At 54.1% G+C, this 114,185-nt stretch carries 110 protein-coding genes, 2 rRNA genes, 1 other RNA gene and 1 pseudogene (1 of these 114 running past the window's edge); 81 read left to right on the forward strand and 33 right to left on the reverse strand.

Annotated elements, in window-relative coordinates; genetic code table 11:
• Both G461_RS0108220 and rrf read left to right on the forward strand, forming a co-directional pair.
• Nucleotides 1-114 (forward strand): 23S ribosomal RNA (locus G461_RS0108220); the annotation flags it as partial.
• A gap of 104 nt (nt 115-218) precedes the next feature.
• Nucleotides 219-334, forward strand: a 5S ribosomal RNA gene (gene rrf / locus G461_RS0108225).
• A 358-nt stretch (nt 335-692) separates the two neighbouring features.
• Here the strand turns inward: rrf and G461_RS23710 are convergent.
• A complete protein-coding gene (locus tag G461_RS23710) occupies nt 693-1,133 on the reverse strand; it encodes a GNAT family N-acetyltransferase (RefSeq protein ID WP_051333450.1) in 441 nt (146 codons plus the stop codon).
• Between the two features lie 302 nt (nt 1,134-1,435).
• On the opposite strand from G461_RS23710, the gene G461_RS0108240 reads away from it, so the two are divergent.
• Entirely contained in the window at nt 1,436-2,089 is a 654-nt protein-coding gene (locus G461_RS0108240; RefSeq protein ID WP_026971481.1) for a PilZ domain-containing protein, read from the forward strand.
• A 2-nt stretch (nt 2,090-2,091) separates the two neighbouring features.
• Here G461_RS0108240 and G461_RS0108245 read toward each other — a convergent pair whose 3' ends face one another.
• Entirely contained in the window at nt 2,092-2,940 is an 849-nt protein-coding gene (locus G461_RS0108245; RefSeq protein ID WP_169727241.1) for an AEC family transporter, read from the reverse strand.
• 309 nt (nt 2,941-3,249) lie between these two features.
• Here G461_RS0108245 and G461_RS0108250 point away from each other — a divergent pair, with 309 nt between their 5' ends.
• Together G461_RS0108250 and G461_RS0108255 are read left to right on the forward strand one after the other, a co-directional pair.
• Entirely contained in the window at nt 3,250-4,635 is a 1,386-nt protein-coding gene (locus tag G461_RS0108250) for a PhoH family protein (protein WP_026971483.1), read from the forward strand.
• Between the two features lie 20 nt (nt 4,636-4,655).
• A complete protein-coding gene (locus G461_RS0108255) occupies nt 4,656-4,925 on the forward strand; it encodes a PilZ domain-containing protein (protein ID WP_026971484.1) in 270 nt (89 codons plus the stop codon).
• Here the strand turns inward: G461_RS0108255 and G461_RS0108260 are convergent.
• Nucleotides 4,922-5,893 (reverse strand): hypothetical protein, encoded by a 972-nt coding sequence (locus G461_RS0108260; RefSeq protein WP_026971485.1) that lies wholly within the window; start codon nt 5,891-5,893, stop codon nt 4,922-4,924. The two genes, G461_RS0108255 and G461_RS0108260, sit on opposite strands and share 4 nt — an antisense overlap.
• Complete coding sequence (gene leuA / locus G461_RS0108265; protein ID WP_026971486.1) at nt 5,894-7,468, reverse strand: 2-isopropylmalate synthase; 1,575 nt, start codon at nt 7,466-7,468, stop codon at nt 5,894-5,896. It lies immediately after the preceding gene.
• A 226-nt stretch (nt 7,469-7,694) separates the two neighbouring features.
• Between leuA and G461_RS0108270 the strand changes: the two genes are divergently transcribed.
• The 31 genes and pseudogenes from G461_RS0108270 to tldD all read left to right on the forward strand — a co-directional run bounded on the left by G461_RS0108270 (nt 7,695) and on the right by tldD (nt 46,156).
• The gene (locus tag G461_RS0108270; protein ID WP_035479819.1) at nt 7,695-8,183 is read left to right on the forward strand and encodes a phosphatase PAP2 family protein; all 489 of its coding nucleotides are present in this window, start codon (nt 7,695-7,697) and stop codon (nt 8,181-8,183) included.
• Between the two features lie 17 nt (nt 8,184-8,200).
• Nucleotides 8,201-9,307 carry an MJ1255/VC2487 family glycosyltransferase gene (locus G461_RS0108275; protein WP_026971488.1) on the forward strand — a complete coding sequence of 369 codons (1,107 nt, stop codon included), beginning with the start codon at nt 8,201-8,203 and terminating at the stop codon, nt 9,305-9,307.
• 24 nt (nt 9,308-9,331) lie between these two features.
• Complete coding sequence (locus G461_RS26220) at nt 9,332-9,478, forward strand: hypothetical protein (protein WP_169720182.1); 147 nt, start codon at nt 9,332-9,334, stop codon at nt 9,476-9,478.
• Nucleotides 9,479-9,719: 241 nt separating this feature from the next.
• Nucleotides 9,720-11,435 (forward strand): acetolactate synthase 3 large subunit, encoded by a 1,716-nt coding sequence (locus G461_RS0108285; protein ID WP_026971489.1) that lies wholly within the window; start codon nt 9,720-9,722, stop codon nt 11,433-11,435.
• Nucleotides 11,435-11,929, forward strand: coding sequence for an acetolactate synthase small subunit (ilvN, locus tag G461_RS0108290; RefSeq protein ID WP_026960015.1), 495 nt, complete (start codon nt 11,435-11,437; stop codon nt 11,927-11,929). Before G461_RS0108285 ends, ilvN begins: the two co-directional genes overlap by 1 nt.
• Before the next feature lie 121 nt (nt 11,930-12,050).
• The gene (locus G461_RS0108295; RefSeq protein ID WP_026971490.1) at nt 12,051-13,943 is read left to right on the forward strand and encodes an EAL domain-containing protein; all 1,893 of its coding nucleotides are present in this window, start codon (nt 12,051-12,053) and stop codon (nt 13,941-13,943) included.
• A 102-nt stretch (nt 13,944-14,045) separates the two neighbouring features.
• Nucleotides 14,046-14,933, forward strand: coding sequence for a hypothetical protein (locus tag G461_RS23715; RefSeq protein WP_051333452.1), 888 nt, complete (start codon nt 14,046-14,048; stop codon nt 14,931-14,933).
• A complete protein-coding gene (locus G461_RS0108305; RefSeq protein ID WP_026971491.1) occupies nt 14,930-15,526 on the forward strand; it encodes a hypothetical protein in 597 nt (198 codons plus the stop codon). Before G461_RS23715 ends, G461_RS0108305 begins: the two co-directional genes overlap by 4 nt.
• On the forward strand, nt 15,523-16,167 hold the full coding sequence (gspM, locus tag G461_RS0108310; protein ID WP_026971492.1) for a type II secretion system protein GspM: 645 nt from the start codon (nt 15,523-15,525) through the stop codon (nt 16,165-16,167). Before G461_RS0108305 ends, gspM begins: the two co-directional genes overlap by 4 nt.
• On the forward strand, nt 16,160-16,495 hold the full coding sequence (locus tag G461_RS23720; RefSeq protein ID WP_157360261.1) for a hypothetical protein: 336 nt from the start codon (nt 16,160-16,162) through the stop codon (nt 16,493-16,495). The genes gspM and G461_RS23720 overlap by 8 nt, the downstream gene beginning before the upstream one ends.
• Entirely contained in the window at nt 16,492-18,186 is a 1,695-nt protein-coding gene (gene mshL / locus G461_RS0108320; RefSeq protein ID WP_035479826.1) for a pilus (MSHA type) biogenesis protein MshL, read from the forward strand. The genes G461_RS23720 and mshL overlap by 4 nt, the downstream gene beginning before the upstream one ends.
• 6 nt (nt 18,187-18,192) lie before the next feature.
• Nucleotides 18,193-19,092 (forward strand): ExeA family protein, encoded by a 900-nt coding sequence (locus G461_RS0108325; RefSeq protein WP_026971494.1) that lies wholly within the window; start codon nt 18,193-18,195, stop codon nt 19,090-19,092.
• Entirely contained in the window at nt 19,089-20,318 is a 1,230-nt protein-coding gene (locus tag G461_RS25450; protein ID WP_051333453.1) for a tetratricopeptide repeat protein, read from the forward strand. The genes G461_RS0108325 and G461_RS25450 overlap by 4 nt, the downstream gene beginning before the upstream one ends.
• Nucleotides 20,319-20,320: 2 nt before the next feature.
• Nucleotides 20,321-22,066: a GspE/PulE family protein gene (locus G461_RS0108335; protein ID WP_026960022.1), complete on the forward strand. Its 1,746-nt coding sequence runs from the start codon at nt 20,321-20,323 to the stop codon at nt 22,064-22,066.
• Nucleotides 22,066-23,292 carry a type II secretion system F family protein gene (locus tag G461_RS0108340; RefSeq protein ID WP_026971495.1) on the forward strand — a complete coding sequence of 409 codons (1,227 nt, stop codon included), beginning with the start codon at nt 22,066-22,068 and terminating at the stop codon, nt 23,290-23,292. The genes G461_RS0108335 and G461_RS0108340 overlap by 1 nt, the downstream gene beginning before the upstream one ends.
• A gap of 2 nt (nt 23,293-23,294) precedes the next feature.
• Nucleotides 23,295-23,774: a hypothetical protein gene (locus G461_RS0108345; protein WP_026971496.1), complete on the forward strand. Its 480-nt coding sequence runs from the start codon at nt 23,295-23,297 to the stop codon at nt 23,772-23,774.
• A gap of 9 nt (nt 23,775-23,783) precedes the next feature.
• Complete coding sequence (locus tag G461_RS0108350; protein WP_026971497.1) at nt 23,784-24,386, forward strand: type II secretion system protein; 603 nt, start codon at nt 23,784-23,786, stop codon at nt 24,384-24,386.
• A gap of 29 nt (nt 24,387-24,415) precedes the next feature.
• A pseudogene (locus G461_RS26620) lies at nt 24,416-24,512 on the forward strand (type IV pilin protein); the annotation flags it as partial.
• A gap of 452 nt (nt 24,513-24,964) precedes the next feature.
• Nucleotides 24,965-25,384 (forward strand): type II secretion system protein, encoded by a 420-nt coding sequence (locus G461_RS26505; protein ID WP_051333454.1) that lies wholly within the window; start codon nt 24,965-24,967, stop codon nt 25,382-25,384.
• Complete coding sequence (locus G461_RS0108365; protein WP_026971498.1) at nt 25,374-25,946, forward strand: type IV pilus modification PilV family protein; 573 nt, start codon at nt 25,374-25,376, stop codon at nt 25,944-25,946. Before G461_RS26505 ends, G461_RS0108365 begins: the two co-directional genes overlap by 11 nt.
• Entirely contained in the window at nt 25,946-26,797 is an 852-nt protein-coding gene (locus G461_RS0108370) for a PulJ/GspJ family protein (RefSeq protein WP_026971499.1), read from the forward strand. Before G461_RS0108365 ends, G461_RS0108370 begins: the two co-directional genes overlap by 1 nt.
• Nucleotides 26,798-27,275: 478 nt before the next feature.
• Nucleotides 27,276-31,163 (forward strand): DUF6701 domain-containing protein, encoded by a 3,888-nt coding sequence (locus tag G461_RS0108380; RefSeq protein ID WP_026971500.1) that lies wholly within the window; start codon nt 27,276-27,278, stop codon nt 31,161-31,163.
• Nucleotides 31,164-31,499: 336 nt separating this feature from the next.
• Nucleotides 31,500-35,294 (forward strand): DUF6701 domain-containing protein, encoded by a 3,795-nt coding sequence (locus tag G461_RS0108385; protein ID WP_157360262.1) that lies wholly within the window; start codon nt 31,500-31,502, stop codon nt 35,292-35,294.
• A 269-nt stretch (nt 35,295-35,563) separates the two neighbouring features.
• Nucleotides 35,564-36,607 (forward strand): rod shape-determining protein, encoded by a 1,044-nt coding sequence (locus G461_RS0108390; RefSeq protein ID WP_026960031.1) that lies wholly within the window; start codon nt 35,564-35,566, stop codon nt 36,605-36,607.
• Between the two features lie 51 nt (nt 36,608-36,658).
• On the forward strand, nt 36,659-37,489 hold the full coding sequence (gene mreC, locus G461_RS23745) for a rod shape-determining protein MreC (protein WP_084429106.1): 831 nt from the start codon (nt 36,659-36,661) through the stop codon (nt 37,487-37,489).
• A complete protein-coding gene (gene mreD, locus G461_RS0108400) occupies nt 37,486-37,968 on the forward strand; it encodes a rod shape-determining protein MreD (RefSeq protein ID WP_026960032.1) in 483 nt (160 codons plus the stop codon). The genes mreC and mreD overlap by 4 nt, the downstream gene beginning before the upstream one ends.
• A complete protein-coding gene (locus G461_RS0108405; RefSeq protein ID WP_026971502.1) occupies nt 37,965-38,546 on the forward strand; it encodes a Maf family protein in 582 nt (193 codons plus the stop codon). Before mreD ends, G461_RS0108405 begins: the two co-directional genes overlap by 4 nt.
• Nucleotides 38,547-38,553: 7 nt before the next feature.
• A complete protein-coding gene (gene rng, locus G461_RS0108410; protein WP_026971503.1) occupies nt 38,554-40,023 on the forward strand; it encodes a ribonuclease G in 1,470 nt (489 codons plus the stop codon).
• A gap of 3 nt (nt 40,024-40,026) precedes the next feature.
• Complete coding sequence (locus G461_RS0108415; protein ID WP_026971504.1) at nt 40,027-43,884, forward strand: YhdP family protein; 3,858 nt, start codon at nt 40,027-40,029, stop codon at nt 43,882-43,884.
• Entirely contained in the window at nt 43,884-44,705 is an 822-nt protein-coding gene (locus G461_RS0108420) for a carbon-nitrogen hydrolase family protein (RefSeq protein WP_026971505.1), read from the forward strand. Before G461_RS0108415 ends, G461_RS0108420 begins: the two co-directional genes overlap by 1 nt.
• Nucleotides 44,706-44,710: 5 nt before the next feature.
• Nucleotides 44,711-46,156, forward strand: a complete 1,446-nt coding sequence (gene tldD / locus G461_RS0108425; RefSeq protein ID WP_026971506.1) for a metalloprotease TldD — start codon at nt 44,711-44,713, stop codon at nt 46,154-46,156.
• A 443-nt stretch (nt 46,157-46,599) separates the two neighbouring features.
• Here tldD and G461_RS0108430 read toward each other — a convergent pair whose 3' ends face one another.
• The gene (locus G461_RS0108430) at nt 46,600-47,424 is read right to left on the reverse strand and encodes a DUF2971 domain-containing protein (protein WP_157360263.1); all 825 of its coding nucleotides are present in this window, start codon (nt 47,422-47,424) and stop codon (nt 46,600-46,602) included.
• Between the two features lie 272 nt (nt 47,425-47,696).
• Entirely contained in the window at nt 47,697-48,557 is an 861-nt protein-coding gene (locus tag G461_RS0108435; protein ID WP_026971508.1) for a LysR family transcriptional regulator, read from the reverse strand.
• Nucleotides 48,558-48,664: 107 nt separating this feature from the next.
• Here G461_RS0108435 and G461_RS0108440 point away from each other — a divergent pair, with 107 nt between their 5' ends.
• On the forward strand, nt 48,665-49,036 hold the full coding sequence (locus G461_RS0108440; RefSeq protein ID WP_026971509.1) for a YybH family protein: 372 nt from the start codon (nt 48,665-48,667) through the stop codon (nt 49,034-49,036).
• A gap of 16 nt (nt 49,037-49,052) precedes the next feature.
• Nucleotides 49,053-49,955, forward strand: a complete 903-nt coding sequence (locus tag G461_RS0108445) for a VOC family protein (RefSeq protein ID WP_169727243.1) — start codon at nt 49,053-49,055, stop codon at nt 49,953-49,955.
• 54 nt (nt 49,956-50,009) lie between these two features.
• Here G461_RS0108445 and G461_RS23750 read toward each other — a convergent pair whose 3' ends face one another.
• On the reverse strand, nt 50,010-51,695 hold the full coding sequence (locus G461_RS23750) for a glycoside hydrolase family 43 protein (protein ID WP_051333456.1): 1,686 nt from the start codon (nt 51,693-51,695) through the stop codon (nt 50,010-50,012).
• Nucleotides 51,696-51,999: 304 nt separating this feature from the next.
• On the opposite strand from G461_RS23750, the gene G461_RS23755 reads away from it, so the two are divergent.
• The 5 genes from G461_RS23755 (at nt 52,000) to G461_RS25460 (ending at nt 57,277) form a co-directional block, all read left to right on the forward strand.
• On the forward strand, nt 52,000-52,941 hold the full coding sequence (locus tag G461_RS23755; protein ID WP_211234184.1) for a carbohydrate ABC transporter permease: 942 nt from the start codon (nt 52,000-52,002) through the stop codon (nt 52,939-52,941).
• Nucleotides 52,938-53,765 carry a carbohydrate ABC transporter permease gene (locus G461_RS0108460; protein ID WP_026957977.1) on the forward strand — a complete coding sequence of 276 codons (828 nt, stop codon included), beginning with the start codon at nt 52,938-52,940 and terminating at the stop codon, nt 53,763-53,765. Before G461_RS23755 ends, G461_RS0108460 begins: the two co-directional genes overlap by 4 nt.
• A gap of 9 nt (nt 53,766-53,774) precedes the next feature.
• Nucleotides 53,775-54,872 (forward strand): ABC transporter ATP-binding protein, encoded by a 1,098-nt coding sequence (locus G461_RS0108465; RefSeq protein WP_026971511.1) that lies wholly within the window; start codon nt 53,775-53,777, stop codon nt 54,870-54,872.
• Between the two features lie 8 nt (nt 54,873-54,880).
• Complete coding sequence (locus tag G461_RS0108470; RefSeq protein WP_026971512.1) at nt 54,881-56,131, forward strand: ABC transporter substrate-binding protein; 1,251 nt, start codon at nt 54,881-54,883, stop codon at nt 56,129-56,131.
• 216 nt (nt 56,132-56,347) lie between these two features.
• On the forward strand, nt 56,348-57,277 hold the full coding sequence (locus G461_RS25460; RefSeq protein ID WP_051333457.1) for an AraC family transcriptional regulator: 930 nt from the start codon (nt 56,348-56,350) through the stop codon (nt 57,275-57,277).
• 48 nt (nt 57,278-57,325) lie between these two features.
• Here the strand turns inward: G461_RS25460 and yjgA are convergent, their stop codons facing one another.
• The gene (gene yjgA / locus G461_RS0108485; protein ID WP_026971514.1) at nt 57,326-57,841 is read right to left on the reverse strand and encodes a ribosome biogenesis factor YjgA; all 516 of its coding nucleotides are present in this window, start codon (nt 57,839-57,841) and stop codon (nt 57,326-57,328) included.
• Between the two features lie 81 nt (nt 57,842-57,922).
• On the opposite strand from yjgA, the gene pmbA reads away from it, so the two are divergent.
• Nucleotides 57,923-59,293: a metalloprotease PmbA gene (gene pmbA / locus G461_RS0108490; protein ID WP_245587165.1), complete on the forward strand. Its 1,371-nt coding sequence runs from the start codon at nt 57,923-57,925 to the stop codon at nt 59,291-59,293.
• 19 nt (nt 59,294-59,312) lie between these two features.
• On the opposite strand, the gene mgtE is transcribed toward pmbA, so the two are convergent.
• From mgtE to G461_RS0108555, 12 genes are all read right to left on the reverse strand, one after another.
• Nucleotides 59,313-60,674 (reverse strand): magnesium transporter, encoded by a 1,362-nt coding sequence (mgtE, locus tag G461_RS0108495; protein WP_026971516.1) that lies wholly within the window; start codon nt 60,672-60,674, stop codon nt 59,313-59,315.
• Nucleotides 60,675-60,945: 271 nt separating this feature from the next.
• Nucleotides 60,946-61,215, reverse strand: a complete 270-nt coding sequence (locus G461_RS0108505; protein ID WP_026957970.1) for an HPr family phosphocarrier protein — start codon at nt 61,213-61,215, stop codon at nt 60,946-60,948.
• Complete coding sequence (rapZ, locus tag G461_RS0108510) at nt 61,212-62,057, reverse strand: RNase adapter RapZ (RefSeq protein ID WP_026971517.1); 846 nt, start codon at nt 62,055-62,057, stop codon at nt 61,212-61,214. The genes G461_RS0108505 and rapZ overlap by 4 nt, the downstream gene beginning before the upstream one ends.
• A 16-nt stretch (nt 62,058-62,073) precedes the next feature.
• On the reverse strand, nt 62,074-62,517 hold the full coding sequence (ptsN, locus tag G461_RS0108515; RefSeq protein WP_026957968.1) for a PTS IIA-like nitrogen regulatory protein PtsN: 444 nt from the start codon (nt 62,515-62,517) through the stop codon (nt 62,074-62,076).
• A gap of 2 nt (nt 62,518-62,519) precedes the next feature.
• On the reverse strand, nt 62,520-62,807 hold the full coding sequence (hpf, locus tag G461_RS0108520; protein WP_026957967.1) for a ribosome hibernation promoting factor: 288 nt from the start codon (nt 62,805-62,807) through the stop codon (nt 62,520-62,522).
• Nucleotides 62,808-62,831: 24 nt separating this feature from the next.
• Nucleotides 62,832-64,328: an RNA polymerase factor sigma-54 gene (locus G461_RS0108525; protein WP_026971518.1), complete on the reverse strand. Its 1,497-nt coding sequence runs from the start codon at nt 64,326-64,328 to the stop codon at nt 62,832-62,834.
• Nucleotides 64,329-64,383: 55 nt separating this feature from the next.
• Nucleotides 64,384-65,109 (reverse strand): LPS export ABC transporter ATP-binding protein, encoded by a 726-nt coding sequence (gene lptB / locus G461_RS0108530; protein WP_026971519.1) that lies wholly within the window; start codon nt 65,107-65,109, stop codon nt 64,384-64,386.
• Nucleotides 65,109-65,636, reverse strand: coding sequence for a lipopolysaccharide transport periplasmic protein LptA (lptA, locus tag G461_RS0108535; RefSeq protein WP_026971520.1), 528 nt, complete (start codon nt 65,634-65,636; stop codon nt 65,109-65,111). Before lptA ends, lptB begins: the two co-directional genes overlap by 1 nt.
• Nucleotides 65,620-66,171 (reverse strand): LPS export ABC transporter periplasmic protein LptC, encoded by a 552-nt coding sequence (lptC, locus tag G461_RS0108540; protein WP_026971521.1) that lies wholly within the window; start codon nt 66,169-66,171, stop codon nt 65,620-65,622. The genes lptA and lptC overlap by 17 nt, the downstream gene beginning before the upstream one ends.
• Nucleotides 66,168-66,716, reverse strand: coding sequence for a 3-deoxy-manno-octulosonate-8-phosphatase KdsC (gene kdsC, locus G461_RS0108545; RefSeq protein ID WP_026971522.1), 549 nt, complete (start codon nt 66,714-66,716; stop codon nt 66,168-66,170). The genes lptC and kdsC overlap by 4 nt, the downstream gene beginning before the upstream one ends.
• Nucleotides 66,716-67,687 carry a KpsF/GutQ family sugar-phosphate isomerase gene (locus G461_RS0108550; protein WP_026957962.1) on the reverse strand — a complete coding sequence of 324 codons (972 nt, stop codon included), beginning with the start codon at nt 67,685-67,687 and terminating at the stop codon, nt 66,716-66,718. The genes kdsC and G461_RS0108550 overlap by 1 nt, the downstream gene beginning before the upstream one ends.
• 6 nt (nt 67,688-67,693) lie before the next feature.
• Nucleotides 67,694-68,668, reverse strand: coding sequence for a calcium/sodium antiporter (locus tag G461_RS0108555; protein WP_026957961.1), 975 nt, complete (start codon nt 68,666-68,668; stop codon nt 67,694-67,696).
• A gap of 130 nt (nt 68,669-68,798) precedes the next feature.
• On the opposite strand from G461_RS0108555, the gene G461_RS0108560 reads away from it, so the two are divergent.
• The 7 genes from G461_RS0108560 to murA are packed head-to-tail and all read left to right on the forward strand — an operon-like array spanning nt 68,799 to nt 73,323.
• Nucleotides 68,799-69,587: an ATP-binding cassette domain-containing protein gene (locus G461_RS0108560; RefSeq protein ID WP_026971523.1), complete on the forward strand. Its 789-nt coding sequence runs from the start codon at nt 68,799-68,801 to the stop codon at nt 69,585-69,587.
• Nucleotides 69,587-70,360 carry a lipid asymmetry maintenance ABC transporter permease subunit MlaE gene (gene mlaE, locus G461_RS0108565; RefSeq protein WP_425393810.1) on the forward strand — a complete coding sequence of 258 codons (774 nt, stop codon included), beginning with the start codon at nt 69,587-69,589 and terminating at the stop codon, nt 70,358-70,360. The genes G461_RS0108560 and mlaE overlap by 1 nt, the downstream gene beginning before the upstream one ends.
• Nucleotides 70,361-70,369: 9 nt before the next feature.
• The gene (gene mlaD, locus G461_RS0108570) at nt 70,370-70,837 is read left to right on the forward strand and encodes an outer membrane lipid asymmetry maintenance protein MlaD (protein WP_026971525.1); all 468 of its coding nucleotides are present in this window, start codon (nt 70,370-70,372) and stop codon (nt 70,835-70,837) included.
• 1 nt (nt 70,838) lies between these two features.
• Nucleotides 70,839-71,489, forward strand: a complete 651-nt coding sequence (locus tag G461_RS0108575; protein WP_026971526.1) for an MlaC/ttg2D family ABC transporter substrate-binding protein — start codon at nt 70,839-70,841, stop codon at nt 71,487-71,489.
• Complete coding sequence (locus G461_RS23765; protein ID WP_035476762.1) at nt 71,490-71,765, forward strand: STAS domain-containing protein; 276 nt, start codon at nt 71,490-71,492, stop codon at nt 71,763-71,765.
• Nucleotides 71,766-71,797: 32 nt separating this feature from the next.
• Nucleotides 71,798-72,052 (forward strand): BolA family protein, encoded by a 255-nt coding sequence (locus G461_RS0108585; protein ID WP_026957956.1) that lies wholly within the window; start codon nt 71,798-71,800, stop codon nt 72,050-72,052.
• An 11-nt stretch (nt 72,053-72,063) separates the two neighbouring features.
• A complete protein-coding gene (gene murA / locus G461_RS0108590; protein ID WP_026971527.1) occupies nt 72,064-73,323 on the forward strand; it encodes a UDP-N-acetylglucosamine 1-carboxyvinyltransferase in 1,260 nt (419 codons plus the stop codon).
• A gap of 7 nt (nt 73,324-73,330) precedes the next feature.
• Here murA and degS read toward each other — a convergent pair whose 3' ends face one another.
• From degS to G461_RS0108605, 3 genes are all read right to left on the reverse strand, one after another.
• Entirely contained in the window at nt 73,331-74,398 is a 1,068-nt protein-coding gene (gene degS / locus G461_RS0108595; protein WP_035476760.1) for an outer membrane-stress sensor serine endopeptidase DegS, read from the reverse strand.
• Nucleotides 74,399-74,516: 118 nt separating this feature from the next.
• Entirely contained in the window at nt 74,517-75,878 is a 1,362-nt protein-coding gene (locus G461_RS0108600; protein WP_026971528.1) for a Do family serine endopeptidase, read from the reverse strand.
• A gap of 79 nt (nt 75,879-75,957) precedes the next feature.
• Nucleotides 75,958-76,368, reverse strand: a complete 411-nt coding sequence (locus tag G461_RS0108605; protein ID WP_026971529.1) for a Z-ring associated ZapG family protein — start codon at nt 76,366-76,368, stop codon at nt 75,958-75,960.
• Nucleotides 76,369-76,470: 102 nt separating this feature from the next.
• Between G461_RS0108605 and zapE the strand changes: the two genes are divergently transcribed.
• From zapE to G461_RS0108645, 8 genes are all read left to right on the forward strand, one after another.
• Nucleotides 76,471-77,592, forward strand: a complete 1,122-nt coding sequence (zapE, locus tag G461_RS0108610) for a cell division protein ZapE (RefSeq protein ID WP_026971530.1) — start codon at nt 76,471-76,473, stop codon at nt 77,590-77,592.
• A gap of 221 nt (nt 77,593-77,813) precedes the next feature.
• Nucleotides 77,814-78,242 carry a 50S ribosomal protein L13 gene (rplM, locus tag G461_RS0108615; protein WP_026957950.1) on the forward strand — a complete coding sequence of 143 codons (429 nt, stop codon included), beginning with the start codon at nt 77,814-77,816 and terminating at the stop codon, nt 78,240-78,242.
• A gap of 17 nt (nt 78,243-78,259) precedes the next feature.
• Nucleotides 78,260-78,652, forward strand: coding sequence for a 30S ribosomal protein S9 (gene rpsI / locus G461_RS0108620; protein WP_026957949.1), 393 nt, complete (start codon nt 78,260-78,262; stop codon nt 78,650-78,652).
• A gap of 245 nt (nt 78,653-78,897) precedes the next feature.
• Nucleotides 78,898-79,485: a ubiquinol-cytochrome c reductase iron-sulfur subunit gene (gene petA, locus G461_RS0108625; protein WP_026957948.1), complete on the forward strand. Its 588-nt coding sequence runs from the start codon at nt 78,898-78,900 to the stop codon at nt 79,483-79,485.
• Nucleotides 79,486-79,488: 3 nt separating this feature from the next.
• Nucleotides 79,489-80,700 (forward strand): cytochrome b, encoded by a 1,212-nt coding sequence (locus G461_RS0108630; RefSeq protein WP_026971531.1) that lies wholly within the window; start codon nt 79,489-79,491, stop codon nt 80,698-80,700.
• Entirely contained in the window at nt 80,700-81,437 is a 738-nt protein-coding gene (locus G461_RS0108635) for a cytochrome c1 (protein ID WP_026957946.1), read from the forward strand. Before G461_RS0108630 ends, G461_RS0108635 begins: the two co-directional genes overlap by 1 nt.
• Nucleotides 81,438-81,523: 86 nt before the next feature.
• Nucleotides 81,524-82,159, forward strand: coding sequence for a stringent starvation protein SspA (gene sspA, locus G461_RS0108640; protein WP_026957945.1), 636 nt, complete (start codon nt 81,524-81,526; stop codon nt 82,157-82,159).
• A 13-nt stretch (nt 82,160-82,172) separates the two neighbouring features.
• Nucleotides 82,173-82,589 (forward strand): ClpXP protease specificity-enhancing factor, encoded by a 417-nt coding sequence (locus tag G461_RS0108645; RefSeq protein ID WP_026971532.1) that lies wholly within the window; start codon nt 82,173-82,175, stop codon nt 82,587-82,589.
• 54 nt (nt 82,590-82,643) lie between these two features.
• Here G461_RS0108645 and dolP read toward each other — a convergent pair whose 3' ends face one another.
• From dolP to G461_RS0108665, 4 genes are read right to left on the reverse strand one after another with little or no spacing between them, the layout of a single operon-like run.
• A complete protein-coding gene (gene dolP / locus G461_RS0108650; protein ID WP_026957943.1) occupies nt 82,644-83,222 on the reverse strand; it encodes a division/outer membrane stress-associated lipid-binding lipoprotein in 579 nt (192 codons plus the stop codon).
• 2 nt (nt 83,223-83,224) lie between these two features.
• Entirely contained in the window at nt 83,225-83,815 is a 591-nt protein-coding gene (locus tag G461_RS0108655; RefSeq protein ID WP_026957942.1) for a D-sedoheptulose-7-phosphate isomerase, read from the reverse strand.
• 1 nt (nt 83,816) lies between these two features.
• Entirely contained in the window at nt 83,817-84,191 is a 375-nt protein-coding gene (locus tag G461_RS0108660) for a YraN family protein (RefSeq protein ID WP_026971533.1), read from the reverse strand.
• Nucleotides 84,166-85,974 carry a penicillin-binding protein activator gene (locus G461_RS0108665; RefSeq protein WP_026971534.1) on the reverse strand — a complete coding sequence of 603 codons (1,809 nt, stop codon included), beginning with the start codon at nt 85,972-85,974 and terminating at the stop codon, nt 84,166-84,168. Before G461_RS0108665 ends, G461_RS0108660 begins: the two co-directional genes overlap by 26 nt.
• Nucleotides 85,975-86,114: 140 nt before the next feature.
• Here G461_RS0108665 and rsmI point away from each other — a divergent pair, with 140 nt between their 5' ends.
• From rsmI to lpxC, 18 genes are all read left to right on the forward strand, one after another.
• Nucleotides 86,115-86,948 carry a 16S rRNA (cytidine(1402)-2'-O)-methyltransferase gene (gene rsmI, locus G461_RS0108670; protein WP_026971535.1) on the forward strand — a complete coding sequence of 278 codons (834 nt, stop codon included), beginning with the start codon at nt 86,115-86,117 and terminating at the stop codon, nt 86,946-86,948.
• Nucleotides 86,949-86,988: 40 nt separating this feature from the next.
• An RNA gene (gene rnpB / locus G461_RS25465) (RNase P RNA component class A) lies at nt 86,989-87,373 on the forward strand.
• Between the two features lie 433 nt (nt 87,374-87,806).
• Entirely contained in the window at nt 87,807-88,262 is a 456-nt protein-coding gene (gene mraZ, locus G461_RS0108675) for a division/cell wall cluster transcriptional repressor MraZ (RefSeq protein WP_026957938.1), read from the forward strand.
• Nucleotides 88,263-89,201, forward strand: a complete 939-nt coding sequence (rsmH, locus tag G461_RS0108680; protein WP_026971536.1) for a 16S rRNA (cytosine(1402)-N(4))-methyltransferase RsmH — start codon at nt 88,263-88,265, stop codon at nt 89,199-89,201. It begins immediately after the preceding gene.
• Nucleotides 89,198-89,521: a cell division protein FtsL gene (ftsL, locus tag G461_RS0108685; protein WP_026957936.1), complete on the forward strand. Its 324-nt coding sequence runs from the start codon at nt 89,198-89,200 to the stop codon at nt 89,519-89,521. Before rsmH ends, ftsL begins: the two co-directional genes overlap by 4 nt.
• Entirely contained in the window at nt 89,518-91,248 is a 1,731-nt protein-coding gene (locus G461_RS0108690; protein ID WP_026971537.1) for a penicillin-binding transpeptidase domain-containing protein, read from the forward strand. The genes ftsL and G461_RS0108690 overlap by 4 nt, the downstream gene beginning before the upstream one ends.
• Entirely contained in the window at nt 91,238-92,710 is a 1,473-nt protein-coding gene (gene murE, locus G461_RS0108695; RefSeq protein WP_026971538.1) for a UDP-N-acetylmuramoyl-L-alanyl-D-glutamate--2,6-diaminopimelate ligase, read from the forward strand. Before G461_RS0108690 ends, murE begins: the two co-directional genes overlap by 11 nt.
• On the forward strand, nt 92,707-94,083 hold the full coding sequence (locus tag G461_RS0108700; RefSeq protein ID WP_026971539.1) for a UDP-N-acetylmuramoyl-tripeptide--D-alanyl-D-alanine ligase: 1,377 nt from the start codon (nt 92,707-92,709) through the stop codon (nt 94,081-94,083). Before murE ends, G461_RS0108700 begins: the two co-directional genes overlap by 4 nt.
• The gene (mraY, locus tag G461_RS0108705) at nt 94,077-95,159 is read left to right on the forward strand and encodes a phospho-N-acetylmuramoyl-pentapeptide-transferase (protein WP_026957932.1); all 1,083 of its coding nucleotides are present in this window, start codon (nt 94,077-94,079) and stop codon (nt 95,157-95,159) included. Before G461_RS0108700 ends, mraY begins: the two co-directional genes overlap by 7 nt.
• 14 nt (nt 95,160-95,173) lie before the next feature.
• Nucleotides 95,174-96,475: a UDP-N-acetylmuramoyl-L-alanine--D-glutamate ligase gene (gene murD, locus G461_RS0108710; RefSeq protein ID WP_026971540.1), complete on the forward strand. Its 1,302-nt coding sequence runs from the start codon at nt 95,174-95,176 to the stop codon at nt 96,473-96,475.
• The gene (gene ftsW, locus G461_RS0108715; protein ID WP_051333458.1) at nt 96,472-97,707 is read left to right on the forward strand and encodes a cell division protein FtsW; all 1,236 of its coding nucleotides are present in this window, start codon (nt 96,472-96,474) and stop codon (nt 97,705-97,707) included. The genes murD and ftsW overlap by 4 nt, the downstream gene beginning before the upstream one ends.
• Nucleotides 97,700-98,785: an undecaprenyldiphospho-muramoylpentapeptide beta-N-acetylglucosaminyltransferase gene (gene murG / locus G461_RS0108720; protein WP_026971542.1), complete on the forward strand. Its 1,086-nt coding sequence runs from the start codon at nt 97,700-97,702 to the stop codon at nt 98,783-98,785. Before ftsW ends, murG begins: the two co-directional genes overlap by 8 nt.
• Nucleotides 98,785-100,239 carry a UDP-N-acetylmuramate--L-alanine ligase gene (gene murC / locus G461_RS0108725; protein ID WP_026971543.1) on the forward strand — a complete coding sequence of 485 codons (1,455 nt, stop codon included), beginning with the start codon at nt 98,785-98,787 and terminating at the stop codon, nt 100,237-100,239. Before murG ends, murC begins: the two co-directional genes overlap by 1 nt.
• Nucleotides 100,236-101,153, forward strand: a complete 918-nt coding sequence (locus G461_RS0108730; protein WP_026971544.1) for a D-alanine--D-alanine ligase — start codon at nt 100,236-100,238, stop codon at nt 101,151-101,153. Before murC ends, G461_RS0108730 begins: the two co-directional genes overlap by 4 nt.
• Before the next feature lies 1 nt (nt 101,154).
• Nucleotides 101,155-101,907, forward strand: a complete 753-nt coding sequence (locus G461_RS0108735; RefSeq protein WP_026971545.1) for a cell division protein FtsQ/DivIB — start codon at nt 101,155-101,157, stop codon at nt 101,905-101,907.
• Entirely contained in the window at nt 101,888-103,144 is a 1,257-nt protein-coding gene (gene ftsA, locus G461_RS0108740; RefSeq protein WP_026957925.1) for a cell division protein FtsA, read from the forward strand. Before G461_RS0108735 ends, ftsA begins: the two co-directional genes overlap by 20 nt.
• Before the next feature lie 38 nt (nt 103,145-103,182).
• A complete protein-coding gene (gene ftsZ / locus G461_RS0108745) occupies nt 103,183-104,340 on the forward strand; it encodes a cell division protein FtsZ (RefSeq protein WP_026971546.1) in 1,158 nt (385 codons plus the stop codon).
• 110 nt (nt 104,341-104,450) lie between these two features.
• Nucleotides 104,451-105,368, forward strand: coding sequence for a UDP-3-O-acyl-N-acetylglucosamine deacetylase (lpxC, locus tag G461_RS0108750; protein ID WP_026971547.1), 918 nt, complete (start codon nt 104,451-104,453; stop codon nt 105,366-105,368).
• 27 nt (nt 105,369-105,395) lie between these two features.
• Here the strand turns inward: lpxC and G461_RS23770 are convergent, their stop codons facing one another.
• Entirely contained in the window at nt 105,396-105,851 is a 456-nt protein-coding gene (locus G461_RS23770) for a DUF721 domain-containing protein (RefSeq protein ID WP_051326529.1), read from the reverse strand.
• 17 nt (nt 105,852-105,868) lie between these two features.
• Between G461_RS23770 and G461_RS23775 the strand changes: the two genes are divergently transcribed.
• From G461_RS23775 to mutT, 4 genes are all read left to right on the forward strand, one after another.
• The gene (locus G461_RS23775; RefSeq protein ID WP_051333459.1) at nt 105,869-106,831 is read left to right on the forward strand and encodes a M23 family metallopeptidase; all 963 of its coding nucleotides are present in this window, start codon (nt 105,869-105,871) and stop codon (nt 106,829-106,831) included.
• A 33-nt stretch (nt 106,832-106,864) separates the two neighbouring features.
• The gene (secA, locus tag G461_RS0108765) at nt 106,865-109,597 is read left to right on the forward strand and encodes a preprotein translocase subunit SecA (protein WP_026971548.1); all 2,733 of its coding nucleotides are present in this window, start codon (nt 106,865-106,867) and stop codon (nt 109,595-109,597) included.
• A 103-nt stretch (nt 109,598-109,700) separates the two neighbouring features.
• Nucleotides 109,701-110,210 carry a GNAT family N-acetyltransferase gene (locus G461_RS0108770; RefSeq protein WP_026971549.1) on the forward strand — a complete coding sequence of 170 codons (510 nt, stop codon included), beginning with the start codon at nt 109,701-109,703 and terminating at the stop codon, nt 110,208-110,210.
• A 43-nt stretch (nt 110,211-110,253) separates the two neighbouring features.
• Nucleotides 110,254-110,649 (forward strand): 8-oxo-dGTP diphosphatase MutT, encoded by a 396-nt coding sequence (gene mutT / locus G461_RS0108775; RefSeq protein ID WP_026971550.1) that lies wholly within the window; start codon nt 110,254-110,256, stop codon nt 110,647-110,649.
• 42 nt (nt 110,650-110,691) lie between these two features.
• Here the strand turns inward: mutT and yacG are convergent, their stop codons facing one another.
• The 5 genes in view from yacG to G461_RS0108800 are tightly spaced (at most 58 nt apart) and all read right to left on the reverse strand, a layout consistent with a single transcriptional unit that may run on beyond the window.
• Nucleotides 110,692-110,883, reverse strand: a complete 192-nt coding sequence (yacG, locus tag G461_RS0108780; RefSeq protein ID WP_026957919.1) for a DNA gyrase inhibitor YacG — start codon at nt 110,881-110,883, stop codon at nt 110,692-110,694.
• A complete protein-coding gene (gene zapD, locus G461_RS0108785; RefSeq protein ID WP_035479842.1) occupies nt 110,880-111,623 on the reverse strand; it encodes a cell division protein ZapD in 744 nt (247 codons plus the stop codon). The genes yacG and zapD overlap by 4 nt, the downstream gene beginning before the upstream one ends.
• 58 nt (nt 111,624-111,681) lie before the next feature.
• Complete coding sequence (coaE, locus tag G461_RS0108790; RefSeq protein WP_026971552.1) at nt 111,682-112,287, reverse strand: dephospho-CoA kinase; 606 nt, start codon at nt 112,285-112,287, stop codon at nt 111,682-111,684.
• Complete coding sequence (locus tag G461_RS0108795) at nt 112,284-113,174, reverse strand: prepilin peptidase (protein WP_026971553.1); 891 nt, start codon at nt 113,172-113,174, stop codon at nt 112,284-112,286. Before G461_RS0108795 ends, coaE begins: the two co-directional genes overlap by 4 nt.
• A gap of 18 nt (nt 113,175-113,192) precedes the next feature.
• On the reverse strand, nt 113,193-114,185 hold the 3' portion of the coding sequence (locus tag G461_RS0108800) for a type II secretion system F family protein (protein ID WP_051333461.1). Its footprint extends 252 nt past the window's final position; 993 of the gene's 1,245 nt are visible here — the last part of the coding sequence; its start codon lies off the right edge, out of view — the gene reads right to left on this strand; its stop codon occupies nt 113,193-113,195.

Here is a 114,185-nt window from a genome sequence, read left to right on the forward strand (position 1 = left end):
AGACCTTTAAGGTCTCTGAAGGGCCGTCGAAGACTACGACGTTGATAGGCAGGGTGTGTAAGCGTTGTGAGGCGTTGAGCTAACCTGTACTAATTACCCGTGAGGCTTAACCATACAACACCTAAGGGGTGTTGTTGTTCACCTAAACAAGAAATGCTTGTTTGAACTCTGATTTAAATCTTTATCCTTATCCGAATTGCTAAAGACACCGTTTTTTGCCTGGTGGCAATAGCGTTGTGGAACCACCTGACTCCATGCCGAACTCAGAAGTGAAACGCAACTGCGCCGATGATAGTGTGGGGCTTCCCCATGTGAAAGTAGGTCACTGCCAGGCTCTTATTTAAACAAAAAAGGCCACCCTAACCGGGTGGCCTTTTTTGTTTGTGTAACTGCAGGGCAGTTACCTCCCTCCCCATCAGCCCACAGGGTGGGACATCCAGCTCCGGACTCCGTCCTACGCACTCCAGCGGCACAAACCTGCGGTTTGTTAACAGCGCCGCCTCCACCCCCATGTGAAAGGCTTCGCGGTGAGTCAATGATACCGAGCCAGCAGCTGATTAGCGGTGCCTTATTTCATTCAGCGCACGCGAGACTGACCGGGTTTGGCTCGGGGATCAAAGCGCACCATGAATGGCTTTATGGTGATTAGAGATGCCGCTTCTAGCTTTTAACAAAGCCTTTGCCGCTATCCCTTAACAGCGAAACTTCAGCGCTACCAAATCACGCTTACTACGTCTGTATGTATTAAACCTGGCTAGCACCGAGTCGGGGAGTTCATCTAGGGTCTCAAACCCAAGCTCAATGTACAGCGTTGCGAGCTGTGGGTGACAAAAGCAGTAACAAGGTCGCTCCTCAACACGTTGTAGCACGTGAGATAACAACAGACTCGCGATCCCTTGTTGACGGAATGCTGGCGCTACCACTACCCCACTCAATAGCCAGTATTTGCCATCGATAACTCTAAGCTTAGCGGCGGCGATGATGGCTCTATGATCGTTACGTGCAATGAACAAGCGGTCATCGCGTCTGGGAGTGGCGGACTTATAGAACTGCTTATAGAGAGGCTTTACCAAGGCGAGTTGCTCACGGCTTAGCTCTTCAATGGTAACGCTCGGTGTGGGCTGTCGCGACATCAGTAACCGGAGAGATATATTGGTCTTGTAATTCTATAGCGGGGATTTAACAAAGGAAATGTAGAGCGATCTTTTACGGGAACTGCTCATTAGAGGGGCCAGAGCTAGCTTTGCTGATAATGATGTTATTTTTATCTTCAACAGATACCAGTTGCAATACATCACCTGCTTAGATTAAATAATCAAAAAAACATCTAAGAATGGAAATCGTGTCCTCTCAATATCAGAAACGACAACAGCTTTTAAAAGAGCGTACGGAAACAAAAACTGGGTTAGCGGCTATCGAACATCTACACCATGGTATGGAAGTCACCATTGAGCTAGTCACTGCGATTGGCCAACGGATGAAAACCACCACCGTGTTTATCGGCTCCAACGATCAACTCAATCAACTTTACTTCTCACTTCCTGAGGTGACCAAGAAAGACCTCGAAGAGTTCTTCTTACAGCAAGTCTGGGTGGTTGTTACCGCGACCTGTGGCCAAGGGGAAGGGGTGATGGTGCGCTTCAAGAGTCGCATTAGCCATGTGCTTACTCAGCCTCTAGGTCTGTTTGTTTTGCCAATGCCACAGCAGGCACAGGTCTGCAGTTTACGCGATGAAGTGCGTTATAACTTTGAAGCCTTGGGTTACATAAAAGTGGCGGATCGCCAGGTGGAAGTTAGGGTTCAGGATCTCTCGGCGAACGGCTGTCGTATTAGCTATGGCGGTATTGCACCGGTACTAGCGATAGATGAGAACATCTCGCTGATGGTGAGCCACGCCTTTACCAAAGTTCAGTACAAGCTAAGCGGCCTTATTAAGAACCAACAGCGAGTGCGTGGCCAACAACAATATGGCATTCAACTGGACAGTGAAGGTGCGGCACAAGCGAAACAACTGTTAGCCCAGTTGACCTTTAAAGGCACCAAGCTGAGCTTTATCCGCCGCGCTCAATCAGAAGCGGAGTCCGGCTAGCTCTATAGCCCGAGTACATTCAGAGAGGCCAACACATACAGGCCGATGCTGGTTGTTATCGCACTAGCCAAGGTTGTCATCGCGACTATCTCCCCGGCCATCGCCCCTTGGTCGGTCATTTGATCGGCCATCACATAACTGGCTGCTGCGCTAGGTGAAGCCATCATCATGAACAATATTCCGATGTCTTGTCCTTCAAAGTGCAGCAGCAGGCCGATGATGACGGCGGAGGCCGGCAAAAGCACCAACTTGTAGGCGCTGGCCCAGGCGACAGGGACTAGATTGCTTTGGAAGCTACGCCATTGCAGGCCCGCGCCGATACAGATAAGCGCGAGCGGCAGCGTAATATCACTTAGGTAGCTAAGGGTGGTGTGCATCACCTCTGGGACGGGCAGAGAGAGCATCGACCAGATGCTACCAGCAAAGATGGCTTTCACCAGAGGATTCTTAGCAAGGCTAACAACGAGTCCCCGACCTTGTCCCCCGCCGAGTACCACAATCGCCGAGATGTTATACAGCAGGGTAAGCACGGCAAAGAACACCCCGACTTTTGGCAGCACGCTTTCTCCATAGGCGTTGACTACCATCGCTACACCAATAATCCCGAGGTTTCCACGAAAAGCGCCTTGTACAAATACGCGCAGCCGGCCTTTACGCAGCCAGCGTCTCCCTACAAAGCTCAGCAGTGCGATAGAGCCGAGGGTTAGCGCAATACCAAAACCGATTAGCTGACGGTCAAAACTCTCGCTCAAGTGAGTGGATGCAGTGCTAAGAAACAGCATCGACGGCAAGCAGATGCGAAACACCAGATCATTGCCCGACTTGATAAAGCTTTGATCGAGTCTGCCCAATTGCCGTAGCGCGATACCCAAAGACAGCATAAGAACAATAGGAGCGGTGATCGAAAGTGCGAATAACAGGTTTTGCACGGCGGTAGTAAGCAGGTAAGTGATAGGGGAATAGTACTGTTTTTTTGTGAGCTTACGCAAAGTTTCGCGCTTGTTTGCGAAGGAATAACACCGTGGATGCTCATTGAGTAAAAAAGCAGCGCTTAGCTGTGGCTGTGAGCTGGCACCATTGTAAAGCCCTTGGTGATGAATTAGCCTGAAGTTGAAGGTTTACAAAAATGCTTGCACGGATTCCCGCTTTGGAGGGCCAATATGGAAGAAAAATCTGCCAGTAAACTGTTCATCCTCGACACCAACGTTCTGCTGCACGAACCCCTCGCCATCTACTCATTTCAAGAACACGACGTTGTTATCCCCATGACTGTGTTGGAAGAACTTGATCGGATCAAGGATCGGCAAAAGGATGTCAGCCGAGATGCACGCATCGCCATCAGGGCCCTCGAAGATATTTTTGCCACCGCATCGCCGGAAGAGATCGTCAGCGGGGTTGAGCTGAAAAACGAAGCTGATAATCAAGCGAGCGGTAAGGTCTCAATCTTTCAAGACCACTCTCTCGATAAAAATGTCCAAAGTTTTACCGATGATGAACCTGATAACCGCATCATCAATGCCGCGCTTTTCTTGCAAGACAACAACCAACCCCGCGAGGTGGTGTTAGTCACCAAAGACATCAATATGCGCCTTAAAGCCAAAGGTGCCGGTTTAAACAAGGTTGAAGATTACCGAACCGATCAGTTGATTGACGATATCCGACTGCTAGCTAAAGGTTTTAACGAACTAGAAGGCAGCTTCTGGGGACGAGTCAAAGACTGTGACAGTACCACCTCTGGGCGCGATACCTATCATAGCGTTGACGCCGACATCATCGGGCCAAGCTATGTAAATCAATATGTTATCGATGATACCGAAAGCTTTGCAGCGCGGGTGTCTAAGATTGAGAAAGATAAGGTTGAGTTACTCGATTTAGGCTACGAGCGACTGATGGCCAAGCATGCTTGGGGTGTGCACCCGAAGAACATCTATCAGGGAATGGCCTTTGATGCCTTGCTCGATCCCAACATCGACTTGGTAATCCTAACCGGCCCAGCAGGCTCCGGTAAAACCTTGCTGGCGATGGCCTGTGCACTGGAATTAGTGGTTGAGAAGGGGATCTACGACAAAATCTTGGTAACGCGTAACACCCCAGACATTGCAGAGTCTATTGGCTTCTTGCCCGGCACTGAAGAAGAGAAAATGGCGCCGTGGTTGGCGGCGATCACCGACACCTTAGAGGTGCTGCACAAACACGACGAGTCGATGGCTGGCTCAATGAACTACATTATGGATAAAGCCAACATACAGTTTAAGTCGGTCAACTTTATGCGTGGACGCAGCATCCAGAACGCCTTTGTTTTTCTGGACGAGTGTCAAAATTTGACGGCTTCCCAGCTGAAAACAATCATTACCAGATGTGGTGAGGGAACCAAGCTGGTATGTTGTGGAAACTTGGCCCAGATCGACAGCAACTACCTGACCGCTGTGACCTCCGGGCTGACCTATATCGTTGAGCGATTCAAGGATTTTGAGGGTAGCGCGAACGTCTACCTCAATGGTGTGGTTCGAAGCCGTTTGGCTTCGTTTGCTGAAGAGCGACTATAGAAGGTAAATAGAAGGGCGATATGATTCGAGACATTGATAAGCGCACCTTCCAGCGGATGATGATCGACGCTGAGGTGGAAGTAACGAAGGGCAGCGAGCAGGCCTATGGCCTGTGTCGTGACTTAAGTGCGACGGGAATGGCGATTGCCTTGTCGACGCTCAAACTCGCCGAAGGCGATAAGGTTTCAGTGGCTTTGCGTGGTGAAGGCGTTCCGCCACTGCGCGCCGATGCCACCGTAGTCCGCGTCGATGGCAATGAGTACGCTTTATCTTTTGAATCGGTGAGTTAAGGTTCGCCCTGCCTGATTACCGGCCAGTCCAGCAATACGGTTGTGTACTGGCCGGAACCTATTTTCTGCCTAGAGCCGCTTCCCACTCTACCTATCGGAAGCTGGGCGGGCCCGGTTGGCTCGATGAGCACCATCGGCCTGCCGGACACATCGATGGTTTCATCGCCCGCCTCTGGGCCGATATCTACTGCTAGTAGCGCATGGTCATTGAGATACACCATAGCCACCGCGATCCGTGGGTAAGCTTGGCGGATCACAGCTGCCAGCAGGGTGCTCTTGCTGTCACAATCTCCTTGGTTGTTGCGTATCACCTGAATCGGGGTCTGGTAGCCCTTTCCTCGCTTACCGTCGGCCGATTGCAGCTGGTTGTAGGGAATGGCCTGAACGAAGCTTAACATCAGTGCAATGTGCTGGCGCATCTCCAGTGCGTTTTCTCCTTCCCCCAAGGTGGCATCCGCCAGCGCTTGGAGGTGAGGCGAACTGAGTTCGGCGAGCTGCTGATGAGATGGAGTAATGCCGCTAATACCGCCATGTAGCTGCAGCCATTGATAGTGGTACTGTTGAAAATAGGCTTGGCGAACGCTCGATTGCTGCAGACGCAACTCGGCAAGCAGTGTTTGCTTTTCCTGAGCATCCATTGCAGGCCCGCGCAGGCTGTAGCTTAACGACGCATCACTGAGAGTAAACTGCAGCTGCTGCTCGGGGGCTTGCTGTGCCAGCCAGGCGCGCAGCGCATCCATTAGATACTGCTGCCAATGCTCATGCCGGTAGGCTTGAGAACGAGTGAGCTCTCTTGGGTAGTCTCCCAAGCTAAAGCTCAGGCTTTGTAGGCTGCGCTGTCCATCGCGCCATTGGTAGCTGTACTGCTGCCCCTCACGCTCAAAACGTAGCTGCTCAGAATGGACCGTTGATAGCAGCGAGGCCGCTATCAACAGTAAGCCCGTTTTTAACCGGGAGGTGCTAGCCATTTAGCCCTCGTTTTGCTGTTTTTGTTTGGCGACTTGCTCTGCCCGGTAGATATGGTTGAGCACATGCACAAAGGCTAGTGCCGAGGCCTGCACAATGTCGGTGGCCAGGCCCATGCCGTGGTAGCGGCGCCCTTGATAGTTGGCCACGATATTGGCCTTGCCCAGCGCATCTTTGATGTCGGCTTTCTTCGCCGCATTGCTGCCGCCACCGGCTGCCTCGATGGTGTAATCGTCGATCTTGATGTCGTAGCCGGTTAGTTTGCGCAAGCAGCGGTACGCCGCATCGATAGGGCCGTTACCGGTGCCTGCTTCCAGCATCACCTCTTCGCCCGCGCGCAGTTGTACGGTAGCGGTAGATACTACGTCTGAGCCGCTTTGCGCCGACAGGTACTCGAGGGTGAAATGGTCGGGCTCACTCTGCAGGTTGTTGAAGAACACCAGCGCCTCAAGGTCATAATCAAATACCTGCCCTTTGCGGTCTGCCAGCTTGAGGAACTCGGCGTATAACTCATCGAGGTCGTAATCTTTGTCGTTATATCCCAGCTCTTCCATGCGATGTTTGATCACGTGGCGGCCTGAGCGAGAGGTAAGATTCAGCGTGTTCTTGTTAAGGCCGATGCTCTCGGGGGTCATGATCTCGTAGGTATTTTGGTTTTTCAGCATGCCATCTTGGTGGATCCCCGAGGAGTGGGAGAAGGCATTGCTGCCGACAATTGCTTTGTTGGCTTGGATCGGCATGTTACACAGCTGGCTGACCAGCTGGCTGGTGCGAGAGATCTCTTTGGCGTTGATGTTGGTGCTGAGCTTGTTGAGGTACTGGCTGCGGGTGTTGAGGATCATCGCCACCTCTTCCAGCGAACAGTTGCCAGCACGCTCGCCGATGCCGTTTACGGTACATTCGATCTGGCGCGCCCCTTGCTCAACCGCAGCAATCGAGTTGGCTACCGACAGGCCCAGGTCGTCGTGGCAGTGCACCGAGATCACCGCTTGGTCGATGTTCGGTACTCGCTCAAACAAGGTGCCAATAATCCCACCAAACTCGCTGGGCACCGTATAGCCCACGGTATCGGGGATGTTAATGGTGCTGGCACCTGCTCGAATCGCCGCTTCTACCATACGACAGAGGTTATCGATGGGGGTACGGCCGGCATCTTCGCAGGAAAACTCTACGTCGTCGGTGTAGTTGCGGGCGTGCTTAACCGCGCCGACCGCCATCTCCAGTACGTCGTCGAAGGAGCGGCGTAGCTTGCTCTCCACATGTACTGTGGAGGTGGAGATAAAGGTATGGATACGAAACGCTTCGGCTACTTTAAGCGCCTCTGCGGCCACATCGATATCTTTTTTCAGGGCGCGCGACAGGGCACACACCCGCGAGTTTTTAATCTGCCGCGCAATGGCTTGCACCGACTCGAAGTCGCCCGGGGAAGAGATGGGAAAGCCCACTTCCATGATGTCGACACCGAGGCGCTCCAGCGCCAATGCGATTTGTAGTTTCTCTTTTACGGTTAAGCTGGCAGCCAGCGCCTGCTCACCATCGCGTAGGGTTGTGTCGAATATAAATACACGCTCAGACATATTAGATCCTTGTCCATTTAACCGCGCGGCTAGGTCGCGGGCAGCATTCAATGCTGAAATCGAAGTAGCTCATGCTAACTGTTTAGCGCTATTCAGCTCAAGTTCAGTCGATTGAACTGTTTCGCAGAACGTCTACTTTGTCATCAATTTGTCGCACTACTGTCATCTGCGAGCAACGCCCTTAAGTGAAATTTAGTCTGAAGAACAAAGATAAGGGAACGTGTCTATGTTGCAGTTGCTCACTCGCTGGGACTATGCCATTTCAACACATTGCTTGAGCCACCGCTTTAATCATCAGGTGGCGAAGGTCGCGCGGGTGATTTCGCACTCGGGCGATGGCTACCTGTACGTGGTGCTGGCCGTATTGATTGGCTTTACCGAGCAAGCCCAAGCGTTCCTGTCGTTAGCGCTTCCTGCCTATGCCATTGAGCTGGCCAGCTACGTGCTGCTCAAGCAGGTGTTTCGTCGTAACCGTCCGCAATCGCTGCCGGTGTTTATCCGCCCCAGCGACAAGTTCAGCTTCCCTTCCGGCCACAGTGCAGGCGCCTTTGTGATGGCGAGCTGCATTGCCCATGTCTTCCCGGCATGGAGCGCGTTGGCCTTTACCTGGGCGATCTTGATCGCCTGTTCTCGAGTGCTGCTCGGGGTCCACTTTATTAGCGATGTTGTGGCGGGCGCCAGCCTTGGCCTGATGGTCGTTTACTGTTTGCTTTAATCAAGGAATACCAAGGAATGCGAGTACTCTACGGTGTACAAGGAACCGGGAATGGGCACATCACCCGGGCGCGCCTAATGTGTAAGGCGTTACGTAACGCTGGCATCGATGTGGATGTGATCATGTCCGGACGCGCAGGCGAGCGCCCCGATGTACCGGAGTTTGGCGATTACACACAGTACAAAGGGATCACTTTCTACCACAGCAACGGCAAGATTGATCGCTTGAAAACAGCGCGCGAGTTGTCACTGGGGCAAGCTTGGCTGGATATGGGTAAGCTCAACCTCGACCGTTACGAGATGCTGATCAACGACTTTGAGCCACTCACCGCCTGGGCCGCTAAACGCCACGGCCTGCCAAGTGTCTCGGTGTCGCATCAAGCGGCGTTTACCCAAAACATTCCTACTCGTGAGATGGGGACTTTCAACCGACTATTGGCCCATCACTACGCGCCTTGCCAACACGCCTTGGGGGTACATTGGTATCACTTCCAGCAAGAGATCTTGCCGCCGATCATCGAGCCGATGGACGAGCTGAACAGCGATGGTTCGATTCTGGTTTACCTGCCCTTTGAAGACCTACAAGAAGTGATCTTCTTGCTGCAGCGTTTCAGTCGCTACCAGTTTAAGTGCTTCCACCCGGCCATTAAGAATAAGGAACAGTCGGACAACGTGCTGCTGCACCCGATAGACCGCCGCGGGTTCTTGAAGGCGCTGGCTGACTGCAGTGGGGTGTTTTGTAATGCCGGCTTCGAGCTGCCCTCGGAAGCGATGGCCGCCGGTAAGAAGCTATTGGTCAAGCCACTGCATGGCCAGTTTGAACAGGTGACCAATGCCTACACCTTGCAAAGCTTGGGCTTGGCCTCGGTACTGCAAAGCTTGGAGCCTTTCCCGGTGGACGCGTGGTTGCAGCAAGACCAAGCAGAACCGGTGATCTTCCCGGATGTGTCGGCGTTCTTGGCCAATCGGATTAAAGATGGCACCTGGCAAGACACCGAGTTGCTGAGCCAGCAGCTATGGCAACAGGTCAGCTATCCGTCAGCCACCCAGCTAGTGATTAACGATATTGAGAGCGGTGTTGAGGCAGAATCCACGGCATTGTCTAAAATTAGGCTGACCAGCTAAAACCACCTTGCATGGAGGATGCAAATGCGTTTTTACAATGAAGATGGCGAAGCCATGGATATCGCCGATAACCTGACATTGAAAGAACTCAATGACATGGGAATCAGCGTGTCGCTCAGCGAAGATGACGACCCAGAGCAGCAGATTTGGCTGTCTGACGAAGACGAATAAACGCTAACAACCCAAAATCGACCCATTACTAACCGAGAGCAGCCACTGCTCTCGGTTTTTTATGTTCTAAACTGGCTGTTTTTTAGACATGCTCAGCATAAAGCCCTGAGCAAAGATAAAAGCATAGACGTTTGGGTAGTATAAAAGTTAAGCTGGGCGCAAGGGTCACAACCCTCAGGCCAAGCCCCCCTTGGTCTACAACACAACATGCAATAAATAATAAAGCCTGGAGGCTGAACACATGGAGAAGTTATCCGGCGCCGAAATGGTTGTCCGCAGCTTACAGGACCAGGGAGTAAAACATATCTTTGGTTACCCTGGCGGTTCTGTATTAGATATCTACGACGCGCTGTTCGACAGTAGCGATATTGAACACATCTTGGTCCGTCACGAGCAAGCTGCCGTCCACATGGCGGATGGTTATGCTCGCGCCACTGGTGAAGTCGGTACGGTCTTGGTCACCTCGGGACCGGGCGCCACCAACACCATCACCGGTATTGCCACCGCTTACATGGACTCGATCCCCCTCGTCGTCCTATCTGGCCAGGTCCCTACCTCGTTGATTGGCCAGGACGCGTTTCAGGAGACCGATATGATCGGTGTCTCTCGTCCGGTGGTTAAACACAGTTTCTTGGTCAAGAAGGCAGAAGACATTCCTGAGGCGATTAAGAAGGCCTATCACATTGCCGCGACCGGTCGTCCCGGCCCGGTGGTCATCGACCTGCCTAAAGATGTGCAAAACCCGCTGCTGAAATTTCCCTATGAATACCCGAAATCTGTCAGCATGCGCTCTTACAACCCTCGCCTGACTGGCCACAAAGGTCAGATCAAGCGTGCAGTGAAAGCGCTGGCTGAAGCGAAACGCCCGGTATTGTACATCGGTGGTGGTGCCATCATCGCCGACGCTGGCGAGCAGATCATGCAGCTGGCCAACCGCTTTAACCTGCCTGTGACCTCAACCCTGATGGGCTTGGGCGCGTATCCGTCTACCGATAAAAACTTCCTCGGTATGCTCGGGATGCACGGCACCTATGAAGCCAATATGAGCATGCATAACAGCGACCTAATCTTCGCTGTTGGTGCGCGCTTCGACGATCGGGTAACTAACAACGTTGCCAAGTTCTGTCCGAATGCCACCATCATGCATATCGATATCGACCCTACTTCTATTTCGAAGACGGTGGTGGCTGATATCCCCATCGTGGGCTCGGTGGAACTGGTTCTGAATCAAATGCTTGAGTGCATCGAAGAGATCGGCGCGGTTAACGACGCCGAAGCCATCGATGCCTGGTGGCAGAACATCGCAGAGTGGCGTGGCCGTAACTGTTTGAGCTATCAAACCGGCGAACTGATTAAGCCGCAGCAGGTGATTGAGAGCCTGTACAAAGCGACTGATGGCGATGCCTATGTGGCATCCGATGTTGGCCAGCACCAAATGTTCGCCGCGCTTTACTACCCCTTCGACAAGCCGCGTCGCTGGATTAACTCTGGTGGCCTCGGCACCATGGGCTTTGGCTTCCCGGCAGCGATGGGCGTGAAACTGGCTCACCCTGATGCAACGGTCGTCTGCGTTACCGGCGATGGCTCGATTCAGATGAATATTCAAGAGCTGTCCACCTGCTTGCAGTACGGCATTCCGGTGGTGATTGTGTCGCTGAACAACCGTTCCTTGGGCATGGTGAAACAGTGGCAGAAGATGTTCTATGGTGGCCGACAGTCGCACTCCTACATGGAGTCGGTGCCCGACTTTGTGAAGCTGGCAGAGGCCTATGGCCATGTTGGCATCAAGGTGGATCACCCGAGCGAGCTTGAAGAAGCGATGCAGCGGGCCATCAGCATCAAAGACAGAGTGGTGTTTATGGACATCATGGTGGATCCGGAAGAGCATGTGTACCCCATGCAGATTAAGACCGAATCGATGAAGGACATGTGGTTAAGCAAAACGGAGAGAACCTAATGAGGCGCATTATTTCAGTACTGTTAGAGAACGAAGCTGGCGCCTTGTCTCGGGTTACCGGCCTGTTTTCCCAACGCGGGTTTAACATCGAGTCGCTGACGGTAGCGACCACCGAGGATCCAACGTTGTCGCGTATGACCATCACCAGCTTTGGCGATGAGCGAATCACCGAGCAAATCACCAAGCAACTGAATAAGTTGGTGGACGTGCTCAAGGTGCAAGAGCTGACTGAGGCAGATTTCGTGGAGCGCGAGATCATGCTGGTTAAGGTCCGCGCCAGTGGCAGCGCCCGTGAGGAAGTAATCCGCACCTGCGATATCTTCCGTGGCCAGATCGTCGATGTCACCCCAAGCCTTTACGTGATGCAGCTCAGCGGCGACAGCGCCAAACTGGATGCCTGCATTAGCACCCTGTCACAATCCACCGAGATCGTGGAAGTGGTACGCAGTGGTGTGTGTGGCATGGGACGGGGTGAGCGCGCACTTCGCCAGTAGCGCAATTCATCATTAGATTGTGGTAAACTAAGCTAAAGGCCGGAGATTCCGGCCTTTTTCATTTATAGCGCTTTTGCTATCGTGGAATTAATAACCAATCGTTACGACACAGGGAGCCCGCTTGACCTTCTCGAGACAGATCGTTTTGTTTACGGTTGCCTGTGTATTGGTTGCCTTGCTACTGACCATCAGTGGCGGGGTCATCACCTTTCGTCAGCTGGCGATTAACCAGCAAAAGCACCAGTTCGAATCCGTTGTCAGCCTGATCGATAACCAACTGGGGGTGCAGCCGGAAACCCCGGAGTTCGCCCAGTGGCTGCCAAGCTGGCTACGTGCCCACAATATTCAGGTACTGGATGTCTCCAACCGTGGCGGCAGTATCTATACCTTTCGCGAGCTTAAGTTCACCGGAAACACCGAACAGCTGACCCACTACCAGTACCCTCTGTTGCAGCATCCGGAGTTCATGGTGCAGGTGTGGGTGGAAAGCCCTCTGAAGCGGCTCAGCTACGAGCCAAGCGCCATTATTGCAATGCTGGGCGGCTTGGTGGTGATCATTGGTGGCTTGCTGGGGGTGTTCTATTGGTCCAAGCGCTTGTTGCGCGGAGCCGAACTGCTGGAGGCGCGCGGTAATCGGATTCTGCTCGGGCGCTTGGAACACGGTCGCTCCAAAGAGTGGCCCGGCGCTGCTAGCAAAGCGCTGGATCAGATGATTGGCGATCTTAAAGAGGCCCGACAGGAGCGCAGCCGCTTTGACCGGATGATCCGCCAAAACGCCTTTATCGATGAGTTGACCAAACTGAGTAATCGCACCCACTTCCTCAATCAGTTGGAAGCGGAGATTGGCGATGCTGATGCTCATACCGGTGCGGTACTGGTTGTGTATCTAAAGGGCATGGACGACATCAACTACCAATATGCCCGCAGTGAAGGCGATGCCTTGCTTAAACAGTGCGCCGAGCTGCTGCAAAAAGCCACCGAGCGCAACAGCGAGATCAGCCTGTCGCGTTACAGCGGTGATGAATTTGCCCTGCTGCTGCCGCTGTCGACCCAAAACGACGCCGAGGATTTGGCCCACGTTATCTTACGTAACTTCGAGCGGATCACCTTGCCACCGCTGTGTGAGGCGGAGGACTTCTTCTACATCGGCATCGCAGGCTATCAATACGGCGATAACGCCCAGCTAGTGGTTGAGCAGGCCGAGGATGCGGTGCGGGTCGCCCAGATGCAGGGTAGCAACGGCTGGTATGTAGAAGAGCGGGAGCTTAACTCCGAGCTTACCGGCAAAGGCTCGGTGCGCTGGCGTACCACCTTGCAATATGCGCTGGAGCATCAACAGCTGCACTATCAGGCGCAGCCAGTGTTCGATCAAGATGGCCGGATCCACCACCGCGAGCTGTTGATCCGCATCCGCAATATGCAGGGGGCAGAGATCAACGCCGGGGTGTTTATGCCTTGGGCCAAACGCAGCGGCCTGGTTGAGGCCTTCGATATGGAGACGCTCAAGTTTGCTCTTAGCGCGGTGGCCAAGCACAAGCAGATACTGGCAATCAACCTAGGGGTTGAGCTGGTGCTGCAAACCCCGGTGATGAAGATGCTGGTTCAGTGGTTGTTTTCCGCGCCGGCCAAGCAGGTGGCGCGATTAGTGATCGAGTTCCGCGAGAATGAGTTGGCTGCGTTAGATGACGCACAAATGCTGCGGCTCAAGGCGCTCAATCGCAAAGGTTTACAGCTGGCGGTGGATAAAGCTGGCCAGCAGGTGCTGAGCACCCAGTACCTGAGTGAGCTATCGCTGGTCTACCTCAAGCTTCACCCCAGCTTGGTCCGCGATATCCACCTGCGCCATGTCAACCGACTGGCAGTCGGCTCGCTGATGGCCAGTTGCGCCGAGCGTACCGAAGTCATCGCTACCGGGGTTGAGCGCAACGAGGAGTGGCGGGTGCTGCAGCGCTTAGGTATCAAATCTGCGCAGGGGCATTGGTTCGGCCGTCCGGAAGCCTTTACCGAGGCGTGAGCTTGTTCTAGGAATACAATGATAATATCTAGCATTTCAGTGATTTATTGCCCACAACCCGTTATAACTAAAGGTAATTGCGCATGGAGTTAGCGAACTAGAATGAAATTACCTTTCGGGAAGAGGAAAACCGGTACAACTCGTGCGAGTGTCTATATCCGCCCTCAGCTGGTACAGATCATTACCAGTCATAAACCTGATCGCCTGTTTGAGCAAGCCGTTAACTCGCAAGATGAGTGGGCTAGCGCCATCGAAGCGTTGGCCAAAGAGGTGCGTTTGGAGCGGCAATCAGAGATAGTCGTTATCCTCAGTAGCCAGCTCTATCAGCAGCTACAGGTAGAAAAGCCGAGTGTGCCTGATGAGGAGCTGGCCAGCGCCGTGCCTTGGGCGATTAAGGACATGGTGGCTGAATCGGTGACTGACTTGGTGGTGGACTACTACGATGCGCCTACTCCGCCGATGGGTGGTGCCAAGCTGAACGTGGTCTGTGTGCGTCGACCATTGATTCAGCGTTTGGTGGATTGCTTCCAGCATAACGGTTGGGCACTAACCGGCATTACCACTGAATCGCTAGCAGTGGCCAGCGTCGAGGCCCCCTCTGAGCATTGCCAGATGCTGGTGTGGCAAGTGACCGGCTCTGAGCTTGAGCTGCTAGTGCTGAAAGACGGCCAGATATTTTTCAGCCGTCACCTGCGGGCCTTCTCTCGCATTGCACAGCTGCAGGAGATTGAGTTCAGCCAAGACTACTTCGACAGCTTAAGCCTTGAGCTGCAGCGTTCCATCGATTTTATTACCGCATCGCTTAAACAGCCGGATGTCAGCCAGATCCACTTATCGCTGTCCACCCGCTTTGGCGATCACATTGTGGAGCTGCTACAAGCCAACCTTAGTGCCAAGGTGTCGCTACTAGAGCACGCCCATATCAGCGAACCCGAGCAGTTCGATCATCTGCCGCTACTGGGCGCCTTGCAAAGCGAGGTGCTGCCGTGAAGCTAAGAGTCAATCTCTATACACCGGAGTTTCATCCTCAGCCGGAGCGCCTGTCGCTCAAGCAGGTACTCGCGATTTGGTTGCTATTGCTGGTGGCGATGAGTGGCTGGGGCTATCTGGAAATGCAGGAAGGTCGTCAGCTGGCGGCCCAACGCGATGTCCAGCAGCAGCGGGTCGACTCTTCCCAGCAAAGCATCAATCAGCTCAATCAGGCGGTAAACAGCCGTACCTTAGACCCGCGCCTGCAACAGCTGGTGGAAGCTGGCCAAGAAGAGCTGCGGATCAAGCGCCTGCTCAGCCAGCGGCTGCAGGGGAATAACTACGCCAGTGGTGGCTTCTCCGAGGTGTTTCAAGCCTTGGCGACCATCTCCCAGCAACAGCTTTGGCTCAGCCAAATCACTATCAACGATGGCCGCATGTCTTTACTGGGCTTTACCCAAGACAGCGAGCTGGTACCACGGTGGGTGAATCAGTTTGCTGACTATCCTGCACTGTCTCAGCAAGGTTTTGCCGCGATGCAGCTGTATCGCGAAGAGCCTTATCTGCGCTTTGAGTTGCACGGTACCTTGCCAACACCGCAGGGGGCGCAATGATCGAACAGCTACAAGAGCGCTACTCCAGCCTCAGCATTCGAGAGAAGGTGCTGATTGCCATCGTCGGCTTGGTGCTGATTGCCTTGCCGATGTACACCTTCTGGATTGAAGTGGTGCAAAAGGACAACCAAGCGATTGAGCGGCAACTGGCTCAACTGCAGCAGCAGTACCAAACTAATGAGCAGGCGATGAGTGCCCTGCAACTGCGTTTGCGCGAAGACCCAAACCAGAAGCTCTCAGAGCAATTGATGGCTTTACAGAGCGATATCAAGCTTATCGATGAGCAGTTGGCTGAGAAGCAATCAGGTCTGATCCCCGTCTCCAAGATGGCCGCAGTGCTGGAGCAGCTGTTAAAACAAAGCCCCGGGGTGAGTCTGCTCAGTATGCAGTCCTTGGCTCCGACGCCGCTGCTTAATGAGCTGGAGGCTAAACCGGGCGAGCCGAATTTTTATCGGCATGGGATACGCATTGAGCTGGAAAGCGACTACTTCTCCTTGCTGCGCTACCTGCGCAAGGTAGAAGACTTACAGCAGGGTTTTTTATGGATGCTGATCGACTACCAAGTAGAGCAGCACCCACAGGCGAAGGTGATGATTGAGATTTACACCTTAAGCACAGCGAGGAACTTCATTGGTGCGTAATTGCTGGTTATTTATCAGCTTGCTGATAACAGGGATGGTGAACGCCAACCCGCTAAGCGATCCCACTCGGCCACCGGGGGCCAGAGCGGTGGCGGCTGCGAGCTCTGAGCAGCAAAGTCTGCCTAGTTTGCAGGCGGTGTTCGTCGGCGAGCAAGCTGGGGCGATCCTCAATCAGCAGTACCTCGCACTGGGCGAGACGCGCAATGGTTATCGACTCCAGCGGGTGGAAGCAGACGCCGTGGTGGTGCTGTTCAACAGCCAACAATACAGACTTCGATTGGATAGGGTGTCAGTTATCGAGACGGCGCCAAAGGGTAATGAGCAATGATAAGAAATTGGATGCTGCTAGTGATCTGCTGCACGGTGATGGCGGGATGTCAGTCGACCCCCCGGCCCGATCCGGTGTCGGCGAAGCAGGCGTTGGACGAAGCGCAGCAACAATCGACCGCCTCGATTGCACCGCCTCCGTTAAGCGCTGAGATTCAGGCGGAGCTGATGCCTGAGCTGGCGGTCGGCCAGGCTGACCTGCTGCAGGTGGAGCGACGCTTCGATGTGAATGCCCGTAATGTGGAGGCGAAAAGCTTTTTCACCGCGCTGGTCAAAGGCTCCAGCCTCAATATCGCGGTTCACCCCGGGGTAGAAGGGCGTATCACCCTCAAGCTTAAAGAAGTCACCCTGGAAGAAGCGCTTGACGTGGTGCGCGACATCTATGGCTATGATGTACAGCGCCGCGGCCGCATCTTGCATGTGTATCCTGCGGGCATGCGCATTGAGACCATTCCACTTAACTATCTGATGCTGGAGCGCTTCGGCTTTACCCGCACCCGGGTCAACTCCGGCGGTATTACTGAGAACTCAAGTAGCAATAACTTTAACAACAGCAGCAATAACAGCGGCAACTTCAATAACTCGTCGTCGAATTCGTCGTCTTCTTCGAGCTCGTCCAGCAGTAGCAGCGACAACTTTAATGGCTCACAGATCGAGTCGTCCACCGAGACCCGCTACTGGACCGAGTTAGAGGAAACCCTGCGTGGGATGATTGGCGTGAATATGAGCCGCGATAGCAGCGGTACTGCCCAAACGCCTGAAGGACGCATGGTGGTGGTCAGCCCACAGGCTGGCTTGGTCACAGTGCGTGCCTTCCCCGATGAGATCCGGATTATCCGCGACTTCCTACAACGCTCCGAGCGGCAGCTGCAGCGTCAGGTGATCCTCGAAGCCAAGATTATTGAAGTTGTGCTCAGTGATGACTATCAACAGGGGGTCTCGTGGCGGGCGGGCGATTTGTTCAATACCACCACGGTAATCGGTGGGGTAGATGGCGCAATCCCGGGCAACGCCATCTCCAATATTCTGGGCACCGGCGGTGCGCTGTCCATCTCCAACAGTAACTTCGAAGCAGTGGTGAATCTGCTGGAAACCCAAGGTGATGTAAATGTGCTGTCGAGTCCGCGAATTACTGCCTCGAACAACCAAAAAGCGGTGATCAAGGTCGGTACCGACGAGTACTTTGTGACCGATGTGTCCACTACCACGGTATCTGGCACTAGTACCACCACTACGCCAAGTGTGCAGCTAACCCCGTTCTTCTCTGGGATTGCGCTGGACGTGACGCCGCAAATCGATGCCTCAGACTCGGTGCTATTGCATGTTCACCCTTCGGTTACCGATGTCTCTGAGCAGCGCAAAACCATCAGCTTCGGCAGCGCTGGCGATGATATCGACCTGCCTCTAGCGCAAAGTGATATCCGCGAGTCCGATACCATTATCCGCGCCGACTCCGGCGATGTGGTGGTGATTGGCGGTCTGATGCGTAATCGCCAACAAGAACTGGTATCGCGGGTGCCATTTGTGGGCTCCTTGCCAGTGGTGGGTGAGCTGTTTACCAGCAAAACCATCACCAGCGAGAAGACCGAGCTGATTATCTTGCTCAAGCCCACCGTGGTGAAACAAGACACTTGGCAGCAAGAGCTGGAGCGCTCGCGCGACCTGTTAAACACTTGGTATCCGGAGCCGTAAGTGGCGATGTATCTCGACTATTTTGGCCTGCAGCATCCGCCCTTTGGCCTAACGCCGAACACGGGCTTCTATCAGAGCTTGCAGCCGCATCAGGAAGCTAACGATGTGCTGCAGGTTGCCCTGTCGGAAGGTGAAGGCTTTATCAAGGTTAGCGGCGAAGTGGGCACCGGAAAAACCCTTCTCTGCCGCAAGTTGCTGGTGGATCTGGAACAGAGCTATCGCTTCGCCTACCTGCCTAATCCGACCCTTTCACCCTTGCAGCTTTATCACGCGATTGCCATGGAGCTGGGTCTGGAGTTGGCCGCCGAAGACAACCCCCATACCTTGCTCGACCAATTGCATCGGCGCCTGATTGCGCTAGTCAGTGAAGGCCGCCCGGTGGTATTGCTAATTGATGAGGCCCAAGCCTTAAGCGATGAGAGCCTCGAGGCAATTCGCCTGCTGGGCAATCTGGAGACCGAGCAACGTAAGCTTATCCAAATCGTATTATTCGGTCAGCCGGAGCTTGACCAGCGGCTGGCCAAAGAGCAGCTGCGCCAACTGCGCCAGCGGATCACCTTTTCCTACAGTCTGCGCCCGCTTAATCGCGATGAGGTGGCCAGTTATCTGCAGCATCGCCTGCATGTGGCGGGGTATCGTGGCGGGGCGATCTTTACCGCCCGATCCTTGGCGGTGCTGACCAAAGCCAGCCGTGGGATCCCGCGCTTGATCAATGTGTTGGCGCATAAGGCATTGATGCTTTGCTTTGGCGAAGGGCAGAAGGTTATCTCGGTAAAAATGATTAAGCAGGCGATCTCCGATACCGAAGACGCCACGCTGCCGCCGCGCAGCGTACTGCTCCCGCTCAGCCTGCTTTGCGGCGCAGCCGCTGTGGCATCGGCGCTGGCCATGGGAGTGCTGCGATGAGCGTGATCAATAAAATGCTCAACGATTTAGAGCAGCGCCAGCAAAGCGATAATCAAGCCATGTCGCCGCTAGTGCAACCCGCCAAGCGGCCGCCATGGATAATGGGCTTGGTGGTGTTGGTTATGCTGATATCGCTGGTGGCAGCCGGTTGGCTGCTATGGCCAGTGCTCAAGCAGGTGGATATGCCCTACAGCGCAGTGGACGTGACTGAGCCAACGCCCGCTACCAATCAAGCACAAGCCCCTAGAGATGACGCTCCTAAAACTGAGGAGCTTGCACAAGCCAGCGAGCCAGTTGAACGCCAAATAGAGCCCGAAACTACAACCCAGCTTGCTGAAACAGAGGCTACGCCAGCGGATGGAGCCGCGCTGCCTGAACCCACCGCTGAAGTGGAAACCACAGCCGTTCTAGAAGCGGAGCCGCTATCCGAGCCCTCGCCAGTACCGCAACCTGAGACGCAAGTAGACCAAACGATTGTCGAGCAGCAAGTTGAGCCGGTCATCGAGAGCGTCCCTGAGGTCGAGGCCGAGCCTGAAACTGCACCAAGCGCTGAGCTTGCCGAATCCGCCCAAGAACCCGCGGAAGCAAAGACTACTGCGCTTGAAGCCGACTCTGGCGAGTCGCATATGGAAGTGATTCCGCTGGAGCTGAGCCGTGAGCAACGGGTCGAGCTTCACCTTAAGCGGGCCTTTAAGGCGATGGAAAAAAACGATACCGAGCAAGCTTGCGAGGAGTTCTCCACGGTGCTGCGCCTCGACTCGTCCCAGCACAGTGCCCGTGAGCAGCTGGCAGCGCTGGAGTATGGCCGCCGCCGTGAAGCGCAAGCGATTGGCCTGTTAGAGCAGGGTCTGGAGCAAGACGCCCAACATGTGCCCTTCCGTTTGTTGCTGGCGCGTATTTTTATTCAGCAGCAAAACACCCAACAGGCCTGGTTCTATCTCAACGGCCATGAGCCGATGGTGCCCGGCAATGTCGACTTCTTTGCCACTAAAGCGGCGCTGGCCCAGCAGTTGGGCTACCAGCAAGATGCGCTGAGCAGCTATCGCCAGCTGGTGCAGTATGAGCCGGATCGTGCGCGCTGGTGGTTTGGGTATGCGCTGGCCAACGACCATCTCGGCCAGTATCTCGAAGCCCACCGTGCCTATCAGCAAGCCAGCTTGCTGGGGCAACTGTCGGAGAACTCGCGACAGTTTGTAGAACAACGAATTCGACAGTTGGAGCAATAGCCATGGTGCAACCCAAACTTCGCATGCGCCTGGGGGACCTGCTGGTTAGCGAGGGCGTGATATCGGAAGAGCAGCTGATGAGCGCGCTCTCCCGCCAGAAACAGACCGGCCGTAAGCTCGGCGCCACCTTGATTGATACCGGGGTGATCACCGAGGTGCAACTACTGGAGTTTTTGGCGCGCCAGCTAAACATCGCCTTTGTCGACCTCAATCAGCTAAATATTGACGCCAATGTCGCCACCAAGCTAAACGAGGTGCATGCTCGCCGCCTGCGCGCCTTGGTGATTCACCAAGATGGCGACGTGTATACCGTGGCGGTCTCCGACCCGGCCGACCTGACTGGCCTGGATACCCTGTCAGGGCTGCTGTCGCCGTTTGAGATCAAATACGTGGTGGCGCGTGAGTCGCAGTTGGTGGAAGCCTTCGACCGCTACTACCGCCGTACCCGCGAGATTGAGGGCTTCGCCCAAGAGCTAGAAGAAGAGTACGGCGGGGAAGACGATTTTAGTATCGGCCTGGCCGCCGGCGACGATCAAAGCAGCGAAACCACGGTGGTTAAACTGCTGCAATCGCTGTTTGAAGATGCGGTGCAGGTCGGTGCGTCGGATATCCATATCGAACCCGACGAAAAGGTACTACGCATCCGCCAGCGGGTAGATGGAGTGTTGCAAGAGAGCGTGCTTAACGAAGTCTCGATTGCCGCGGCCATGGTGCTGCGTCTAAAGCTTATGTCGGGGCTGGATATCTCAGAAAAACGGCTGCCCCAAGACGGCCGCTTTAACATGAAGGTACGCGGCCACTCGGTGGATGTGCGTCTCTCCACCATGCCAATCCAAAACGGCGAGTCGGTGGTGATGCGTCTGCTCGACCAAAGCGCTGGTGTGTTGGCGCTAGAGCAAACCGGGATGCCCAGCGATATTATGGAGCGCTTCCGCCGCCAGCTTAAACGCCCCCATGGCATGATTGTAGTAACCGGCCCCACCGGTAGCGGTAAAACCACCACCTTGTACGGCTCGCTCACCGAGCTTAACCAGCCGGGTAATAAGATCATTACCGTGGAAGACCCGGTGGAGTACCGCCTCCCGCGGATCAATCAGGTGCAAGTGAACAGCAAGATCGGCCTGGATTTCTCCACGGTGCTGCGTACCACCTTGCGTCAAGACCCAGACATCCTGCTGGTGGGGGAGATGCGTGACCAAGAAACCGTTGAGATCGGCCTGCGTGGCGCCTTAACCGGTCACTTGGTGCTAACCACCTTGCACACCAACGATGCCATCACCAGTGCCCTGCGTCTGATTGATATGGGTGCCGCCGGCTACTTGGTTGCCAGCTCGCTACGTGCGGTGCTGGCCCAGCGTCTGGTGCGCAAAGTCTGCGACAACTGTAAAACCCCACGTGCCCTGCAAGCCGATGAAAAGGTATGGCTGGAGCACTTGAGCGAGCAAAACCTGTCTCAGGAGAGTTTTGTTCATGGCAAGGGCTGTCAGAGCTGTAACTTCACTGGTTATCGCGGCCGAATCGGCGTGTTCGAGCTTCTGGAGCTGGATGAGCCCATGATGGAGGCGCTGCGCAAAGGCGACCCCGATGCCTTCTCTAAGGCCTCCCACGGCTCACCCGGTTACCGACCGCTGGCGATGGCCGCCTTGGATTACGCCAAGCAAGGGGTTACCTCGGTTAGTGAGGTACTGCGATTGGTGGAAGAGGTCGATATCTACAGCAAACTGAACGACGCCGGGGTTGAGCACTAATGCCGGTGTTCGCCTACCAAAGTCGCGACCGCAGCGGTAAAGCGGTCAATGGCACACTGGATGCGGCCAACTCCGCGGCAGTGGCCGATAACCTGCTGCGCCGAGGCCTCACTCCTATCAAGATCGAAGAGTCCAAAGGTGGTGGCGCGGGTTTTGATTTTAGCCGTTTGGCCAGCCTGCTCGAGCGGCAGATTAAGTTAGAAGAGCTGGTAGTGTTTACCCGCCAGATGTATTCGCTCACCAAGGCCGGTATCCCGATTATGCGGGCGATTAATGGCCTGGCGGATACTGCCCACAGTAAGCAGCTTAAGCATGCGCTGGCCGGCGTCGCTGAAGGGCTTGGCAGTGGCCGGGCGCTGTCTACCGCCATGGCAGAGTACCCCAAGGTGTTCTCCCAGTTGTATGTGAGCATTGTGCACGTGGGCGAGAACACCGGTCGCCTCGAAGAAGCCTTCTTGCAGCTGGCGCAATATCTGGAGCTGGAGATGGATACCCGCAAGCGAATCAAGACCGCGATGCGCTATCCGACCTTTGTGATTATCGCCATCACCATTGCCATGGTGGTGCTGAATATTATGGTGATCCCGAAGTTCGCGGAGATCTTCGGCCGCTTTAATGTCGAGCTACCGCTGATGACACGGATCTTGATCGGCACCTCCAACTTCTTCGTGAACTACTGGCCGCTATTGCTGATTGGCGTGGTGTTGGCGATAGCGGGTTTTCGTTGGTATGTCGGCACTGAAGACGGCGGTTATCGCTGGGATCGCTTTAGGGTCAAGATGCCGATTGTCGGCTCGGTGGTCGAGCGTTCATTGCTGTCGCGTTTTTCTCGCAGTTTCTCGATGATGCTAAGCGCTGGCGTGGCGCTCAACCAAGCCTTGAGTCTGGTTGCCTCAGCGGTGGACAATGCCTATATGGCCAGTCGGATCCGCGAGATGCGCGCCGGGATTGAGCGGGGCGAGAGCCTGCTGCGCACCGCCAATACCAGTGAGTTATTTACCCCCTTGGTGCTGCAGATGATCAGCGTAGGGGAGGAGACCGGTCAGGTGGACGAGCTGCTCAACGAGGCGGCGGAGTTCTATGAGCGCGAGGTGGATTACGACCTAAAAACCCTCACAGCGCGGATTGAGCCGATCTTGATTGGCTTTGTCGCCTTGATGGTACTGGTACTGGCTTTGGGCATCTTTACCCCAATGTGGGACATGATGAACGCGGTGCGAGGCTAGCGGTGTCGGTCAGCGAGTGGTATGAGCAGATCTTACGGCGCCGTTTTTCTTGGCTGATAGCCTCGGTGGTTGCATTGGTGCTGGTCACCCGCCTGCTCGGCGGGCTGTTGCACGCAGGCCGCGAGACCGAGCTGCAGGCACTGCAGGAGTATCAGCGGGCGTGGATGAGTCAGATGAGCATGCTGCGGGTGCAAGCATTGGCCGCAGAGCCGGGTAGCGAGTTATTGCTCGCTCAACTGGCGGTCAGTGAAGAGGGCGAGCTAAGTAAAAGTGAGCAACATTTGGTTCGCCTTAATCAGTTTGCCTGGCCCAAGGTGGAAAATGTCAGTGACTGCTATCGCCTCTGGCAGCTGTTCTTTGGGCAAGAGCTTGAAAAAAAAGTGGAATTTGACGCAGAAACCTGCGCCTATCAGGTTTTTCGTAGTGGCGCTTTGCACTATGATTCCACTAATGGCCAGTTTCGCATTAATCGATATGAGTAAGGAGCTGCAGTGAGCACGTTTCGACGAAACAATGTACAAGGTGGATTCTCGTTAATCGAGCTGGTGATTGTGATCGTGATCCTGGGGATTTTGGCTGCCACTGCGCTGCCACGTTTTCTGGATGTCACCGACGAGGCCAAGATCGCCAGTATGGAAGGTGTAGCGGGTGGCTTTGCCACCGGCGTCTCACTGGTACGGGCCCAATGGGAGTCGGAAGCTCGTCCGCAAGATGCGGTGGGCAATGTGGTGATTTACGATACCGTACAGATCTATCTGACCACTGGCGATACTGCCAATGGTATTGCCGCAGGCTACCCCTTAGCCACCTCGGCCAACGTTGGACTGCCGATTGATGCCACCCGCTGTCTGGAGGTGTGGGAGGCGATCTTCCAAAACCCCAGCCCAGCCAGCACCGATATCGGCGGTGTTCAGGACAACGGTTACTATGTGGCTACGGCGGCTGATCCCAACGGTATCCAAGCCTGCGCCTACTATCAGGTCAACTCATTGGTGAAAAGCGGTGGCGGCTATACCGCACCAAGCGGCACCGATGTGGGCAATAATTTTACCTACCAGCCCCAAACTGGGCAGGTACTCACTAATGTTAACTAGCTAATCTAGGCTGTAATAAGGAAAGTAAAATGAAAAAACAACAGGGTTTTACCCTTATCGAATTGGTCATTGTGATCGTGATTCTGGGTATTCTGGCGGTTACCGCTGCGCCTAGATTTTTGAATTTAAGCAGTGATGCAAGGTCTTCTACTCTAGAGGGTTTGCAAGCGGCTGTTGTAGGTGGCGGCAGCTTGGTATACAGCAAGGCTGCTATTCAAGGACAAGAAAATGCAGCAACTGCGCAGATTGATATGAACGGTAATGGAACCGCGGACTTCAATACAGTCTATGGTTATCCGTCTCATCAAACTAATTTTGCCACTAACATTGCCGCATGGCTAGATTTGGGTGGGGATTGGGTCGCAGCGGATGGTGCGGATGCGAGTACGCCTGCCACGATTCGCCCAACAAACTATACGCCGGCCACAAATACTCTTTGTGAGTTGCAGTACACCGAACCAGCAAACCCTGGAGACCGTCCCAATATACAGGTTCAGGTCGGTGGTTGCTAAAGAATAGACTTTGGATATCTCCTGATAATTCGAAGGCAGAAATCATCTGGTTTTACCCTGATTGAGTTGGTTATCACCATTATCATTATCGGGGTGCTCGCTGTTACCGTTTTGCCTCGCTTTAACCGCAGTGGTTATGGCGAGGCCAGCCTTGCTGAACAGTTGCGCAGCGCCGCGCAGTTGGTGCAAACCCAGAATATGAACCACCGTGGGCAGCAGTTTTGCCTGCAAATTGAGAGCAGCTACTACTACCTCAGTTATATCAGCGGCGGTATCTGCTCTACGACCACCTATGCCAGCCGTGATGCCAGCATCAAAAGCAATGTGGAACAGCACGCCTATCCCAGTGGGGTAAATGTTAGCCCTATCGGTACGCTGATCTTTGATCGCGATGGCTTGGCCAACCTGAGTCAGCTCACAATTAGCTCATCCAGTGAGACCTATAAGCTAAAGATTAACAGCGGGGGCTATATCTATGTGGACTAGCTCTGCATTGGCGCGGCAAGGTGGCTTTACCCTAATTGAGTTGGTTATTGGCATTGTGGTGATGGCCATTGCCTTGGTGGTCAGCATCTCCTTTCTTTCTCCTCTAGCGCGCAAAAGCATTGAGCCCATCTACCAAGTGCGAGCGGCTGAGTTGGGCTACAGCCTGATGAATGAGATCTTTAGCAAGTCTTTCGATGAAAACTCCGATCATAACGGCGGCGGCCAGTGGCGCTGCGGGGAACAGCTCAATGGTGTTGATCAGCCCGCTTGCACCGAGCCAAGCAACTGGGGGCGAGATGGAGATGGAGATGATGAAGAGGAGCGCAATGCTTTTAACGATGTAGACGACTACATCACTGCGGGTTTTGTTGATATAAGCGATAGCTTAAATCAACCCGGGCTGGCTGACTTATACCGCGGATACCAATACCAGGTTGCAGTGGAAGAGCTAACTATTGATGGGGTGGTGGTTGATAGTGCACTTGCCAAGCAGCTCTTGTTAAAGATACGGGCTCCAGATGGTAGTACCTTTGCTTTCTCGCTCGAGAGGTGGAATTACTGATGCGGTATTTCCGACGCTCTGAGCAAGGGTTCACCTTAGTTGAATTGGTTATTACCATAGTTTTACTGGGAGTGTTAGCCATTGCCACCGCTGACTTTATTCGCTCAGGAGCGCTGATCTTTCGGCGCGGGGCCGATCAGCAGCAGCTGGTAGGCGAGGCGCGCTTTGCAATTGCCCGGATTAATCGCGACTTAGTGAATGCGCTGCCGAACAGTGCCTTAGTAACCGACCTTGCCGGAAATCGTGCTCAACCAGGGCAAGGTGGGCCATGTTTAACATTTGTCCCAACTCAAAGCAGCGGTAGCTATATTGACCTGCCGATTAGCCCAAGTAGCACCAGCAGTTTTACCATTGTTCGCTCCTTTGATGACTCTAGCTCTGCCAACATTGCAGTCTATGTGTTGGACAGCTCTGAGGCCATCTGTGATGATGGCTCTGGTGCTCCCAATAGTTTGTGTGACGGCTCTGGTCAAAAGGTGCAATCGGTAAGCTCGGTCGCTCCTGTGGACGATCTTCCCAGAGACCCAGATGATGCTCTGCGTACCGTAACTCTGAGTGCTGCTGGCTCCTTTCCGGCGGCCTCTCCATCACAACGGTATTATTTTGTTGGTGCACCAGTGCGTTACTGTATCCGCAACAATCAACTACTGCGTGTTGCTCCTGCTTCGTTCAATTTAGACGATGATGGTGTAGCAATCAGCAACCAAATCGATACCCAGCGTGTCAGTCAGTTTATTGTTGAGTCCCCCAGCCTAACTCGCAATGGCCTGATTAATGTACGCTTGAGCTTTCTCGATGCCGATGAGTATATGGAGTTCAATTATGACCTTAGTGTGGCCAATCAGCCTTAAGCGCCAGCGAGGCAGCGCCTTGATGATCGCTATCTTTGTCATTGTGGTTTTGGCAATGTTAGCTACTGGCCTGCTGAGGATGATCGATGACAGCTCACGTAATACGGCTTGGGAGGTATTGGGCTTGCGGGCCGAGCTAGCCGCCCAATCTGGCCTAGAGCAAGCTTTGGCAAGCCTCTTTCCTCTGGGGCAAAGCGCTGCTGACAATACAGCTTGCCCAGTACAAAGCCCTCCAAGTGTTTATGGGCAGGTCATAAACCGAAGCTTTACCGCTAGCGGAGCAGAAAACTGTAGTGTGAATGTACTGTGCCGCCCTGTTACTCCGACTCCGTTAGATGATGCGCATGTTATAAGCCGGATAGGAAGTGCTCGCTTTTTTGACCTCGAGGCGACAGGATCCTGTGGTAGTGGCGAAATTGAGGTGCAGAGAATAGTCGCGATTCAGGCTCGCAGCGGAACATAGCCAGAAGGAAAAGTTATGCAGTACTTAACACCTTGCTTCGCTTTGCTACTTACTTACTTTGTCGCGTTATCTACTTGGGCGAGCAGCCCTGACCAGGTGTTTGTTGACGGTGTGGCTATTACTGATCCCAGCAAAATGATCCAGTTTGAAGCGAAAGCTAGGTTATTAAACAGCCCTTCAAATAACTTATACACCTACCGATTGCAGGACCGCAGTGATGACAACGGGATTCCCAGTCACAAACGTAGCTGTGGTGATGTCTGGTGTAGTAAGCGTGACCAGGTGATAGCTTCCCTCGCATTACCTGATTTTTCCCAGTGTCGTAGCTCTAGTAATGAGAGTCATGTTATCAATAGTGGTGGTTCAGCGACGTTAGCTCAGGGCGAGTATCAAAATGTGATTCTCAATAGCGGCGCGAAGCTTGAGTTTACGACTTCGGGTGGTGCGTACCGGATGCAAGATTTGATCGTGAATGGTGGTGCGAAACTGACGTTTTCTACCGGTCGTTATTGGCTCAATAGCTTGACGATAAACAGCGGTGGGAAAATCGAGCTGCCGAATTCCGGTTTGGTGCAGATATTTGTTAATAACAACTTAGTCATAAATGGTAGCGCCAACCTGAATAAAGGGGGAGATCCTAACAACCTGCTGATTGCTTCTTATGGAAGCGTCAACGTCAACAATCCGAACAGTATCGCTGGATATATCTATGCTGAAGACAACATTCTGATTAATGGCAACAATGTTCAGATTGAAGGTGGTTTAGTAGGGGCTCAAGTCCAACTAATGAGTAATGTAGATGTTACTTACCGCGCTCCACAGTTGGATGATTTATGGCAACCTGACTGTGATAATGGGGCACCTCTTCACCTACAATATGGCCGCTCTTATTTCTCGGGGCCGAGTGGCAACGGGGCAACAGTCATCTTTGATCAGCCTTATGAGGAAACGCCCCTTGTATTTGTGATGACCCCCATTGACGCAAGTGACCCAAACGGTGACGGCCCGGTCGCTGCATTACTTGACGGTGTTTCGACCACGGGGTTTAACTGGGTTAGGCAAGAACCTCCTCGGAGGGAAGGTAGCAGTTACACCCCTTCCAAGAATATCGAAGCATTGGATTGGATAGCGATAAGCCCCGGGGATTTCACCTTGGCAGACGGAAGACGTATCGTTGCTAAGGCGATAAACACCCGTGATGCAGTGGGCTTAGGGGGAAATCGTTACACTGACGTTGATTTGGACTTCAGGCCGGATGTGCTACTTAATCAGCTTCAAAGTCGCAGTGGCAACAATTGCTGGTTTACTGCTACCTCATTGATCAACAACGACACGATCCGCTTGGCAGTAGACCCCAGTGAGGTATATGAAAATCAAGGAGGCCGGCGTTGTCAGGAGGGGGGATACCTTCGTGATGAGCTGGTCGTAGATGAAACTATTGGCTATCTTGCAACGACATCTGGCCAGGGTGTGTTAACTGCAAATGGTAAGTCGGTGCCTTATCTTTTCGGCACGGCAAGCACCGCTTCCGGCGACCCTTCTCGCGCATGCCAAACAACACATAGCTTTCCGTCTGGGCTGTTTAACTCTACGCCATTGCTGGTTGCAGGGAAAAATTCTCGCAATGGTGGTAACGGTGGCTGGCTACGACGATGCCAGCATAGCGCCTCGGAATTTTCGATGGTCATCGAAGAAGACCAGTATAGAGATTTTGAGCGCAACCATATTCCCGAAGGCTTCTCATTTGTCGCTTTAGAACAGGATGAAATTGTTGGGATACCAGACTTGGAGATTAGCGCTCCGAGCTTAGGTCTAAGTTGTGACATCCATGAAATCACCCTTCGCGCCACTCTCGACGGTCAAACTGACCAAAGCTTTCTCGGCAATGTAGTTTTGAGTACCGATACAAATCGCGGAATTTGGAGCACCATTGATGCTGATGGTAGTTTAACCCCTGCTTCTCAAACTGATAATGGCAGTGCCAACTATCAGTTTGTCGCCAGTGATCAGGGGGAAGTTACGCTAGGCCTGTTCCATTCTCCCGAGGGCGATGTGGAAATTACCGTGGCAGACGGTGCGTTAAATGCGAGCACCACCGTACGCCTTTCAGCTTACGGGCTACGGGGAGAGCTCGTAAGCACCCAAGACTGGGGAAGCAATCCTCACATCGCCAACGAACCGTTTAGCTTAACGTTGACGGCTGTGGGTAAAGATGAATCTGGTGCGGATTGTAGTCCGCTTACCAATTATGCCGGCAGTAAAAACATCGCGTTTTGGACCGACTATCAAACGCCTAATTCGGGCTCGCGACTACTCAGTGTGAATGATACCGCTGTCGGTGCCAGTGAGGCTGACCGAGTCACACTCGCGGTGACCTTTAGCGATGGTGAGAGCGAAGCGATTGCGCTGCACTACAACGATGCCGGAAGGCTTGCCATCAACTATTGGGATGAGGTGGGCAGTATCGTCGATGACGCCACGGTTACCCTGCGCGGCAGCGATAGCGCGGATATCTTGCCTGAGGCGCTGGTGTGGATCGGTGTGCAGAGTAGTGGTGGCAATGCGAATCCCGGAGGTACCGCAACTACCGGGGATAAGTTTGTGCCAGCAGGTGAGGCGTTCTCTGGCCGACTTCAGGCGATCACTGCCAACTGCAGTAGTGCTGTGACAAACGAAGATTGTTGGGCAATTAGCTTTGTGTCGGACCTTGAGGCCAGTATCGGTATGAGCCTCGAAACACCGACTGGTGGCGCTTCCGGTACAGTCTATATCGCAGAGAATTTCCCCAGTTGGGGCAAAGGCGGGCTATCGTTCGATGAGCTGTCTTGGGGGGAAGTTGGCTCCATCGTTCTAAGCGGGGAGGTTGACCTATATCTCGGTTGGGATGTCGGCGGCGCCAACTCCGACGATCTGGGGTTGCGATTACGAGCAGAGCAAAGCGTAGGGCGCTTCTACCCGGCCTACTACGAGCTGCTGGCTTATAGTGGATCGCTTGCAACTGTTAACCCTGGCTGTGATTTAGGGGGCTTTACCTATACCGGGGCGAGGGGGAATTCAGCTCAACATCTCGCTTGGCGGATCGAAGCGCGCAATGCCGCTAGTAAGGTTGTGAGCAACTACACCCTAGGTCGCTATAGTGTTGGGCGAATCGGCGAGAACTGGAGCGTATCTTCGACTAGCTTGAGCGCTCGGTTCTGGGTGGATGATGCCACCAGTGCAGAGAATGATACCGATGGCTATGCTATTAATTGGCAGGAAGGTGTGATTGAGTATCCGCCGTCTGGTGCTGTTCGCGGTCTAGAAAGTGGTATTACTAAAAATCAAACTGACGAAGAAGAGCCCATATTAGATGCTGTAATACAGCACACCTTTATTGGACCAGATGGCAGCGTGTTGCGCTCTCAGGCTAAGATCGACGACAGCAGTACTGGCTTTGTGTGTGATGGTTTGGGTATGTGTGAGCTCGATCTCATGCCGGAGCTTCGTCACGGGCAGATCTATGCTCCCAATTCGTTTGGCAGTGAGCTGCAAAGCATACTTGTGCAACCCGAACTGCAGTACTTCGTTGGTGGCAGGTACCAACAGAACTCCCAAGACACCTGCAGTGAAATCAGTTCTAGTGACCTTATGGTTGCGCCATCGCAAGATGGGGCTCCGTTAGTTTGCGTCCTCCCTGTTGACGGGGTGAGTTCCATCCTTTCCATTGAACGCGCAACAGCGGATAAAGGTATCTGGAGTTTGCTGTTTGCTGTACCGCAGGGGCCTGTTGATGCAGATAAGACTGGCCAGTGTACCTATACGATTAACAATGCAGTGTTTCCTTGGCTGAGTCCTGCAACTGGCGAAGTCAGCTTTGGCTGGTTCCGGCAAAACGATCGGGTGATCTTCCGGCGCTCACTCTGAGCGGATTCAAATAAAGGGTGAGTATTCAGCGACTGCCGATAAAGTAGCTCGTTATTGTTGGTATTGCGCCCAAACTCCCTTTTTCCATGCGGTTGCACAAAAACAGCTACATGATTTTTGTAGTACCAAGTACTTACATTACATAGTATTAGCGGCTAGTGTTTAGGTGTTGTTGATATTGTTGTGATGTTTCGTGTGGCACGTTTAATTCGTTTTAAAGCTTTACTATTTCTGCTATTCGTTCCTACATGGCGAGTTGCCGCAGTCGAGTGCCTAGACGTATTTCCTACTCCTGCTTCGTCCTCCCACCCTAGTGGGATCCTTGATATAAACTGGTTGGCGAAGGTATATGGCTCTGACGCTGGTGAGATGGCGTTTAGCCAAATCAACCAAGTTGGTAATGATGGCGACAGCTGTCCCGATGTGGGTATGGAGTGTCGTGCAACTGGGCCGAGTCAGCCCGGTGACAATGTCTCGATAAAAACCCAAGGCGGGGGGAGCAATGTACGCCCAGGCTACCAAGAAACCGTTGTGTTGGGAAACGGTACGACCAATAGCTCCTATGACACCGATACATTTAGAGACATCAATGCCAGCAACACCCGCGTAGATATTACCTTTGCCGCCAACCCCGGCGGTAGTTCCGAGACCGAATATTTTTTGCGTAGCCTCTCATTAGGTTATCAAGGGGTGTTGCGGATGGCTCCGGGAACCTACTGGGTACAAAATGATTTCATCTTGCAAAACGAAACCCAACTCATTGTCCAAGGCTCCGGTGTCGTTAGGATCTTTATTGGTGGCCAATTCCAAGCTAATTACCAATCTAGACTCAATCAAGATGCCGCAAATGGTGGTGCGCCTGAGCAGTTGCTTATCTATACCGGAACCAACATAACCCTGGCCAACGAAGTTCAAGCGAGCGTTTACGGGTATGCGAGAGGTCAAGCGCAGTTAAACTATCGTGCTGAGATAGAAGGTGGATTACACGCAGCTAATAGCAGAGTCATAATGGACAACGAGTCTGTTATTCGAGGGAGTGGAGACGCGACAAGCTTAGAGTTTTACCCGTTGTGTGGAGCCAGCAATCAAGAGCCAATGAACCTGCAGTTTGGTCGCTCTGCTATCGCTTCCCAGAACAGCAATGGCGCAACAGTCACCTTTGAGCAGGTATATAGTGAGCCTCCCTTGGTTTTTATTATGACGCCTATCGATGAGAATGACCCCGATAACGATGGGCCTGTGGCAGCCATATTGACCAGTGTGACCAGCAGTGGTTTTTCTTGGGCGCGTCAGGAGCCGCCGGGTAACGATACTCCCTCGCAAAATATCCCCAGTGTTGACTGGATCGCCATCAATCAAGGCGAGTTTACCCTCAGTGATGGGCGGCGGGTTTTGGCTGGCAGTGTTGCTGTTGATAACGCGCAAGGATTGCGAGGCAGCGGCTACACATCGGTGAGTGATGATCCCGGCTACGACGTTTGGCTTACTCAGATGCAATCGAGAAACAACAATTGCTGGTTGACCACACTGGCGCGTGAGCAACGCAATGGTCCGGGAGTTCGAGTGGCATTGGATGCCAGTGGCGCATCAGTACTTCGTTTCTTGTGTGCGCCAGGATTTACTCTGGCTAATCGGCTTCAAGAGGAAACGGTTGGCTATTTTTTGACCGAATCTGGTTCGGGAAGCGCGTTGATTAGCAATCAAACGGTGCGTTACCAGTTTGGCTCTGCGAGTAACACGGATCGCCAAGCGGGGCAGTCTCCTTCACGGCAGTGTGCCTTTATCAATCGTTACCAGTCTGGTTGGTTTAGTGAAGAGCCTGTTATGGTTGCAGGTAAATCGTCTCGCAAAGGTTCTGATGGTGGCTGGGTAAGACGCTGCTTACATGGGGCACAAGAGTTCTCCTTTGTGGTGGATGAAGATCAGTACCAAAACGCGGACAGGCAGCATCAAAACGAAGATCTCAGCTTTATGGCGTTCAGCTATAGCGAAGATGTTGGCGAGTCGGGGTTAGAGATCAGCGCGCCCAGTTTTGGTTTAAGTTGCGACATTCATGAAGTCACCATTCGCGCCACCCTCGACGGTCAGACCGATCAAAGCTTCCTTGGCAATGTATCTTTGAGTACCGACACCAACCGTGGAATTTGGAGCCCCATTGATGCTGATGGCAGCTTAACTCCTGCTTCCCCAACCGATAATGGCAATGCTAATTATCAGTTTGTGTCCAGCGACCAGGGTGAAGTGACGTTGGGGCTGTTTCATGCCTTGGAGGGTGATGTCGAGATCACTGTGGCGGATGGTGCGTTAAACGCGAGCACCACCGTTAGTCTGTCGGCCTATGGATTGCGCGGGGAGCTAACCAGCACACGGGGTTGGGGGGCCAACCCGCATATCGCCAACGAGCCGTTTAGCCTCACCCTAACTGCGGTGGGCAAGGACGAGTCGGGCGCTGATTGTAGCCCTCTCACTGATTATGCCGGCAGTAAAAACATCGCGTTTTGGAGCGACTACGTGCAGCCGAGTAGCGGCACTCGCCAGCTTAGTGTGGAAGGTAATGCAGTGGGTGCCAGTGAAGCGGCGCGCACCACGCTGGCGGTGAGTTTTAGCGACGGAGAAAGCGACCCCATCGCCCTGAATTATAACGATGCCGGAAGGCTTGCCATCAACTATTGGGATGAGGCCGGTAGTATCGTCGATGATGCCACGGTTACTCTGCGCGGCAGTAATGATGCCGATGTTTTGCCCGCCGCTTTGGTTTGGACAAACGTTGAGAATGGTTCCGGCGGGGCAAACCCTGAGGGTACAGCAACAGGTGGTAGTGGGTTCGTTGCTGCTGGTGCAACGTTTTCTGGTCGTTTACAGGCTCTGGTAGCTGATTGTGCAGACGTTTCTAACATCAACTGTCAGGCACACAATTTTGTTCCAGATAACTCTGCCGTTATCTCTCATTCGTTGGAGACCCCGGCTGAGTCTTTAGGGGGAGCTACAGGTAGCTTTGAGGGTAATGAGGAGCAGAGTTGGTCGCTTGGGGGCTATAATTTTGCCTCGCTATCGTGGAGTGAAGTTGGCTCCATCGTCCTAAGCGGTGAGATTGAGCAATATCTCGGTTGGGATGTTAGCGCCGCAAACACGGATAATCTGGGGCTTCTATTACGGGCGGAGCAAAGCGTAGGGCGCTTCTACCCGGCTTACTACGAACTGTTGCCTCATACTACTACCTCGCTGGCTCCCGTGAACCCCGGCTGTGGTATTGGAGGTTTTACTTACACTGGTGCCACTGGCGGCGATGCACAACATCTCGCCTGGAAGATTGAAGCGCGCAATGTGTCGGGCGTCTTGGTCTCAAACTACGACCAACAGTTATATAACGTAGGCAGCGTGGGCCAGAGCTGGCGAGCCAAAACGGCAAGCGTGGATAATCGCTTATGGGTAGCCACGCCCGAAGCCGCCGATGCGAGCGCTTGGGATGAGGGCGCGATCAACTACCCACCAAGAGACAGCACTACCAATATCGGCTTGGCCAGTGGTATCACCAAGTCGCTTACCGCAGAAGTCCCCACCAATGACGAGATTATTCAGATCTACTATCAAGGCTTGGATGGCAGCATCTTGCGATCAGTTGACGGTAACTTTAAGTGCCATGGGAATGGCTGGTGCGACTTGGGCACCATGCCGCAGTTGCGCCATGGCCGGATCTTCTCGCCCAACTCCTTCGGCAGTGAGCTAGAGAGCATTCGGGTGCAGCCTCAGCTGCAGTATGTCGATGATAACGGCCAGTTTGTGCTAAATAGCGACGACAATGGCTGCACTGTGCCACTGGCCAACTACTGGCAAAGTGATAACTGCACAGCGGGGGAGGCGGCACTGTTTCCCATGACCCAGGAGTTTGGCTCCTCGCAAAACGGCCTACTGCAACAGCGTTTTGACCCCGGTAACCAGATGGAAACTGGCCAGGTCTGCTATTGGTACGATCATGATTTTGACCCCACTGTGCCCAGCTTGCTATGGCTGCGCGATGACTGGAATGGCGATGGTGCTCATAGCAGCGACGATGACCGGGCAGGCCGTGGCGAGGTCAGTTTTGGCTGGTTCCGGCAAAACGATCGGGTGATTTTCCGCCGTTCGCTCTAATCGGCACAAACAGTGGGTAAGTAAGTGGCTACTGCCAGTAAAAGCGCCGCACTGCTGTGGATATTGCGCACTGTATGCTAAGTGCGCTAACCAAAACATAAAATAAACATTTTGGCATATCAGGAAACATTCCGACCCGGCATGGGGATTAGCTCACGCTATTCAGTGCTTGAGGCCAGTTGTGGCTTGCTCTGGCCGTGTCCGGTTGGTAAAGTGAGGCCAAATTTTATCGTTTCTCAAAAGCATACTTTTCAGGATAACGCCCAGCTATGTTAAAAAAGCTAAGAGGCCTGTTTTCTAACGATTTATCTATCGACCTAGGGACAGCTAACACCCTCATCTACGTGAAAGATCAAGGCATCGTACTTAATGAACCCTCTGTAGTCGCCATCCGTCAGGAGCGCTCAGGCAGCCCGAAAAGCGTTGCTGCAGTGGGTCATGCAGCAAAGCAGATGCTTGGCCGTACCCCAGGTAATATCCTGGCGATCCGCCCGATGAAAGACGGTGTTATCGCCGATTTCTACGTCACCGAAAAGATGCTGCAGCACTTTATCAAGCAAGTGCATGACAATAACTTCCTACGCCCAAGCCCACGTGTATTGGTCTGTGTACCTTGTGGTTCTACCCAAGTTGAGCGCCGTGCTATCCGTGAATCTGCCTTGGGTGCTGGCGCCCGTGAGGTGTACCTAATCGACGAGCCAATGGCGGCTGCCATCGGTGCTGGCCTGCCAGTATCTGAAGCGACCGGTTCGATGGTGGTCGATATCGGTGGTGGTACTACCGAGGTTGCGATTATCTCGTTGAACGGCGTGGTGTACTCGTCTTCCGTACGTATCGGTGGTGACAAGTTCGATGAAGCGATCATCAACTACGTACGTCGTAACTACGGCAGCTTGATCGGTGAAGCGACCGCCGAGCGCATCAAGCACGTGATCGGCTCTGCCTACCCGGGCGATGAAGTGAAAGAGATCGAAGTACGCGGCCGTAACTTGGCAGAAGGTGTACCAAGAAGCTTCACCCTGAACAGCAACGAGATCCTTGAAGCGCTGCAAGAGCCGCTATCTGGCATCGTTAGCGCAGTTATGGTTGCCCTTGAGCAAAGCCCACCAGAGCTGGCCTCAGATATCTCTGAGCGCGGCATGGTGCTAACCGGTGGTGGCGGCTTGCTTAAAGACCTGGATCGCCTGTTGATGGAAGAAACCGGTATTCCGGTTGTGGTGGCCGACGACCCACTTACCTGTGTGGCCCGTGGCGGCGGTAAAGCTATCGAAATGATCGATATGCACGGCGGCGACCTGTTCCAAGAAGAATAATCCGCTGTTAACAGCGACAAAGGGCCGCAAGGCCCTTTATAGTATTAAGCAATGAAACCGATATTTGGTCCCGGCCCATCGCTACAACTGCGTTTGTTGTTGGCTGTGGTGGTCTCAATCTGTCTTATCTTAACTGATGCGAACGTTGGCGCCTTTGCCAAGGTACGCCTGTATCTCCATTCCGCGGTAAGCCCCCTACAGTACTTGGCCAATATGCCCCGTCAGATGATGGACAGCATGTCCGATCAGGTGATGACTCGCTCTCAACTGCAGCAGCAAGTGGCGGCGCTACGCCAACGAGAACTGCTTAGTCGCGCTGAGCAGCTCACCATGGAGAGCCTGACTAAAGAGAATGAGCGGCTGCGTGCCTTACTCGGCTCGCCGCTGCGTCGCGATAACCGCAAGATGGTTGCCGAGATCATGGCGGTCGACTCGGACCCGTTTAGCCATCAAGTGGTTATTGATAAGGGTTCGCTGGATGGGGTGTATGAAGGCCAGCCGGTGATTAATGACCTCGGTGTGGTCGGTCAGGTACATTCGGTGGGCAGTACCACCAGTCGCGTGCTGCTGATCAGCGATGCCAGCCATGGCGTGCCGGTTCGCGTATTGAGAAACGACATTCGCGCGATCGCCCATGGCAGCGGTGAGCTGAACCGCCTCGACATCCCTCATCTGCCGCGCAGCACCGATATTCAGGAAGGCGATTTGCTGGTCACCTCTGGTCTAGGCGGGCGCTTCCCGGAAGGGTATCCGGTGGCCACTATCACCTTCTACGAATACCAAGAAGGTAAGCCCTACGCCGATGTACAGGCTCAGCCGGTAGTGGCGCTGGAGCGCTTGCGCTACCTGCTGCTGGTTTGGCCGGAGAGTTCCCGACAATGAAGATAGCCAACTCGCGTAGCGTTGTCTCGGCATCGCTGTTTATCGCGCTACTGTTGACCATTATTCCCCTACCACTGGGAGTTGATGCCTATCGCCCGGATTGGCTGTTGCTGTGTCTGGTCTATTGGACCATTGCGCTGCCGCACCGCGTCAACGTGGGTGTTGCTTTCACAGTAGGCCTTATTCTTGATTTGCTGCTCGGCTCCACGCTTGGTGTGCGCGCCTTGGCGATGTCGATCGTGGTCTATCTGGCGGCGTCTAACTTCACCCGTTTACGTAACTTCTCGGTGTGGCAACAAGCGATGGTTATCGGACTGCTGGCCGCGGTGTCCAAGCTGGTGGTGTTCTGGGCCGAGTATCTGGTGAATGTGGTGCATATGCCCGAGAACTACTTCCACTCGATCATCACCTCGGTGGTGGTATGGCCATGGGTATTCTTGTTGCTGCGCAAACTGCGGCGCCAATGGAAGGTCACATGAGCTACTGCACGGCTCCACAACTGGTACTGGCATCGGCTTCACCTCGCAGGGTGGAGCTTTTGCGTCAATTGGGCTGGGAATTTGTCCAGCAAAGTGCCGATATCGACGAATCCATGCTCCCCGGTGAAGCGCCTGCGGCGCTGGTGGAGCGCTTAGCTCGCGAAAAAGCCGCGGCGGTTGCCCACGACTGGCCTGCCGATACCGGGGTGCTGGGCTCCGACACCATTGTCGAGATAGATGGAAAGGTGTTAGGTAAACCACAGCATCAACAGCAGGCAGTTGCTATGCTGGAGCTGCTCTCTGGCCGCATTCATCGCGTGATGACCGCGATTGCTCTTTGTTACCGCGGCCACTGTTATGCAAAGGTGGTCACCACCGAGGTGCAGTTCACTACACTGACACCAACCATGATTGCCGACTACTGGCACAGTGGTGAGCCCCAAGACAAGGCCGGCAGCTACGGCATTCAAGGGCTCGGTGGTAACTTTGTGGAACGTATCGTGGGTAGTTACAGTGCTGTCGTTGGCTTGCCCTTGGTAGAAACCCAGCAGTTACTAAGCTCCACGCTTAAGTCTTAAGGTTGCTATGTCTACAGAACTGTTAATCAATATGACGCCGGCTGAAACCCGGGTCGCTCTCATCGAAAATGGCATTCTTCAGGAAGTTCACGTAGAACGCGACGCCCGCCGTGGCATCGTGGGCAATATTTACAAAGGTCGCGTCAGCCGGGTATTGCCGGGGATGCAGGCCGCATTTGTGGATATCGGCCTAGAAAAAGCCGCCTTCCTGCATGCCTCTGATATCGTGCCGCACACCGAGTGCGTTGATGTCACCGAACAAGAACACTTCCAGGCTGGCAACATTGCCGAGCTGGTGCGCCAAGGCCAAGACATTATGGTGCAGGTGGTGAAAGACCCCCTTGGCACTAAAGGTGCGCGCCTCACCACCGATATCACCCTGCCGTCCCGTTATCTGGTGTTTATGCCGGGCAGCGCCCATGTTGGGGTCAGCCAGCGCATCGACAGCGAAGAGGAGCGCGAGCGCCTCAAAGGCATCAGTGGTGACTATGTCGACGAGCTAGGCGGCTTTATTATTCGCACCGCCGCCGAAGGGGTGGGTGACCAAGAGCTATCGCAGGATGCGGCGTTTTTAAAGCGGGTGTGGCGTAAGGTGCTGCAACGCAAAGAGACCCAGCCGAGCCGCACTTGTTTGTACTCGGAGCTTAGCCTGTCGCTACGGGTGATCCGCGATTTTGTGGGTACTCGTTTGGACCGCATCCGGGTCGATTCGCGAATTACCTACGAAGAGCTGGTGAACTTTTCGTCAGAATTTGTGCCAGAGTTTACTGAGATCCTCGATTATTACTCTGGAGAGCAACCCATCTTTGACCTGTTTGACGTGGAGAACGAGATCCAGCGGGCGCTCAGCCGGCGGGTGGAGCTCAAATCAGGCGGCTATCTGATCATCGACCAGACCGAAGCGATGACCACCATCGATATCAACACCGGTGCCTTTGTTGGCCACCGTAACCTGGAAGAGACCATCTTCAACACCAATATCGAGGCGACCCAGGCGATCGCCCGCCAACTGCGTCTGCGCAACCTTGGCGGCATTATCATCATCGACTTTATCGATATGAACGATCAAGAACACCAACGCCGGGTATTGCACAGCCTCGAGGCGGCGCTGGAAAAAGATCGCGCCAAGACCAACGTGAGTGGTTTCTCTCAGCTTGGGCTGGTGGAGATGACCCGCAAGCGTACCCGCGAGAGCATCGAACATATCCTGTGTGGAGAGTGCCCAAGTTGTAAGGGACGCGGCTCGGTGAAAACCGTGGAAACCGTCTGCTTCGAGGTGCTGCGTGAAGTGCTCCGGGTGAACCGTGCCTACGACGCGGATAAGTTTATCGTCTACGCCTCAACCCACGTGGCGGAGATGCTGAACGACGATGAATCGCATAGCCTTGCCGAGCTGGAAGTATTTATGGGCAAGCAGGTACAGGTGCAAGCTGAGCCCATGTACAGCCAGGAAAAATTCGATGTGGTGCTGATGTAGTTTATGGGAAGGCACTTCGCAATTTGGGGCCGCCGCTGCTGGCTGCTGATCGTCACCATGCTGGTGGTGGTCGCGCTGCTGCTCAGCGGCGTCCGTGGGGCGTTCTACCTCGCCAGCAACTATAAGCAAGGCTTGGTTGACTGGCTCACCAAAGATATCAACGTTCAGCTGAATGTTGGCCAGCTAAATGGCCGTATCAGCCAGTTCCGGCCGACGCTGGTGCTGGAGAATGTGTCGATTGAGCTGGGCGAGCAGCAAGATTACCGCTTTGATGTGGCTGAAGTACTGCTGCAGATTGACCTGTTCGAGACCATTGAACACCGCGAGCTGGTCCTTAGCCAAGTGATCCTCAACGGCAGCGACGTTCGGCTGCCGATTGGTCAATTCTCGGGTGCTGGTGGTTCCAACCCGGCCAATACGCAACGCTTGCTGTCAGATGTGTTCCTCAACCGCATGGCTCAGTTCAAGCTGACCAACAGCATCGTCAACCTACAGCTGCCCAATGATCAGCACACCTTGTATGTCGACTATCTGAGCTGGCGCAACGACGATGATCTGCACCAAGGCGATGGTCGCTTGCTGGTGCCCGGGGATGAGCAAAACGGCGACCTTGGCTTTCGCATCGATCTCAATGGTAACCACCGCGACTGGGCGTCGATGCAGGGGCAGATCTACCTAGATGCAGATGAGCTTAACCTTAATTTCTTTCAACAATGGCTGCCGCAACTTGCTAAGAAGCGCCTAAGCAGCGACCTCAGTTTTGAGGCTTGGGCCAGCTTTGGACCAGAGCAGGTGCCGCAGGTGACGTGGCAGTGGCGACCTAGCGCCATTCGCTGGGAAGACCCTGAGCAACAAGGCTTGGAGATCGAGCAGGGCCTGCTAGTGGCGCGCTATCAACAGGGCTACTGGCAGCTTGATAAGCTGCCGTGGACCGTGCGCGCGCAGGGCCGGGCGATCAACGACTTTAACCTGAATGCCACCATGAGTGGCCGCCATGGAGAGATCTCGGCCAGCTTGAGTGATTTGTCGCTGCCCGATTGGGCGCCGCTCGCCGGGCTCTTTACCTCCTATACGCCGCCGCTTGCCTGGCAAAACATTGTCACCGCCGGTACCTTGTCACAACTCGAGGTTGACTGGCGGGCGCACAGCGGTGAGCTCAGCTACCAGCTGGTTGCCGATGGTGTTCGCACCCAAGGCGTTGGCGCCATCCCCACCGTTCAGGGCTTGGATGCTCAGTTACACGGCGATCAGTATCGGGCTAAGTTGGCCTTGCATCAGCTAGGCGGTGAGATCCATGTTCCGATTCAGTTCCAAGATGCTTGGCCAGTGGAGCAGCTCGATGCCCTCATCGATCTCGATTTCTCCCACGGCCCGCTCAAAGTCAGTAGCCGCGACACCTTGCTGCACACCCAAGATGCACAGGTGAAAGCCAAGTGGCTGTTGGATTGGCACGGCCAGCAAAGCTTGCCATTACTATCGCTGTCGGCGGAAGTCGACGTGTTGGATGCGGGCAGAGCCCATCACTACTATCCGGATGTGATGCCCGATGGGGTGTATAGCTATCTTGCGCGCGCCCTGCAGGCGGGCCAAGCCGATAAAGCCCAGGTACTGTGGTTCGGTAAGCTGCAAGCCTTCCCCTATGATGCTAACGACGGCATGTTCCAAGCTTTTGTTCCACTTACTAAAGCGCGCTTTGAGTTTGGGGAAGACTGGCCGGCGCTGGAAGACCTGCAGCTCGACCTGTTGTTCCAAAATGATGGCCTGTTTATGGAAAGCCGTCAGACTCAGCTTGGCGATGTGAGTGCCAAGCGCTTGGTGGCCAGTATTCCGCGCTTCCAAGACCAAATGCTACAGATCAACAGCCAGCTGGAAGGGCGCGCCGATGCGGTGACCGCCTATCTGCTGACCACCCCGGTTAAGGCGCTTCGCGAGAGCATGCAGCAGCTACCTGTAACGGGTAATAAGGTAAGCGGCGCGCTGAGCTTAAGTATTCCGTTAAATGGCGATCCGGTTACTGCTGCCGGGCATGTCGATTTTGTTAACAACCGCCTTGAAGTTAAGCCGGTGGGCATGCAGGTCGAAGGGCTATCCGGGCGGCTGTATTTTAATAACGACCAACTCTCCAGCAGTGGGCTTAGAATGCGCTGGCGCCAGTTGCCGTTAGCCCTGGAGCTGAACTCGGGCATTGATGAGCAGGGTACATATCAATTGGAGCTGGGGCTCAATGGTCGCTGGCCATTATCGCTCACCGAACGAGCTTTCAACCTGCCATTAGCGCCCGTTACCCAAGGACAGCTAGGCTGGCGTGGCGACCTACAGCTAAGCCTTCTCGAGGAAGGCTTTAGTTACCAAGCCAACCTCAGCAGCGACCTGCGCGGGGTGAGTTTGGCGATGCCGGAGCCCTTGAGTAAAACAGGCGAGCAAGCATGGCCTACGGTGATTTCGCTCAGTGGCGATCAGGACGGTGGTGCGCTGGATTTAGAGATCTCCGAGCGACTCACCGGGCGTAGCCGCTTCACCAGTGCCGACCAAGGCTTAGTGCTTGAGCAGATCGTGCTGCACGCTGGTGCCGGGAGTGCCCGCAACTGGCAGGGCGAGGGCTTGGGGCTTAGTTTTGCCTACCCAGAGCTGGATCTATCGTCGTGGATAACTTGGCTGAAGCAGCGACCGCAGCCTAAACCTGCAGAGCCTGCCCAGTATCAGAATGTGCAGTTGGGCATGCCTAAGCTGCAGTTTGTCCATGGCGAGGTGGACCGAGCCCAGCTCTATGGGCAGCAACTCACCCAGCTCAACTTTGGTTATTTGCCGCGCAGTTTGACCCAGTGGCGGGTAGAGGCCGATGAGTTAGTGGCCAGCATCGCCATCCCTGAAGCTGACGCGTACGACCAGCGGGTGCGGGTATTGATCGAAGAGGCGAATCTACCAGACTTGAGCTTTAGCCCGTTGACCGGGCAGGGAAGCGCTGAGCCGTCAGAGCAAGTGGTTAAGAGCAAACGCGACGACTGGCGCTTGCCACCCTTGTCGCTCACCTGCAACAAGTGTCAGGTGAGCCACTTCTACTTAGGGGATATGAGCCTGGATCTGCCGATTGAGGGCGATCGCTTAGATAACGGCAAGCTACGTATCAACTGGGGGCATACTCAACTCTCTGCCGACGTAAACTGGTTTGCTGAGAACGGCGCTCAGCGCAGCGAACTAGTCGGTATCGTCAACTCCGGCTCCAGCGAGCATATGCTGCGCGACTTAGGCTATGCCAGCCCGATTATGGATACGCCTTCGCGCACCGGCTTTACCCTTAACTGGCAGGGGCCGCTGTATAGCCCCGATGTGGCTAGCCTTAATGGCCAAGTTGAGTATGTGGGCGGTGAAGGGGTGCTTACTGAGGTCAGCGATAAGGGCGCACGTTTGTTCTCGCTGGCCAGTCTCGATACGGTGCAGCGTCGCCTCAAGCTCGACTTCCGTGATGTTTTCGATAAGGGCATGCACTACGACTCGATAAGTGCCACCATGCAGTTCGAGGATGGCCTGATGAGCAACGATGACTTCTTCCTCGACGGTGTAGCCGGCGCCATGCGTGGTCGCGGCACCGTTGACCTGCCCTCGGGCTCACTCGACTACCGAATTAGCTTTGCACCTAAGTTTACTTCCAGCCTTCCGGTGCTTACCGCCTTCTTGGTGACCCCGGCGACCGGTGTGGCGGTACTGGCTCTGCAAAAGCTGTTTGAACCGATGGTGGAAGTGGTGACCCAGATTGACTTTGCACTTACCGGCAATATCAGCGAACCTGAACTTATCGAACTAGAACGGGTACAGCGGGAGATTGAAGTGCCAACCGAGTTTCGCCAAGGGCCTGAGCAATAATGCGCTTACATGCGATCCAGATGGTATCCACGGATGATGTCGCCGCAAACCTAGCGCAAGCCAGTGCGCTGATTGCCGAGGCCGCCCCCCAAGCGGGCGATCTGGTGCTACTACCGGAAAACTTCGCTCTGATGGCCAAGCAATCTGCCTATTGGCAGTTAGCTGAAACCTTAGGCGATGGCCCGGTGCAAGAATGGCTTGCAGCGCTGGCCCGCCAGCATGCCATCTATCTTATCGCCGGCAGCTTTCCGATCCGCTGCGACGGCGAGCAACGCTGCTATACCAGCTGTTTGGCCTACTCGCCCAGCGGTGAGCAACTGGCCCACTACCACAAGCTGCACCTGTTCGATGTAGATATTGCCGATAACCAACGCAGCTACCGCGAGTCAGACAGTTTTGTCCCCGGCGAGCGGATTGTCAGCTTCCAAGCTGGCGACTATCGGGTTGGGCTGAGTATCTGTTTCGATCTGCGTTTCCCCCGCCTTTATCAGCTGCTCGCCGAGCAGGGCTGTGATATGGTTGTTGTTCCGGCTGCGTTTACCGCACACACCGGCGCTGCGCATTGGCACAGCCTGCTCAGCGCTCGGGCCATCGAGAATCAGTGTTATCTGGTGGCTGCCAATCAAGGCGGCGTTCATGTCGGTGGCCGCCAAACCTGGGGACATTCCATGATTGTCGACCCATGGGGTCGGCGCCTGGCGATTCAGGAGCAGGGCCCGGGTGTCGCCAGCAGCGAATTTAATCCTGAACTAATTACAGACGTTCGTCAGAGCATGCCGCTTAAACAGCACGCTCTGCTCAAACCGCTACGGAGAGATTAAGTACTATGTCATTCGATCGCGTCAGTCAGTCGCTATTGGCTCCTGGAGATATTGGAGAGGCTGAGCTGGCCAAGGCTCTGGGAGAGGTGGCAAAGCACCATGTGGACTATGCCGACCTGTTTTTCCAGCATAGCCGCCACGAATCCTGGGTGCTTGAGGATGGCATTGTCAAAGAAGGCAGCTACAACATCGAGCAAGGTGTTGGGGTGCGCGCCATCAGCGGTGAGCAAACCGGCTTTGCCTACTCCGACGACATCAATCAACAAGCCTTGCTGCAAACCTGCCGGGCCGCGCGTGGTATCGCTAAGCCCGGTGTTGGCGCTACCCCACAAGCGCTAAAGCGCCAAGCAATCAACAACTGCTACCGCGCCGATGACCCGCTGGTCAGCCTCGAAAACCAGCAAAAGATCGCCCTACTGGAACGCGCCGATGCCTACGCGCGCAGCCTCGACCCAGCGATTACCCAGGTGATTGTGAGCATCAGCGGGGTGTACGAAGAAGTGCTGGTCGCCGCCAGCGATGGCACCCTGAACGCCGATATCCGCCCCTTGGTGCGCTTCAACTGTAGCGTGCTCGCCGAGCGCAATGGCCGCCGTGAACGCGGTTCAGCCGGTGGCGGTGGTCGTACCGATTACAGCTACTTCTTCGAAGAGATCGACGGACAAGAGCGCGCCATGAACTTTGTGAAAGAAGCGGTGCGTCAGGCCTTAGTAAACCTCGAAGCCATCGATGCGCCAGCGGGCCTAATGCCAGTGGTACTCGGTGCCGGTTGGCCGGGCGTATTGCTGCACGAAGCGGTGGGCCATGGACTGGAAGGGGATTTCAACCGCAAGGGTTCGTCGGCCTTTAGCGGCAAGATGGGCCAGCAAGTGGCCTCGCCACTGTGTACCATCGTCGATGACGGCACCCTGGCTAATCGCCGTGGCTCGGTGAGCATGGACGATGAAGGCACCCCCGGTCAGTACAATGTGCTGATCGAGAATGGCGTGCTCAAAGGCTACATGCAAGACAAGCACAATGCTCGCCTGATGGGCACTCAGTCAACCGGTAACGGTCGCCGCGAATCTTACGCCCACTTGCCGCTGCCGCGTATGACTAACACCTATATGCTGGCCGGTGAGAGCGAGCCAGAAGAGCTGATCGCCTCGGTGAAACGCGGAATCTACGCGCCAAACTTCGGCGGCGGTCAGGTGGATATCACCTCCGGTAAGTTTGTGTTCTCAGCCTCTGAGGCCTACCTGATTGAAGACGGTAAGCTGGGCGCGCCTTTGAAGGGGGCAACCCTGATCGGTAACGGGCCTGAAGCCATGCAACAGGTGTCGATGGTGGGTAATGACCTGCGTCTGGACCACGGTGTTGGGGTATGTGGTAAGGACGGGCAAAGCGTACCTGTTGGGGTGGGGCAGCCTAGTCTTAAGCTTGAGGAGATTACAGTGGGGGGGACGGCTTAGTTCGTTTCTTTTGACTGTTTAAAAACGGCCTGTGTGGGCCGTTTTTTTGTGCTTGTTGTTTGGGCTTGTGTATTTAATTGGCTGTATTTTTTGTTGATAGGGTGGGTTTCGCCCTGACGGCGACTTACTTTCTCTTTGCGTTGCCAAAGAGAAAGTAAGCAAAGAGAAAGGCAACCTCGGGGCTGCTTGCTTACTGCGTTGCTCGGTGCCTGCGGGCGCGAAATAACTCGCTTCGCTCAGACAGGATTTCGCACTGGTCCGCATTCACCTTGCGCTACTCGTCGCAGCCCAGAGGGACTGGGTGATCGTTGTTGGCTTCTAACTAACTTTCGCCCCCAATAGATTGCCTGTTTTGCCGACCCCCTTTACCGTTATCACGATAGGCTTCAGTAATCCTAGTATTGAATAGCTATGCGACTTTGGACCTATCAAGTACTCTGGAGTTAATACTCTAGTTTGCTAAAGCCGAACTTGTACTCTCTTTTGTGTGTTGCTACTTGGTAGAGGTCGGGCTTGTGAGATTTACTAGACAGTATCTCTTTAACCTTGCGAACTAACTTCTCATTATTTGCCGAGACGAAAACTCGCCGTATTGCGTTTTCAGCGAACTTATTATGTTCATGAATCGGGCTAATTAGGCGCACTTCATTCTCATAATCCCACGCTACATTTTTTGTACAAAATGCATTGAGAACCTCCCGAGAAGTACCATGATGTCGCATGGCCATGTCGTCTAGCATCGTTGTCGCCCTCACTACTGGTAAGCTAGTTTCACTATAGTCAATGGTTCGTGACGTCACTTTGACATTATTTATAGAGTTAATGCTACTTCTTAGCTTTTCAAAATCGTACTCTATACATAGTCCTCTCATACCATCTGCGTAGTGCCCCCACATCATCATGTTCGTTAATGGCGGAGGAAAAACATCATCGGTGTCATAAGCTCTCGACAAAGAAAGAATGAAGCGGTTCTCTCTATGGTAAGCCAGAAACCTATCGAATTGTTCTTTACAAAGTCGGTCGATATGCTGCTCAAACTGGGCGGTAGTCATACGTTTAAAAATTGACTCTGCTTCTCGTCGCGCCTTTTTCAGGTCATTATGGTCTTCATTAAGTTTATGGGTGAGTGCAGCCATCCGCTGTGATTGAGTTATGCCTTGTTTGCTGTAGTGCAACAGTCCTTCATACGGATCGTTTAACTGTTCAATATTAGAGAAGTAAACTTCGTTATTTTTCAAACTATCTAAGTGGTATGACTTTCCAGCCATAAACTTGAAAACTGGTATACCCACGAAACTAAGTCTCTGAAAATTCTTACATATACTTACCTTAATACCATTGCTAGGGTATGTTCAATAATACCTTAGCGCTGTTTTGGTTGAGTGAATTCGATATTAGAAATCAACAGTTTTCTTATCAGCTAACCACACTCAGCACCTCGCTATTTCCTGCATCCGCCTCCACAGGCTCGTAATCCAAGTAATGAAACCTCGCCTGATTCTGCTGGCGGTGGTAGTCCTCGCACATAAAGGCACTGGTTCTAACCGCCAGGCTTCAGGCGCTCTGCAATAGCTTCAATACAAAGCTTTACCGCTAATGGGGTGGTGTTGAATGGGCTTAGTGCGTACACCGTGTTGTTGGGGAGTTGTAGGTGAGGCATTAGATTTTTCAGTTGCGGTTGTTTCTGTTGTAGGTAGAAATCGGGCACGATGCCGATGCCTGCGCCGGCTTTAATCAATGACAGGCAGTTGTTGAACGAGTTGCAGATACAGGTTGCTTGGGTATCCAACACGCTTAGCTCCCCTGCCTGCGAGCGAAACTCATGGCGAATGCGTCTGCCTTGCCAGTCGTTTGCTATGTATGGCAGTGCGTTGACGTTGCAGGTATCGAGGTTGGTAGCGCCACATAGCACATCTCTAAACTCGCCTAGCCGCTGCTGCTTGAGGTTACTGTCTGGTGAGCTGCCCACGCGCACCGCCAGGTCGATATCGTGCTGCATTAGGTTGAGCGGCTTATCGTCGCTGATAAGTTCCGGTCTGAGTTTAGGGTAGCTGTGCATCAGTTGGACGATTACCGGGGTGATCAACACCTCCATCAGCGCGTTCGGTGCGGTGATGCGAATTCTGCCCTTTGGCTCGGCAAGTGACTGCTGAGCATCGTCCCAAGCGGTGCCGGCTATGCTGTTGATCTCTTTGCAGCTTTGGTAGAAGCGCTCGCCAGTGTCGGTGAGCGTTTGTCGCCGAGTGGTTCGCTTCATCAGGGTTACCCCTAGCTCCAGCTCCAGCGCTTTTAGGTGTTGGCTTACTACCGATTTGGACAGTTCCAGCTTGTCGGCCGCTGCTGTAACGGAACCGGCTTCGACGACTTCGGCAAATATCGACATGGCTCTGAGCTTGTTCATTGATTGTTCTTTTTAATCAAACAGTGTTTTTGATTGTAGCTGTTTTTCGGGCTAACTCGTATGACTATTCTGTTTCCCGAAACCTAGTTAACGGAAAGGACAAACTAATGTCAGAACAAGAGAAACTGGCGCTATGCCAACAAGGTATCGATGCGTGGAAGCAAGCCTTTAACTGCCAAGATGCGGAAGGTTGCGCACAACGCTATATGGAGAATGCCACCATGCATGCGCGTCCTTTTGGCACCTTCGAAGGGCGAGAGGCCATTCAGGCTTTCTGGCAAGACATCATGGATAAGGGCTTCAAAGATGTGGCCTATACGGATGTAGTTTGGGAGTTGAATGAAGAGGGTTATATTCTTTCTTCAAAATGGACCATGAACAATGCTTATGGGGTAGTGCATCGCGAGCTTTGGGTTATCGACAACGATGGCTTAGCGCGCTTGGTAAGCGATGATTTTGAGATTCTCGGCGAGCGTTAACAAGGTTAAGCTTACGATGCGAATTGCAGCACACCGCCTACTGATTAGAGATCCAGAACTGACTCTGGATTTCTATCAAAAACAACTAGGGATGCGCCTTGTCACTCATCAGCAAGTGCAACAGCGTAACCATTACTTGCTGGCTTTGGGTGAAGGGCAGGCATGCTTGGAGCTGGTTTATGACCCAAGCGCTAAGTTTACTGTGGCTGCGCAACCCAATAGCAGTGAGGGTTACTGGAAGTTCTCAATCGCGGTGGACGACCTTGAGGATACCCGTAACCGCCTTGTTGGTATGGGGGGTAACAGCCCTCCGCCCGAAAAAGGCCTTCAGCCCGATAATAGCCTTCAGCTAGGTCAGTGTTTTGAAGTACCGAACCTTGCCTACTTATGCCACCTGGTTGACCCAAACGGCTACAGTATTGAGTTAGTGCAGAAAACACTGAAGCCATCGCCGCAACCTGAGCCTCAGTCCGGCAATACCTTCAACCTTTCGACCTTGCGAATCAAAGATATCGACAAGAGTTTGGCGTTCTATCGAGCGATGGGGATGGAGCTGGTGTATCGCTATCGTTCGGATTCACGCAAGATGACATTGCTATTTCTAATAGCTCGCGCTGATCTTGCTGAATTTGAGGGACGCTGTGGCACCGCGTTAGAAGAACGACTTTGGCAGTCGCCTTATACCGTTTTAGAGCTTCAACACCTCGACGGTAGCGAGCTCAACGAAGCGTTTGGTTATCGAGTAGGGCCTATGACCGGCTTTTTGGGGCTGGATATGTTGGCCTCATCGGCTCAGTTCGCGGCGCTCAGTCAGCAGGTTCGGTTCGGTGATAGGGGAGATTACATTGAGATAGTCGATCCCGATGGTTATGAGCTTCGTGTGCGTAATGCTGCGCTTGCTTGTGAAAACCTCCAATGATTGAGAGGGCTAGCAAACCAAGGTTTGCCCTGACTTGCTAGTCACTTTTACAGGTTAGTCGCAGATGCTCAGGGCATTGTCACAGGTATGAGTAAGCCCTTTGTTTGCCTCCACTGGCAAGTAATCCAAATAATGAAACTTCGCCTGATTCTGTTGGCGATGGTAGTCCTCGCAGAACATGCCCACAAAGGTGCCGGTGAACTTCTGGTAGCCGTACTCATCGCTTAGGGTTTCCATGGAGAAGGCCTCGCCGATTTGCTGCAGGCTCTGGCCTTGTTCGGCGAAGTGTAGGGTGGCTTTGTTGTGGCGCACTTGCACCCGGAGCTTGAGTTGTTGTGGGTTGTTGATTGGGCTGCGGTAGGCTTTGTGTTCGGTTTTCTTGCCACCGATGCTGGTAGTCACGCCTACGCAAACTTGTTGGACGGCTTCGCTGTAGTAGACCCGCAGATAGATAAAGTTATCGGCGCAGTAGTACAGGGTGAGGCCGGCGCTGTCGAAGTAGTGCTGCGGGGTGAAGCTGAGTTCGGTTTCGATATCGGCTTGGAAGTGGTTGAGTCGCCTGGCCACCAGGCTGAGGTGGCGGCCGGAGAACAACGAGCCTTGGCCGCGCAGGGTGAGGCCGTTTGTGCCGGTTTGCAGCACGCTGCTATCCAGCGGTAGGCGGTAGCTTTGGTAATCGTGTGGAAGCGTTGGCGCACTGAAGTCTTCTCTGCCTACCTTGTAGGGCAGTATCGGCAAGCGTTGTGCTACTGGTAAGTCAATTTGTAGCTGGGCTTCGATGTCGCCGCTAGCCAGACGCAGCCAGCCGTCGTCGCTCCAGCGGCAGTGTTGGATGGCGGTCTCGCGGCCGAGGGTGCAATACGGGCTGGGAAGCAGCGGGCGGGCGCATAGGTGGACCACGTAGCTTTCGCCTTGCGGTGTTTCAACCAAGCAGCCATGTCCGGATTTTTGCAATATCCGGTTTGGGTCGAAGCGGTGAAGCTTGACCGATTCGTCATCGCCCAGCTCATCGAACTCCTCGGGGTGGGAGGTGAGTACTACGTGTTGCGGGTCGCTCTGGTAAGGGCCGGTGACCGATCGGCTGCGCTGCATCACCACCGCATGGCCATAGCCGGTGCCGCCCTCGGCGGTCATTAGGTAGTAGTAGCCTTGGCGTTTGTAGATATGCGGCCCTTCGGCGCAGCCGCGTTGGGTGCCGCCGTAGCCGAGGTTAAACACCGGACCAGTTAACTGCTGCTGTTGCGGGTCGAACTCCTGAACAATGATTCGGCCGGGGTGCTGGTAACCCTGGCGGCTTTCCCATTCTAAGTTAGTTACCCAGATCTGGCCGTTGTCGTCGTGGAAGAACGAGGGGTCAAAACCGGAGCTGTTCAGGTAGCGGGCGCTCGACCACTCTCCCTCGATATCGTCGCTGGTGACGTAGTAATTATTCAGATCGAAGTGTTGCTCCTTCATGCTGAACATGACTGAAAAGCTCAAGTAGAAGCGTTTTTGCTGGGCGTTATAGGTGAGGCATGGTGCCCATACGCCTTGGGCGGTAGCGACCCCGCTCAGGTCGAGTTGGTCGGCGCGGGTTAGGGCATAGCCGCATTGCTCCCAGTGGGCCAAATCGTGTGAGCGATATAGCTTAATTCCCGGAAACCACTCAAAGGTGGAGACCGCCATATAGTAAACATCCTCAACGCAAATAATCGATGGATCCGGGTTGAAGCCAGGTAATACGGGATTGTCGAATAACATCATAACTCCTGATTCTGCGGCGTAAGGCGCATCTCAATATTGGTTGGTCGATAACATGATCTGGCCAGGTTCTGAAAGAAAGCGACGGAATGCTTTATTAAATTACCTTGTTTAGTTGATGAGTTAATTGATTGTTTAATTAACTCGCGTTGTTGATGGTCACGATATTTTTTAGCGTGCGGCTTAACAAGAGAACTGGATCACGTTGAACGAAAACTACAAATAACTATGACAAAACCTCTATGTTTGCTTTTGTTGCGATGCCATAACCTTTTTCTAGACGGAATGCTATGAGGAGCAATTCATGGAACAGTCCATTGACGTCTACCCCGAGCAGAAGGGGCTTGGTGGGATGTGGAAGCGCATCAATCAGCAAGGGAAGATGACCACCCTGCTGTTGTTTTTACCCCCTGCGCTGTTTCTTTTCACCCTGTTTGTGATTCTGCCGCTGGGTGAAGCCAGCATATACAGTTTGTACAAATGGAACGGTATTGGTGAACTCGATAACTTTATCGGTTTAAAGAACTATGAGCGGGTCGCTGGCCATTCGGTTTTCAGCAGTGCGGTAGTTAATACTCTGAAGATTGTCGGCGTCTCGCTATTTATTCAGCTTCCTTTGGCCATGATATGTGCGCTCTGTGTTTATCAGAAGAAGTGGTCGAATACCGTATTTAGAATGATGTTCTTCCTGCCTTATATTTTGGCGGAAGTCGTAGCCGGTTTGATCTGGCGCTTTATTTACGATGGCAACTACGGACTTATCTCAAGTTTTACCGAGTTCTTTGGTCTTGAGCCGATATTTGTGTTGGCCGATAGGGGCTTGGCCTTCACCGCAATCCTAGTGGTGATTGTCTGGAAGTACTTCGGCTTCCACATGATGATCTTTATCGCGGCCTTACAAGGCATCTCCAAAGACCTTATCGAGGCAGCCAAGATCGATGGCGCCTCCACCCTGCAAACCACCTTGCTGATTAAGATCCCGCTGGTGCGCCACGCCATAGTGCTGTCGGTGTTCTTCAGTGTGCTCGGTGCGCTGCAATTGTTCGACCTGATTATGCCGATGACCCAGGGCGGCCCGGGCCACACCAGCCATTCCATCGTGAGCTACCTCTACACCTTCGGTATTAGCCGGATGCATATCGGCTTTGGCTCGGCGATTGGGGTCATCCTGTTTATCGCCTGCGTGATCTTCGCCTTTATCTACCAAAACACCTTTATGAACAACAAAGCCGGAGGTAAGTCATGAAAAGCAGCGTGTTAAGTGACTGGAAACGTTTGTGTTTCTTAATGGCAGTAACCGGCTTTGTGATGTTGCCACTGCTGGCAACAGTGCTCGGTGGCTTTAAAAGCATCGGCGAGCTGCAAACCAACCCCTTGGGCCTGCCCCAGAGCTGGGAGTTTCAGCACTACGCCTCCATCTTGCTGGATAAACAGCTGTGGGTGGCGATGAAGAACAGCCTGATTATGAGTCTGACCACCCTGGCGCTGACCTTGCTGGGCGGTGCGATGGCGGCCTTTACCTTCTCGCATATTCGCTTTGTGGGTAAGCGTTACATCTACTCCTACTTCATGTTGGGCATGATGTTCCCCTTTGCCACCGGCATCTTGCCGCTGTTTATCAAGATCAAAGACATGGGGCTGCTGGATAGCTACATGGGGGTGATTGTGCCGCAGGTGGCCTTTGGTTTGGCGATGGCGATCTTGCTATTCCGCTCCTTCTTCGAGCAGTTGCCCGCCGAGTTGTTTGATGCCGCCGCGGTGGATGGCTGCGGCTACTCACGCTTCTTCTTCGAGATTGTATTGCCGCTCTCGACCCCGATTCTGGCCACGGTAGGCGTGTTCGTACTGGTGACCAGCTGGAACAACTACTTGTTGCCGCTGGTGGTGATTAACAACCCCGATCTCTACCCATGGACGCTAGGCATTATGCAGTTCCAGGGTGAGCACGCCATCGCCTGGAACAAGGTGCTGGCCTATGTCTCTGTGTCGGTGGTCCCCTCGGTGATGTTCTTTGTTGTCGCCCAGAAATACATTATCGCCGGCCTGACCGGTGGTGCAGTAAAAGGTTAGGAAAACACTATGGCTAAAGTTGAATTTCATCAGGTACATAAAAAGTACGACCACACCGCCCACATCGTGAAGGGTATCGATCTGACCATCGATGAAGGGGAGTTCGTGGTGTTGCTCGGTCCCTCTGGCTGCGGCAAGTCGACCACTTTGCGGATGATTGCCGGGCTGGAGTCGATCAGTGACGGGCAGATCACCATTGGCGATCGGGTGGTTAACGACCTCGAGCCGAAAGAGCGCGATATCGCGATGGTGTTTCAGTCCTATGCGCTTTATCCCCATCTCAGCGTGGAGCAGAACATTGGCTTTGGCCTGCGTATCTCCGGCGAAGACAAAGCAACCATCCGCCGTAAGGTGGCTGATGTGGCGGAAATCCTTGAGCTAACGCCATTACTCAAGCGCAAGCCAGCGGCGCTCTCCGGTGGTCAACGCCAGCGGGTCGCCATGGGGCGAGCGATGGTCAGAACGCCCAGCGTGTTCCTGTTCGATGAGCCGCTCTCCAACCTCGATGCCAAGCTACGCGGCTCGATGCGCAGCGAGATCCGCCAGATGCACGAGCGGATGAAGCGCACCACCGTCTACGTAACCCACGATCAGGTGGAGGCGATGACCTTGGCTGACAAGGTGATCATTATGAATCAGGGGCATATCGCCCAGATTGGCAGCCCGCGTGAGGTGTTTGCCCACCCCAACAGTAAATTTGTGGCCAGCTTTATTGGCTCGCCCACCATGAACTTTATCGATGTGCAGATTGCCGTTGCTGACAGCGGTCAGCTCAGTGTGCTGCTTGGCGATACCCAAGTCCCTATCGTTGGCGACTATCGTGGTCAAGCCGGCGCGGTGAGTCTGGGGATCCGCCCTGGTGATGTCTATATCGATGAACACTCTGGCACCTTCGAAGCCGAGCTGCTCAGCTACGAACTGCTAGGGGCCAGTGCACTTTGCTGCTTCTCCTTGCAGGGGCAGCAGATAAACGCCGAGATTGATGCGGCGATCCCAGTGAAGGTTGGCCAGCGCTGCCGCTTGGCCTTCGACCTGGAAAAGATCCACCTCTTTGATACCCAAACAGAACAAGCCGTGTTCACCCCAACCAATAACAATATGAAGTGAGACAAGCTATGAACTACAAGAACGTACTGACTACCGCTGGCCTGACGATGGCAGTTGCCTTTTCGGCATCTGCGTCTGCTAAAGAAAGCGTTACCTTTATGAACAACGTCCCTGAGCTGGTGATTAACAAGGCCTGGGACGATCAAATCGTGCGCTTTGAGCAAGCCAATCCTGATATTGAGGTAAGAAAGCTGTTTGTTGCTAGCGAGGCCTTTAAGCAGAAGGTGCAAACCATGCTGCTGTCGAACGATATCCCAGAGATCATCACCAGCTGGGGTGGCCAAGACTACCGCGACCGCGCCCAAAAAGGCCTGCTCACCGACTTAGAAGAGTACCTACCAACGCTTACCAGTGAGATGCCTGAAGCAGCATTGAATGCCTATCGGGTGGATGGTCGCTTGTACGGTATTCCGGCTTACTCCAAGCCCACCATGCTCTACTACAACAAGCAGCTGCTTGAGCAAGCCGGTGTAGACCCTAAACAGTTGGAAACCTGGGATGGCTTCCTGGCTGCCATCGACCAGCTACACGAGGCCGGCATTACCCCAATGGCGCTAGCGGGCGTGGAAGGTTGGCCAGCCCACTTCTACTTTAGCTATCTGGCGATGCGCATCGGCGGGCCGGATGTATTTAAGAATGCGTTGGATGAAGGCTTTGACGATCCGGCCTTTTTGGAAGCGGCCAATCAGCTACTCGCGCTGGCCGAGAAGAAGCCCTGGCAGCGCGGCTATATGAGCAGCAATATCGATCAGGCCTATGCGCTGTTTGGTAATGGCGAGGCCGCCATGCAGCTACAAGGTGAATGGCAATACAAGCTGCAGCAAGACTCTTCCCGTGACGGCAAAGGTATTGGCGTCGAGAATGTTGGCTTGGCTCGCTTCCCGGCGGTAGAGGGTGGCAGCGGTCAACTTACCGACATTATCTCGGGCATTGATGGCTATGCCTTTACCCGCTCTGCGACGCCGACAACGGCAAAGTTTGTGGATTTCTGGCTAAATGAAGAGAACCTTACCCAGATGGCCGAACAGGCGATGATGCTGCCAGTAACCCCGGGCGCGGTCAGCGGTATTCAGGAGCCAGTGATGCGACAGATGGCGCAGATGGTATCTGAGAGCAGCTACGTGCATGGCTTTGTTGACCAAGTGACCGGTGCCCACTTAGGTGGCGCAATCAACGATGTCTCCAGTGAGTTGGTGGCGGGCAGCATTAGCGCTGAGCAAGCTGTGGCTGCGCTGCAAGAGGCCTGGGAGTTTAGGTAATACCAATCTACATAAGTAACTGACCGTTCTTGCTGGTTAAAATCATTGATTACAGCGTCAACGCTTTTGTAATTAGTCCACTAGTTACGGCAAGCGTCTCCTCGTCCTCAATGATTTTCCCTGCGCAATATCTGGCCATTAACTTATCCAGATTGGTATAAGTCTCTAACCTTTGGGGCGGGATGCCGCCCCAACACTTAGGCAGGAGTAGTGCCATTGCCCCATTTGTACCGACGTGGCTTTATTCACGTTATCGGAAATGCCAAGCGCCAGCTGGCCTCCAAGCAGCTACACGAGATTGGCTACTTTCCTAATAAGCCGTTTACCCTTTCCTATACCTGCAAAACCATCAACTTTTCGTTCTTGCTCTCGGGTGAGGGGAGCTATCAGGTGAATGGCCAGGATGTGGCGGTCACCGGGCCCTGCGTGCTGGTTCAGCTACCCGGCGAAAACTATGTGTATGGCCCCAACCAGCGTGGTCGCTGGGAGGAGTTTTATCTGATCTATCACCCCGATGCGCTGCAGCGCCTGCGGGGTAGTCAGATTATTGTCGATGGGCAGTTTAGCTGGCCGATCAACAACATCTTCGCCATCGAAGAGGCGATCAACGCCATGGTCAAAGCAGTGGAGCTGAACCTACCCACCGACGTGATTGATCAGCACTGTGAGATGCTATTGGTGCTATCTAAGATGCCCAAGGAGCGGGACCATCAAGACAAAGCGGTTGCGGCCATTAACGCGATTGCCGCAGCCATCAAGCACAACTGCCAAAGCAACTACAGCTTTCAGGAGATTGCCGAAGAGCTGGGCATGTCCTACTCCTCGTTTCGTCGCTACTGGGTGGATATCTTTGGCGTAAGCCCGAAGAACTTTCAGATGGATCAGCGGATGGTGCGAGCGGCTAATCTGATCATCAGCACCAACAGCTCGATCGCCCAAGTCGCCGAGAGTGTTGGCTATGACGATCAAGCCTATTTCTCCACCTTGTTTAAAAAGCGCTACAAGATGAGCCCGGCCCAATACCGTAAGCAGCATGTGGTGACCATTCCCGCTGAGTATCTGGGGCCTTCAACCAGCTGTGAGCAAGAGGCTGGGATTGTGCGCAGTGGCATTGTTGGTAGCTTAGGCGTGCCTGAGGCGAGCTAATAAAAAAGGGCGCTGAGAGCGCCCTTACACATCAACAATTTGCCGGATTTAGGCTTCGATAACCGATTTAAGATAAGCGGCCAACTCTTTGTAGTTCTTGCCCGGCTTCTCAGCTTTTTTTTCTTTGCTGGCTTGGCGCAGTAGCTGACGCATCCGCTGACGGTCCAGCGTGGGGTGGTCTTCGATCAGCTGGTTGATACCGGCATCACCTTCTTCCAACAAGCGATCGCGCAGCTTTTCCATGCGTTGTTGGGCTTGGGCGGCGTAGAGGTGGCGGTTGCGGATCTTCTCGATGCCGGCGCGGATTGCGTCGGTGTCGGACTCGCGCATCAGCTTGCCGATGTAGTTGAAGTGGCGGCGCAGGCCTTCGCGTTCGCGTTTGGCTTGCAGGCGCTTGGCTAGCATTAGTGCGTCGAGCAGTTCTTCGCTCATGTCGATGGTGTCGAGTTGCTGCTTGGAGAGGTTGGTCAACTCTTTGCCCAAGTCTTTTAGCTCTTCCGCTTCGCGCTTGATCTGTGACTTACTGACCCACTCGTCGTCGTCAAAGACTTCGTTTTCACTCATTTATGTATAAACCTGAAATAAAAAGCGATATTTGGCTCTATCTTAGCAGATCAGGCTTACCGGGGCTTGAGTTGATTTGGTATGCTAAGAAATCGACTTAGTGACAAGCAGATTATGACCTCTCAACAACAAGTGAGCGCGGAGCTCGAGCAGTTAAAGCAAGCAGTGGAGCTTGCTATCACGGAAGCCAAACGTCTCGGCGCTGATCAAAGCGAAGTTTCCATCTCGAAACAGACCGGTATCAGTATCGCCACCCGCGAGTTGGAAGTAGAAACCCTAGAGTTTAACCACGACGGTGCGCTGGGGATTGCGGTATATAACAATGGCCGCAAAGGCAGTGCCTCGACCTCGGATCTTAGCGCCGATGCCATCCGCAGCACGGTGAAGGCGGCGGTAGATATCTCCGGCTATACCTCACAAGACCCGGCCGCCGGGATTGCCGATAAGGACCTGCTAGCGACCGATATTCCTGATTTGTCGCTGTTTCACCCACACTCGCTTGAGCCCGAGCCGTTGATTGAAATTGCCAAGCAGTGTGAGTCAATTGCACTGGCGGAGAAGGGCATTAAGGCCAGCGATGGTGCTAGCGTGAACAGCCATTTTGGTATCAAGGTCTACGGCAACAGCCATGGCTTTATCCACGGCTATCCAAGTAGCCGCCACAGCATCAGCTGTATGCTGATTGCCGGCGAGCAAGAGATGCAGCGCGACTATGCCTACACCGTGGCGCGCGACTTTGCCGACTTAGAGTCGGTGGAGTGGGTGGCCCAACAGGCCAGCGAGAAGACCTTGTCACGCATAGGCAGCCGCAAGATCCCTACCTGCGAAGTACCGGTGGTATATGACCGCGATGTGGCCAGCGGCCTGCTAGGACATTTAGTCAGCGCCATCAGTGGCGGCAGCTTATATCGCCGTTCTTCGTTCTTGTTGGATGCGCTCGGTCAGCCGATCTTCCCTGACTGGTTCTCTATCTATGAAGATCCTTACCTGCTAAAAGCCCTGTCGAGCACCCCATTCGATAGCGAAGGGGTAGCCCCTAAAGCCCAGCATGTGATTGAGAAGGGCTGCCTGCAGACCTATCTGCTCACCAGTTACTCGGCGCGTAAACTTGGCCTGCGCAGTACCGGCCATGCCGGTGGTATCCACAACTGGCACATCTCTAACTCAGGCATCAGCCGCGCTGACTTGCTCAAGCAAATGGGTACTGGCCTGTTGGTGACCGAGCTGATGGGGCAAGGCGTGAACGTGGTAACCGGTGATTACTCTCGCGGCGCGGCCGGTTACTGGGTGGAAAATGGCGAAATAGCCTTCCCGGTACACGAGATCACTGTGGCGGGTAACCTTAAAGATATGTTTGCCAACGTTGTGGCAGTGGCCGACGATGCCAAGCCACAAAGCTCGATACGCTGCGGCTCGCTATTGTTGGAATCAATGAAGATCGCCGGTAGCTAACCGGCTTTCTCTCTTAGGTCTAACGAAGTAACAGTGTTGCCATTCCCAGAAAGGTAAACAGCCCCATCACATCGGTAACAGTGGTTAGCGCCATCCCGCCCGCCAAGGCGGGATCGATGTTATAACGCTTCATGGTGATGGGGATCAGCACCCCGGCGAGCCCGGCGATGGCCATATTGGCGAACATCGCGGTGCTGATGATCAGCCCCAGCATCAGGCTGCCCTTCCACAGCGATACCACTAAGCCAATCGCTAACGCCCAGATCACCCCATTGAGCATACCGATGGCGGCCTCTTTGCCTATCAGCCAGCGGGTGTTGCCCTGGCCGATATGCCCGACCGCCATACCGCGGATTACCAAGGCCAGGGTTTGGTTACCCGCAATACCGCCCATGCTCGGGACAATGGTCATCAGCACCGCCAAGGTCGCCAGTGCTTCTAGAGTGCTTTCAAACATATTGGAGATCGAGGCGGCAATCAGCGCGGTGCACAGATTGACCGCCAGCCAAACGGTGCGGCGCTGGGTACTCTTTAATACCGGGGCGAAGGTGTCCTCGTCGTCGTCCATCCCGGCCATCCCCATCATGCTGTGTTCGGCATCTTCGCGGATCACATCGACCACATCATCGATGGTGATACGGCCCAGCAGCTTGCCCTCTTCGTCGACCACTGGGGCGGAGATCCAGTCGTGGCGCTCGAACAGGGCCGCTACTTCGCCATCGTCCATGGCTACAGGGATTGTTTCTGCGCTGCGGTCCATAATATCGCCCACCCCACGCTGCGGGTCGACGGTGAGCAGCACCGCCAGCGGTACATCGCCGATTAAACGGTCTTGCTTGTCCACCACGTACAGGGCATCGGTGGCCTCGGGCAGCTCGCCGCGCAGCCGCAGGTAGCGCAGCACTACATCCACGCTAACATCTGGGCGCAGCGTGATAGTATCGGTGTTCATAATGCTGCCGGCGGTGTCTTCCGGGTAGGCGAGGGCGGCCTCAACCCGGTGGCGGTCTTGGGCGGTCATCTGCTCGAGCACCGCTTGGTAGTCATCCTCTGGCAAGCCGCGCAGTACGTAGGCTAGATCATCGGTGTCCATGCCTTCGGTGACTTCGGCAACCTGTTCGGGCTCGAGCAGCTGCAGCACGCCTTCCATCACATCTTCGTTGAGCTCTTCGAGGATTTCACCTTGTTGTTCAGGCTTGGTGAGCTGCCATAGCAGCTTACGTTCGGCGGGGGGGCTGGCTTCCAGCACCAGGGCGATATCTACCGGAGGGAGCTCGCGAAGGACCACTTTGGCTTCGGTGATTTGGCCATCATCCAACGCGTCATGGATTTCTTTAATGCGTTGATGCTGTTGGCTTTGCAGCTCCATCTCTTCTGGCATAGTGTCGCTTCCCTGTTACCTGATACCAATCCACACAAGTAACTGCTCATTCTTGCTGGTTAAAATCATTGATGACAGCGTCAACGCTTTTGTAATTAGCCCACTAATCACGGCAAGCGCTTCATCGTCCTCAATGATTTTCTCTGCGCAATCTCTGATCATTTACTTATCCGGATTGGTATAAAGGATAAGCGAGGATTTGCGATTTAGGGAGCTATCTGGCGGATATTATTGGAGAAAGGGAGAGTGGAGATGGACGAGAGAGCGCGGGTTAATCTTCTTCAAACTTATCTTCGATAAGCTGCTGCACCGCATCCATCGCTTGCTCAGCATCTTTGCCTTCAGCGACTACGGTGAGGGTGCTGCCTTGGGCACTGGCGAGCACCAGCAAGCCCATCACGCTGTCGGCACTGGCACGTTTCTCGCCATCGATGATGGTGAGCTCGGCGTCATAGCGGGCATTTAGCTCAACCAGCTTTATGGCCGGGCGGGCGTGGATGCCGAGTTTGTTCCTGACGGTGAGTTGGCGACTGAGCTTCACTTGCCCTCCAAACTGCGATGACGGCGCTGCACCTTGCGTTGCTCCTTAAAGCGAGCACCGAGCTGCTCGGCCACATACACACTGCGGTGCTGGCCGCCGGTACAGCCGATGGCGACGGTGAGGTAGGCGCGGTTATTGGCCTCTAAGTGGGGCAGCCAGGTTTCGATAAAACGGTGGATATGGTCGATAAACTCTTCCACCACCGGTTGCTGCTGCAGGTAGTCGCGCACCGGTTTGTCTAGTCCGGTTAACGGCTTGAGTTCTTTCACCCAATGCGGATTAGGCAAGAAGCGGGCATCGAACATATAGTCGGCATCGTTGGGCACGCCGTTCTTAAAGCCAAAACTCTCGAACACGATAATCAGCTGTTGGCGTTCTTCGCCGGTGACTCGGGCGCGGAGCAGGTTGCTCAGGTCGTGGATCGATAAGCTGGAGGTGTCGATGCGCAAATCAGCATTGCGCGAGATCGGGGCTAGCAGCTCGGTTTCTGCTTCAATCGCTTCTGAAAGTGAGTAATCACTTAGGCTGAGGGGGTGTAACCGGCGGGTTTCGCTGTAACGCCGTACCAATACATCGTCCTGAGCATCCAAGAAGATACTGGTGAGCTTAGCCCCTTTGCCCGCTTGCGAGAGCAACAGGCCAATGGGGGCTGGGTCGTCTGGCAGGTTACGCACATCGACGCTGATCCCGACCTTTTTGTAGTTCTTACAGAGGGTTTTGATCAGATCGCCCCACAGCTCTACCGGTACGTTATCTACGCAGTAGTATCCGAGGTCTTCCAGTACTCTTAGCGCCACCGATTTCCCAGAACCGGAGCGGCCGCTAACAATGATAAGCTCCATGCTTAGACGCCTTTGACTATGCCACCATGATATCGTAGAGCTCGCTGTCGCTGTCTGCCGAGCGAAGCTGCTTACAGATCGATTTGTCGTTTAGTTTCTCAGCAATTTGTGACAGGGTGTTGAGATGTTGCTGGCATTGGTCCTCGGGGACCAATAGCGCAAAAATTAGGTCGACCGGTTGGTTATCGATGGCATCGAAGGCGATGGGGGGATCGCAGTGAAGAAAGACGGCGGTGGCTTGATGCTGTTTATCGATACGGCCATGGGGTATGGCAATGCCTTGGCCTATTCCGGTGGTGCCCATGCGTTCACGTGACAGCAAGCTTTCAAAGATTTCCTTCGACGGCATTTCCAATTGCTTGGCTGCCAACTCACTAATGATTTCCAGGGCGCGTTTCTTTGATGAACATTGGACTGCACCTTGAGTGCAGTCCAAGCTTAAGACTTTATCCAGTTGCATAACTAGTGTCTGGTTAACTTCTCTTTGTGCTTAATGACTTGCCTATCCAACTTGTCAATTAAGGAGTCGATAGCTGCGTACATGTCTTGATGCTCTGAGGTAGCAAATACCTCACCACCATTTAGGTGTATGGTGGCTTCAGCGATTTGGCTCAGTTTCTCAACATTTAAAATCACATGCACATTGTTGATTTGATCGAACCGCCTTTCCAACTTAGCAAACTTACTATGGACGTAGTCACGTAGATGTTCGGTAACTTCGATGTGGTGTCCGGTGAGATTAATTTGCATAGTATCGTCCCCTTGCTTAGGCCCCTAGATGAGGCTCTTCCGTTGGTTGGAAGGTGGGATGCCGAGCGATTCACGGTATTTTGCGATAGTTCGGCGTGCCACCTTGATCCCTTGTTCGGCTAGGATGTCGGCGATTTTACTGTCGCTCAATGGCTTGGCGGTGTTTTCGGCCGCTACCAGTTTCTTAATCAGTGCCCGAATTGCGGTAGACGAACACTCGCCGCCGCCTTCGGTAGCCACGTGGCTGGAGAAGAAGTATTTCAACTCAAAGATGCCGCGTGGGGTATGCATATATTTCTGGGTGGTCACCCGGGAGATGGTCGATTCATGCATCTCCACCGCCTCTGCCACATCGTTCAGTACCATCGGCTTCATCGCTTCTTCGCCATACTCGAAGAAGGCTTGCTGGTGGTGGACAATGCAGTTGGCCACTTTCAGCAGGGTCTCGTTGCGGCTCTCAATGCTCTTGATAAACCACTTGGCTTCCTGCAGATGGCTGCGGATAAACTGGCTGTCACCGGCGTTGGTGGCCGTTTTGCTCATCGCCGCGTAATGGCTGTTCACTTTCAGGCGCGGCACCGCATCGGGGTTGAGTTCCACCACCCAACGGCCCTGCTTTTTCACCACCGATACGTCGGGAATGATGTACTGCGCTTGATTAGGCTCAATGGCGTTGCCGGGGCGAGGTTCCAAGCTGTGGATCAGGCGCATGATTTCGCGCAGCTGATCTTCTTTGAGCTTGGTCTTGCGCGCCAGTAGGCGGAAGTCGCGGTTAGCCAGCACATCCATATGGTTGCTGATCACGTCTTTGGCTTCAGCCAGCCATGGCGTGCACGGCTCGAACTGATTCAATTGGATCAGCAAGCACTCTTGCAAAGAGCGCGAGGCCACGCCGAGAGGGTCGAAATGCTGGATACGCTTGAGTACTGCTTCAACTTCTTCCAGCTCAATCTGGTTGTCGTCTTCGAGGCCTCGGTTTAGGCCTTCCAGCAGCTGCTCACAGCTTTGGGTCAGGTAACCGGAATCGTCGATGCCGTCGATAATCGCCAGCGCAATCGCTTGGTCGACATCGGAAAAAGGCGTTAGGCGCATCTGCCACAGCATGTGGTCTTGCAAAGAGTCGACGGTTTCGCCTTGGTAGAGGGTGTCGTTGTCATCGCTGACCGGGCTGGCTGCAGGGGCTGAACTGGCGGAGTAGATCTCATCCCAGGTGGAGTCCACTGGGAGATCATCGGAAACTGTATCTTGGTTGATCGCTTCACTGGCTTCAATCTGACTGTTGTCGAGATTGTCTTCGCTTTGACTGGCCTCCTTGCCATTCGCGCCGTTAAGTTCGTTGCCGCTGTCGCCGTCCAGCTCGTTATTCGCTTCTTCTGCTTCAAGTAGGGGATTACTTTCCAGCGCCTCTTGGATTTCCTGTTGAAGATCCAGAGTCGAAAGTTGAAGCAAGCGAATCGCTTGTTGTAGCTGGGGCGTCATGGTCAGTTGCTGACCTAATCGCAACTGCAAAGAGGCTTTTATTAAGGTGAAACTTTCCTTCTGTTCTTTAAGTAGTTATTACACTACCCAAACTTAATTATAGTCTGAATTGCTCGCCGAGATAGACGCGCTTCACGTGCTCGTCTTGCAGAATGTCCTCGGGCTTGCCAGAGGCGATAAGCTCACCTTGGCTCACAATGTAAGCGTGTTCACAGACATCCAGTGTTTCGCGCACATTGTGGTCAGTAATCAGAACGCCGAGCCCGCGATCCCGCAGGTGCTCGATAATCTTTTTTATATCGATTACTGAAATAGGATCTACGCCGGCAAAGGGTTCGTCAAGCAAAATAAACTTGGGAGCCGCGGCCAAGGCGCGCGCGATCTCAACTCGGCGGCGCTCACCACCAGACAGGCTCATGCCCAGATTTTTGCGGATATGACCGATGTGAAACTCTTCCAACAGGTCATCCATTGCTTGCTCGCGCTGGTCGCTGTCGAGTTCTTTGCGGGTCTGTAGAATCGCCATGATGTTTTGTTCGACGGTCAGGCGGCGGAAGATTGAAGCTTCCTGAGGCAGATAACCGATACCGCGGCGGGCACGGGTGTGCATCGCGGTGTTGGAGATATCTTCATCGTCGATTTTGATCTGGCCGTGATCGCGTGGGACCAAGCCGACCACCATGTAAAAGGTGGTGGTCTTGCCGGCGCCGTTAGGGCCTAGTAGGCCAACGATCTGGCCGGTTTTGACCTCGAGGCTGACGTCTTTAACAACCTTGCGACCTTTGTAGGATTTACCCAGATTGTTGGCGCTAAGTTGGGGCATTACTCTTGATTACCTTGTTGCTGATACTGCTCCAACTCTTCCAGTTGCTGGGGCAGGAAGATGGTTGTGACGCGGGAGTTTTCTCCGCCCTGAGCCACCATTTCCTGAAGATCGATGCTATATCGAATCATTTCGCCGCGTACTAAGCTCTCTTCTTGTTTGAGCTCGGCTTCCTTAGTCAGGGTCAGGGTGCGGGTCGCTAGCTCATAGCGGATCTCATGCGCTTCGGCTTCGATGGGCTTGCCGTTTTCCATCATCTGATAGAAGGTCGCAGGCTGACCTTGGGCGATCATCACTTCGCTGCCAGCCTCTTCGCTGCCGATCACGCTTAGCTGGTCGGCATTCATCTTAATGGAGCCTTGGGTGACTTGGACATCATCATAAAAAGTCACCCGGTTTTCCTTAAGGCTAACTTCTTGACGTCCGGCGTCGACCACGATTTTTTGCTTAAAGTCGTCGTCTAGGGCGTAGCTTGCAGGGGCTGCTAGCAAGCCGAGGATTACGATGGAGCTAAGGTAACGTTTCATAAACCGCATTTATGTCATTAAGTAAGTGCACCGTCTCTTCAGCCAAGTCACCGTCCATGCCTGTACCAATTAGCTGATAGCTTGGACCTAGCACTGTAACTTGTTGATCACTATGCATGGTTTGCTGATTCAAATCGATGCTAACGAATTCTGTTAGTAGGTCCTTTACATATTCGTTTCTGCTTAAGTTGCGGATAACGACATTGTCATGAAAGGCCACATTTTGTTGTCGGAGTACTTTAGCTTGATCCGCTGTTATTTGCCATACAGGCTGCAGCTGATCGGGATAAACCAAGATAAGTGGCTGCTCAAAGCGGGTAATGTTCGAGTCGGTGTAAAAGTCCATGCTGTTGGCATAGATCCGATACTCCGGCAGCCCCTCTTCGCTGTAGCTGACGTTGTACAGCCGGCTGGCGGTAAAGTCTGGGCGGCCCAAGCCTCTGGCGGTGGGCGCTTCTGGCTCATCGCCATCGAGCCACTGCCAGAGCGCCAGAGAGGCGATTAGTAGCAGCCAATAAAAGGCATGCTTCCTCATACGCTCATACCCTGTGCTTGCTCCAGTTCGCCGCGGGCTTGCAGGATTAGGTCACACACTTCGCGCACCGCGCCATAGCCGCCCGGGGTAAAGGTGACGTAGTCTGCAGCTTGCTTGCAAAGTGGGTGGGCATCGCCAGTGGCAACACCGAGGCCGCAGGGCGTCATCACCGGAGTGTCGATGACGTCGTCACCGATATAGGCGCATTGCTCGGCACTTAGCGACAGGCGTTCAAGCAGCTCGGCGAAGGCGAGGGTTTTATCGCTCTGCCCTTGGTAGATATGCTGTACGCCCAAGGCGCCCATGCGCTGCTCAACAATCTTGGAGTTACGTCCGGTAATCACCGCTATCTCGATGCCGACGTTAATCAATGCCTTGATGCCAAAGCCGTCACGGGTATGGAAGGCCTTGAGCTCTTCGCCCTGATTACCCATGTAGATGCGTCCGTCGGAGAACACCCCGTCAACATCGCAGATCAGCAGCTTTATCGCTTGCGCGTGCTTGATGACTTGTTCGCTGGTTTCGCCATAAGGGGTTGCAATCATTAATAAACTCCCGCTTGCATCAGGGTGTGTACGTTAAAGGCACCAACCGGGGTGTTGTGCTCATCGACCACAAACAGCCCGCTGATGGCGAACTCTTTCATTTTTTTGAGTGCATCAAAGGCCAGCCAGTCGGCAGTCAATGTGCGCGGGTTGTGGGTCATTACCTCGCGGATCGAGACCTTGCGGATATCAAATACATTGTCCAGCGCGCGGCGCAGGTCGCCATCAGTAAACAGACCCACCAGTTTGCCCTCTGAGTTAACCACACCGACCATCCCCAGGCTTTTTGCAGTCATCTCGAACAGCGCCTGGCGCAGGCTTTGTTGGTCATCGACCAAGGGCAGCTGTTCGCCGGTGAGCATGATATCGCTCACCCCCAGTAGCAGCTTCTTACCTAGCGTGCCGCCGGGGTGGGATAAGGCAAAGTCATCAGCGGTAAAGCCGCGAGCCTCGAGCAGGGCCACTGCCAGCGCATCCCCCATCACCAGGGTGGCGGTGGAGCTGGCGGTTGGCGCCAGGCCGAGTGGACAGGCTTCGCGTTCGACGGCAATGCACAGGTGGATATTGGCAAACTTGGCCATGGATGACTGTGGCTTGGAGGTCATCGCGATGGACTTCACGCTGAGTTTTTGCAGGACTGGATAGAGTGCCAGGATCTCCGGCGACTCGCCTGAGTTGGAGATGCAAATCACCACGTCGTCGCTGGCAATCATGCCCAGATCGCCATGACTGGCCTCGCCTGGGTGGACAAAAAAGGCCGGTGTGCCGGTTGAGGCGAGGGTTGCCGCTATCTTCTTACCGATATGGCCGGATTTGCCCATGCCGGTGACGATGACTTTACCTTTGCACTCCAGCAAAAGCTCACAGGCTTGCTGGAACGAGGCGTCGATGTACTGTGTTAAGTTTTCAATCGCTTGCTGTTCAATGGACAACACTTGTTTGCCCGCGGCAATGTAGTCGAACGACAAAATAACCTCTTAACTAAAACTGGTGGTAAACAACAGGTACTGGTAACCCACAAAGCAGGCCATCAGCAGTGCGCCTTCCCATCGGTTGATGCGGCGCTGCTTGCCAAAACCCATTGCCATTAAGAATAACACTGCGGTCAGACCTGCCATCACATAATAGTCGCGACCTGCGGCAAAGGGGTCGATCTCGCTGGGCGCTAAAAAGCCGGGGATCGACAGCACGAACAACATATTAAACATGTTGGAGCCAATAATATTGCCCAACACCATGTCGTCTTCGTTCTTCAGTACCCCGGCAATGCTGGCGGCCAGCTCTGGCAGGCTAGTGCCAATTGCGATGATGGTTAGACCAATAAGTAGGTCACTCATTCCAAAGTAACGCGCAATATTTGACGCAGATTCCACTAATACATCTGAGCTGTAGGCCAACACGACGCCGCCAATGGCGATCCAGAGTAGCGCTTTGGCGGTGCTGACATCGTGAGGGATCTCCGCATCCACCTCTGATTCCATGGGATCGGGCTGCTGCTTGCTCTGCCTAAGTGTGGCAAAGACCAAATAGGCCATGGTGACGATAAATACCCCGAACAGCAGCATCGCCTCAGTGAGCCCTAAAAGCAGGTCATTGAGCAGATAGCCCACCAACGCGGTGGCAGCCAGCAGGATCGGCAGTTCACGCGAGATCAGGTTGGAAGAGACCGCTAGCGGCCGTAGCAGGGCCGCTGCACCTAGCACCAAAGCCATATTGGTGATGTTGGAGCCGATGGCATTACCCACCGCGGTATCCACTTGGCCTTCTAAGGCGGCGGTGGCTGAAATCATCACTTCGGGCGCCGAAGAGCCCATCGCTACGATGGTAAGTCCAATTACCAAAGGTGGAATGCCATAGTTATTGGCAATCGCCGCAGCACCGAATACGAATCGGTCTGCGCTCCACATCAAGGCGGCCAATCCCAGGCCAAAAAGTAGCAAATCAATTAACATGGCTGATTACTTGGGTGAAAAAGTGCTGGCATTTTCGGTATTTTCCGCTGAAAAGGGAAGCTTTGCCTTGAGCGATTTGACCAGAAAGAATAAATTATGGCTTTGGTTTTGCCCAAGGAACGGCGTTACGTTGATCGAAGTACAGCAGTTAAGCTTCCATCGAGGTGAGAAAGCGATCTTCTCAGACCTCAACCTATCTATCCCCAAAGGGAAAATCACCGCGATTATGGGACCCAGTGGCATCGGCAAGACCACCTTGCTCAAGCTCATTGGTGGCCAACTGCAGCCAAGTGCCGGTCAAATCCTGTTTGACGGGCAAGATGTTCACCAACTCTCACGCGCCAATCTCTACAAGCTTCGTAAACGCTTAGGCATGCTGTTTCAAAGCGGTGCGCTGTTTAGCGACCTGAATGTGTTTGAAAATGTCGCCTTCCCCCTGCGCGAGCACTGCCAGCTGCCAGAATCGGTGCTGCGCAACTTAGTGCTGATGAAGCTCCACGCGGTGGGGCTGCGTGGCGCGGCCGAACTGATGCCTAATGACCTCTCCGGCGGTATGGCCCGGCGGGTGGCGCTGGCCCGTGCTATTGCCCTTGAGCCCGAAGTGGTGCTCTATGATGAACCCTTTGTAGGCCAAGACCCCATCAGCATGGGGGTGTTGGTTAAACTGATCGCCACCTTGGGCAAGAGTTTAAATTTGACCTCGGTGATCGTTTCCCACGATGTCGACGAAGTGATGAGTATTGCCGACCACGTTTTCTTGATTGATCAGCACCGGGTGCTGGCGAGCGGCTCGGTGCAGCAGATCCGTGATAGTGAAGACCCAAGAGTGCAGCAGTTTTTGCAGGGCTTGGCCGATGGGCCGGTGGCCTTTCATTATCCGGCCGAGGATTACCTCAGCGCCTTGGGAGGTGAGCAGTGATTCAGGCAATCAGCCAGCTAGGTGCCAGCTGCTTGGCCAACGTCGCCGCCTTAGGGCGCGCCTCGATGATGTTGGCTCAAGCGTTGTGGTTTATTCCAACCCGTAAGCTGCTGCGCGATATCGTCCGCCAGCTCTATGTGGTTGGGGTGCTATCGCTGCCGATTATCTTGGTATCGGGCCTGTTTATCGGCATGGTAATCGCGTTTCAAGGCTATAGCATCTTGGTGGACTTTGGCGCTGAGACCAGCTTAGGGCCGATGGTGGCGCTATCGCTGCTACGTGAACTTGGCCCAGTGGTGACCGCGCTGTTATTTGCCGGCCGAGCTGGCTCGGCGTTGACCGCCGAAATCGGCTTAATGAAAACCACCGAACAGCTCTCTAGTATGGAGATGATGGCGGTGGACCCGCTACGCCGGGTGATTGCTCCGCGCTTTTGGGCCGGCGTTATCGCTATGCCGTTGCTGGCCTCGATGTTTAATCTGGTGGGGATCTGGGGCGGCTTTTTGGTCGGTGTCGAGTGGCTTGGCGTGGACGATGGCAGCTTCTGGTCGATTATGGGCGCGTCCATCGAGTTTGGTCAGGACATCGGCAATGGCTTAATCAAGAGTGTGGTGTTTGCCTTAGCGGTGACTTGGGTGGCGCTGTTTAATGGCTACGATGCTCGGCCAAGTGCCCGAGGAATTAGCCAGGCCACTACCCGTAGTGTGGTGTATGCATCATTATTAGTGTTGGGTCTGGACTTTATTCTGACCGCACTGATGTTTGGAAGTTAGGGAGAACCTGTGAAAGTAAACAAACTGGAATTGACCGTTGGCGGCTTTGTTTTGTTGGGGCTAGCGGCCTTGCTGGTGCTAAGCCTGAAGATCGCAGACAGTCAGTTCTCCGGCGATGGCCCGAGCTACACTTTGTATGCGCGCTTCGACAACATTGGCGGCCTCAAGCCGCGTTCGCCAGTCAAAGTTGGCGGCGTTGTAGTGGGCCGAGTCGAGAAGATTGAACTGGATAGCGACGATTTTGTACCGGTGGTGACGCTGAAGATGTTTGAGCGCTATGGCTACTTCCCTGAGACCAGCTCCGCCTCGATTCTGACTGCAGGGCTGCTCGGCGAGCAATACATTGGCCTGAATCCCGGTTTTATTATGGAGGACATCGAGTCGCTCGAGGCCGGTGCCACCATCGAAGACACCAAGTCAGCGTTAGTGCTTGAAGAGCTGATCGGTAAAGTGCTGTTTTCTCTGACGGAGAAGTAATATGGAATCCTTGAAACGTACCTTTCTAGTGCTCGGCGTGTTGTTGTGCACCTGGGCGCTGCCACTGCATGCGGAAGACCCGACACACGACCCTTATAAGCTGATGCAACATGTGGCTACCAATACCTTCTCCCGTCTGGCCGAGGTACAGGGCATTGTGGAAGATACTGCTCGCCAAGATGAGGTACGCAGTATCGTCCAGCAAGAGCTGATGCCGCATATCGACCACGTCTACGCCTCGTTTGTGGTGTTGGGTAAACATGTACGCAGCACCAGCAAAGAGCAGCGCGCAGCCTTTGTGGCGGAGTTCGAGCACTACTTGGTGAACACCTATGTGTATGCCTTGGCGCAGTATTCTGGTCAAGAGGTGAAGATTGAACCCGGCCGCGATTTTAGCGACAAAACCAAGCTGGGGGTTAAAGCCCAGTTTATTGAAAAAGGCCGTGAGCCGATCAACCTCGAGTTCAAATTCCGCCTGCACAAAAAATCTGGCAACTGGCTGGCCTACGATTTAGTGGCCGAAGGGGTGAGCATGCTCACCGCGAAGCAATCTGAGTTTGATTCCTTGCTGCGCCGTCAAAGCATCGAAGATGTGATTGAGTTGCTCAAACAGCGCAATGCTGAGGGCAGTCAAGAGCTTGAGGAAAGCTAAGTGCTTACTATTCAACAAGGAGATGGCCAGACGCTGCAACTAGCTGGCCAGCTCACCAGCAGCGAAATCACCGAATACTGGCCGCAGCTCAAGCAGCACCGCTGCCACAGTTTGCAGCTCGGGGAACTCGCGCGGATTGACTCTGCGGGAATTGCCGCTATTATCACCGCATTCGAGCCAAAGCCAGACGCGCCCCTAGTCTTGCAAGGTTGCTCTGAGCAAGCCCGCAGCTTGATCGAGCTTTACCAACTAGACGCGCTGTTTGTCTTTTCATAAACGCCTACCACGCATTCTGGAGTGCGATTGTAATGCAAGCCGATCAAGTTAAAGAAATTCTTAATCAACAGCTGGATCTCGAGCACCTGGCTGTCAGTGGTGAAGGTAATCATTTCGAAGTCGTCGCTGTTTCTGAGCAATTTGCCAGCATGACCCGAGTCAAAAAACAGCAAGTGATCTACGCGCCACTGAAGGATTACATTGCCAGCAATGAAATCCATGCGTTGACCATCAAAGCTCTTAGCCCTGAAGAGTGGAAAGCGCAGCAGAAGTTCGGCCAGTTGTAAGAGGTTCCCTAGTGGATAAGTTCAAGATTCAAGGCGGTTGTCGTCTCGATGGCGAGGTGGTGATCTCCGGCGCGAAAAATGCCGCACTGCCCATCCTATTTGCCACCCTGTTAAACGAAGAGCAAACGGTACTGCACAATGTGCCGCAGCTGCGCGATATTGGCACCACCTGTAAGATGCTGGAGTTTTTGGGCCGTGAAGTGGTTGTCGAGGGTGAAACCATCACCGTGAAAGCCGGTAAAGCAACCGAAACCAAAGCGCCTTATGAGCTGGTTAAAACCATGCGTGCGTCGATTTTGGCCTTGGGCCCATTAGTCGCTCGCTACGCGAAAGCCGACGTATCACTGCCTGGTGGCTGCGCCATCGGCGCTCGCCCAGTCAACCTGCACATCCACGGCTTAGAGCTGATGCAGTCTGACATCGTGGTAGAAGATGGCTACGTGAAAGCCCGCACCGACGGCCGCCTGAAAGGCGCCCATATCTTTATGGATATGGTGAGTGTAACTGGCACCGAAAACCTGATGATGGCGGCAGTACTGGCTGATGGCCAAACCGTTATCGAAAACGCGGCACGTGAGCCAGAAGTGGTCGACTTGGCCAACTTCCTGAATGCGCTGGGAGCCGACGTGCAAGGCGCGGGTAGCGATACCATCGTGATCAACGGTGTAGAGAATCTGCATGCCGGCGAGTACTCCGTACTGCCTGATCGCATCGAAACCGGTACTTACTTGGTAGCGGGTGCAGTAACCGGCGGTCGCGTACGTTGTACTCACACCGATCCTAAGCTATTGGAAGCGGTGCTGCATAAGCTGGAAGAAGCCGGTGCCAAGCTGACCATGGGTGAAGACTGGATTGAGCTAGACATGCAAGGTCGTGAGCTAAAAGCGGTAAACGTGAAGACTGCACCGCACCCGGCCTTCCCAACCGATATGCAGGCTCAGTTCACCGTGCTGAATATCGTAGCCTCGGGCACTGGCCATGTGACCGAGACCATCTTCGAGAACCGCTTTATGCACGTGCCTGAGCTGCAGCGTATGGGCGCAGACATCGAGCTGGAAGGTAACACTGCAATTTGTAAAGAAGCCAAGCCACTGAGCGGTGCTCAGGTGATGGCGACCGACTTACGTGCGTCTGCCAGTTTGGTGATTGCTGCGATGGTGGCCAAGGGCGAGACCGTGGTTGACCGCATCTACCACATCGACCGCGGCTATCAGCATATTGAAGCGAAGTTTGCGGGACTGGGCGCTAACATCGAGCGTTTTAACGACTAATCAGCCGTTAAAACACCAGCTCAGATACGGTAACGGGTAGCTCAAGTAGCTGCCCGTTTCTATATAGGCGTACCTGAATCTCGCTCCCCGGGCGTGTCTCAGCCACGATGTCCATCGCATCGCGTACCGATTCCACCTCGTTGCCATTGATGCTCAGCAAGATGTCATTGGCCATCATGCCCGCGATGGCTGCCGGACCGTTAGGGTCGACGCCAGTGACCAGTACACCCTTCACATTGGAGATGTTCAAGCGCGATGCCACCATTGGGGTGATCCGCTGGCCATCCAATCCTAAGTAGCCTCGTACCACTTTGCCGTCGCTAATCAGGCTGTTCATAATGCGCTTAGCCAGCTTGAAGGGGATTGCGAAGTTGATGCCGTAGGTATCGTTCTGCTCGGAGATATGGAAAGCCGAGGTGTTGATACCGAGGATCTCGCCGCGGGTGTTGATCAAGGCGCCGCCGGAGTTACCGCGGTTAATTGCAGCATCGGTTTGCAAGAAATCTTGGCGTCCGGTGGATGACATACCATTCCGACCGGTCGCACTGATGATGCCCTGGGTGATGGTCTGGCCGATGTTGTAGGGGTTGCCGATAGCTAGCACCACATCACCCACTTGCGGGTTCAGTTGGTCGTTTTGCGGGATAACCGGTAGGTCGGGGGAGGCGTCAATCTTAAGCACTGCCAAGTCGGTGATCCTATCGCCGCCTACTAGCTCAGCGTTGAAGATGCGGCCATCTTGCAGTGCAACGATGATTTGATCGGAGTTGGCGATAACGTGCAGGTTGGTCAGGATGTAACCCTGAGTCGACATTAATACCCCAGAGCCCAGTCCCTGATTCTCGATCTGCTGCTCTGCGGTCACATAGGATTGCAGGAAGCTACGGGTGTAGATGTTCACCACCGCTGGAGCCGCCTTGCGTGCTGCCGACGAGTAGCTGGCGAGTGGGACCTCGGTGTAGTCATCGATCAGCTGTTTGCCGCTTTCTCGAAACTCAGGAAAGGCAAACAAGATCCCGATAGCAATCGCTAAACCAAACAGGGCAGGTTTGAGTAAATACTTGATAACCGACAAAAAATAATCTCCCTACTAGCTTTGGTAGGATAGCACGCTGGTACGGTAAGCCAACTGTTGGTGGGTGAAACAAAAGAAAAAGGCAGCCAATGCTGCCTTTTTTCACTTGATGTGCACGTTAGCGGATAATCCGATACAGGGTTTCTTCACCACGCAGAATGTTGATGGCGAGGATGCTTGGCTCGGTCTCCAGTAGCTTACGCAGGTCGGTGATGGAGGTGATCGGTGTCTTGTTGATTGACACAATGATGTCACCTTCTTCAAAGCCATTGCGGAAGGCGGGCGAGTTACGCGCGACGCTGTCGATCAGTACGCCTTGGGCCTTGGCTTCTTTGGTGGTAGAGCTCAGAGACGCGCCTTCCAGCGCAGGGTGCATCACTTTGGCTTGGATGTTGGTTTCTTCAGCAGGCTTAAGTACCACATCGAAGCTGCGGCGTTTACCGTCGCGGATAACCCCCAGCTCAACCTTTTTGCCTGCACCGATGGTGCCGATCTTGGCGCGCAGTTCACCAAAGCTTTTCACATCTTTACCATTCACCGACACGATGATATCGCCAGCTTCCAGACCTGCTTCTGCAGCCGCAGAGTTGGGCATTACGCGGTCGACAAACGCGCCGTGCTGCGAGTCGGTGCCCAGCGCTTTGGCTAGATCGCTATCCAGCTCACCACCGGCTACGCCGAGCACGCCACGGCGCACTTCACCGAATTGGGTGATCTGTTCGGTCAGGTTGCGCAGCATGTTGGCCGGAATCGCAAAGCCGATACCGACGTTACCGCCGGTGGGCGCGATAATCATGGTGTTCATACCGATAAGCTCGCCGCGCAGGTTAATCAGCGCACCGCCAGAGTTACCGCGGTTGATGGCGGCATCGGTTTGGATGTAGTTCTCCAAGTTTTCCATGTTCAAGCCACTGCGACCTAGCGCAGAGATAATGCCTGAGGTAACGGTCTGCTCCAGACCAAAGGGGCTACCGATAGCGATGGCGAAGTCGCCCACGCGCAGCTTGTCTGAATCGGCCAGTGGCAGCTCTGTCAGGTCGTCGGCCTCGATTTGCAGCAAGGCAACGTCGGTCTGGCGGTCATGGCCCAGTACCTTGGCATCGTAGCTGCGGCCGTCTTTCAGGGTCACTTGAATCTCATCGGCTTCGTGGATTACGTGATAGTTGGTAATCACATGGCCTTTCTTGGCGTCGATGATCACGCCTGAGCCGAGCCCTTGGAAGGGGCGCTGCTGTGGCCCTTGTGGCACGTCATCGCCGAAGAAGTAACGGAACAGATCAGGCACTTGCTGATCGCTGACAATAGTTCCCGCCACGGCAATATTGACTACCGCCGGAGTGGCTTCATCAAGGATTGGCGCAAGGGAGGGGATGGGGGTGTCACCGACGGCAGCAGGGAGTACCGCAAAGGATGGGTTTGAAGTAATACTCAAACACATAGCGACTAAAAGCAATCGCAACGATTTCGCTAGGGTTTTCATCAAATGTCTTCCTCTACATATCACTGATTTAACGACAAAAGCAGGATCTTATGACCCTGCTTTTAAGAGCTAGTTCCGATTAACTTGCTTGGCGTTGGCCTTCTTTGAACAGGCCGGAAGGTTGATTGGCGTAGTCTTTAGGTTGAGCATCACCGCTTTCTTCCTCTTCGGTGTCTTCCAACTCAAGCTTCTGCTGGTACTCAACAAAGAGAGGGTGCTGGGCTTCGTCGTCACCAATCAGCGACTTGCTTTGATTGGCCATGTGCTCGTAGATACTCTGATACTGCTTAGCCATATCTTCGAGAAGTTGAGCGCTGGTGGCGAAGTGCTCTTGAACCTGCTGTTTGTAGCTATCCAGCTCTTTACGGTTTTGATCGAGTTCCTGGGAAATGGAGCGCTCAGACACTGAAGACTTGCCAAACAAGCGACTAACAAAATATCCAATAGCGACACCAATCAGGAGAAATATCACACTGCTTGTAGGGTCCATAGTCATCCTTATGTGCTGGTTGTCACCTCAATATACTTGAGAATCTCAGGACATGGTACTATCAATTTCGAGCATTCAATCGGCCCAAGGAGCGAGCCAGATATGACCCCAGAACAGCGCTATCAACAGGACTTAGAGCAGGGAGTTATCCTGCCGGATCCCGCTCAACTGGCCGCCATCCAAGCGTTGTCGCAGGTTTATCAAGCGCTGATAGCCAGGCCGGAAAGCGCTGAGCCAGAGGTCAACACTGGCTTTCTTTCCAAGCTAAAAGCACACTTCACGACCCCGACGCCAACTGTAATCAAACCGGTACAAGGCCTGTATATGTGGGGCGGTGTGGGGCGCGGAAAGACCTACTTGATGGACTGTTTTTTTTGCGCCTTGCCGTTCGAAGACAAGTTGCGGGTACACTTTCATCGCTTTATGCAGCAGGTGCATGATGATTTAGCCGACTTGAAAGGGCAGGTGAATCCCTTGCTTAAAGTGGCAGACCGCTTCGCTCATCAAGCGCGGGTGATCTGCTTCGATGAATTCTTCGTGACCGACATTACCGATGCGATGATCTTAGCGGGCTTGTTCGAGGCTTTATTCGCCCGCGGGGTGAGCTTGGTGGCCACCTCAAATATTCCGCCAGAGCTGTTGTACCGCAATGGCTTGCAGCGGCCGCGGTTTGAACCCACCATTGCGCTTATCCAACAGTACTGCCAAGTGCTGAATGTGGATGGCGGTGTTGATTATCGCCAACGCACCCTCGAGCAGGCAGAGATCTACCACTACCCCTTGGATCATCAAGCCGACACTAACCTTGCTCATTACTTTCGCCAGCTCTCCAGCTCGCCAAGACGCTTCGAGTGCAGCATCGATATCAACCATCGGCAACTGTCGGTGCAGGCCGAAGCCGACAGCGTGCTGCAGATAAGCTTCAGCGAGCTGTGCGAGGGGCCACGCAGCCAGCTCGATTACATCGAGCTTTCTCGTATCTATCACACGGTGCTGCTATCCGGTGTGAAGGTGATGGACAGCAGTAAAGAGGATGCGGCGCGCCGTTTTATCGCGCTTATTGATGAGTTCTATGAGCGTAATGTAACGCTGATCATAGCCGCAGAAGTGGCGATGGAGCAGCTCTACCAAGGTAAGCAGTTGCAGTTCGAGTTCGAACGGTGCTTGTCGCGGCTGCAAGAGATGCAGAGCAAGGAGTACCTATCTCGGGAGCATTTGGCTTAGCAAGCCAGCAAAAGCCAGAAAAGACGGTAAAAACTCATATCAAGGGGTGTTTTTTTTTTGTACTTCCCCTATAATCTCGCCACCCACGTTACAGGTCGTCGATTTGACGATGCTAACAAGCCCAGCTAACTCGGTATTCGAAGGGATACATTGAGTAGCTTTTTATACGTTTGTGCTCAGTGCACAGACACGGTGTAACAGAATATTTGGGTTCTATACAAATGAAAACTTTTGTAGCCAAGCCAGAAAGCGTAAAACGCGACTGGTACGTTGTTGATGCAGAGGGCAAAACTCTGGGTCGTATCGCAACTGAAATTGCAAGCCGCCTGCGTGGTAAGCACAAAGCAGAATACACTCCTCACGTAGACACTGGTGATTACATCATCGTTGTTAACGCTGAGAAAGTAGCTGTAACTGGTAAGAAAGCCAGCGACAAGATCTACCACTCGCACACTGGCTACCCAGGTGGTCTGAAATCAATCAGCTTCGAAAAGCTGATCGAGAAAGCCCCTGAGCGTGTTATCCAGTCTGCGGTTAAAGGTATGTTGCCTAAAGGTCCTCTAGGCCGTGCAATGTTCCGTAAACTGAAAGTATACGCCGGTCCTGAGCACAACCACGCTGCTCAGCAACCACAAGTTTTAGATATTTAAGTTACGGAATTTGAACAATGGCTGAGAATCAATACTACGGCACTGGCCGTCGCAAAAGCTCTACCGCTCGTGTATTCCTGAAAGCAGGAAGCGGCAACATTCAAGTTAACAAGCGTTCACTAGACGTATACTTCGGTCGTGAAACTGCTCGTATGGTTGTTCGTCAACCTCTAGAGCTAGTTGAATTGGCTGAGAAAGTTGACCTGTACATCACCGTTAAAGGTGGTGGTACTACTGGTCAAGCTGGTGCTATCCGTCACGGTATCACCCGCGCGCTGATGGAGTACGATGAGAGCCTACGCCCTGAACTGCGTAAAGCTGGCTTCGTTACTCGTGACGCACGTCGCGTTGAACGTAAGAAAGTTGGTCTGCGTAAAGCACGTCGTCGTCCGCAATTCTCTAAGCGTTAATTGCAGAGACCAAACTTTATACTGTCAAAAAGCTCGGTTTATCCGGGCTTTTTTTATGCCTGCTGCCCCGCAGAAATGCCCTGAATCCCTTGTTAAATCAGGGGAACTTTATTACCATTCAGCTACCTTATCGTTAACATATTTATAGCTCTTGAGCTACATGTAGCGATAACCTCAGCTTGTGCAGCAAGCCGCAAGGATAAATTAACAATAATTTGTGCGGATCCTTAACGGAGATTCAGTGGATGAGTAACGCTCCTGTCGATGCTGGACGTCGCCGCTTTTTAACTTGGACTACGAGTGTCGTAGGAGGAGTTGGCGCCGCGTTCGCAGCAGTCCCTTTTATTAGTTCTTGGACGCCCAGTGCTAAAGCACGTGCGGCCGGAGCTCCTGTCGAAGTCGATATCAGTAAAGTTGAACCGGGTCAGTTGATCCGGGTTGAATGGCGCGGAAAGCCGGTGTGGGTGGTCAATCGCCCGCAGGCGGTATTGGATAATCTAGAGCAGATTGGCGACAAGCTCGCTGACCCTGATTCATCGGAACCGCAACAACCGCCGTATACCGTGAACACACATCGTTCCATCAAGCCGCAGCTGTTTGTCGGTGTTGGCCTGTGTACTCACTTGGGCTGCTCGCCCACCTACTTGCCGGGCAGCTTTGCTGAGCAGGTACAAGGTGTTGAGTACGGGTTCTTCTGCCCCTGCCATGGCTCGAAATTCGATATGGCCGGACGGGTGTTCTCCGGTGTGCCTGCTCAGTTGAACCTGGCAGTGCCTCCTCATCAATACTTGGACGACAGCACCATTTTGGTCGGTGTTGATCAGGAGGCATAAGCGATGAAAGCATTGATTTCGTGGATCGATGATCGGATCCCAATGACCAAAACCTGGGAAAAGCACATCAGCAAGTACCCAGCTCCCAAGAACTTTAACTTCTGGTACTTCTTCGGCTCACTGGCCATGTTAGTGCTGGTCAATCAGCTGCTAACCGGCATCTGGCTGACCATGCATTACAACCCTACCGCAGAAGGTGCATTTGCCTCGGTGGAATACATCATGCGTGATGTACCGTGGGGCTGGCTGCTGCGCTACATGCACTCTACCGGCGCCTCGGCCTTCTTTGTGGTGGTATATCTGCACATGTACCGCGGGCTTATCTACGGCTCCTACCAAAAGCCCCGCGAGTTGCTGTGGCTGTTCGGCATGCTGATCTTCCTGGTGCTGATGGCGGAAGCCTTTATGGGCTACATCCTGCCTTGGGGCCAGATGTCTTACTGGGGCGCTCAGGTAATCATCTCGCTGTTCGGTGCGATACCGGTGATTGGCGATGACCTAACCCTGTGGATCCGTGGCGATTACGTGGTATCAGGTGCAACCCTCAACCGCTTCTTCGCCCTGCATGTGGTGGCCTTACCGCTAGTGCTAGTGATGCTGGTATTCCTGCACATTATCGCACTGCACGAAGTCGGCTCGAACAACCCTGACGGTATCGAGATTAAGAAAAACAAAGACGCCAATGGCTGGCCGAAAGATGGCATCCCCTTCCATCCTTATTACAGTGTTAAGGACATTGTCGGGGTAGTGGGCTTCCTGTTCTTCTTCTGCTTTGTCATCTTCTTTATGCCAGATGGCGGCGGCTACTTCCTGGAGAAGCCGAACTTCGAAATCGCCAACCCGCTGAAGACCCCTGAGCATATTGCGCCGGTATGGTACTTCACTCCGTTTTACGCCATCTTGCGGGCCATTCCCGACAAACTCGGTGGCGTGATCATGATGGGGCTGTCGATTTTGGTGCTGTTTATCTTGCCTTGGTTAGACCGCTGTAAGGTAAAGTCTTGGCGTTACCGCAGTATGTTGCACCGCCTCAACATTGCTCAGTTCATCGTTTGCTTCATTATTTTGGGCGTCTTGGGTGTGTTGCCGCCAACCGAGGGCAGAACCTTGTTGGCGCAGATCACTACCTTCGGGTATTTCGCCTTCTTTGTTCTGCTTTGGTTCTACAGCAAAAACGAAGCGACCAAGCCCTTGCCTGAGAGATTAACCAAATGATGAAGAAACTACTTTTAGCATTAGTGTTCGTTGTTCCCGGTTTGGCTCTGGCAGCGGGTGGCTCCAATGTTCATTTGGACAAGGCGGAGTATGACCTAAGCGACAAGGCCTCACTGCAAAATGGTGCCAAGCTGTTTATGAACTACTGCTTTGGCTGTCACAGCACCCAGTACCAACGCTACAACCGGGTAGCTGAAGACCTAGATATTCCCATCGAGCTGATGGAGCAGCATCTGGTGTTTACCGGTGTGAAATCCGGTGAGCTGATGAAGAACGCTGCCAGCGAAGAGCAAATCGCCAAGTGGTTCGGTGCGCCTGCGCCGGACCTCACCAATGTGGCGCGAGTTCGCGGTGCGGACTGGCTATACACCTATCTGCGCACCTTCTACGAAGATCCTAGTCGCCCGTACGGCGTGAATAACTTGGTCTTCCCAAGTGTCGGTATGCCGCATGTGCTTCAAGAACTGCAGGGCATCCCCCGCGCTGTTTACGAAGAGCCTCTGATCGACGGAGAGCCGCAACAGGTGTTTGTTGGCATCGAATCTGACGGTAGCGGCGAAATGAGTGAAGATGAATATGACCAAGCGGTGTTAGATCTGGTAAACTATCTGGTCTATTCGGCCGAACCCGTTAAGCAGGAGCGTAAGCGCCTCGGCTATTGGGTGCTCGGTTTCTTGGTGATCTTCTTTATCTTCAGTTACTTGCTTAAGAAAGAGTACTGGCGAGACGTTCACTAATATCGCGCTGCACTGGCAGTGTACGGCAACAGTGCTACGCTGTTGCCGTTTAATCGTTGTAGATAAACAGTTTTGTGGAGGGTTCAATGGCTGTAGCTGCCAACAAACGTTCGGTAATGACGTTATTCTCTGGTGCCAATGACTTGTACAGTCATCAAGTGCGCATCGTACTGGCTGAGAAGGGAGTAAGTGTCGAAATCAATCTGGTTGATCCAAACAACCTGCCAGAAGATCTGGTTGACCTGAACCCTTACAGCTCTGTACCGACCTTGGTTGATCGTGAGTTGGTGCTGTACCAATCGCAGATCATCATGGAGTACTTGGACGAGCGTTTCCCACACCCGCCGCTGATGCCTGTTTACCCGGTATCACGTGGCTCAAGCCGCCTGATGATGCACCGTGTACAGAATGACTGGTACAGCTTGGTGCACAAGATTGAGCGCGGCGAAGACGCTGAAGCTTCGCGCAAGCAGCTTAAAGAGAGCCTGCTGGCCATCGCTCCAGTGTTCGCCGAAATGCCGTACTTTATGAGCGAAGAGTTCAGCTTGGTTGATTGCTACCTGGCTCCGCTGTTGTGGCGTTTGCCTGTGCTGGGCATTGAGCTTGAAGGTGCTGGCGCGAAAGAGATTAAGTCGTACATGGTTCGCGTATTCGACCGCGAGTCGTTCCAGGCATCTCTGACTGATTCTGAGCGCGAAATCCGCGACGGTTTTATTGCCTAAGATGAGCACTTCAATGACGCCGAATCGCCCGTACTTGCTACGGGCTTTTTACGACTGGCTGCTGGATAACGAGCTAACCCCTCACTTGGTGGTGGATGCGACTCGCCCTTATGTGAATGTGCCGCAACAGTTCGTGGAGAACGGTCAGATCGTGCTGAACATCGCCCCGTCGGCAATTGTGAACTTCAACATGGATCTGGAGCAGCTTAGCTTCAATGCCCGCTTTGGCGGACAACCCTTTGAAGTGTACGTACCGATGGCTGCGGTGATTGCCATCTACGCCCGTGAAAACGGCGCAGGCACCGTGTTCGATTCTGAACCGGCTTATGATCAAGCAGAAGAGCTTATCGAGGAAGTGGAGATGGCCGAGGAGGCTAGCCCCGAACCCGAGACTAAGCCGAAGCGACCCAGCCTACGGGTAGTGAAGTAAAAAAAGCGCTCCGAGGAGCGCTTTTTTATTGCCTTAGATAGGGGCGTATCGGGACTAGCTCTCGTCAATTTCCGCCCGCTCAAATACCTTAATCACCTTGCTTACGCCTTTTTCGTGGCGGGCTATATCCACGGCAATATCCTCTTCCTCTTTAGTGACAATACCGATAAGAAACACTTCCGAGTCTTCGGTGGTCACACGAATCTTGTTCAAAGGGATTTCCGGGTTGGTCAGTAGCTTGCTGCGGATCTTGGTGGTGATCCAGGTGTCGTTGCTGCGGGTGCTTAGCGATACGGGCTCTTTGAGGCGCATCTCATTGAGCACTTCCACCACCCCTTCCACATTGCGGGTGAGCTCGGTTGCGCGATTGGCATAGCGCTGCTCCGGTGTTTGGCCGATCAACAATACCCGGGCGTTGAGTACTTCTACACTGATCTTACTGGCGGTCCACAGCTCTTCGTCTTCAGATAGAACGTGAACAATCTTGAGGTAGAGGCCCTTGTCATCAACCTGGGCGCCCAGGGTGCGTCGGTCCGTGCCGGCAGAGACTGCCACGCCGGTACCAACCACCACTGCAGCTGCACAGGCTTGTAGCAGCAGACAAGCGGTGAGTACTAAAGCTAAGCGTTTCATCCTTACATCTCTTGTTGGGGGAATAGCGTTTGGTCAATTAAATCGCAAAGTATTTCCAGAGCCAAGAGGTGAACTTCAACAATACGGTTGTTTTGTTCGGCGGGTACGCGGATCTCCACGTCTTGCTCACTCAGCAGCCCCGCCATTTCGCCGCCATCTTTCCCGGTAAGCGCAACAATGTGCATATCGCGATTTACCGCGGCTTCCATGGCCTTGATGATATTGCGGGTGTTGCCGTTGTCAGAGATAGCAATCAACACATCGCCCTCTTGGCCAAGCGCGCGTACTTGTTTGGCAAACACCTCATCAAACAGGTAGTCGTCGGCGATGGCGGTTAGCACAGAGCTGTCGGTGGTTAATGCTAGCGCCGGTAGGCTGGGGCGCTCGGTATCGTAGCGATTAACCAAGAAACTGCAGAAGATCTGCGCTAAGGCGGCGCTGGTGCCATTGCCTGCAATCAACACCTTGTTACCACTTAGCAATGCTTGGGCAATCAGCATGGATGCCTTTTCGATGCCATCGGGCAGCGCTTCAGCGGCGGCGATCTTGGTTTGAATACTCTCTCTAAACAGTTCTTTTATTCGTTCTTGCATGTTATTCCCCAAATGCGTTCGTCAGCCACAGCGGTTGCGCTTGGTCAGGCATTATCGCTATTACGTCGAAACGTATCATGGTGTGGTGTAGGTTTAAGCCTTGCTGCTGAAGGTAGTGCTCGGCGCTGAGACGTATGCGCTGCTGCTTACGGTGGTCGACCGCGGCGACAGCGCCGCCATAATCTGCGCGGGAGCGGTATTTGACCTCGATAAAGAGGATCACATCATCGTGTTGGGCGATCAGATCGATCTCGCCGCGGCGGCAACGATAGTTTTTAGCTACTATCTTGGCGCCTTGCTTCTTTAAAAAGGCAGCGGCCAATTGCTCGGCTTGCTGCCCCTTGTCTTGCTTACTGAACGGGAACCAGCCGGCCATTGCGATACTCGTTCCAAGTCAGCTGGCGCAGTACGGTGCCGTCGTCGTCAAGGCTCAGGTTGCCGCTCAGTCCAGGCTGTTGGAAGTCGCTGTAGTGGCGCATCTGCACCAGTTTACCGATGAGCTGATAGGCGTCGTAGCCAAGGGCATACAGGCGACGCTGCTGCGAATCGGCATTCGGCCATAGCTGCTTGAAGCGCACTGCGTTGGCCGACTGAGAATCCAGTAGCCATGGCATCTCACTCACCAGTAGGCCGTTGAGTTCGTTGTCGCCCACTGCCGTGGTGTAGCCGCGCGAGCTGGTTAGCAGCACCGGTGCACTAGCAAAGGGGCTAACCGTGACATCGATAAAGGGCTTGGCTAACTTGGTCTGGTTGCTATCGCCAATCAGATAGACCGCTTGGGTATCGCGACGTGAGCGCACCTCCGACTCGACATTATTAGCCAACACCTGCTTAAGCTGGTTGATGCGTGCTTGAGACTCGGAGGTGAGCATCAAGCGCTGAATTGCCCCTTGTAGCTCCGAAGGAGCGTGGTAAAACACGCTGGTCGCCGGCTCATCGCTGAGCTCTAGCCATTGCTCATCAAAGGCTTCGACCATACGCTTGCCTAAGCTGTTGCCGGGGGCGACCAGCAGCGGGTAGTCGAGCTGTTGCTCATGGATATACAGTGCGGCCTGACGGGCTTCTTCCTCAGGCGACAGCGGGAAGTAGTAGTAATCGCCCGCCACCTCCGAGTCGATATCGTTGAGCGCTAATACCGGCAAGTTAGGGCTGAGCGCTTGTAGCTCACGCAGGTGACTTTTCAGCAGTGGCCCAATCACAAAGTCATAGCCTTGCGAGATAAGCTGCCCATAAATGTCGGCCATACCGGCTTGCTCGGTGTCGAAGAAGCTAAGCTGAACATCGCTCTTATTGTCGAGATAGGCGGCGCTTAAGCCTTGGCGGATGGCATCGGCATTTTGCTGATAGCGACCACTTAGCGGCAGCAGTACGGCGATCTTCTCAGGACGATAAGGGCTTAGGCTCATCGCGGTTTGCATATCTTCACTAATCAGGCTTAGCGCTGGATGTTCAGGGTATTCTTGACGCCACGCCTGTAGCTCGGCGATTAGCGATTCATGGTCGATGCTTTGCTCGTTGTTGATCGCAACGATTTCCAGCCAGCCATTTTTAATCTCGTTACCCGGCTCTTGGAAGCTGCGCAGAGTAAAGGAGGTCATTGGGCGCAACAGCTGCCAAATCAGTTGGCGGTTCACCTGCTGTGGCTCACCCGCTAGATAGCTGTCCAGGCTCATACGCGCTTCGGCGCTGGCGATACCGCGGTTTTGCAGTTGGAATAGCTCGGCGCGCTGCTGATAGTAGCTTTGCCAGTAGCTGTCAGGCAGTGACCAGCGTGGGTCGAAGTTCAACTGTTCAATCGCAGCAGCATACTGTCCTTGCAGTTGCAGGCTCTGCGCTTGCACCAACGCCACCCCAGCTTGTTGGCGCTGAGTGAGCGTTTCTTGGCGTAGATCTTTAAGCAGGCCTTCACCGGCTTGGATGCTGCCTTTGCCGATGTAGGCCTTGGCGGCTAACAGCTGCCAGTCGAAGCGTTCAAGCTCTTCTGCACTGCGAGCCTGTTGTAGGTAGAACTCGGGGGATTGGTCAAGAGGAGCACTGAACTCGGGTAAAGGCAGTATCTGCTCCGAAGTGGTTTCGCTGGGCTGTGAGGCACAGGCTGCCAAAAACAGCACGGTGGCCAGACTCGCGGCGCGCCAAGTAAAAGTTAGCAATGCGTTCAAGGTGTTCTTCTTGAGTTTGAGGTTTGCTGCTTATATTAAGAGTCTGGGTGTAAATAATCCAGCGGCGTAACTGACAGATAAGATTGAGATAGCCTTGGGTTTTGATTAAAGTTGCCGGCAATTTCTCAGAGGATAGCGATATGAGCAGCGGTCGATTATTTATAGTAGCCACCCCGATTGGTAATTTGTCGGATATCACCTATCGAGCGGTCGAGGTGTTGGGTGAGGTCGACGTGATTGCGGCAGAAGACACTCGCAACACCAAGCGCTTGCTACAGCATTACAATATATCGACGCATTGCGTCGCGGTGCACGATCATAACGAGCAGCAAAAGCGTCAGTGGTTGGAGCAAACCTTGCGTGATGGCAAAGACGTCGCGTTGGTCTCTGATGCGGGCACGCCACTTATCAATGACCCCGGCTATCATCTGGTGGTACATTGCCAAGCTGAAGGCTTGCAGGTGGTGCCTATCCCCGGTGCTTGTGCGGCAATCGCAGCCTTGTGTGCAGCAGGTCTGCCGACGGACCGCTTTAGCTATCAAGGCTTCTTGCCTGCTAAAACCAAAGGTCGTCAGGATAAACTCAATGCGTTGAAGCAAGAGCCGGCCACGGTGGTGTTCTACGAATCGCCACACCGCATTCTCGATAGCCTAAAGGATATCGTTGCCTGCCTAGGCGAAGCGCGCCGGGTGGTGCTAGCCCGCGAGCTAACCAAAACCTTTGAGACGATCCGATCCTTGCCTGCTGGTGAACTGCTTGAATGGGTCCAGTCCGATGCCAACCAACAGCGCGGCGAGATGGTGCTGATTATCGAAGGCCATAAAAGCGATGCCAGCGAGCTTCCTCAACAAGCGCTGGACACCTTAAAGGTGCTTAAAGCCGAGTTGCCATTGAAGAAAGCCGCCGCGCTTACTGCCCAGATCTACGGCGTCAAGAAGAATGCCCTCTATGATTACGGGCTAAATCACCTTTAACGGTTCATTTGCGTAAGCGGCTCTGCTATAGTCCGCCCCCGGAGTTGGCCAGACAATCGCTGCTTCGTCGTTGTGTTCTTCGGACAGACGGGCGAAGGGGAGGAAAGTCCGGGCTCCATAGGGTAGGGTGCCAGGTAACGCCTGGGGGGCGAAAGCCCACGACAAGTGCAGCAGAGAGAAGACCGCCGATGGCTCGGCTCCTAGGAGTGGGTGCACAGGTAAGGCTGAAAGGGTGCGGTAAGAGCGCACCGCGCGACTGGTAACAGCTCGCGGCGAGGTAAACTCCACCCGGAGCAAGGCCAAATAGGCCCCCGTACGGCGCGACCCGCGTTGGGGGCGGGTAGGCTGCTTGAGCCAGTGAGCGATCGCTGGCCTAGACGAATGGTTGTCCACGACAGAACCCGGCTTATCGGCCAACTCCCATCATTTTAAAGCTCGCATCACCCACCGGTGGTGCGAGCTTTTTACTTTTCTTGGAAGGTATATGTGCAACACTTGCGGGCAGATGTTCCAAGGTGAAAGTTTTCCGCAAGCTCTCGCTAGTTTTCTGCGGCTGATCTCTATGTCGCGCTGGTTGGATCGCTAAAGGCTGTTCATCGAAGTTATCGCTCACACTCTGAGCGATTTGCCGCAGTTGAGCTTTTTTATTTAAAGGTGAAAAAAAGCTCGCTTTGTTATCAAGGGATTAGTGATGATCCCGCGCCACCTCTGGCTTTTTTGTGCTGTTTGTTTGGTGAGCTGGCTTGCAAAGGTAACAACTCGTCCTTAAACTTAGTCCAAAGTGGGATAAAGTGGATCATTGTGGATCTCTATCCAATTTCAGTGGGACTAAATGCCTAATTAGGGACAACACCAGCCATGTTGCGCGGAGCCAGTTCAATCAACCTAGACGCGAAGGGGCGGCTAACCATGCCGACCCGGTATCGCCAATGGTTGCTGGACGAGTGCCAAGGGCAGATGGTGTGCACCATCGATATCAATCACCGCTGCTTGTTGCTGTACCCACTGAACGAATGGGAAGACATAGAAAGGAAACTAAGAAAGCTTTCCAGCATGAACCCGGCCGAACGCCGTCTGCAGCGCTTGCTGTTGGGCTACGCCGATGATTGCGATATGGACAAAAACGGACGTTTATTGATTCCCCCACCGCTCAGGCAGCACGCTGAGTTGGATAAAAAAATTATGTTGGTGGGGCAGCTGAACAAGTTTGAATTGTGGTCTGAATTGCAGTGGCAGCAACAGATTGCGGACGACCTGACGCTGGATGAAGAAGTAGACATGTTAAGCGCTAATTTAAAAGACTTTTCACTATAGATGACTAACCAATTCTCACATACCTCGGTGTTGTTGCAAGAGTGCATCGATGGACTAGCTATCAAGCCTGACGGGATCTACGTCGATGGTACCTTTGGCCGTGGCGGTCACTCGCGCGCGGTGTTGGCCGAGCTTGGCGAGCAAGGGCGCTTGATCGCCATCGATCGCGATCCGCAAGCCATCCAAGCGGCAGAGGCCTTGGCTGATGACTCGCGTTTCCAGATCGTGCATGGCGGCTTCTCGGGCATTGCTGAGTATATGGAAGAGTTGGGGCTAAGTGGGAAGATCGACGGCGTATTGCTCGACCTAGGCGTGTCGTCGCCACAGCTCGATGATGCCGAGCGCGGCTTTAGCTTCTTGCGCGATGGTCCTCTGGACATGCGCATGGACACCAGCAAAGGCCAAACCGCAGCGCAGTGGCTGGCGACAGCCGATGAAGACGATATTTGTTGGGTCATTAAAACCTTTGGTGAGGAGCGCTTTGGCAAACGTATCGCCCACGCCATCGTTAATCACCGCGTTGAGGAGCCGATTGAGCGCACCCTACAGCTGGCGGCGATTATCGACAAGGCGGTGCCGGTCAAAGACAAGTTCAAGCACCCGGCGACCCGCAGCTTCCAGGCCATTCGTATGTACATCAACTCTGAGCTGGAAGAGATTGAAACCGCATTAGCAGGCGCGGTGAAGGTGCTGGCGCCAGAGGGACGCCTGGCAGTGATTAGCTTCCACTCGCTGGAAGATCGCATGGTGAAGCGTTTTATTCGCAAGCAAGAGCAGGGGCAGAGCTTTCCGCGCGGGCTGCCGCTGACTGCCGAGCAACTGTCACAAGGCAAGACCATGAAGAAAGTGGGCAAGGCAATTAAGCCATCAGCAGCCGAGCTAGAGGTTAACCCGCGTGCTCGTAGCTCTGTGTTGAGGGTCGCGCAGCGCCTGGCATGAGTGAGCAAGCTGGTCGGCAGCCCAATTTACTGCGGCTGATTGCCAAAGATGTCTGGCGTTCGCGCGGACATCTTTTGTTGTTATTAGCGGCATTGGTGAGTGCGCTGGCGGTGGTGTGGACCACCCACCAAACGCGCTTACTGGTAGAACAGCGTGAGCGCTTGATGTTGGAGCGCGACGAATTAAATGTGGAGTGGCGACATCTGCTGATTGAGCAGAATGCTCTGGCAGAACATAGCCGAATTGAGAGCATGGCGCGCAAGCGCTTGGATATGCATCGACCCAAATTGGAAGAACAGGTGGTGGTCTCAAGACCATGAATAAACGAAATAGCAAACCGGAATTGCTGATCAAATGGCGCTACTACCTGGTAGTCGCTGTGATCTGCCTGGTGTTTGCCTCGTTAGCAGGACGGGCTGCCTATATCCAAGTGATCGCGCCAGAGCGTTTGGTGTATGAGGGCGACCTGCGTTCCATCCGCACTAAAACCAGCCGCGCCGAGCGTGGCATCATTACCGATCGTTTTGGCCGAGAGCTGGCGGTGAGCGTACCGGTCAGTGCCATCTGGGCCGACCCCAAGATCATCCACGATCAAAATAGTCTACTTAAGCGCCAGTCCTGGCAGGCTCTGGCCAAAGTGCTGGAAACCGATATCGACAACCTGCAGGCGCGTGTCAAAGACCCGCAACGCCGATTTGTCTACTTGCAGCGTCAAGTTAGTCCGGCCGTTGCTGACTACGTAAAAAAACTTCGTATCAAAGGCATCAACGTTAAGCCTGAGTCTCGTCGCTTCTACCCCACTGGCGAAGTGAGTGCTCACTTGGTGGGCTTTACCAACATCGATGACCTTGGTCAGGAAGGCGTTGAGCGCAGCTACAACGACTGGCTAACTGGCCAGCCAGGCCAGCGCCGGGTGCGTAAAGACCGAACCGGACGGGTGATTGAAGATCTCGCAGTTATCAAAGAACGTGAAGATGCCCAGCACATTCAGCTGAGCATTGACCAGCGAGTACAAGCGCTGGCCTACCGCGAGCTGAAAAAGGCCGTGGCAGAAACCAAAGCCACCTCTGGCAGCGTGGTGGTACTGGATATAGCCACCGGTGAGGTGCTGGCGATGGCCAATAGCCCGTCGTTCAATCCTAATGACCGTGGCCAGCTGCAAAGCTACCGTTATCGCAACCGTGCGCTGACCGATGCCTACGAGCCGGGCTCTACCGCTAAACCCTTCACCATGTTGGCCGCGCTCGAAAATCACTTGGTTAGCGAAGATACGATCATCGATACCTCACCGGGCTGGCGTCAGATTGGCGGCCAGCGGGTGCGCGATGCGCGCAACTATGGCGAGATTGATATGGCCACTGCGATGCAAAAATCCAGCAACGTAGTGACCAGTCAACTGGCCGATGAGGTGGGTGTCGAAGGCATGCTCGATACCCTCTACAAGCTAGGTTTTGGCAACGACAGCGGCCTGGGCTTAGTGGGCGAATCGGCTGGCTATATGCCGCAGCGCCGTCGTTGGTCCGACTTTGAACTAGCTACCTTGTCGTTCGGCTACGGCGTGATGGTAACGCCGCTTCAGTTGGCGCAGGCCTATGCAACCTTGGGCTCAGGCGGCGTTTATCGTCCCATCTCTATTATTAAGTTGGAGCAGGGTAATCCGGGTCAGCAAGTGTTCAGCGAAGGCTCGGCGCGCAGCGTGTTGAATATGCTCGAGCATGTGGTGCATCCAGAGGGCACCGGCAGCCGTGCTGCAGTTGATGGTTATCGGGTGGCGGGTAAAACCGGTACTTCGCGTAAAGCGGTGCGCGGCGGCTATGGCGATGACTATGTGGCGGTATTCGCAGGCGTCGCGCCGGTGAGCAACCCACGCTTGGCCATTGCGGTGTTTATTAACGAGCCACAAACCGACAGTTACTCCGGTGGCGCTGTGGCGGCGCCGGTATTTTCGAGAGTTATGCAGGGAGGCCTGCAGTACCTCAACGTCGCGCCTGACGCGCTAGACAGCCGGGTAGTGCAGTTAAACGGGGGAGGCAGTAATGACTCGTGAATTATCCTCGCTGCTAGCGCAGTTCGCGATTGAACAGGCGCCGAAGCAAGCCTTCAATCACCTCAACCTGGATAGCCGCGCCATCCAAACTGGCGATATCTTTGTCGCCATTAACGGCCATCAGGTCGATGGTCGCAAGTACATCGCATCGGCCATCAACCAAGGCGCGGTGGCGATTATCGAAGAGGCCGAGAGCGAGCTGGCTCATGGCCAAGTGCGCTGGATTGATGCGGTCCCGGTGATTGCCTTCTGGCGTTTACCTTCGCGCTTATCCCAGCTGGCTCAGTGTTGTTACTTCCCAGATGGCAATCCGTTGACTGTGATTGGTGTGACCGGCACCAATGGCAAGAGCACCATTACCCACCTGATTGCCGCGCTGGCAGCGCAGCTGGGGGTACCGGCTGCTGTAATGGGCACCTTGGGCAATGGTAAGCCGGGCAGTTTGGTTGAGAGTGCCAATACCACCGGCGATGCGATCTCGGTACAGCGTCAGTTGGCGGAGTTTGCCGAGCAAGGCATCGAGTGGGTGGCGATGGAAGTCTCTTCCCATGGCTTGGTGCAAGGGCGAGTGGCCAGCGTGCCGTTTAAGCTGGCGCTGTTTAGCAACCTCAGTCAAGACCACCTCGACTATCACGGCGATATGGCCGAATACGGTAAGGCCAAGCAGATGCTGTTTGACTGGCCGAGTCTGGAACATCGCTTGATCAATGCCGATGATGGCTTTGGTAAGCAGTTGTTACAGCACTATTCCACTGCGAAGTCTTTGTCTCTTGAAGATAGTAGCGCCGATTTCCAATTAACCGAGCTGCGCTTTAGCGCCAGTGGTGCCCAAGGAGAGCTGCTCAGCCCCTATAACCTGCAGCGCGCGCTGAATTGGCAAAGCCCGCTACTTGGACGTTTTAACGCCGAGAACATGCTGGCAGCGATTGCGGCCTGTGCCTGTTTGGGTTTACCGCTGGAAGCGCTGCTGCAAGCCAGCGCGAACGCCCCCGCGGTGCCCGGTCGGATGGAGATGTTCCAAGCCGATATCAGCGTGGTGGTTGATTACTCGCACACCCCCGATGCGTTGGACAAAGCCCTGCAAGCGCTACGCCTGCACTGCCACGGACAGCTGTGGTGTGTATTTGGCTGTGGTGGTGACCGCGATGCCGGTAAACGCCCGCTAATGGCCCAAGCGGCAGAGCGTGGCGCCGACAAGGTGATCATCACCGACGACAACCCCCGTTTTGAGGACCCTGAAGCCATCGTGCGCGATACCTTGGCCGGTCTTAGCCAGCCAGAGTTGGCGCAAGTTGAACATAACCGAGAGAAAGCCATTGCCCTGGCCATCACCCAAGCGCAAGCGGGAGACATGATTTTGGTGGCGGGTAAAGGCCATGAGGACTACCAGATTTACGCCAGTGAGAAGATTCATCTTGATGACCGAGAGGTGGTCAAGTCACTACTGGAGGCGCACCGATGATCCGCTTACACCTTAGCGAACTATTGGATGCGGTCGGCGGCACCCTGATGGGCAACGACTGCGAGGTGGCTGCGGTCTCCACCGACACCCGCCAAGCGATGCCTGAAGCGCTGTTTATTGCGCTTAATGGTGCCAACTTTGATGCCCATAACTTTGTCGATGATGCCGAGGAACAAGGCGCAGCGGCCTTGCTGGTTGAACGTAAAGTAGACTCAGCCTTGCCTCAGGTGTTGGTCGACGATACCCGGATCGCGATGGGGCAACTGGCGGCCTACCTGCGCAAGCGTCTGAACGTGCCTTGCTGCGGGATTACCGGCAGCAACGGTAAAACCTCGGTGAAAGAAATGGTTACCGCCATCTTGTCACAACGGGCCAAGGTGCTCTCTACTAACGGCAACTTCAACAACGATATCGGCGTACCGCTGACCTTGTTGCGCTTTGAAGAGCAGCATCAGCTCGGGGTAATTGAGATGGGCGCCAACCACCGTGGTGAGATTGCCTATACCGCCAGCTTGGTCGAGCCGAAAGTGGCGCTGATCAACAACGTGTCTGCTGCGCATATCGAAGGCTTTGGTTCGCAACAAGGCGTGGTGATCGCAAAATCTGAGCTGTTCCAACAGCTCGATGCCTCGGGCCTGGCGATCTGTGAGCTACACAGCAGCTATCGCCCTGACCTTGAAGCTGCCGCAGGCGAAGCCTCACTGCAGTACTTCGATTTCAGTGATACCGCCGCCGATTACTACGCCAGCGACTTTGAAGATTTGGGGGTTGCGGGTAGTCGTTTTGTCATTCATTCCCCTTATGGTCAGGTTGCGGTGAGCTTGGCGCTTGCGGGCGAGCACAACGTCAAAAATGCCCTCGCAGCCAGTGCAATGGCCCTAGCCATGGGAGCGAGCTTACAGGATGTGCCTGCAGGACTGGCCAGCTTGCAAGCGGTGCCCGGTCGTTTGGCGAAATCCCAGCTGAGTGAGCAAGTGACCTTGGTGGATGATAGCTATAACGCTAACCCGGCGTCATTCAACGCAGCGATGCAATTACTTGCCGGTTTCGACGGCGATAAGTTCTTGATTGCTGGGCAAATGGGAGAGATGGGCGAGCAGTCGGAGCAAGCCCACGAAGATTTGGTCACGCAAGCTCTTGACAGCGGGCTTCGCTTGTATTGTTATGGCCGGTCTTTTTGCGCCCCTCTGCGGAAACATGACCGGGAGAATGCGCTTTATTCGACTCATCAAGACTTGTTCGATCAGCTGTTAGCTGATCTCAAAAACAGCAGCGCACCCTGTATGGTGCTGGTTAAAGGATCAAGAAGTAGTCAAATGGAGCAAATTGTGGCGCGACTCCAGCAGCAGTATAAAGAGGGGTTCCCATGTTAGTCTGGCTGGCTGAGTATCTTCAGCAGTATTTCAGTGCATTTTCGCTGTTTGGCTTCTTAACCTTTAGAGCCATCGTCAGTGTGCTGACCGCCTTGGTGTTTGGCCTATTGATGGGGCCAAAGCTGATCCGCCGCCTACAGCTATTGCAGATTGGCCAAACGGTGCGTACCGATGGCCCACAATCACACTTGAGCAAATCTGGTACGCCCACCATGGGCGGTGTGCTGATCTTAGCATCGGTGTTCCTGTCGACCCTGCTATGGGCGCGCCTGGACAACCCTTATGTGTGGGTGATGTTGTTCGTATTTGGTAGCTACGGCGCGATTGGCTTTGTCGATGACTACCGCAAAGTGGTGCGCAAAGACCCGGCTGGCTTGATTGCCCGCTGGAAATATTTCTGGCAATCGGTAGTGGCACTGGTGGTTGCGGTATACCTGTTCTGGTCAGCCGACACGGCGGCCCAGACCCAGCTGGTGTTGCCGTTTGTGAAAGAGATTATGCCGCAGCTAGGTTGGCTGTTTATCCCGCTGACCTATTTCGTGATTGTTGGCAGCTCGAACGCGGTCAATCTAACCGATGGCCTTGATGGCTTGGCAATCATGCCGAGCGTGATGGTGGCGGCGGCGTTTGCCTTTATTGCCTACCTCACCGGCAACATTAACTTCGCCAACTACCTGTTCATCCCCTATGTGCCAGAAACCAGTGAGCTGGTGATCGTGTGTATGGCCATGGTGGGCGCAGGTCTGGCATTCCTATGGTTTAACACCTACCCAGCGCAAGTCTTTATGGGCGATGTGGGCTCTTTGGCATTGGGGGCGGCACTTGGCGTGGTCGCGGTGCTGGTGCGTCAGGAATTCTTGTTGGTGGTGATGGGCGGCGTATTTGTGATGGAGACCGTGTCGGTCATCTTGCAGGTGGGCTCGTACAAGCTACGTGGCGAGCGGATCTTCCGTATGGCTCCTATCCACCATCACTACGAATTGAAAGGTTGGCCAGAGCCGCGTGTGATCGTGCGTTTCTGGATTATCTCATTGATTTTGGTACTGGTTGGCTTGGCCACTCTCAAGGTGCGCTAAGCAAAGAGGAATGGATGCAGCAACTTAACCCACAACTAAGTTATGCGGTAATCGGTCTGGGACAGACCGGGCTTAGCTGTGTCCGTTTTCTACTGAGCAAAGGGGTCACTCCCTTTGTATGCGATACCCGCGCAAACGCGCCGGGTGCCGATAAGCTGCCTGCCGATGTCGCGCTCTACTGTGGCCCACTGGATGAACAGGTTCTGGCTAAGGCCGATGTGCTGATCGTCAGCCCAGGGATTGCCTTGAGCCATCCGGTACTGCAGGCAATGGCAAAGCTGGGCAAATCGCTGATTGGCGACGTTGAAGTATTCTGCTGGTATGCCAAGGCGCCAGTGATTGCGATTACTGGTTCAAACGGCAAGAGCACCGTGACCAGCTTAGTGGGCGAGATGGCCAAGCAAGCCGGTCGCAAGGTCGAGGTGGCGGGCAACATCGGCATTCCCGTTCTGGATGTGGTCGATGACTGCGTTGAGCTGTACGTACTGGAGCTGTCCAGCTTCCAGCTTGAAACCACCCATAGCCTATGCGCCGCTGCGGCAACTCTGCTCAATCTCAGCGAAGATCATATGGATCGCTACGATGGGCTGGCGGATTATGCGGCGGCCAAGCAGGTGATCTACCAAAACGCCCAGCTGGCAGTGGTGAATCTGGACGATAGCCAGAGTGCGCCGAGCGCCAGTGTGAGCACTCAGCGTAGCTTTAGTATCGAGCGCAGTGATGCCGACTATGCCCTGATTGATGGCCAACTGGTGGTTGATGGTGAGGCCGTGGTCAGCGTGGATGCCTTGCAGTTGGTGGGCGAGCATAACTACGCCAATGCCTTGGCGGCTCTGGCGCTTGCCGATGCGGTAGCGCTTCCGCGCACCGCCGCCGTTGAGGCGCTCAAGCGCTATCAAGGTTTGGCGCATCGCTCGCAGCTGGTGTCGCGCAAGCTTGGCAAACAATGGATTAATGACTCTAAGGCGACCAACGTTGGCGCTACCCTGGCAGCATTGCAGGGCATGCGCAAGCAGGCGGCGCAGCTGTGGCTGATCGTCGGTGGCGACAGCAAGCAAGGCGAGCTCGATGCGCTGCAAGCGCCGTTTGCGCAGCTCGCGGGTGTAGTGGCCTTCGGTCGAGATAAAGCGCGTTTTAAGGCGCTGCATCCGGCCACTGAGCTTGTTGATGACCTGTCGCAAGCGCTGAGCTGGTGTCATAGCCACAGCCAGGCTGGCGATACCATCATGCTGTCACCGGCCTGTGCCAGCTTGGATATGTACCCGAATTTTGAAAAACGCGGCGAACACTTTGCTGCGTTGGTGGAGGCGCTATGAGTGTACTTGCGCGCCTAACTCTGCCAAAACCGCGCCTGCCGCAAATCAGCTTGCCGCAGCTAAGTCTGCCTAGCTGGTTAAAATCCGATGATTCGCGCGCCAGCGAGGTGCTCTACGAACGCGGCCTGTTATGGCTATCGCTGTGTTTGATGGTGATGGGGCTGATTATGGTGGCCTCGGCATCGATTCCAGAAGGGATCAACTTAAGCGACGACCCCTTCCGTTTCGCTAAACGCCATGTGGTCTATCTGGTTTTGTGTTTGTGCGCCATGGCCGTGGTGGTACAGCTACCGATCCGCTGGTGGCAGGCGAGCAGTACTTGGTTGCTACTTGCCTCCTTAGCCTTGCTGGTGCTGGTATTGTTGATTGGCCGCAACGTTAACGGCAGTGTCCGCTGGATTGGCCTTGGCCCCGTTAACCTACAGCCGGCAGAGTTCGCCAAGTTGGCCTTGTTGGCCTATCTGGCGGCGTATCTGGTGCGTCGCCAGGAGCAGGTGCGTGAGAACCTGAAGGGCTTCTTGAAGCCCTTAGTGGTGTTCTTCCTGCTGGCTTTCTTGATTCTGGCGCAGCCCGATTTGGGCAGCGTGGTGGTGATGTTCGTGGCGACGGTGGGAATGCTGTTCCTAGCCGGTGCCAAGTTGATCCAGTTCTTTAGTTTGATTTTTGTGGGCGGCGTTGCGGTGGTGGCCTTGATTGTTACCGCGCCCTACCGAATGCGCCGTATGACCAGCTTTGTAAACCCGTGGGAAGACCCATTCGGTAGCGGTTATCAGCTGACTCAGTCGTTGATGGCCTTTGGCCGTGGTAACTGGTTTGGCGAAGGGCTGGGGAACTCGATTCAAAAGCTCGAGTATCTGCCAGAGGCCCACACTGACTTTGTGGTGGCAGTGCTGGCCGAAGAGCTGGGCTTTAGTGGTGTGCTAATCGTACTCGCGCTGCTGATTGCCCTGGTAATGAAGGCGATGAATATCGGTCGTCGCGCACTGGCCCAGCAGCAGGCATATGCTGGCTATCTGGCCTGCGGGATCGCCATCTGGTTTAGTTTCCAGACCATGGTAAATATCGGTGCGGCATCAGGGTTGTTGCCGACCAAGGGCTTGACCCTGCCGTTGATTAGCTACGGTGGTTCGAGCTTGCTAGTGATGTCGGTAGCGGTCGGAATTTTGCTGCGGATTGACCACGAATTGCGGCTTGAGCAGTGCCAAGCCTACACGAGGGATGGTCATGACTAAACCCGGACGTATCTTAGTGATGGCCGGCGGCACCGGCGGCCATGTGTTCCCCGGACTGGCGGTAGCGAAGAAGCTGCAGTCACAAGGCTGGGAAGTGTTATGGCTCGGCACCGCCGAGCGGATGGAAGCGCAGTTGGTGCCCAAGCATGGCTTCGAGATCGCCTTTATCGATATCAAAGGCGTGCGTGGCAATGGTATCGCCCGCAAGCTGGCAGCACCGTTCAAGCTGCTTAATGCAGTGCGTCAAGCGCGTAGCATCATCCAGCGCTTCAAGCCGGATGTGGTGCTGGGGATGGGCGGTTATGCCAGCGGCCCCGGCGGCATTGCGGCGTGGCTCAGCGGCATTCCTTTGGTGCTGCATGAACAGAACGCGGCGGCGGGTATGACCAACCGCTATTTGGCCAAGGTGGCCGCGAAGGTCATGCTGGCTTTTCCCGGGGCGCTGCCAGACAAAGGCAAAACCCAAGTTGTGGGTAACCCGGTGCGCAAGGAGCTGTTAGAGCTGATTAGCACGCCGCGCGAAGCGCAGCCCTACCGCCTGCTGGTGATTGGCGGCAGCTTAGGCGCGCAGGTGTTTAATCAGGTGCTGCCAGAGGCTTTGGCCAAGACTCAGCAACGCCCTGAGGTGCGCCACCAAGTGGGGCGCCACAAACTAGAAGATTGCTTAGCTGCTTACACCCACGCCGGGTTTGATGTAGATGCAGACGATAAGCTCCAGGTTACTGAATTTATTGATGATATGTCTGAAGCCTACGAGTGGGCGGATGTGATACTCTGCCGGGCTGGCGCGTTAACCGTGTCGGAAGTGGCGGTGGTTGGTCTACCTGCCATCTTCGTGCCGCTGCCCTACGCAGTCGACGATCATCAAACTAAAAATGCCCGCTATCTGGTGGATGCGGGGGCAGCCAGTTTGCTGCCACAAAACGAATTTGAGCCGCAGCGGATCGCGGACTTGTTGGATGAATTTGCTGATCCAGCGGTGCGCAAGCAGCGTGCGGAGCAAGCGAAACAATGCGCAGTGCGCGATGCTACGGAGCAAGTAGCCGCGGCCTGCCAAGCGTTAAGAAAGAGTGCCTAATGACTAAAGTTGAATTGGCTGAATTGCGAACCATGATCCCGGAAATGCGCCGGGTTAAGCGGATCCACTTCGTGGGGATCGGCGGCGCAGGTATGGGCGGTATTGCAGAAGTATTGGCCAATGAAGGCTATCAGATCACCGGATCTGACCAGGCCGAAAGCCCGATGACCAAGCGTCTGGAACAAGCCGGCGCCACGGTGTTCTTTGGCCACGATGCCGAAAACGTGCTAGATGCCAATGTGGTAGTGGTCTCTACCGCGATCCGTGAAGACAACCCGGAAGTACAAGCGGCGCGTGCTGCGCGTATTCCAGTGGTGCGCCGTGCAGAGATGCTGGCCGAGCTGATGCGCTATCGCCATGGCGTGGCGGTGGCCGGTACCCATGGTAAAACCACCACCACCAGTTTGATCGCCAGTATCTACGGTGAAGCAGAGCGCGATCCAACCTTCGTGATCGGCGGTCTGCTCAATAGTGCCGGCACCAATGCGCGCCTTGGTTCTAGCCGTTACTTGATCGCCGAAGCCGACGAGAGCGACGCATCGTTCCTGCACCTTCAGCCGATGGTTGCGGTGGTGACCAATATCGAAGCAGACCATATGGAAACCTATGGCGGCGATGAAGCCAAGCTACACGCCACCTTCATCGATTTTCTACACAACCTGCCGTTCTACGGCATCGCCGTGATGTGTATCGATGACGAAGGCGTACAGGCGGTACTGCCTCAAGTGGGTCGCCAGGTTATTACCTATGGCTTCAGCGAGCACGCCGATGTGCGCATCAGCGACTTTACTCAAATCGGTCAGCGTTGCCGCTTTGTGGTCGAGCGCCAAGACGGCGATGCCCTGCAGATCGAGCTAAATATGCCGGGTAAGCACAACGCCTTGAACGCTGCGGCAGCGATTGCTGTTGCCAGCGAAGACGGTATTGAAGATGAGGCGATTCTGGCAGCCCTGAACAGCTTTGAAGGGATCGGCCGCCGCTTCCAGCAATACGGCGAGTTTGCCACCGAGCGCGGTGATGTATTGCTGGTGGACGATTACGGCCACCACCCAACCGAAGTGCTGGCCACCTTGAAAGCTGCGCGTGCCGCATGGCCAGAGCGCCGCTTGGTGATGGCCTTCCAGCCGCACCGCTACACCCGTACCCGCGACCTCTACGAAGACTTCGTGGATGTACTGGCGCAACTCGATTGCCTGTTGCTGCTAGAGGTCTACTCTGCCGGCGAAGATGTGATCCCCGGTGCTGATAGCCGCGCGCTGTGCCGCAGCCTGCGCCAGCGTGGCTTAGAGCCCATCTATGTGAAGCAGCCAAGCGATCTGCCTGCTGCACTTGCTGAGGTACTGCAAGACCAAGACGTGGTGATTACCCAAGGCGCCGGCAACATCGGTGCGCTAGCTAAGCAGCTAGGTGCATTGAAGTTGGACATTAAAGCGATGCTGGAGGTGGGCGCATGAGTCAGTTCGGTAAGGTTGCCGTGCTGTTTGGCGGTGACTCGGCAGAGCGCGAGGTGTCGCTGAACTCTGGTAAAGCGGTATTAGCCGGCCTGCAGCGCGCCGGTATCGACGCCCATGGAGTGGACACTCAAGGCTTCGAGTTGGGCGAGCTAAAACAACAAGGCTTTGAGCGCGCCTTTATCGCCCTACATGGCCGCGGTGGTGAAGACGGCACCTTGCAAGGCGCACTGGAGTATCTAGGCATTCCTTATACCGGTAGCGGCGTGCTGGGCAGTGCCTTGGCGATGGACAAGATCCGCTGTAAGCAGCTCTGGCAAACCCTGGAGCTACCTACTGCGCACTATGCGATTGTTGAGCAAAGCAGTTACCGCCGTGAGCAAGCCGCTGGCCTGATGGCGGAGTTCAGCGGTGATGTGATTGTAAAACCGGCGCTGGAAGGCTCCAGCATTGGTATGGCCAAGGCCAGCAATGCCAAAGAGCTGGCTGAAGCGCTGGATGAAGCCTTTAAGTTTGATTCGCGGGTGCTGGTTGAAGCCTGGATTACTGGCCCTGAGTACACCGTGGCGGTATTGGGTGGCAAAGCGCTGCCTTCGATTCGCATGCAGACGCCGCACACCTTTTATGACTATCAGGCCAAGTATAAGAGCACCAGTACTGAGTACTTCTGCCCAAGTGGCCTGAGTGAGCAGGACGAAGCCGAGCTCGGCGAGTTGGCTGTAGCAGCTTTTCAGGCCGTGGGCTGCGAGGCCTGGGGCCGAGTGGACTTTATGCGCGATGAGCTGGGCAATTGGTACTTGCTTGAGGTGAATACTGCGCCGGGCATGACCGAGACCAGCTTGGTGCCGAAAGCGGCCGCGGCTGCCGGGATGAGCTTTGAGAAGCTGGTGGAGAATGTGCTGGAGATGACTCTCTAGCATGGACGCTCAAGCTCAACAGTTTGACTGGAAGTATTGGGCGGGTTTGGGCTTTTTTATCGCTGTATTGCTCAGCGTGTTGGGCGGCTGTGTTGCGACCTATCGCCACCTGAGCGATAAACAGCTACAGCCGATGAGCAAGCTGTATATCAGTGGTCAGCGAGGCTATGTGCTTGACCAAGAGTTGCAACAAGCACTGGCTGAGTTGCCAGAGGCGGGCAACTTCTTCACCCTCGATGTGAATGAGGTGAAGGACAAGCTGGAGCAGCTGCCGTGGGTAAAACAGGTCACGGTACGCAAGTCTTGGCCCGACAAACTGCGGGTCGGCTTACAGCAACAGCAAGTCGCGGCGCGCTGGAACAAGGCGGCGCTGCTTAACCGCCAAGGGGAGATCTTCGATGCACCCCATGAACGGATTCAGCAGCCTTTAGCGCTGCTAAGTGGCCCTGATGACCAGGCGCCACAAGTGTTGCAGGTCTACCAAGAGCTGCAGCAGCTGTTAGACAGCCGTCAGCTAAGCCTGGCGGCGGTGAGCCTCAGTGACCGACATGCTTGGTCACTCAAGCTTACCGATGGAATGACCCTGGAACTGGGACAAGACGATCGGGTTAATCGTCTTAAGCGGTTTTTGGCGCTCTATCCACAGTTGGATAGCGCTGCCATTGCCTACATCGACTTACGTTATGACACCGGCTTTGCGGTCGGATGGAAGCAAGAAGAAGGTTTATTGGTAGATGACCAAGGTAACGGATAGAAAGCTGATTGTTGGTCTGGATATTGGCAGCGCCAAGATCACCACATTGATTGGCGAGGTACTACCCGGCGATGAGATGAACATTATCGGCGTAGGCAGTCATGACGCCCAGGGAATGGACAAGGGCGGGGTGAACGACCTCGACTCGGTGGTGAAGACTGTGCAAAAGGCCTTGTACGAAGCCGAGCATATGGCGGACTGCAAGATCAGCTCGGTCTATCTGGGTGTGAGTGGCCACCATATCCGCTGCCTGAATGAAAAAGGCATGGTGCCGATTGGTGACGAAGAAGTGACGCAGGATGACGTGGACAACGCCATCCATACCGCCAAGTCAATCAAGCTGCCTGACGAGCATCGCATCCTGCATGTGTTGCCGCAGGAGTTCTCCATCGATTACCAAGAGGGCATCAAGAACCCGATTGGCCTGTCTGGCGTGCGAATGGAAGCCAAGGTGCATCTGATTACCTGTCATAACGACATGGTGAAGAACATCGTGAAGTGCGTAGAGCGCTGCGATCTCAAAGTTGACCAGCTGATCTTCTCGGCGCTGGCATCGAGCTACTCGGTGCTGACCGAAGATGAAAAAGAGTTGGGTGTGTGCCTGGTGGATATCGGCTCAGGCACCATGGATATTGCGATTTATACCGATGGCGCACTACGCCACACCTCGGTGGTGCCATTTGCCGGCAACTCGGTAACCCGGGATATCGCCACGGTGTTTGGCACGCCTTTGGGTGATGCCGAGGCAATCAAAGTACGCTATGGCTGCGCGTTAGGTCAGATGGTTAGTCGTGAAGACACCATTGAAGTGCCTAGCGTCGGCGGTCGACCAGCGCGCTGCTTGCAGCGCCAAACGTTAGCGGAGGTGATTGAGCCTCGCTACAGCGAATTATTCAGCATGATTAAGTCCAAGCTGGACGAAGTCTCTGACGATCTGATCGCTCAGGGTGACAAGTTACAGCTCGGGGCTGGTGTGGTGCTGACCGGTGGTGCGGCACAAATCGAGGGCATCGTGGAATGCGCCGAAAGTGTGTTGCAGTGTCAGGTACGAGTGGGAACTCCATTGCGGGTTAGCGGTCTCACCGAATACGTACAGGCGCCCACCTATTCCACAGCCGTAGGTTTGTTGCATTACGGTATGGAAAATCAACAAGTTAGACCTATTGAACAGAAGCAAATCTCTGTGGTGAGCAATATGATGAAACAGCTCCACAGTTGGTTTAAAGGTGAGTTTTAAGTTTTTGCCAGTGCGGCGGAACAAGCGGAGAGAGAACCATGTTTGAAATTATTGATGCGGAAAATCATACCGATGAGGCGGTAATCAAAGTTGTTGGCGTAGGTGGCGGCGGCGGTAACGCAGTTGAGCATATGGTGGCCCAGTCCATCGAAGGCGTCGACTTCATTACCATCAACACCGATGCGCAGGCACTGCGTAACTCCAGTGCTGACAACACCATCCAAATCGGTAGCACCATTACCAAGGGCTTGGGAGCTGGTGCAAACCCAGAGGTGGGTCGTGAGGCTGCCTTGGAAGATCGCGAAGCGATCATGAGCCAGCTGCAAGGTGCCGATATGGTATTTATTGCGGCAGGTATGGGCGGTGGTACCGGCACCGGTGCGGCACCTGTGGTGGCAGAAGTTGCCAAGGAGCTGGACATTCTTACCGTTGCGGTAGTGACCAAGCCATTCAGCTTTGAAGGTAAAAAGCGTACCAGCTATGCCAGCCAAGGCATTGAGATGCTGGCCAAGCACGTGGACTCACTGATTACCATTCCTAACGACAAGCTGCTTAAAGTATTGGGCCGTGGCGTGTCACTGTTGGATGCCTTCAAAGAAGCCAACAATGTATTGCTTGGCGCGGTACAGGGTATTGCCGAGCTGATTACTCGCTCTGGTCTGATCAACGTCGACTTTGCAGACGTTCGCACCGTGATGCGTGAAATGGGCACTGCGATGATGGGCACAGGTATTGCAAGCGGTGAAGACCGTGCAGAGCAAGCTGCAGATATGGCGATCTCTAGCCCGCTGCTAGAAGATGTCGATTTGGCAGGTGCACGCGGTATCTTGGTAAACATCACCGCTGGCTTCGATATGGGTATCGAAGAATTCGAAACTGTGGGCAATGCCGTTAAAGCTTTCGCCTCTGAGAACGCTACAGTAGTTGTGGGTGCAGTGCTTGACCCAGAAATGAGCGATGAGCTGCGTGTGACTGTTGTTGCTACCGGTATTGGCACCGAGCGTCGTCCTGAGATGACCATTGTTAAGCCTCAGCAACAAGCGGTTAACGCACCGACCGTTCAACCAGAAACTGCCAGCGATGAAGCGCCAGTGATTGAGCAGAAAGTCGCAGTGGGTAACGGCGAGACGCGTAACACTGGAAATGAGGGCGCGTACCTGGATATCCCGGCATTTTTGCGCCGCCAAGCAGATTAAAATATCAGCTTGCGATTAAAATGTAGTCAAAATGTGTGACCAACACATATTTTGTGTTAAGATGTCCGACCATTTAGAGATTCTTTGGTCGTAACGCAGGAGTTAAATCTATGATCAAACAGCGAACACTAGCGAAGTCGGTTCAAGCGACAGGCGTAGGTTTGCATTCAGGAAACAAGGTCACTATTACCTTGCGTCCTGCACCAGCGAATACTGGTGTGCTGTTTAATCGAGTTGATCTCGAGCCTGCCGTGACCATTCCGGCAAGCGCAGAGTTGGTGCGTGAGACCACCCTGTGTACTTGCTTGATTGATGACAATGGTGAAAAAGTTTCTACCGTAGAGCACTTTATGGCGGCAATCGCTGCCTTTGGTATCGACAACCTGATCGTGGAAGTGGATGCCCCTGAGCTGCCGATTATGGATGGAAGCGCCAGTCCCTTCGTGTATCTGCTGCAAACAGCGGGTGTCGAAGAGCAAAATGCGGCTAAGAAGTTCATCCGCATTAAACAGCCTATCCGAGTTGAAGCTGATGATAAGTGGGCTGAGTTGCTACCAAGCAACGAAGGCTTCACCGCTGACTTCGCGATTGATTTCGACCACCCGGCCATGAAAGGTCGGAACCAACAGCTGAGCATGCAGATTAATGCTGGTCAGTTTGTGAAGGAACTCTCGCGGGCGCGTACCTTTGGCTTTATGCGTGACATTGAGTTTTTGCAGTCGCGTAATCTGTGCTTGGGTGGCGGTTTGGACAACGCCATTGTTCTGGATGAGTACCGGATCCTTAACGAAGACGGCTTGCGTTACGACGACGAGTTCGTTAAACACAAGCTGCTAGACGCCGTGGGTGATTTGTACCTAGCGGGCTATCCGATTCTGGGCCATCTCCGCGCCTTTAAATCGGGCCACGCCCTAAACAACGCTCTGGTTAGAGAGATGATGGCTAACCAAGAAGCGTGGGAACTGGTCACCTTCGAAGAACAGGCAGATGCCCCTGTTGCGGTTCAACAAACCGCCTACTCGTTCTAACGCATCAACCTTAGTTTGCGGTGCTGGCTACTTCTCTCCCGCCAGAGCCGCCAATTTCTTAAGCTTTTCAGCTAACTCCCCGCCTACACGCTCTGATACTTCTGTGATGTGCTTCGCCGCCGTCGGGCTTAATTGCTGTTTCGCCGTGCTTTTTGGCGCTGCTTCTGGTTTAATGCTGTTCAGCTTTGGATTAATTTTAATGTCTAGGCTAACCACGCCGGGCAAGGCTTGACGAAAGCGGCTCAAGAGGTCAAAACGCAGCTGTTTCAGGCGGTTTTGCCATGCAGCGCTTGGTGCTTCAATTAATATCACCCCCTGACGGGCATAACTGGCTCTGCAGTTATCTAAGTGAAATTCAGTCAGTACCGCGCCAGCGGCCTGTTGAAACTGCTGTTTGTTATTAATTTGAGCTTCTAAGTGAGAAAACTGCTTCTGATGCAGTAATTTCGAAAGCTCGAGTGGTTGGTGCTGACGTTTAGACATAGTAACGCATATTGGCGATGAAACTCCGTTTAGTATACGCCCATAAGGGCCAGACCAAAACGCTACGCTTGCATCCCTTCAGCATTGTTTGGCTGACGACACTGTTGTGCCTGCTTGCCGGGTCCGCCATCTACTGGGGTAGTGCGCAGTATCGCCTGCTATCCTCGCAAAATCACGCCTACCAGCTGGAGCTGCAGACTCTTCGACAACAGGTATTGCAGCAAGCTGAGATTCAGCCCGAGCAAGTCAAACTACTGTCATCTCAAGTCGGTATATTGCGCGCCGAAGTCAGCAAGCTAAAACAGGCCGGGGCCCGTTTAGCCGATGATGAAGAGCTGGCAGAGGCATTGAATCAGCGCCTTGAGTCCTACTCGGATCTCAGCTTCGAGCCTGAACTACCCGACTCCTCGATGGCACAAGGTGGCCCGATGCTGGACTATCGCCAGCAGTTTCCTGAGTTGAATAGTATCTATCAAGGCTTGGCGGGGATTGAACTAGATCTCAATCAAAGCAAAAAACAACTGGGGGTGCTTGAATCTTGGCAACAGCGCCACCATCTGCAAAGTGATAGTTATTTGTCTGGATGGCCCTCCTACGGTGAAGGTGTGTGGCTGTCTTCGCGCTTTGGCTCACGGATCGACCCCTTTACGGGGCGGCAGTCGTTTCACCGCGGGGTGGACATCGCAGGGGCTGAAGGTACCCCCATCTTCGCGGTTGGCGCAGGTGTGGTGGTTCGGGCCGGCGATCATTTCGGCTACGGCAAGTTGGTAGAGATTGAACACGGCGATGGGATGGTGACGCGCTATGCCCACGCCAGCGATGTACTGGTAGCTGCCGGCGACATCGTTGCCAAAGGGCAGGAAGTTGCATTAATGGGAAGCACTGGGCGCTCCACCGGCCCGCATGTGCATTTTGAAGTATTGCGTCATGGACGTCCGCTGAATCCGAGCAAGTATATTTATCGTAAGGCTCGCGGATAGCGATTTGGAATTCGAGAACTAGAAAGTAACAACATGATTAGTAAATTAGTAACCAAAGTAATCGGTACACGCAACGATCGTACGATCAAGAAGTTGCGCAAAGTGGTCAAGCTGATCAACCAGCTTGAGCCGGACTTTGAAAAGCTATCTGCCGAAGAGCTAAAAGCCAAGACTCAAGAGTTCCGTGACCGCCTGGAGAAAGGCGAAAATCTGGATGCCTTGATTCCAGAAGCGTTTGCCACGGTACGTGAAGCCTCTAAACGCGTGTTCGGCATGCGTCACTTCGACGTGCAGCTGGTGGGCGGTATGGTGCTTAATGAGCATCAAATTGCTGAGATGCGCACCGGTGAGGGTAAAACCCTGACCGCAACCCTGCCAGCCTACCTGAATGCACTAAGTGGCGAAGGCGTTCACGTGATTACCGTGAACGACTACCTGGCCCGTCGTGACGCCGAGTGGAATCGCCCACTATTTGAATACCTGGGCATGACCGTTTCGGTGAACGTGGCCGGTATGGACCACGAGGCCAAGAAAGAAGCCTACGCCGCCGACATTACCTACGGTACTAACAACGAGTTTGGCTTCGATTACCTGCGTGACAACATGGCCTTCGTACCAGAGCAGCGCGTGCAGCGTCCGCTTAATTATGCGGTAGTCGATGAAGTGGACTCGATCCTGATCGACGAAGCGCGTACCCCGCTGATTATCTCTGGCCCTGCGGAAGACAGCTCTGAGCTGTACCGCAAGATCAACGACGTTATCCCATTGTTGGTCCGCCAAGAAGAGGAAGATAGCGAAGAAAAAATCGGTGATGGTCACTACACGGTCGATGAGAAGAACAAGCAGGTTCACCTGACTGAGAATGGCCAGGTGTTTGTGGAAGACACCCTCAAACAGCGCGGTATGCTGGAGCAGGACGACTCGTTGTACAACGCGGCAAACATTAGCCTGTTGCACCATGTGAATGCGGCGCTACGTGCCCACACCCTGTTCGAAAAAGACGTTGATTACATCGTAAGCCCAGAGGGCGAGATCGTGATCGTTGACGAGCACACCGGCCGTACTATGCCGGGTCGTCGCTGGTCAGAAGGTCTGCACCAGGCCGTTGAAGCCAAAGAAGGCGTGAAGATCCAGAACGAGAACCAAACGCTGGCATCGATCACCTTCCAGAACTATTTCCGCTTGTACCAGAAGCTGGCCGGTATGACCGGTACTGCCGATACCGAAGCCTTCGAATTCCAAAGCATCTACGGTTTGAACACCGTGGTGGTACCCACCAACAAACCGATGGTGCGTGATGACCGTGGTGACTTGGTCTACCTGACCGCCGAAGAGAAATACGAAGCGATTATCGCTGATATCAACGAGTGTGTTGCAGCGGGTCGCCCGGTATTGGTGGGGACGGTATCGATTGAAAACTCAGAGCTTATCTCAAGCATTCTGAAGAAACAGAAGATCAAGCACCAAGTACTTAACGCTAAGTTCCACGAGAAAGAAGCAACCATCGTTGCTGAAGCGGGTCTGCCGGGCGCGGTAACCATCGCTACCAACATGGCGGGTCGTGGTACGGATATTGTATTGGGCGGTAGCCTACAAGCTGAGCTGGATGCGCTGGATAATCCTAGCGAGCACCAGATTGCGGACATCAAGCAGAAGTGGCAAGAGCGTCACGATGCGGTACTCGCTAACGGCGGCCTGCACATCATCGGTACTGAGCGTCACGAGTCACGCCGTATCGATAACCAGCTGCGTGGTCGTGCTGGTCGTCAAGGTGATGCTGGCTCCTCACGCTTCTACCTGTCGATGGAAGACAGCCTGATGCGCATCTTTGCCTCTGACCGCGTAAGCGGCATGATGAAGAAGCTGGGTATGGAGCGTGGTGAAGCCATCGAGCACGTATGGGTAACGCGCGCCATTGAGAACGCTCAGCGTAAGGTTGAAGGCCGTAACTTCGATATTCGTAAGTCGCTGCTTGAGTTTGATGATGTGGCCAACGACCAGCGTAAGGTGGTCTACGAGCAGCGTAACGAGCTGATGGACAGCGATGATATATCTGAGACCATCGACCGTATTCGTGGCGATGTGTACAACGATGTTATCGACGGCTACATTCCGCCTCAGTCTCTGGAAGAGATGTGGGACGTGCCTGGGCTGGAAACCCGTCTGAAGAGTGACTTTGGCTTGGAGCTACCTATCCAGAAATGGTTGGAAGAGGACGACAAGCTCTACGAAGAGAAGCTGCGCGATAAGATCATTGAGTCAGCTGTTGCCGAGTACCAGCGTAAGTCAGAAATCGTTGGTGAGAAGGCGATCCGCCAGTTCGAGAAGTCAGCCATGTTGCAGACCCTTGACCAGCTGTGGAAAGAGCACTTGGCGGCGATGGATCATCTTCGTCAAGGTATTCACCTGCGTGGTTACGCTCAGAAGAATCCGAAGCAAGAGTACAAGCGCGAGTCGTTTGAGCTGTTCACCGAAATGCTGGAAGCGCTTAAGAGCGATGTCATCAGCATCCTGAGCCGGGTTCAGGTGCAGTCACAAGAAGAAGTGGCCGCTATGGAAGCCAAGCGTCAGGAAGCGGAACGTCGTGTAGCAGCGATGCGCCAGCAGCAGCACCAGCAGGCGCAAGCCATGGCTGGAGAAGGTGATGAGCAAGCGCCAGCAGCGGCACAGCCGTTCCAGCGCGAAGGTGCAAAAGTGGGCCGTAACGACCCATGCCCATGTGGCTCAGGCAAGAAATACAAAAATTGTCATGGCAAGCTGAGCTAAGCTGCCGCTTGATGATTTGAAGGGGGAGCATTGGCTCCCCCTTTTTGATCGTTGTCCAGGGCGTGTTTGACGCCCAAGGGTGAGAAGTAGCAAGGAGTCAGCTATGGACCAGATACTAGATGCTGAAGGGCTAAGCGAGATTGCGCCCAGTGTGGAGGCATTTTTGCAGCAAACCTTCGGTGAGCCCTTGGCCCTTGATATCAATCCTGAGCTGCTTTGCGCAGCGGTATTGCGAGAGCAAGCGCAGCTAGTTGGCTTCGGCTTAGCCTATCTGCGGGAGGTGCAACAGGGCGATAGTGTGTTTAGCGCAGGCATTATCGGCTCCATCGCAGTTGCGCCAGCACAGCGCAAGCGGGGTTACAGTAAAAAGCTGATGGATGCACTTGAGCAGCAGCTATGCGCAGCGGGTGCAGACAGTGCATTCCTGTTTGCCTATCAACCGGCAATATACCACTCCAGTGGCTTTGAGGCACTCGAGATTCCGATCCGCTTTTTTGATAAGCAATCCGGCGCGCTGCAGCAGTTTGTCTATCGCGGCGGCATGGTTAAGCTGTACTCAAGTTGTTTCTCTCTAAGCACTGAAACCATTGAGTTTAACGGATGTGTTTATTAGCCTGTCGGTGGCGAACGTTAGAGCGTAAATATAAGGATAAGAGATGAAAACTGTGAATGTTGCCGTTGGCGTGATTGTTCAGCAACAACAGATATTGTTGAGTAAACGCCATGCCTCACAGCACCAAGGGGGCCTATGGGAGTTTCCCGGCGGCAAGATTGAGCCTAATGAGACAGTGCTAGAGGCGATGCAGCGCGAGTTACATGAAGAGTTGGGCATCGATATTGACGCTGGGCAGGCTAGCCATCTAATCGATATCTCCCATGACTATGGCGACAAGCAAGTATGCCTGCAGGTCTATGTCATTCCGGCGTTTACTGGCAAGCCCGAAGGGCGAGAAGGGCAGCCTCTGCGTTGGGTGGCAAAGGCTGAGTTACTAACGCTGGCGTTCCCCGAAGCGAATCAGACAATTGTTGAGCTGTTACAAGAGGCTCTATAACACTGGCTCGATACAGAAGATAAGCCGCCTGCTTGTAAAAGCTTAGAACTCCCAGCTATCGGGCTTGTCTTCGTCTTCTTGAATCGGCTGGCCGGGAATATGTTTCTCTTCGTTGGCCCACTCACCCAAATCGATCAGTTTACAGCGCTCGCTACAGAAAGGGCGGAACTGGCTTTGTGGCTCCCAGACAACTTCAGCGTTGCAGGTCGGGCAATTTACTACGGTCTTACTCATTCACTTATCTTGCAGCAGTAGAGTCGGCAAGGAATATCGCCAGGCTCTTGGTTATTGGTGGGTAGGAATTTTATCGCGAAGCGGTGTTTGTGACCACTCACGGTTGGGTAGGCCGCTACTTCATCAGGGACTTCGATACGCAACAGGCAGCAGTTTTCGGCTACACCTTGGTAGAAGCCGCCTGCGGCAATCACATCGCTACTGTGGCTCTGCTGGCGAATAATCAGCATGATCTGGTTAATCGCCTGCAACAGCGGTTGATAGGGAGCAATCCAGCCCTCTACCGAGCTCATAAAGGTTTGCTGAGGTTGGCTTAGCCACCAATGCAGCTGCGGAAGGTCAAAATCACAGTGGCCGCCGGGCAGGTTGATGCGTTGGCGCACGCTGTTGAGCAGGCGATCTTCTTTGAGGTGATCATTGATGCGAGCAATCTTATGGATCTGTTGGCTTAGCGCGGTGAGCTCGGCCTGAAGTTGCTCAATCTTGCTGGTATCGACGCCGGGCTGCTCTGCCCAGCGCTGAAGTTGCTGGCCATACTTGGTGAAGTCTTTCAGCAGATCGCTGCGCCAATCACAGCGCTCGAGTACCTCGGCGAGATCGAACAATACCTTGAAAAACACCTGCTGGTGCATGTCGCCCTGCAACGAGCTGGCCTTTAACAGGCTGTTGAACAGGTGCTCCAACCGTAAGTAGTTGCGGGTTTTTTCATTCAGTGGATGTTCGTATGTCAGCGTACCCATAGGCCCCAAGTCTTTGCTCAACTTCTAAGCGTTAATGTGAAGTAGTGTAACGACTGAGTCAAATTCTGTCATGGGCTTTTGCCAGCTCTAAGTAGCGCTGATGGAGAGCTAGCGCTTGTTTCTGCAAGTGTTCGAGGTCTTGGTCATTGCAAATAACATCGTCGGCCTTGGCGACGCGCTGCTCTCGTGGGAGTTGCGCAGCGACAATTTGCTCGATTTGCTCACGGCTGTTGTTGTCTCTGGCGGCGCCGCGGTTAAGCTGTGCGTCGACGGGCGCATCGATAACTAATACCCGGTCAACCATGCTCTCCAATCCGTTCTCTAGTAGCAGCGGGGCTACCAGTAACTTGTAGGGTCCCTGTGCATCATCCAATTGCTTGCGAATAGTTTTGCGGATGAGCGGATGAAGTAGCGCTTCGAGCCACTGTTTTTCTTGGTGATTGTTAAAGATTCGCTGGCGCAGTGCGGCTCTATCCAAGCTGCCATCTGCCTGTAGCAGTTCGTGGCCAAAGTGCTGCGCGATCGATGCGAGTGCCGATTGGCCCGGCTCGACCACCTGGCGCGCCACGACATCCGCATCCACCACTGGAACGCCCTGCTCAGCTAAGTAATCTGAAACCGCGGTTTTACCACTGGCGATGCCTCCGGTCAGGCCGACAATCATAGCAGCGCTCCCAGATACCACTGGTAGAGCTCGGGGCCGACATAGAGATAGCATAAGCCGCCCATCGCCAAGTAAGGCCCAAAGGGCATCGGCTGTCCTTGCTGTTGGCGGCGGGTCACCAGCAAAACAATGCCCAGTACCGCACCGCTTAGCGAGGACAGCAGTACGACCAGCGGTAAGGCTTGCCAACCAAACCACGCTCCAATCAAGGCCAAGAGCTTAAAGTCGCCATAGCCCATTCCTTCTTTACCGGTGAGCAGCTTAAATGCCCAGAAGATTGACCATAGAAACAGATAGCCAGCAGCCGCGCCAATGATCGCATCGATGGGGGAGGCGAACAGGCTTTGCGTGGCTAGCAGCAAGCCCAGCCACATACCTGGCAGCGTTAGTTGGTCCGGGAGCAGCATGGTATCGAAATCAATCAATGCCAGAGTGAGCATCAGCCAGCTAAACAGGCTGGCGAACACAAAGCTGGTGGTAAAGCCAAACACCGACCAGCATGCCAAGCACAGCAGTGCGCTTGCTATCTCTACCAGCGGATAGCGAATGCTGATCTTGGTTTTGCAGTTCGCGCACTTGCCAGCGAGCAGCAGCCAACTGATCACCGGGATGTTTTGCCAGGCACGGATAAGGCTATTACATTCAGGGCAACGAGAGCGGGGTACCATAAGATTAAACGGGGCGGGTTGCTCGCTAGCACTTGGCGAAGCAGGCTCGCTGCTATCGTCTTGCTGGGCCAAATAATCGTCGCACTCAGCTTGCCACTGGCGCTCCATCATCAGCGGTAGGCGGTGAATCACCACGTTTAGGAAGGAACCCACGCATAGCGAAAACACCAAGCAGAAGGCCAAGGCAAGCATGGGGAAGTAGGTAATTAAGTCAGTCATTACAGCGAAATCAGTGTTCTAGCCAACAACGGTGCCCAAGGTAAAGATGGGCAGGTACATGGCGACCACCATACCACCAACCAGCACCCCGAGCACCACCATTATTAATGGCTCTATCAAGCTGGTGAGTCCGTCGACCGCATCGTCCACTTGCTGTTCATAGATATTGGCGACCTTGTCGAGCATACCATCGAGCGAGCCGGACTCTTCACCAATCATTACCATCTGGGTCACCATATCTGGGAACAGATTTACGGTGCGCATGGCAACGTTCATCTGCATGCCGCTGGTGACCTCGCTGCGGATCGACATGATGGCTTGGCGATAGACCACGTTGCCGGAGGCGCCAGCTGCAGCCACGAGTGCATCAATAAGGGGAATACCCGCTGCAAACGTGGTCGACAAGGTTCTGGCAAAGCGGGCCATAGCAGCCTTATGCAAAATGGGGCTGATAATGGGAATTCTAAGTACCGCTCGGTCTGTGGCATCGCGCACTTTTTGCGAGCGCTTGAGGCCTTGCATATAAGACCAGATAGCAAATCCAGCGATCCCAAAAATCAGCCACCAAGCTTTTTGCATAAAGCGAGATATCCCAATGACCATCTGGGTAAATGCGGGTAACTCCGCACCGAAGCCGGCAAAGATATCCTCGAACTGGGGGATCACAAATAGCAGCAAGATGGATGTGACCACAATGGCGACAATGATCACTGCAGTCGGGTAGAACATGGCCTTTTTAATCTTAGATTTGAGGGCTTCGGCTTTTTCTTTGTAAGACGCAATGCGGTCATAGATCGTTTCCAAAGCGCCACTTTGCTCGCCCGCTTCCACCAGATCGCAATACAGGTCGTCAAAGAAGTGAGGATGCTTTCGCAGGCTCTCACTTAAAGCTGTGCCGGTTTCCACTTCACCGGCTACTTCGCCCATTAATCTACGTAGCGAGGGTTTTTCTGCGCTTTTAGAGATGATCCCAAGGCTTTGCACCAGTGGTACACCGGCAGTGAGCATGGT

This window comes from Aliagarivorans marinus DSM 23064 (assembly GCF_000429485.1).
GTDB classification, from domain to species: Bacteria; Pseudomonadota; Gammaproteobacteria; order Enterobacterales; family Celerinatantimonadaceae; genus Aliagarivorans; species Aliagarivorans marinus.

What these genes read in the sequence shown, in the direction of transcription:
- G461_RS23710 (WP_051333450.1), bottom strand. Translation starts at nt 1,133, where the DNA reads ATGTCGCGACAGCCCACACCGAGCGTTACCATTGAAGAGCTAAGCCGT.
- G461_RS0108240 (WP_026971481.1), top strand. Translation starts at nt 1,436, where the DNA reads ATGGAAGTCACCATTGAGCTAGTCACTGCGATTGGCCAACGGATGAAA.
- G461_RS0108250 (WP_026971483.1), top strand. Translation starts at nt 3,250, where the DNA reads ATGGAAGAAAAATCTGCCAGTAAACTGTTCATCCTCGACACCAACGTT.
- G461_RS0108255 (WP_026971484.1), top strand. Translation starts at nt 4,656, where the DNA reads ATGATTCGAGACATTGATAAGCGCACCTTCCAGCGGATGATGATCGAC.
- G461_RS0108260 (WP_026971485.1), bottom strand. Translation starts at nt 5,893, where the DNA reads ATGGCTAGCACCTCCCGGTTAAAAACGGGCTTACTGTTGATAGCGGCC.
- leuA (WP_026971486.1), bottom strand. Translation starts at nt 7,468, where the DNA reads ATGTCTGAGCGTGTATTTATATTCGACACAACCCTACGCGATGGTGAG.
- G461_RS0108270 (WP_035479819.1), top strand. Translation starts at nt 7,695, where the DNA reads ATGTTGCAGTTGCTCACTCGCTGGGACTATGCCATTTCAACACATTGC.
- G461_RS0108275 (WP_026971488.1), top strand. Translation starts at nt 8,201, where the DNA reads ATGCGAGTACTCTACGGTGTACAAGGAACCGGGAATGGGCACATCACC.
- G461_RS26220 (WP_169720182.1), top strand. Translation starts at nt 9,332, where the DNA reads ATGCGTTTTTACAATGAAGATGGCGAAGCCATGGATATCGCCGATAAC.
- G461_RS0108285 (WP_026971489.1), top strand. Translation starts at nt 9,720, where the DNA reads ATGGAGAAGTTATCCGGCGCCGAAATGGTTGTCCGCAGCTTACAGGAC.
- ilvN (WP_026960015.1), top strand. Translation starts at nt 11,435, where the DNA reads ATGAGGCGCATTATTTCAGTACTGTTAGAGAACGAAGCTGGCGCCTTG.
- G461_RS23715 (WP_051333452.1), top strand. Translation starts at nt 14,046, where the DNA reads ATGAAATTACCTTTCGGGAAGAGGAAAACCGGTACAACTCGTGCGAGT.
- gspM (WP_026971492.1), top strand. Translation starts at nt 15,523, where the DNA reads ATGATCGAACAGCTACAAGAGCGCTACTCCAGCCTCAGCATTCGAGAG.
- mshL (WP_035479826.1), top strand. Translation starts at nt 16,492, where the DNA reads ATGATAAGAAATTGGATGCTGCTAGTGATCTGCTGCACGGTGATGGCG.
- G461_RS0108325 (WP_026971494.1), top strand. Translation starts at nt 18,193, where the DNA reads ATGTATCTCGACTATTTTGGCCTGCAGCATCCGCCCTTTGGCCTAACG.
- G461_RS25450 (WP_051333453.1), top strand. Translation starts at nt 19,089, where the DNA reads ATGAGCGTGATCAATAAAATGCTCAACGATTTAGAGCAGCGCCAGCAA.
- G461_RS0108335 (WP_026960022.1), top strand. Translation starts at nt 20,321, where the DNA reads ATGGTGCAACCCAAACTTCGCATGCGCCTGGGGGACCTGCTGGTTAGC.
- G461_RS0108340 (WP_026971495.1), top strand. Translation starts at nt 22,066, where the DNA reads ATGCCGGTGTTCGCCTACCAAAGTCGCGACCGCAGCGGTAAAGCGGTC.
- G461_RS0108365 (WP_026971498.1), top strand. Translation starts at nt 25,374, where the DNA reads ATGTGGACTAGCTCTGCATTGGCGCGGCAAGGTGGCTTTACCCTAATT.
- G461_RS0108370 (WP_026971499.1), top strand. Translation starts at nt 25,946, where the DNA reads ATGCGGTATTTCCGACGCTCTGAGCAAGGGTTCACCTTAGTTGAATTG.
- G461_RS0108380 (WP_026971500.1), top strand. Translation starts at nt 27,276, where the DNA reads ATGCAGTACTTAACACCTTGCTTCGCTTTGCTACTTACTTACTTTGTC.
- G461_RS0108390 (WP_026960031.1), top strand. Translation starts at nt 35,564, where the DNA reads ATGTTAAAAAAGCTAAGAGGCCTGTTTTCTAACGATTTATCTATCGAC.
- mreC (WP_084429106.1), top strand. Translation starts at nt 36,659, where the DNA reads ATGAAACCGATATTTGGTCCCGGCCCATCGCTACAACTGCGTTTGTTG.
- mreD (WP_026960032.1), top strand. Translation starts at nt 37,486, where the DNA reads ATGAAGATAGCCAACTCGCGTAGCGTTGTCTCGGCATCGCTGTTTATC.
- G461_RS0108405 (WP_026971502.1), top strand. Translation starts at nt 37,965, where the DNA reads ATGAGCTACTGCACGGCTCCACAACTGGTACTGGCATCGGCTTCACCT.
- rng (WP_026971503.1), top strand. Translation starts at nt 38,554, where the DNA reads ATGTCTACAGAACTGTTAATCAATATGACGCCGGCTGAAACCCGGGTC.
- G461_RS0108415 (WP_026971504.1), top strand. Translation starts at nt 40,027, where the DNA reads ATGGGAAGGCACTTCGCAATTTGGGGCCGCCGCTGCTGGCTGCTGATC.
- G461_RS0108420 (WP_026971505.1), top strand. Translation starts at nt 43,884, where the DNA reads ATGCGCTTACATGCGATCCAGATGGTATCCACGGATGATGTCGCCGCA.
- tldD (WP_026971506.1), top strand. Translation starts at nt 44,711, where the DNA reads ATGTCATTCGATCGCGTCAGTCAGTCGCTATTGGCTCCTGGAGATATT.
- G461_RS0108430 (WP_157360263.1), bottom strand. Translation starts at nt 47,424, where the DNA reads ATGGCTGGAAAGTCATACCACTTAGATAGTTTGAAAAATAACGAAGTT.
- G461_RS0108435 (WP_026971508.1), bottom strand. Translation starts at nt 48,557, where the DNA reads ATGAACAAGCTCAGAGCCATGTCGATATTTGCCGAAGTCGTCGAAGCC.
- G461_RS0108440 (WP_026971509.1), top strand. Translation starts at nt 48,665, where the DNA reads ATGTCAGAACAAGAGAAACTGGCGCTATGCCAACAAGGTATCGATGCG.
- G461_RS0108445 (WP_169727243.1), top strand. Translation starts at nt 49,053, where the DNA reads ATGCGAATTGCAGCACACCGCCTACTGATTAGAGATCCAGAACTGACT.
- G461_RS23750 (WP_051333456.1), bottom strand. Translation starts at nt 51,695, where the DNA reads ATGTTATTCGACAATCCCGTATTACCTGGCTTCAACCCGGATCCATCG.
- G461_RS23755 (WP_211234184.1), top strand. Translation starts at nt 52,000, where the DNA reads ATGGAACAGTCCATTGACGTCTACCCCGAGCAGAAGGGGCTTGGTGGG.
- G461_RS0108460 (WP_026957977.1), top strand. Translation starts at nt 52,938, where the DNA reads ATGAAAAGCAGCGTGTTAAGTGACTGGAAACGTTTGTGTTTCTTAATG.
- G461_RS0108465 (WP_026971511.1), top strand. Translation starts at nt 53,775, where the DNA reads ATGGCTAAAGTTGAATTTCATCAGGTACATAAAAAGTACGACCACACC.
- G461_RS0108470 (WP_026971512.1), top strand. Translation starts at nt 54,881, where the DNA reads ATGAACTACAAGAACGTACTGACTACCGCTGGCCTGACGATGGCAGTT.
- yjgA (WP_026971514.1), bottom strand. Translation starts at nt 57,841, where the DNA reads ATGAGTGAAAACGAAGTCTTTGACGACGACGAGTGGGTCAGTAAGTCA.
- pmbA (WP_245587165.1), top strand. Translation starts at nt 57,923, where the DNA reads ATGCTAAGAAATCGACTTAGTGACAAGCAGATTATGACCTCTCAACAA.
- mgtE (WP_026971516.1), bottom strand. Translation starts at nt 60,674, where the DNA reads ATGCCAGAAGAGATGGAGCTGCAAAGCCAACAGCATCAACGCATTAAA.
- rapZ (WP_026971517.1), bottom strand. Translation starts at nt 62,057, where the DNA reads ATGGAGCTTATCATTGTTAGCGGCCGCTCCGGTTCTGGGAAATCGGTG.
- ptsN (WP_026957968.1), bottom strand. Translation starts at nt 62,517, where the DNA reads ATGCAACTGGATAAAGTCTTAAGCTTGGACTGCACTCAAGGTGCAGTC.
- hpf (WP_026957967.1), bottom strand. Translation starts at nt 62,807, where the DNA reads ATGCAAATTAATCTCACCGGACACCACATCGAAGTTACCGAACATCTA.
- lptB (WP_026971519.1), bottom strand. Translation starts at nt 65,109, where the DNA reads ATGCCCCAACTTAGCGCCAACAATCTGGGTAAATCCTACAAAGGTCGC.
- lptA (WP_026971520.1), bottom strand. Translation starts at nt 65,636, where the DNA reads ATGAAACGTTACCTTAGCTCCATCGTAATCCTCGGCTTGCTAGCAGCC.
- lptC (WP_026971521.1), bottom strand. Translation starts at nt 66,171, where the DNA reads ATGAGGAAGCATGCCTTTTATTGGCTGCTACTAATCGCCTCTCTGGCG.
- kdsC (WP_026971522.1), bottom strand. Translation starts at nt 66,716, where the DNA reads ATGATTGCAACCCCTTATGGCGAAACCAGCGAACAAGTCATCAAGCAC.
- G461_RS0108555 (WP_026957961.1), bottom strand. Translation starts at nt 68,668, where the DNA reads ATGTTAATTGATTTGCTACTTTTTGGCCTGGGATTGGCCGCCTTGATG.
- G461_RS0108575 (WP_026971526.1), top strand. Translation starts at nt 70,839, where the DNA reads ATGGAATCCTTGAAACGTACCTTTCTAGTGCTCGGCGTGTTGTTGTGC.
- G461_RS0108585 (WP_026957956.1), top strand. Translation starts at nt 71,798, where the DNA reads ATGCAAGCCGATCAAGTTAAAGAAATTCTTAATCAACAGCTGGATCTC.
- G461_RS0108600 (WP_026971528.1), bottom strand. Translation starts at nt 75,878, where the DNA reads ATGAAAACCCTAGCGAAATCGTTGCGATTGCTTTTAGTCGCTATGTGT.
- G461_RS0108605 (WP_026971529.1), bottom strand. Translation starts at nt 76,368, where the DNA reads ATGGACCCTACAAGCAGTGTGATATTTCTCCTGATTGGTGTCGCTATT.
- zapE (WP_026971530.1), top strand. Translation starts at nt 76,471, where the DNA reads ATGACCCCAGAACAGCGCTATCAACAGGACTTAGAGCAGGGAGTTATC.
- rplM (WP_026957950.1), top strand. Translation starts at nt 77,814, where the DNA reads ATGAAAACTTTTGTAGCCAAGCCAGAAAGCGTAAAACGCGACTGGTAC.
- rpsI (WP_026957949.1), top strand. Translation starts at nt 78,260, where the DNA reads ATGGCTGAGAATCAATACTACGGCACTGGCCGTCGCAAAAGCTCTACC.
- petA (WP_026957948.1), top strand. Translation starts at nt 78,898, where the DNA reads ATGAGTAACGCTCCTGTCGATGCTGGACGTCGCCGCTTTTTAACTTGG.
- G461_RS0108630 (WP_026971531.1), top strand. Translation starts at nt 79,489, where the DNA reads ATGAAAGCATTGATTTCGTGGATCGATGATCGGATCCCAATGACCAAA.
- G461_RS0108635 (WP_026957946.1), top strand. Translation starts at nt 80,700, where the DNA reads ATGAAGAAACTACTTTTAGCATTAGTGTTCGTTGTTCCCGGTTTGGCT.
- sspA (WP_026957945.1), top strand. Translation starts at nt 81,524, where the DNA reads ATGGCTGTAGCTGCCAACAAACGTTCGGTAATGACGTTATTCTCTGGT.
- G461_RS0108645 (WP_026971532.1), top strand. Translation starts at nt 82,173, where the DNA reads ATGACGCCGAATCGCCCGTACTTGCTACGGGCTTTTTACGACTGGCTG.
- dolP (WP_026957943.1), bottom strand. Translation starts at nt 83,222, where the DNA reads ATGAAACGCTTAGCTTTAGTACTCACCGCTTGTCTGCTGCTACAAGCC.
- G461_RS0108655 (WP_026957942.1), bottom strand. Translation starts at nt 83,815, where the DNA reads ATGCAAGAACGAATAAAAGAACTGTTTAGAGAGAGTATTCAAACCAAG.
- G461_RS0108660 (WP_026971533.1), bottom strand. Translation starts at nt 84,191, where the DNA reads ATGGCCGGCTGGTTCCCGTTCAGTAAGCAAGACAAGGGGCAGCAAGCC.
- rsmI (WP_026971535.1), top strand. Translation starts at nt 86,115, where the DNA reads ATGAGCAGCGGTCGATTATTTATAGTAGCCACCCCGATTGGTAATTTG.
- mraZ (WP_026957938.1), top strand. Translation starts at nt 87,807, where the DNA reads ATGTTGCGCGGAGCCAGTTCAATCAACCTAGACGCGAAGGGGCGGCTA.
- rsmH (WP_026971536.1), top strand. Translation starts at nt 88,263, where the DNA reads ATGACTAACCAATTCTCACATACCTCGGTGTTGTTGCAAGAGTGCATC.
- ftsL (WP_026957936.1), top strand. Translation starts at nt 89,198, where the DNA reads ATGAGTGAGCAAGCTGGTCGGCAGCCCAATTTACTGCGGCTGATTGCC.
- G461_RS0108690 (WP_026971537.1), top strand. Translation starts at nt 89,518, where the DNA reads ATGAATAAACGAAATAGCAAACCGGAATTGCTGATCAAATGGCGCTAC.
- murE (WP_026971538.1), top strand. Translation starts at nt 91,238, where the DNA reads ATGACTCGTGAATTATCCTCGCTGCTAGCGCAGTTCGCGATTGAACAG.
- G461_RS0108700 (WP_026971539.1), top strand. Translation starts at nt 92,707, where the DNA reads ATGATCCGCTTACACCTTAGCGAACTATTGGATGCGGTCGGCGGCACC.
- mraY (WP_026957932.1), top strand. Translation starts at nt 94,077, where the DNA reads ATGTTAGTCTGGCTGGCTGAGTATCTTCAGCAGTATTTCAGTGCATTT.
- murD (WP_026971540.1), top strand. Translation starts at nt 95,174, where the DNA reads ATGCAGCAACTTAACCCACAACTAAGTTATGCGGTAATCGGTCTGGGA.
- ftsW (WP_051333458.1), top strand. Translation starts at nt 96,472, where the DNA reads ATGAGTGTACTTGCGCGCCTAACTCTGCCAAAACCGCGCCTGCCGCAA.
- murG (WP_026971542.1), top strand. Translation starts at nt 97,700, where the DNA reads ATGACTAAACCCGGACGTATCTTAGTGATGGCCGGCGGCACCGGCGGC.
- murC (WP_026971543.1), top strand. Translation starts at nt 98,785, where the DNA reads ATGACTAAAGTTGAATTGGCTGAATTGCGAACCATGATCCCGGAAATG.
- G461_RS0108730 (WP_026971544.1), top strand. Translation starts at nt 100,236, where the DNA reads ATGAGTCAGTTCGGTAAGGTTGCCGTGCTGTTTGGCGGTGACTCGGCA.
- G461_RS0108735 (WP_026971545.1), top strand. Translation starts at nt 101,155, where the DNA reads ATGGACGCTCAAGCTCAACAGTTTGACTGGAAGTATTGGGCGGGTTTG.
- ftsA (WP_026957925.1), top strand. Translation starts at nt 101,888, where the DNA reads ATGACCAAGGTAACGGATAGAAAGCTGATTGTTGGTCTGGATATTGGC.
- ftsZ (WP_026971546.1), top strand. Translation starts at nt 103,183, where the DNA reads ATGTTTGAAATTATTGATGCGGAAAATCATACCGATGAGGCGGTAATC.
- lpxC (WP_026971547.1), top strand. Translation starts at nt 104,451, where the DNA reads ATGATCAAACAGCGAACACTAGCGAAGTCGGTTCAAGCGACAGGCGTA.
- G461_RS23770 (WP_051326529.1), bottom strand. Translation starts at nt 105,851, where the DNA reads ATGTCTAAACGTCAGCACCAACCACTCGAGCTTTCGAAATTACTGCAT.
- G461_RS23775 (WP_051333459.1), top strand. Translation starts at nt 105,869, where the DNA reads ATGAAACTCCGTTTAGTATACGCCCATAAGGGCCAGACCAAAACGCTA.
- secA (WP_026971548.1), top strand. Translation starts at nt 106,865, where the DNA reads ATGATTAGTAAATTAGTAACCAAAGTAATCGGTACACGCAACGATCGT.
- G461_RS0108770 (WP_026971549.1), top strand. Translation starts at nt 109,701, where the DNA reads ATGGACCAGATACTAGATGCTGAAGGGCTAAGCGAGATTGCGCCCAGT.
- mutT (WP_026971550.1), top strand. Translation starts at nt 110,254, where the DNA reads ATGAAAACTGTGAATGTTGCCGTTGGCGTGATTGTTCAGCAACAACAG.
- yacG (WP_026957919.1), bottom strand. Translation starts at nt 110,883, where the DNA reads ATGAGTAAGACCGTAGTAAATTGCCCGACCTGCAACGCTGAAGTTGTC.
- zapD (WP_035479842.1), bottom strand. Translation starts at nt 111,623, where the DNA reads ATGGGTACGCTGACATACGAACATCCACTGAATGAAAAAACCCGCAAC.
- coaE (WP_026971552.1), bottom strand. Translation starts at nt 112,287, where the DNA reads ATGATTGTCGGCCTGACCGGAGGCATCGCCAGTGGTAAAACCGCGGTT.
- G461_RS0108795 (WP_026971553.1), bottom strand. Translation starts at nt 113,174, where the DNA reads ATGACTGACTTAATTACCTACTTCCCCATGCTTGCCTTGGCCTTCTGC.